The sequence below is a fragment of the Castellaniella sp. FW104-7C03 genome (assembly GCF_040276085.1).
In the GTDB taxonomy this organism is placed as follows: domain Bacteria; phylum Pseudomonadota; class Gammaproteobacteria; order Burkholderiales; family Burkholderiaceae_B; genus Castellaniella.
In genome coordinates this window covers 114,310-229,652 of the sequence record NZ_JBELOK010000003.1, presented here as the reverse complement: position 1 = coordinate 229,652, position 115,343 = coordinate 114,310, and the positions used below count along the sequence as shown (strand labels likewise).

100 protein-coding genes and 1 tRNA gene (2 of these 101 only partly in view) are annotated in these 115,343 nt (G+C 61.1%); 42 read left to right on the top strand and 59 right to left on the bottom strand.

Features of this window, described 5'->3' with window-relative positions; genetic code table 11:
* The 6 genes from xdhA to ABS758_RS05010 form a co-directional block, all read left to right on the top strand.
* Nucleotides 1-1,409: the 3' portion of a xanthine dehydrogenase small subunit gene (gene xdhA / locus ABS758_RS05035; protein ID WP_350381173.1), read on the top strand. The gene continues 76 nt to the left of window position 1, outside the view; only the last 1,409 of its 1,485 coding nucleotides appear in the window; the start codon falls outside the window, past its left edge; its stop codon occupies nt 1,407-1,409.
* A 10-nt stretch (nt 1,410-1,419) separates the two neighbouring features.
* Nucleotides 1,420-3,801 (top strand): xanthine dehydrogenase molybdopterin binding subunit, encoded by a 2,382-nt coding sequence (xdhB, locus tag ABS758_RS05030; protein ID WP_350381171.1) that lies wholly within the window; start codon nt 1,420-1,422, stop codon nt 3,799-3,801.
* A 5-nt stretch (nt 3,802-3,806) separates the two neighbouring features.
* On the top strand, nt 3,807-4,844 hold the full coding sequence (gene xdhC, locus ABS758_RS05025) for a xanthine dehydrogenase accessory protein XdhC (protein WP_350381169.1): 1,038 nt from the start codon (nt 3,807-3,809) through the stop codon (nt 4,842-4,844).
* A 56-nt stretch (nt 4,845-4,900) separates the two neighbouring features.
* Nucleotides 4,901-6,229, top strand: a complete 1,329-nt coding sequence (gene guaD / locus ABS758_RS05020) for a guanine deaminase (RefSeq protein ID WP_350381167.1) — start codon at nt 4,901-4,903, stop codon at nt 6,227-6,229.
* Between the two features lie 70 nt (nt 6,230-6,299).
* Nucleotides 6,300-7,796: an AMP nucleosidase gene (locus ABS758_RS05015; protein ID WP_350381165.1), complete on the top strand. Its 1,497-nt coding sequence runs from the start codon at nt 6,300-6,302 to the stop codon at nt 7,794-7,796.
* Between the two features lie 87 nt (nt 7,797-7,883).
* A complete protein-coding gene (locus tag ABS758_RS05010; protein WP_350381163.1) occupies nt 7,884-8,432 on the top strand; it encodes a YaeQ family protein in 549 nt (182 codons plus the stop codon).
* Here the strand turns inward: ABS758_RS05010 and ABS758_RS05005 are convergent.
* The 4 genes from ABS758_RS05005 to ABS758_RS04990 form a co-directional block, all read right to left on the bottom strand.
* Entirely contained in the window at nt 8,429-9,181 is a 753-nt protein-coding gene (locus ABS758_RS05005; protein ID WP_350381162.1) for a TSUP family transporter, read from the bottom strand. The two genes, ABS758_RS05010 and ABS758_RS05005, sit on opposite strands and share 4 nt — an antisense overlap.
* An 86-nt stretch (nt 9,182-9,267) precedes the next feature.
* Entirely contained in the window at nt 9,268-10,293 is a 1,026-nt protein-coding gene (locus tag ABS758_RS05000) for a DctP family TRAP transporter solute-binding subunit (RefSeq protein WP_350381160.1), read from the bottom strand.
* A gap of 310 nt (nt 10,294-10,603) precedes the next feature.
* Nucleotides 10,604-11,902 (bottom strand): TRAP transporter large permease, encoded by a 1,299-nt coding sequence (locus ABS758_RS04995; RefSeq protein ID WP_350381158.1) that lies wholly within the window; start codon nt 11,900-11,902, stop codon nt 10,604-10,606.
* Nucleotides 11,899-12,423 carry a TRAP transporter small permease gene (locus ABS758_RS04990; RefSeq protein WP_350381156.1) on the bottom strand — a complete coding sequence of 175 codons (525 nt, stop codon included), beginning with the start codon at nt 12,421-12,423 and terminating at the stop codon, nt 11,899-11,901. The genes ABS758_RS04995 and ABS758_RS04990 overlap by 4 nt, the downstream gene beginning before the upstream one ends.
* 184 nt (nt 12,424-12,607) lie before the next feature.
* On the opposite strand from ABS758_RS04990, the gene ilvB reads away from it, so the two are divergent.
* The 4 genes from ilvB to ABS758_RS04970 all read left to right on the top strand — a co-directional run bounded on the left by ilvB (nt 12,608) and on the right by ABS758_RS04970 (nt 17,312).
* Entirely contained in the window at nt 12,608-14,383 is a 1,776-nt protein-coding gene (gene ilvB / locus ABS758_RS04985) for a biosynthetic-type acetolactate synthase large subunit (RefSeq protein WP_350381155.1), read from the top strand.
* A 168-nt stretch (nt 14,384-14,551) separates the two neighbouring features.
* Nucleotides 14,552-15,532, top strand: a complete 981-nt coding sequence (locus ABS758_RS04980) for a TRAP transporter substrate-binding protein (RefSeq protein WP_350381153.1) — start codon at nt 14,552-14,554, stop codon at nt 15,530-15,532.
* Nucleotides 15,533-15,536: 4 nt separating this feature from the next.
* Nucleotides 15,537-16,025: a TRAP transporter small permease gene (locus ABS758_RS04975; RefSeq protein ID WP_350381151.1), complete on the top strand. Its 489-nt coding sequence runs from the start codon at nt 15,537-15,539 to the stop codon at nt 16,023-16,025.
* Nucleotides 16,026-16,034: 9 nt separating this feature from the next.
* Nucleotides 16,035-17,312: a TRAP transporter large permease gene (locus ABS758_RS04970; protein ID WP_350381149.1), complete on the top strand. Its 1,278-nt coding sequence runs from the start codon at nt 16,035-16,037 to the stop codon at nt 17,310-17,312.
* A gap of 147 nt (nt 17,313-17,459) precedes the next feature.
* Here the strand turns inward: ABS758_RS04970 and ABS758_RS04965 are convergent, their stop codons facing one another.
* From ABS758_RS04965 to ABS758_RS04925, 9 genes are all read right to left on the bottom strand, one after another.
* Nucleotides 17,460-20,171, bottom strand: coding sequence for a DNA topoisomerase III (locus tag ABS758_RS04965; protein ID WP_350381148.1), 2,712 nt, complete (start codon nt 20,169-20,171; stop codon nt 17,460-17,462).
* Nucleotides 20,172-20,354: 183 nt separating this feature from the next.
* Nucleotides 20,355-21,248 carry a tRNA glutamyl-Q(34) synthetase GluQRS gene (gene gluQRS, locus ABS758_RS04960; protein WP_350381146.1) on the bottom strand — a complete coding sequence of 298 codons (894 nt, stop codon included), beginning with the start codon at nt 21,246-21,248 and terminating at the stop codon, nt 20,355-20,357.
* Nucleotides 21,249-21,252: 4 nt separating this feature from the next.
* Entirely contained in the window at nt 21,253-21,720 is a 468-nt protein-coding gene (locus ABS758_RS04955) for a Smg family protein (protein WP_350381145.1), read from the bottom strand.
* Nucleotides 21,721-21,758: 38 nt separating this feature from the next.
* Complete coding sequence (locus ABS758_RS04950; protein ID WP_350381143.1) at nt 21,759-23,783, bottom strand: acetyl/propionyl/methylcrotonyl-CoA carboxylase subunit alpha; 2,025 nt, start codon at nt 23,781-23,783, stop codon at nt 21,759-21,761.
* Nucleotides 23,784-23,793: 10 nt separating this feature from the next.
* Nucleotides 23,794-25,395, bottom strand: a complete 1,602-nt coding sequence (locus tag ABS758_RS04945; protein ID WP_350381142.1) for a carboxyl transferase domain-containing protein — start codon at nt 25,393-25,395, stop codon at nt 23,794-23,796.
* A 14-nt stretch (nt 25,396-25,409) separates the two neighbouring features.
* Entirely contained in the window at nt 25,410-26,591 is a 1,182-nt protein-coding gene (locus ABS758_RS04940) for an acetyl-CoA C-acyltransferase (protein ID WP_350381141.1), read from the bottom strand.
* A 16-nt stretch (nt 26,592-26,607) separates the two neighbouring features.
* Nucleotides 26,608-28,464, bottom strand: a complete 1,857-nt coding sequence (gene aceK, locus ABS758_RS04935) for a bifunctional isocitrate dehydrogenase kinase/phosphatase (protein ID WP_350381139.1) — start codon at nt 28,462-28,464, stop codon at nt 26,608-26,610.
* A 4-nt stretch (nt 28,465-28,468) separates the two neighbouring features.
* Complete coding sequence (locus ABS758_RS04930; RefSeq protein WP_350381138.1) at nt 28,469-29,647, bottom strand: isovaleryl-CoA dehydrogenase; 1,179 nt, start codon at nt 29,645-29,647, stop codon at nt 28,469-28,471.
* A gap of 24 nt (nt 29,648-29,671) precedes the next feature.
* Nucleotides 29,672-30,118, bottom strand: a complete 447-nt coding sequence (locus ABS758_RS04925) for a MerR family transcriptional regulator (protein WP_350381136.1) — start codon at nt 30,116-30,118, stop codon at nt 29,672-29,674.
* Nucleotides 30,119-30,254: 136 nt separating this feature from the next.
* On the opposite strand from ABS758_RS04925, the gene ABS758_RS04920 reads away from it, so the two are divergent.
* Nucleotides 30,255-31,331, top strand: coding sequence for an MBL fold metallo-hydrolase (locus tag ABS758_RS04920; protein ID WP_350381135.1), 1,077 nt, complete (start codon nt 30,255-30,257; stop codon nt 31,329-31,331).
* Nucleotides 31,332-31,397: 66 nt separating this feature from the next.
* Nucleotides 31,398-32,627, top strand: coding sequence for a trans-sulfuration enzyme family protein (locus ABS758_RS04915; RefSeq protein WP_350381133.1), 1,230 nt, complete (start codon nt 31,398-31,400; stop codon nt 32,625-32,627).
* Nucleotides 32,628-33,072: 445 nt separating this feature from the next.
* On the opposite strand, the gene ABS758_RS04910 is transcribed toward ABS758_RS04915, so the two are convergent.
* The 4 genes from ABS758_RS04910 to ABS758_RS04895 form a co-directional block, all read right to left on the bottom strand.
* Entirely contained in the window at nt 33,073-33,699 is a 627-nt protein-coding gene (locus ABS758_RS04910) for a thiol:disulfide interchange protein DsbA/DsbL (protein ID WP_350381131.1), read from the bottom strand.
* A 69-nt stretch (nt 33,700-33,768) separates the two neighbouring features.
* Nucleotides 33,769-34,482 carry an SPOR domain-containing protein gene (locus ABS758_RS04905; protein ID WP_350381130.1) on the bottom strand — a complete coding sequence of 238 codons (714 nt, stop codon included), beginning with the start codon at nt 34,480-34,482 and terminating at the stop codon, nt 33,769-33,771.
* Between the two features lie 6 nt (nt 34,483-34,488).
* Nucleotides 34,489-36,171 (bottom strand): arginine--tRNA ligase, encoded by a 1,683-nt coding sequence (argS, locus tag ABS758_RS04900; protein ID WP_350381329.1) that lies wholly within the window; start codon nt 36,169-36,171, stop codon nt 34,489-34,491.
* 89 nt (nt 36,172-36,260) lie between these two features.
* Nucleotides 36,261-40,037 carry a phospholipase effector Tle1 domain-containing protein gene (locus ABS758_RS04895; protein ID WP_350381128.1) on the bottom strand — a complete coding sequence of 1,259 codons (3,777 nt, stop codon included), beginning with the start codon at nt 40,035-40,037 and terminating at the stop codon, nt 36,261-36,263.
* Between the two features lie 72 nt (nt 40,038-40,109).
* Here ABS758_RS04895 and ABS758_RS04890 point away from each other — a divergent pair, with 72 nt between their 5' ends.
* Nucleotides 40,110-40,457 (top strand): DUF1840 domain-containing protein, encoded by a 348-nt coding sequence (locus ABS758_RS04890; RefSeq protein WP_350381127.1) that lies wholly within the window; start codon nt 40,110-40,112, stop codon nt 40,455-40,457.
* Between the two features lie 10 nt (nt 40,458-40,467).
* Nucleotides 40,468-40,785 (top strand): hypothetical protein, encoded by a 318-nt coding sequence (locus ABS758_RS04885; protein ID WP_350381125.1) that lies wholly within the window; start codon nt 40,468-40,470, stop codon nt 40,783-40,785.
* Between the two features lie 71 nt (nt 40,786-40,856).
* Here the strand turns inward: ABS758_RS04885 and leuA are convergent, their stop codons facing one another.
* Nucleotides 40,857-42,560: a 2-isopropylmalate synthase gene (leuA, locus tag ABS758_RS04880; protein ID WP_350381123.1), complete on the bottom strand. Its 1,704-nt coding sequence runs from the start codon at nt 42,558-42,560 to the stop codon at nt 40,857-40,859.
* Nucleotides 42,561-42,870: 310 nt separating this feature from the next.
* The gene (locus ABS758_RS04875) at nt 42,871-43,416 is read right to left on the bottom strand and encodes a hypothetical protein (RefSeq protein ID WP_350381121.1); all 546 of its coding nucleotides are present in this window, start codon (nt 43,414-43,416) and stop codon (nt 42,871-42,873) included.
* An 18-nt stretch (nt 43,417-43,434) separates the two neighbouring features.
* Between ABS758_RS04875 and rpoN the strand changes: the two genes are divergently transcribed.
* From rpoN to bfr, 3 genes are all read left to right on the top strand, one after another.
* Nucleotides 43,435-44,814 carry an RNA polymerase factor sigma-54 gene (gene rpoN, locus ABS758_RS04870; protein ID WP_350381119.1) on the top strand — a complete coding sequence of 460 codons (1,380 nt, stop codon included), beginning with the start codon at nt 43,435-43,437 and terminating at the stop codon, nt 44,812-44,814.
* 58 nt (nt 44,815-44,872) lie between these two features.
* Entirely contained in the window at nt 44,873-45,127 is a 255-nt protein-coding gene (locus ABS758_RS04865; protein ID WP_350381328.1) for a (2Fe-2S)-binding protein, read from the top strand.
* 153 nt (nt 45,128-45,280) lie between these two features.
* Nucleotides 45,281-45,745: a bacterioferritin gene (gene bfr, locus ABS758_RS04860; protein ID WP_350381117.1), complete on the top strand. Its 465-nt coding sequence runs from the start codon at nt 45,281-45,283 to the stop codon at nt 45,743-45,745.
* Between the two features lie 88 nt (nt 45,746-45,833).
* Here the strand turns inward: bfr and ABS758_RS04855 are convergent, their stop codons facing one another.
* The 3 genes from ABS758_RS04855 to ABS758_RS04845 are packed head-to-tail and all read right to left on the bottom strand — an operon-like array spanning nt 45,834 to nt 49,608.
* On the bottom strand, nt 45,834-46,457 hold the full coding sequence (locus ABS758_RS04855) for a hypothetical protein (protein ID WP_350381115.1): 624 nt from the start codon (nt 46,455-46,457) through the stop codon (nt 45,834-45,836).
* 57 nt (nt 46,458-46,514) lie between these two features.
* Nucleotides 46,515-48,122 (bottom strand): peptide chain release factor 3, encoded by a 1,608-nt coding sequence (locus tag ABS758_RS04850; protein ID WP_350381113.1) that lies wholly within the window; start codon nt 48,120-48,122, stop codon nt 46,515-46,517.
* Nucleotides 48,123-48,135: 13 nt separating this feature from the next.
* A complete protein-coding gene (locus ABS758_RS04845; protein WP_350381111.1) occupies nt 48,136-49,608 on the bottom strand; it encodes a DEAD/DEAH box helicase in 1,473 nt (490 codons plus the stop codon).
* 308 nt (nt 49,609-49,916) lie between these two features.
* On the opposite strand from ABS758_RS04845, the gene ABS758_RS04840 reads away from it, so the two are divergent.
* Nucleotides 49,917-50,531 carry a LemA family protein gene (locus ABS758_RS04840; RefSeq protein ID WP_350381110.1) on the top strand — a complete coding sequence of 205 codons (615 nt, stop codon included), beginning with the start codon at nt 49,917-49,919 and terminating at the stop codon, nt 50,529-50,531.
* Complete coding sequence (locus tag ABS758_RS04835; protein ID WP_350381109.1) at nt 50,528-51,427, top strand: TPM domain-containing protein; 900 nt, start codon at nt 50,528-50,530, stop codon at nt 51,425-51,427. The genes ABS758_RS04840 and ABS758_RS04835 overlap by 4 nt, the downstream gene beginning before the upstream one ends.
* Before the next feature lie 21 nt (nt 51,428-51,448).
* Here the strand turns inward: ABS758_RS04835 and ABS758_RS04830 are convergent, their stop codons facing one another.
* From ABS758_RS04830 to ABS758_RS04810, 5 genes are all read right to left on the bottom strand, one after another.
* Complete coding sequence (locus ABS758_RS04830; protein ID WP_350381107.1) at nt 51,449-52,951, bottom strand: GTPase/DUF3482 domain-containing protein; 1,503 nt, start codon at nt 52,949-52,951, stop codon at nt 51,449-51,451.
* Complete coding sequence (locus tag ABS758_RS04825; RefSeq protein WP_350381105.1) at nt 52,948-54,333, bottom strand: DUF2868 domain-containing protein; 1,386 nt, start codon at nt 54,331-54,333, stop codon at nt 52,948-52,950. The genes ABS758_RS04830 and ABS758_RS04825 overlap by 4 nt, the downstream gene beginning before the upstream one ends.
* Before the next feature lie 69 nt (nt 54,334-54,402).
* Nucleotides 54,403-54,816: a DUF1850 domain-containing protein gene (locus ABS758_RS04820; RefSeq protein WP_350381104.1), complete on the bottom strand. Its 414-nt coding sequence runs from the start codon at nt 54,814-54,816 to the stop codon at nt 54,403-54,405.
* Nucleotides 54,816-56,849 (bottom strand): TRAP transporter permease, encoded by a 2,034-nt coding sequence (locus ABS758_RS04815; RefSeq protein WP_350381102.1) that lies wholly within the window; start codon nt 56,847-56,849, stop codon nt 54,816-54,818. Before ABS758_RS04815 ends, ABS758_RS04820 begins: the two co-directional genes overlap by 1 nt.
* Nucleotides 56,850-56,999: 150 nt before the next feature.
* Nucleotides 57,000-57,956: a TAXI family TRAP transporter solute-binding subunit gene (locus ABS758_RS04810; RefSeq protein ID WP_350381100.1), complete on the bottom strand. Its 957-nt coding sequence runs from the start codon at nt 57,954-57,956 to the stop codon at nt 57,000-57,002.
* Between the two features lie 95 nt (nt 57,957-58,051).
* Between ABS758_RS04810 and ABS758_RS04805 the strand changes: the two genes are divergently transcribed.
* Both ABS758_RS04805 and ABS758_RS04800 read left to right on the top strand, forming a co-directional pair.
* Complete coding sequence (locus ABS758_RS04805; protein ID WP_350381098.1) at nt 58,052-59,521, top strand: chloride channel protein; 1,470 nt, start codon at nt 58,052-58,054, stop codon at nt 59,519-59,521.
* Nucleotides 59,518-61,398, top strand: coding sequence for a cation:proton antiporter (locus ABS758_RS04800; protein WP_350381097.1), 1,881 nt, complete (start codon nt 59,518-59,520; stop codon nt 61,396-61,398). The genes ABS758_RS04805 and ABS758_RS04800 overlap by 4 nt, the downstream gene beginning before the upstream one ends.
* 30 nt (nt 61,399-61,428) lie before the next feature.
* Here the strand turns inward: ABS758_RS04800 and ABS758_RS04795 are convergent, their stop codons facing one another.
* From ABS758_RS04795 to ABS758_RS04755, 9 genes are all read right to left on the bottom strand, one after another.
* Nucleotides 61,429-62,127: an ABC transporter ATP-binding protein gene (locus tag ABS758_RS04795; protein ID WP_350381095.1), complete on the bottom strand. Its 699-nt coding sequence runs from the start codon at nt 62,125-62,127 to the stop codon at nt 61,429-61,431.
* Entirely contained in the window at nt 62,127-62,906 is a 780-nt protein-coding gene (locus ABS758_RS04790) for an ABC transporter ATP-binding protein (RefSeq protein WP_350381093.1), read from the bottom strand. The genes ABS758_RS04795 and ABS758_RS04790 overlap by 1 nt, the downstream gene beginning before the upstream one ends.
* Nucleotides 62,907-62,909: 3 nt before the next feature.
* Entirely contained in the window at nt 62,910-63,863 is a 954-nt protein-coding gene (locus tag ABS758_RS04785; protein ID WP_350381091.1) for a branched-chain amino acid ABC transporter permease, read from the bottom strand.
* A complete protein-coding gene (locus tag ABS758_RS04780) occupies nt 63,860-64,732 on the bottom strand; it encodes a branched-chain amino acid ABC transporter permease (RefSeq protein ID WP_350381089.1) in 873 nt (290 codons plus the stop codon). Before ABS758_RS04780 ends, ABS758_RS04785 begins: the two co-directional genes overlap by 4 nt.
* Before the next feature lies 1 nt (nt 64,733).
* Nucleotides 64,734-65,954 (bottom strand): ABC transporter substrate-binding protein, encoded by a 1,221-nt coding sequence (locus ABS758_RS04775; protein WP_350381087.1) that lies wholly within the window; start codon nt 65,952-65,954, stop codon nt 64,734-64,736.
* 195 nt (nt 65,955-66,149) lie between these two features.
* Nucleotides 66,150-66,875, bottom strand: a complete 726-nt coding sequence (locus ABS758_RS04770; RefSeq protein ID WP_350381086.1) for a TetR/AcrR family transcriptional regulator — start codon at nt 66,873-66,875, stop codon at nt 66,150-66,152.
* A complete protein-coding gene (locus ABS758_RS04765) occupies nt 66,872-68,521 on the bottom strand; it encodes an AMP-binding protein (RefSeq protein ID WP_350381084.1) in 1,650 nt (549 codons plus the stop codon). Before ABS758_RS04765 ends, ABS758_RS04770 begins: the two co-directional genes overlap by 4 nt.
* 68 nt (nt 68,522-68,589) lie before the next feature.
* Nucleotides 68,590-69,798 (bottom strand): acyl-CoA dehydrogenase family protein, encoded by a 1,209-nt coding sequence (locus ABS758_RS04760; RefSeq protein WP_350381083.1) that lies wholly within the window; start codon nt 69,796-69,798, stop codon nt 68,590-68,592.
* A 289-nt stretch (nt 69,799-70,087) separates the two neighbouring features.
* A complete protein-coding gene (locus ABS758_RS04755; RefSeq protein WP_350381082.1) occupies nt 70,088-70,909 on the bottom strand; it encodes an AraC family transcriptional regulator in 822 nt (273 codons plus the stop codon).
* 140 nt (nt 70,910-71,049) lie between these two features.
* Here ABS758_RS04755 and ABS758_RS04750 point away from each other — a divergent pair, with 140 nt between their 5' ends.
* The 4 genes from ABS758_RS04750 (at nt 71,050) to ABS758_RS04735 (ending at nt 73,161) form a co-directional block, all read left to right on the top strand.
* Nucleotides 71,050-72,078, top strand: a complete 1,029-nt coding sequence (locus ABS758_RS04750) for a bile acid:sodium symporter family protein (RefSeq protein WP_350381080.1) — start codon at nt 71,050-71,052, stop codon at nt 72,076-72,078.
* Nucleotides 72,079-72,216: 138 nt separating this feature from the next.
* Nucleotides 72,217-72,540, top strand: a complete 324-nt coding sequence (locus ABS758_RS04745; RefSeq protein ID WP_350381079.1) for a 2Fe-2S iron-sulfur cluster-binding protein — start codon at nt 72,217-72,219, stop codon at nt 72,538-72,540.
* A 15-nt stretch (nt 72,541-72,555) separates the two neighbouring features.
* Nucleotides 72,556-72,870 carry a ferredoxin gene (locus tag ABS758_RS04740; RefSeq protein ID WP_350381077.1) on the top strand — a complete coding sequence of 105 codons (315 nt, stop codon included), beginning with the start codon at nt 72,556-72,558 and terminating at the stop codon, nt 72,868-72,870.
* A 12-nt stretch (nt 72,871-72,882) separates the two neighbouring features.
* Nucleotides 72,883-73,161 (top strand): 2Fe-2S iron-sulfur cluster-binding protein, encoded by a 279-nt coding sequence (locus ABS758_RS04735; RefSeq protein WP_350381326.1) that lies wholly within the window; start codon nt 72,883-72,885, stop codon nt 73,159-73,161.
* 77 nt (nt 73,162-73,238) lie between these two features.
* Here the strand turns inward: ABS758_RS04735 and ABS758_RS04730 are convergent, their stop codons facing one another.
* On the bottom strand, nt 73,239-73,955 hold the full coding sequence (locus ABS758_RS04730; protein WP_350381324.1) for a GntR family transcriptional regulator: 717 nt from the start codon (nt 73,953-73,955) through the stop codon (nt 73,239-73,241).
* 112 nt (nt 73,956-74,067) lie between these two features.
* Nucleotides 74,068-74,814, bottom strand: coding sequence for a TSUP family transporter (locus ABS758_RS04725; protein ID WP_350381076.1), 747 nt, complete (start codon nt 74,812-74,814; stop codon nt 74,068-74,070).
* A gap of 349 nt (nt 74,815-75,163) precedes the next feature.
* Between ABS758_RS04725 and ABS758_RS04720 the strand changes: the two genes are divergently transcribed.
* From ABS758_RS04720 to ABS758_RS04685, 8 genes are all read left to right on the top strand, one after another.
* Nucleotides 75,164-76,687, top strand: coding sequence for a hypothetical protein (locus ABS758_RS04720; protein WP_350381075.1), 1,524 nt, complete (start codon nt 75,164-75,166; stop codon nt 76,685-76,687).
* Between the two features lie 78 nt (nt 76,688-76,765).
* The gene (locus ABS758_RS04715; RefSeq protein ID WP_350381073.1) at nt 76,766-77,191 is read left to right on the top strand and encodes a RidA family protein; all 426 of its coding nucleotides are present in this window, start codon (nt 76,766-76,768) and stop codon (nt 77,189-77,191) included.
* A gap of 306 nt (nt 77,192-77,497) precedes the next feature.
* Nucleotides 77,498-78,631, top strand: coding sequence for a porin (locus tag ABS758_RS04710; RefSeq protein ID WP_350381072.1), 1,134 nt, complete (start codon nt 77,498-77,500; stop codon nt 78,629-78,631).
* 91 nt (nt 78,632-78,722) lie between these two features.
* Nucleotides 78,723-80,183: a gamma-glutamyltransferase family protein gene (locus ABS758_RS04705; protein ID WP_350381070.1), complete on the top strand. Its 1,461-nt coding sequence runs from the start codon at nt 78,723-78,725 to the stop codon at nt 80,181-80,183.
* A 181-nt stretch (nt 80,184-80,364) separates the two neighbouring features.
* Entirely contained in the window at nt 80,365-81,099 is a 735-nt protein-coding gene (locus ABS758_RS04700; RefSeq protein ID WP_350381068.1) for an iron-containing redox enzyme family protein, read from the top strand.
* Nucleotides 81,100-81,223: 124 nt separating this feature from the next.
* Complete coding sequence (locus ABS758_RS04695) at nt 81,224-82,684, top strand: aldehyde dehydrogenase family protein (RefSeq protein ID WP_350381066.1); 1,461 nt, start codon at nt 81,224-81,226, stop codon at nt 82,682-82,684.
* Nucleotides 82,685-82,750: 66 nt separating this feature from the next.
* Nucleotides 82,751-83,230, top strand: a complete 480-nt coding sequence (locus tag ABS758_RS04690; RefSeq protein WP_350381064.1) for a GlcG/HbpS family heme-binding protein — start codon at nt 82,751-82,753, stop codon at nt 83,228-83,230.
* 38 nt (nt 83,231-83,268) lie between these two features.
* Entirely contained in the window at nt 83,269-84,288 is a 1,020-nt protein-coding gene (locus ABS758_RS04685) for a 2Fe-2S iron-sulfur cluster-binding protein (protein ID WP_350381063.1), read from the top strand.
* A 49-nt stretch (nt 84,289-84,337) separates the two neighbouring features.
* Here ABS758_RS04685 and ABS758_RS04680 read toward each other — a convergent pair whose 3' ends face one another.
* From ABS758_RS04680 to petA, 7 genes are all read right to left on the bottom strand, one after another.
* Complete coding sequence (locus tag ABS758_RS04680; RefSeq protein ID WP_350381061.1) at nt 84,338-84,583, bottom strand: hypothetical protein; 246 nt, start codon at nt 84,581-84,583, stop codon at nt 84,338-84,340.
* 279 nt (nt 84,584-84,862) lie between these two features.
* Nucleotides 84,863-84,938, bottom strand: a tRNA-Thr gene (locus ABS758_RS04675).
* A gap of 98 nt (nt 84,939-85,036) precedes the next feature.
* Nucleotides 85,037-85,468 carry a ClpXP protease specificity-enhancing factor gene (locus tag ABS758_RS04670; protein WP_350381060.1) on the bottom strand — a complete coding sequence of 144 codons (432 nt, stop codon included), beginning with the start codon at nt 85,466-85,468 and terminating at the stop codon, nt 85,037-85,039.
* Between the two features lies 1 nt (nt 85,469).
* On the bottom strand, nt 85,470-86,078 hold the full coding sequence (locus ABS758_RS04665; protein ID WP_350381059.1) for a glutathione S-transferase N-terminal domain-containing protein: 609 nt from the start codon (nt 86,076-86,078) through the stop codon (nt 85,470-85,472).
* 53 nt (nt 86,079-86,131) lie between these two features.
* Nucleotides 86,132-86,977, bottom strand: a complete 846-nt coding sequence (locus ABS758_RS04660; RefSeq protein ID WP_350381057.1) for a cytochrome c1 — start codon at nt 86,975-86,977, stop codon at nt 86,132-86,134.
* 30 nt (nt 86,978-87,007) lie between these two features.
* Nucleotides 87,008-88,393, bottom strand: coding sequence for a cytochrome b (locus tag ABS758_RS04655; protein ID WP_350381055.1), 1,386 nt, complete (start codon nt 88,391-88,393; stop codon nt 87,008-87,010).
* Nucleotides 88,394-88,437: 44 nt separating this feature from the next.
* Complete coding sequence (gene petA / locus ABS758_RS04650; protein ID WP_350381053.1) at nt 88,438-89,085, bottom strand: ubiquinol-cytochrome c reductase iron-sulfur subunit; 648 nt, start codon at nt 89,083-89,085, stop codon at nt 88,438-88,440.
* Nucleotides 89,086-89,251: 166 nt separating this feature from the next.
* On the opposite strand from petA, the gene mscL reads away from it, so the two are divergent.
* Nucleotides 89,252-89,704, top strand: a complete 453-nt coding sequence (gene mscL / locus ABS758_RS04645) for a large conductance mechanosensitive channel protein MscL (RefSeq protein ID WP_350381052.1) — start codon at nt 89,252-89,254, stop codon at nt 89,702-89,704.
* Nucleotides 89,705-90,043: 339 nt separating this feature from the next.
* Here the strand turns inward: mscL and ABS758_RS04640 are convergent, their stop codons facing one another.
* Entirely contained in the window at nt 90,044-90,823 is a 780-nt protein-coding gene (locus ABS758_RS04640; RefSeq protein ID WP_350381050.1) for a Nif3-like dinuclear metal center hexameric protein, read from the bottom strand.
* Nucleotides 90,824-90,867: 44 nt separating this feature from the next.
* Here ABS758_RS04640 and ABS758_RS04635 point away from each other — a divergent pair, with 44 nt between their 5' ends.
* Entirely contained in the window at nt 90,868-92,022 is a 1,155-nt protein-coding gene (locus tag ABS758_RS04635; RefSeq protein ID WP_350381048.1) for a trypsin-like peptidase domain-containing protein, read from the top strand.
* Nucleotides 92,023-92,119: 97 nt separating this feature from the next.
* Here ABS758_RS04635 and hemB read toward each other — a convergent pair whose 3' ends face one another.
* The gene (hemB, locus tag ABS758_RS04630; RefSeq protein ID WP_350381046.1) at nt 92,120-93,133 is read right to left on the bottom strand and encodes a porphobilinogen synthase; all 1,014 of its coding nucleotides are present in this window, start codon (nt 93,131-93,133) and stop codon (nt 92,120-92,122) included.
* Between the two features lie 83 nt (nt 93,134-93,216).
* Nucleotides 93,217-93,840 (bottom strand): ribosome biogenesis GTP-binding protein YihA/YsxC, encoded by a 624-nt coding sequence (gene yihA, locus ABS758_RS04625; RefSeq protein ID WP_350381044.1) that lies wholly within the window; start codon nt 93,838-93,840, stop codon nt 93,217-93,219.
* Between the two features lie 157 nt (nt 93,841-93,997).
* Between yihA and ABS758_RS04620 the strand changes: the two genes are divergently transcribed.
* The 3 genes from ABS758_RS04620 to ccsB all read left to right on the top strand — a co-directional run bounded on the left by ABS758_RS04620 (nt 93,998) and on the right by ccsB (nt 98,209).
* On the top strand, nt 93,998-94,687 hold the full coding sequence (locus tag ABS758_RS04620; protein WP_350381042.1) for a c-type cytochrome: 690 nt from the start codon (nt 93,998-94,000) through the stop codon (nt 94,685-94,687).
* Between the two features lie 185 nt (nt 94,688-94,872).
* Nucleotides 94,873-96,858 carry a cytochrome c biogenesis protein ResB gene (locus tag ABS758_RS04615; RefSeq protein WP_350381322.1) on the top strand — a complete coding sequence of 662 codons (1,986 nt, stop codon included), beginning with the start codon at nt 94,873-94,875 and terminating at the stop codon, nt 96,856-96,858.
* Nucleotides 96,848-98,209: a c-type cytochrome biogenesis protein CcsB gene (ccsB, locus tag ABS758_RS04610; RefSeq protein ID WP_350381040.1), complete on the top strand. Its 1,362-nt coding sequence runs from the start codon at nt 96,848-96,850 to the stop codon at nt 98,207-98,209. Before ABS758_RS04615 ends, ccsB begins: the two co-directional genes overlap by 11 nt.
* A 65-nt stretch (nt 98,210-98,274) precedes the next feature.
* On the opposite strand, the gene ABS758_RS04605 is transcribed toward ccsB, so the two are convergent.
* The 5 genes from ABS758_RS04605 to ABS758_RS04585 form a co-directional block, all read right to left on the bottom strand.
* The gene (locus ABS758_RS04605; protein WP_350381038.1) at nt 98,275-100,161 is read right to left on the bottom strand and encodes a putative bifunctional diguanylate cyclase/phosphodiesterase; all 1,887 of its coding nucleotides are present in this window, start codon (nt 100,159-100,161) and stop codon (nt 98,275-98,277) included.
* Nucleotides 100,062-101,192 (bottom strand): hypothetical protein, encoded by a 1,131-nt coding sequence (locus ABS758_RS04600; RefSeq protein ID WP_350381036.1) that lies wholly within the window; start codon nt 101,190-101,192, stop codon nt 100,062-100,064. Before ABS758_RS04600 ends, ABS758_RS04605 begins: the two co-directional genes overlap by 100 nt.
* A gap of 128 nt (nt 101,193-101,320) precedes the next feature.
* Nucleotides 101,321-102,592, bottom strand: coding sequence for a diaminopimelate decarboxylase (gene lysA, locus ABS758_RS04595; protein ID WP_350381034.1), 1,272 nt, complete (start codon nt 102,590-102,592; stop codon nt 101,321-101,323).
* A 7-nt stretch (nt 102,593-102,599) separates the two neighbouring features.
* Nucleotides 102,600-102,803 carry a hypothetical protein gene (locus ABS758_RS04590; protein ID WP_350381032.1) on the bottom strand — a complete coding sequence of 68 codons (204 nt, stop codon included), beginning with the start codon at nt 102,801-102,803 and terminating at the stop codon, nt 102,600-102,602.
* Nucleotides 102,803-105,250: a penicillin-binding protein 1A gene (locus ABS758_RS04585; protein WP_350381030.1), complete on the bottom strand. Its 2,448-nt coding sequence runs from the start codon at nt 105,248-105,250 to the stop codon at nt 102,803-102,805. Before ABS758_RS04585 ends, ABS758_RS04590 begins: the two co-directional genes overlap by 1 nt.
* 262 nt (nt 105,251-105,512) lie before the next feature.
* Here ABS758_RS04585 and ABS758_RS04580 point away from each other — a divergent pair, with 262 nt between their 5' ends.
* From ABS758_RS04580 to ABS758_RS04565, 4 genes are read left to right on the top strand one after another with little or no spacing between them, the layout of a single operon-like run.
* The gene (locus ABS758_RS04580) at nt 105,513-106,007 is read left to right on the top strand and encodes a shikimate kinase (RefSeq protein ID WP_350381320.1); all 495 of its coding nucleotides are present in this window, start codon (nt 105,513-105,515) and stop codon (nt 106,005-106,007) included.
* A gap of 12 nt (nt 106,008-106,019) precedes the next feature.
* Nucleotides 106,020-107,099, top strand: a complete 1,080-nt coding sequence (aroB, locus tag ABS758_RS04575) for a 3-dehydroquinate synthase (RefSeq protein ID WP_350381028.1) — start codon at nt 106,020-106,022, stop codon at nt 107,097-107,099.
* A gap of 2 nt (nt 107,100-107,101) precedes the next feature.
* Nucleotides 107,102-108,229 carry a deoxyguanosinetriphosphate triphosphohydrolase gene (locus ABS758_RS04570; protein WP_350381026.1) on the top strand — a complete coding sequence of 376 codons (1,128 nt, stop codon included), beginning with the start codon at nt 107,102-107,104 and terminating at the stop codon, nt 108,227-108,229.
* A 2-nt stretch (nt 108,230-108,231) separates the two neighbouring features.
* Nucleotides 108,232-109,683: a CoA transferase gene (locus ABS758_RS04565; protein ID WP_350381024.1), complete on the top strand. Its 1,452-nt coding sequence runs from the start codon at nt 108,232-108,234 to the stop codon at nt 109,681-109,683.
* Here ABS758_RS04565 and ABS758_RS04560 read toward each other — a convergent pair whose 3' ends face one another.
* The 6 genes from ABS758_RS04560 to uvrA form a co-directional block, all read right to left on the bottom strand.
* Entirely contained in the window at nt 109,684-111,228 is a 1,545-nt protein-coding gene (locus tag ABS758_RS04560) for a tripartite tricarboxylate transporter permease (protein ID WP_350381022.1), read from the bottom strand.
* The gene (locus ABS758_RS04555) at nt 111,225-111,662 is read right to left on the bottom strand and encodes a tripartite tricarboxylate transporter TctB family protein (RefSeq protein ID WP_350381020.1); all 438 of its coding nucleotides are present in this window, start codon (nt 111,660-111,662) and stop codon (nt 111,225-111,227) included. Before ABS758_RS04555 ends, ABS758_RS04560 begins: the two co-directional genes overlap by 4 nt.
* A 20-nt stretch (nt 111,663-111,682) precedes the next feature.
* On the bottom strand, nt 111,683-112,663 hold the full coding sequence (locus ABS758_RS04550; RefSeq protein WP_417277170.1) for a Bug family tripartite tricarboxylate transporter substrate binding protein: 981 nt from the start codon (nt 112,661-112,663) through the stop codon (nt 111,683-111,685).
* Between the two features lie 208 nt (nt 112,664-112,871).
* A complete protein-coding gene (locus ABS758_RS04545; RefSeq protein ID WP_350381018.1) occupies nt 112,872-114,293 on the bottom strand; it encodes a sensor histidine kinase in 1,422 nt (473 codons plus the stop codon).
* Nucleotides 114,280-114,963, bottom strand: a complete 684-nt coding sequence (locus ABS758_RS04540) for a response regulator (RefSeq protein WP_350381016.1) — start codon at nt 114,961-114,963, stop codon at nt 114,280-114,282. The genes ABS758_RS04545 and ABS758_RS04540 overlap by 14 nt, the downstream gene beginning before the upstream one ends.
* Before the next feature lie 33 nt (nt 114,964-114,996).
* Nucleotides 114,997-115,343, bottom strand: partial view of an excinuclease ABC subunit UvrA gene (uvrA, locus tag ABS758_RS04535; protein WP_350381014.1) — the 3' end only. 2,575 nt of this gene lie beyond the right edge of the window; only the last 347 of its 2,922 coding nucleotides appear in the window; its start codon lies beyond the right edge, outside the window; it ends in the stop codon at nt 114,997-114,999.

Below are 115,343 nucleotides of genomic sequence, written 5' to 3'. Positions count from 1 at the left end.
TGCTGCAGTATCTACGAGAAGACCTCGGCTGTACAGGCACCAAAGAGGGCTGTGCCGAAGGTGATTGCGGTGCCTGCACCGTGATGGTGGCCGAGCCCGACGGCAAGGGCGGTGTGGCGATGCGTGCGGTCAATTCCTGCATTCAGTTTCTACCTACGCTGGATGGCAAGGCCTTGTATACGGTCGAAGACCTTCGTCAGCCTGATGGTGCGCTGCATCCTGCGCAACAGGCCATGGTGGATTGCCATGGTTCGCAATGCGGGTTCTGCACCCCGGGGTTTGTGATGTCGTTGTGGGGCATGTATCTGGCCCATGGCCCGCAAGATCCCGCCCCCACCCGCACCCAGATCGACGATGCATTGTCCGGCAATTTGTGCCGCTGCACGGGCTACCAGCCTATTGTGCGGGCGGCCACCGAAATGTATCAGTACCCCGAAGTCGCCTTTGATCGCGCCGGCCTCGCCAAGGCACTGGCCGCCTTGCATCGCGATGATGTCTTTACCTATACGCATGGCGATCACACGTTTCATGCCCCGCGCACGCTGGCCCAGCTGGCCCAGTTGCGCCTGGATTACCCCGATGCACGTATCCTGGCCGGCAGCACCGATGTTGGCCTGTGGGTCACCAAGCAGCAACGTGATTTGCCGCACCTTATTTATATCGGCCAGGTGGCCGAGCTGCGCGACATCCACACCGAAGGCGACGATCTCCTGATTGGCGCCGGCGCCTTGCTGAACGACGCCTACGATGCACTGGTCGAGCGTATTCCCGAGCTGGCCGAGCTGCGTCAACGCTTTGCTTCTTTTCCGATTCGCAATGCCGGCACCCTGGGTGGCAATGTGGCCAACGGTTCTCCCATTGGCGACTCCATGCCGGCCCTGATTGCGCTGGGCGGCTCCATTATCTTGCGCCGTGGCGATGCCGTGCGCGAGATGCCGCTTGAGAGCTTTTACCTGGCCTACCAAAAGAATGCAGCTCAGCCAGGCGAGTTCGTGCAGGGGCTGCGAGTGCCGGTCAATGTGGCCGGCCGCCAGTTCCGTGCCTACAAGTTGTCCAAGCGCTTCGACCAGGACATCTCGGCGGTGTGTGCCGCATTTGCGGTGGTGCTGGATGATGCCGGCCGGGTGCAGCAGCTGCGCACCGGTTTTGGTGGCGTGGCAGCAACGCCGTGCCGAGCGCAGGCTGTCGAGGCGGCCGTGCAAGGCCAGGCCTGGAGCGAGACCACGGTGCAAACCGCCATGCAGGCTGTTGGCCAGGATTTCAAGCCACTGACCGACATGCGTGCCAGCAGCGAGTACCGTTTGCTGGCCTCACAGAATTTGCTGTATCGCTTTTATCTTGAAACCGCCCCTGGCGCGCCCTTGGCGACGCATCAGGTGAATACGGCCAATCTGGCCGAACTTGCTTGAGGAGGCCATCATGAACATGCGTGTCAATATTCCGCTTGAACTCGACCGTCTGGCTGTTGCCAACGACAGCATCCCCCACCCGGTGGTGGGCGAGCCCGCTGCCGGTGCAGCCAGCCCCCACGAATCCGCCGTCCTGCATGTCAGCGGCGAAGCTACTTACACCGACGATATCCCTGAACTGCGCGGTACGGTCTATGCTGCGCTGGGCCTGTCCGACAAGCCGCATGCCCGCATTACCGGGATGGACCTGGATGCCGTGCGCCAGGCCCCGGGTGTGCTGGCCGTACTTACCGCCAAGGACATCCCTGGCAAGAACGATTGCGGCCCGGTCATCGAAGATGATCCCATCCTGGCCGATGGCATCGTGCAATACGTGGGTCAGCCCATGTTTGCCGTGGTGGCCCGTAGTGTCGACCAGGCCCGCCGCGCTGCGCGCCTGGGCAAGATCACCTACGAGGATCTGCCCTTTTTGCTGACCCCCAAGCAGGCCAAGGATGCCGGCGTGGGCACCACCGACGAGCTCCGCCTGCTTAAAGGTGATGTGCAAGCGGCGCTGGACAGCGCCCCGGTGCGCCTGACAGGCACGTTTTCCTGCGGTGGACAAGAACAGTTCTACCTCGAAGGCCAGATTGCCTACGCCATCCCGCGCGAGAAAGACGGCATGCTGGTGTTGTGCTCTACCCAGCACCCCACCGAGATGCAACATGCTGTCTCTCATGCCCTGAACTGGCAGCGCCATCAGGTCGAAATCGAGTGCCGTCGCCTGGGCGGTGGCTTTGGCGGTAAAGAGTCCCAGTCAGCCCTATTTGCCTGCGTGGCGTCTGTGTGCGCGGCCAAGCTGCAGCGCCCCGTCAAGCTGCGGGCGGATCGCGACGATGACATGATGATCACCGGCAAGCGTCACGGCTTTTATTTTGAGTACGACGTGGGCTTCGATACCGAGGGCCTCATCCAGGGCGTGCGTCTGGATATGACCTTGCATTCCGGGTTCTCGGCCGATTTGTCTGAAGCCGTGGCCAGCCGTGCGTTGGCGCACTTTGATAATGCCTACTACATCCCGGCTGCCGACATCCACACCATGTGCGGCAAGGTCAACACCCAATCAGCCACGGCATTTCGCGGCTTTGGGGCGCCCCAGGGGGCACTGGTCACCGAGGTCCTGATTGATCGCGTGGCCCGACAGCTGGGCAAGGATCCGCTGGATATCCGCTACCTTAATTTGTACGGCACCGATACGCGCAACACCACGCCGTATGGTGAAGTCGTCGAAGGCAATTTGCTGCACCCCATCATCAGCGAGCTCGAAGCCAGCTCGGATTACCGGGCGCGCCGCCAGGCCGTGCAGGCGTTCAATGCCAGCAGCCCGGTGCTTAAAAAAGGCCTGGCGCTTACGCCCGTGAAGTTTGGCATCTCGTTTAATGTGCCGGCCTTCAACCAGGCTGGTGCCTTGGTGCATATTTATCGCGACGGCTCGGTGCTGCTGAACCATGGCGGCATCGAAATGGGCCAGGGCCTGAACACCAAGGTGGCACAGATTGTGGCCAATACCCTGGGGCTGGATCTCGAATGCGTGCGGGTCACCGCCACGGACACCTACAAGGTGATCAACACCTCGGCCACCGCAGCCTCCACGGGCTCGGATCTCAATGGCAAGGCGGCCGAAGACGCCGCACTGACCCTGCGTACCCGCCTGGCTGATTTTGCAGCCCGCAAGTATGGCGGCAAGGCTGATGATGTTACCTTCGCCTGGCGCCAGGTGAGCGTCAATGGCAAGACCTTGCCCTTTGCGCAGCTGGTTGAAGAAGCCTACTGGGATCGTGTGCAGCTTTGGTCTGACGGCTTTTACAAGACCCCGGACATCAGCTGGGACAAGGCCACCAGTCGCGGCAATCCGTTTTACTACTACGCCTTTGGTGCCGCGGTGTCCGAGGTAGTCGTGGATACGCTGACTGGCGAGTGGAAATTGTTGCGGGCCGATATCCTCCATGATGTGGGTGCTTCCATCAATCCGGCCATCGATATTGGCCAGATCGAAGGCGGCTACATCCAGGGGATGGGCTGGCTGACCACCGAAGAGCTGGTGTGGCGCGAGGATGGCCGCCTGACCACCCATGCGCCGTCCACCTACAAGATCCCGGCCATCAGCGACTGCCCGCGTGATTTCCGCGTGCGGTTGTTCAAGGCGCGCAACCACAAGGATTCCGTGCACCACTCCAAGGCGGTGGGCGAGCCCCCGCTGGTGCATGGCGTCAGCGTGTTCAATGCCATCTGCGAGGCGCTGGCTTCCCTGGGCGACGGCCATGTCTCGCCGGAACTCAGTGCACCGGCCACCCCCGAAGCCATTCTCAAGGCGGCCCAGGGACTGCGGCAACGCAAGGCCGTGGCGGCCTGACGCATATGTCGACGACGGCCTGGATCGATCAGGCGCTTTGGTGCCTGAACCGGCAACAGGCGGTGGTGCTGATCACCGTCGCGGCAGTGCGTGGTTCCGCGCCTCGCGAGGCCGGTGCCAAGATGCTGGTGTCAGCAGGCCATCAGTGGCTGACGATTGGCGGCGGCCAGCTTGAGTGGCAGGCCACGCATCTGGCCCGGCAACATCTTCAGCACCCCGGCCAGCCGGATCGCTGGGTGCAGGAGATGCCGTTGGCGGCCTCGGCAGGCCAGTGCTGTGGCGGGCTGGTTACCCTGCTTTTTGAGCAGCTGCAGCCTGGCGACCAGAGCTGGCTGCAGGATTGCCACGATCGTCTGCATCGGCAGGAAGCGTTTGAACGCGAGGTGGGGGTAGGTGCGCCAGGGGTAGCCGCCTGGGTGCGCCTGCAGGCGCCGGGGGCAGCCTCCAGGCCGGCCAACCGGTTTCAGGCAGCCCGCCTGTTAAATCCGCAAGATGCCCGCGGCTGTGCGGTGCTTGCAGAGCCGCTTATGCCGGATCCTCTGCAGGTGATGGTGTTTGGCGCCGGACACGTGGGCCAGGCCCTGGTCAGCATTTTGGGCACTTTGCCGTGCCAGGTTACCTGGGTGGATACGCGCGACGGGATGTTTCCCGACGCCGTGGCGCCCAATGTCACCATCGAAGCCACCGATACGCCCGAGGCCCTCATCGAATATGCTCCGCCCGGCAGCTGCTTTCTGGTGATGACTCACGATCACGCACTGGATCAGCACCTTTGTGAAGAGCTGCTCAAACGTGACGACACAGCTTACATTGGCCTTATTGGCTCGGCCACCAAGTGGCATAAGTTTCAACAACGTTTTCGGCTGCGCGGGATTTCGCCCGACCGCTATGCCCGCATCACCTGTCCCATCGGCGAACCCGGCATCGAAGGCAAGCAGCCGGCTATCATCGCCGTTTCGGTTGCCGCCCAGTTGATGCGTCTGCGCACGCGCCTCACACAGGCTCCCAGCCTGTCTGGCGTGGATGCTGCCATGGCGCATTGATACCCCTTTGCACAGGCTTTGCCGCAGGGCAGCCAATACAAAAACCAGGAGACTCCATGACCTCATCGTCAACCATCCCCGCTGTGTCCGAGGTTCAGGCCTATCGCGCGCAACTGCTGTATTTTCGCGATACGCCCAAGGCAGAGGACGAGGCTTGTGAATGGATCCGCGATGGCCTGTTGGTGGTGTGTGATGGCCAGATCCAGCATTGTGGCGAATATGATCAACTGATCAAGGATCTGCCACCGGGCATCGCAGTGCACGATTGGCGCGGGCGCCTGATTACTGCCGGTTTCATTGATACACACATCCACTATCCGCAGACCGACATGATTGCCTCGCCGGCACCCGGCCTGCTGCCTTGGCTGGAAACCTATACGTTTCCTACCGAGCGCCGCTTTGAAAATCCCGAGTATGCGCAGGAGGTGGCGCGGTTTTTTCTGGATGAGCTGCTGCGTTGTGGCACCACGACGGCACTGGTGTATTGCACGGTCCATCCGGGCTCGGCCCAGGCCTTTTTTGAGGAAAGCCACAGCCGCAATTTGCGTATGGTGGCCGGTAAGGTGATGATGGACCGCAACTGCCCCGAGTACCTGCGCGACACGGCTGAAACCGGAGCCCGCGACAGCGAAATGCTGCTGCAACGCTGGCACGGTACCGGACGCCAGATGTATGCCCTGACGCCGCGCTTTGCCCCTACCTCCAGCCCCGAGCAATTGGGGCGCTGCCGCGAGCTGGCCCAGCAATACGACGATGTCTTCATCCAGTCGCATGTGTCTGAAAACAAGGATGAAGTGAAATGGGTGATGAGCCTGTTTCCCGGCCATCGCAGCTATCTGGATATTTACGACCACTTTGGTCTGCTGCGTCCGCGTGCGGTGTACGGCCATTGTGTCTGGCTGGATGACGATGACCGCCGCCGCATGCGTGATGCCGGCGCGGTGGCGGCACATTGCCCCACTTCCAATCAGTTTCTGGGCAGCGGCCTGTTTGATTTTGCCGCTGCGCGGAATTTCTCCATGCCTGTCACGCTGGCAACCGACGTGGGTGGCGGCTCGTCGTTTTCGATGCTGCAAACCATGAACGAAGCCCACAAGGTGGCCCGCCTGTCAGGCCATCACCTGACCGCCCGGCGCATGTTCTGGCAGGCCACGCAAGGCGCTGCCAAGCACCTGGGCCTGACGGGCCAGGTGGGCACACTGGAACCCGGTGCTGAAGCCGATTTCATTGTGCTCGACCCCCAGGCCACGCCATTGCTGGCACGCCGCACTGCGCGCGTGGAGTCGCTTGAAGAGCTGCTCTTTGCCCTGGCCATGCTGGGCGATGACCGTGCCATTGCCGCCACTTATGCAGCCGGACGGGAAGTGCACCGCCGGACGAGCTAATCGCGTCACAAGATCAGGTCGATGGGGGGCTCTGTCATCCCATGGTCACCCGAACCTGCCATAATCAGGCATGGACAAATACGCTGATGCACTCCGCCCGACCCGGCTGCCGCCACTGGTGCCGTTTTCCAGCTATACCGATGCCGATGCAGCGGTTGAGCAGCTGATCAAGCTGTACCAACGCAACACTGCATTCATTCGGGATGCGTTTCGCGAGTACGGTGCCGGCACGCTTGAGCTTGGTCAACGGGTGCGGGCCTGCTATCCGGCTATCCGGATCCGGATCAATACCTATCCCGAAGTCGACAGCCGCCTGTCGTACGGGCATCTGGTCGAGCCCGGTGTCTACATGACCACCGTCACCCGGCCCACGCTGTTTCGCGATTATCTGCGTGAGCAAGTGCGCCTGCTGTTGCGCAACCACAATGTGCCCGTCGAGATCGGTGAGTCCGATCTGCCGATCCCGCTGCACTTTGCGTTCCCCGAGGGCGAGTATGCACAGGGTGAGTACTCTGAAGTGCCGGGGCATACGCTGCGCGACCACTTCGATGTGCCCGACCTTGCAGTCACCGATGATGCCATTGTCAATGGTACCTGGCGCGGGCGGCCCAATCAGCCGCGGCCACTGGCGCCGTTTACCGGACCGCGGGTAGATTACTCACTGCAGCGCCTGCAGCATTACACAGGCACGTCGCCCACACATTTTCAGGACTTCGTGCTGTTTACCAACTACCAGTTTTACGTGGATGAGTTTGTAAAATGGGCACGGGCCACCCTGGCCAGCGGCACGGGCGGTTACCAGGCGCTGGTGCAGCCAGGTAACCATATCGTCACCCGCGAAACCGCTACCCAGGAGGCACCGGCACTGGCGTTTACGCCCCAGATGCCTACCTACCACATCACCCGCGAGGGACACACCGGCATCACCTTGATCAATATCGGTGTGGGGCCGTCCAACGCCAAAACCATTACCGATCACGTGGCGGTGCTGCGCCCATCGGCCTGGCTGATGCTGGGCCATTGCGCCGGCCTGCGCACCACACAGCGCCTGGGCGATTACGTGCTGGCCCATGGCTACGTCCGTGAAGACCACGTACTGGATGACGACCTCCCTTTGTGGGTGCCTGTGCCGCCGTTGGCAGAGGTGCAGGTGGCACTAGAGCAAGCCGTGGCCGAAGTGGCCGGCCTGTCGGGCTGGGAGCTTAAGAAAATCATGCGTACCGGTACGGTGGCCACTATCGACAACCGCAACTGGGAGCTTCGCGACCAGCAAGAACCTGTGCAGCGCCTCTCGCAGTCGCGGGCTATTGCACTGGATATGGAGTCTGCCACCGTCGCGGCCAATGGGTTTCGTTTTCGGGTGCCGTACGGCACCCTGCTGTGCGTGTCCGACAAGCCTTTGCATGGTGAGCTTAAACTGCCGGGCATGGCCAGTGCGTTTTACCGCACACAGGTCAATCAACACCTGCATATTGGCATCCGGGCGCTGGAGCACCTGCGGGAGATGCCGGGTGAGCGCCTGCACTCACGCAAATTGCGCAGCTTCATCGAGACTGCATTTAAATAGACCTGGGTTTGGCAAGGAGGTGTCCGGGCAGCCACCTTGTCCTGTCTCGCTTTCAGGCCTGAGCCTTCATTTTTCAGAGATTGTTCAATGGCATTGCGCGCCACTGTTTTCAAAGCCGACCTTCACGTTGCCGACAACGACCGTGGCTATTACGCCAGCCACGCGCTTACCGTGGCCAGACATCCCTCGGAAACCGACGAACGCCTGATGGTGCGTTTGCTGGCGTATGCGCTGTGGGTTCAGGCAGATGAGCGCCTGGTGTTTACGCGGGGATTAAGCGACACGGATGAGCCGGCGCTCTGGCAGCTGGATCTCACGGGTGCCGTCGAGCAGTGGATCGAAGTGGGCCTGCCAGATGAACGCCGTCTGCTAAAAGCCTGTGGACGCGCCGGGCAGGTGATGGTGCTGGCCTATGGGCGCGGGGTAGACCTTTGGTGGGCGGGTGTGCGCAACAAGGTGGCCCGGGCTGCCAATTTGCAGGTGTACTGCCTGGATGCTGACGCCAGCAGGGCTTTGGGCGAGCTGGCCCAGCGCAATATGAGTCTGAGCATCAATGTGACGGATCGCAATGCCTGGGTGTCTTGTGATCGGGGCGATGTGAGCCTGGATGTGCGCCGCCTGCACCCTGCAGATTAATCAAAAAAAATCATTTTCAGCGATACGGCAACCGCCATCAGCACCATCAAGACGCGGATGAGCTGATGGCCTCGTGTCACCACCAGCCGCGCACCGATCGTGCCACCGATCCATTGGCCCACCAGCAAGGGCAGGCCATAGGCCCACCAGATATTGCCGTGCAAGGCATAAAAGATGACTGCCGACAGATTACTGCACAGATTGAGAAGCTTGGCATGAGCCGTGGCTTTGACCAGGTTCATGCCAAGCAGCGTCACCAATGAAATGGCTAAAAAGGTGCCCGATCCGGGGCCAAAAAAACCGTCGTAAAAGCCGATCAGCGGTGCGATGCAAAGTGCATACATGCCCGTGGTGATGCGCTGGGTGCGATCTTGTGCCCCTACTTTTGGTGACAGCAAAAAATACACGGCAAAGCCGATCAGCAGCACCGGGATGACTTGCCTGAGTACGTTGCTATCGATGTGGGTAAGCGCAATGCCTCCAACCAGCGACCCCAGGAGCGTACCCAGCATCATCCGGCGGCTGCGCTTGAGATCGAGCTGACGGATGCGTAAAAAATGGATGGTGGCTGCAGCCGAGCAGGCAAACCCGCCGATCTTGTTGGTGGCGATGGCGGCCCCCGGAGGCAGCCCCACAGCCAGCAGCGCGGGAATGGTGATCAGGCCGCCGCCCCCGGCGATGGCGTCAATGGTGCCGGCCATCATGGCGACAAAAAACAGCAGTACGACAATGTCGAAAGAGATTTCCATGGTGGCCGGGAGGCTGGATAAAATGCAGACAGCCAGTCGGGAGACTGGCTGTTCAGAGACGCAAACGTCTGGTGGACGTTGCTATCTTAACGCTTGGCGATGTCTTCCTGGGCTTGCTTCACCAGATCAGCGCCAATCTCCTTGGACCATTTGTCGAACACGGGTTTGGTGACTTTCGCAAATGCATCGATTTGCTCTGGCGACAGGACGGTAACCGTGACGTTATGGCTTTCGATCTCCTTGAGCAGCGAGTTATCGGTGTTGGTGACACCCTTGCGTGCAATCACGATCTCTTTTTTGCCGGCTTCGATGGCCGCCTCACGGACGATCTTTTGATCGGCAGGAGACCAGGTGTTCCAGACGTCCTTGTTGACCACGAAGATCAACGGATCGGCGACGTAGTTCCAGAGGCTGAGGTATTTTTGGCCGACGTCGTACAGCTTGGCACCGGCGTAAATGGACAGTGGGTTTTCCTGGCCATCTACTGCGCCACTGGCCAGCGCGGGTTGTGCGTCTGCCCAGCTCATTTGGGTGGGGTTGGCGCCCAGCGCGGTAAAGGTGTCGATGTACAGCGGCGAACCCACAACGCGCAGTTTCATGCCCTTGATGTCTTCGGGTGCCTTGACTTCACGAACCGAGTTGGACAGCTGCCGGTAACCGTTTTCTCCCCAGGCCAGGGGTACCACGCCTTTTTTGCTCAGGGTGTCAAAAATGTGCTGGCCGACTTTACCCTGGGTGAGTGCATCGATGGCCGGGTAATCGGGCATCAGGAAAGGCAGCGAGAACAGATTGAGCTCTTTGACCTGCGGCGACCAGTTGATGGTGGAACCAATGGCCATGTCGATCACGCCCTGGCGGATGGCGGTGAACTCGCGGGTTTGGTCGCCCTGCACCAGAGAGGTGCCTGGGTAGACCTTGATGTTGATGCGCCCGTTGGTGCGCTCGCGCACCAGATCAGACCAGATCACCGCCCCCTGACCCCAGGGGAAATTGGTGCCCACCACAATGGACAGCTTGTATTCCGATTTGTAGTCGGCCGCCTGGGCCGGTAGCGTCGTGGCCAGGGCCGTGACGGCCAGGGCTGCGGCGCCGATGAGTCGTGTGAAATGCATGGTGTAGTCTCCTCTCCTGAAAAATCCGCAGTCCTCCCGGACCACGTGTGAAATTTGTATCCCTGATTGATGCTCTCGTCAGCGCGAAGCGGCTGCCGCCCCTCTTTTCGTCCGCCACAACTTGGGTCCACGCCGCCCCTCTTTTCGTCAGCCTGGACATGTGGGGTGTTGCAAGCACTGTTGGAGCACACTCGTCCATCCGCGGCGCAGCCGCAAAATTGCGACCTGTGCTTGCAACCCCCCACATGTCCGGGCGAGGTCTGTGAAAATGACCCTCACAACAGCCTTCCCCGCGAGATCCAGCAAATAATCAGTATCCCAGATAATGCGGCAACCATAACGCAATCTGCGGAAAAACCACCACCAGAATCAGTGCGCACAACATGCCGCCCACCAGCCACAGCACCCAGGGCACCGTGGTTTCCATGGGGATACGGGCAATTTTGCTGGAAACCATCAGGTTAACCGCCACAGGCGGCGTAAATTGCCCCACTGCCACCATCAGTGTCAGCACCACGCCCAGCCACACCAGATCCCACTGAAAAGCCATGGCCACGGGCTGGATCAGCGGCACGAAAATCAAGAAGATGGAAATCCCGTCGAGAAACATCCCCGCCACGATAAGCAGCAACACCAGCAGCGTCATCACGCCGTAAGAGCCCAGGCCCGAGTGCACGATGGCCTTGGTGATGGGATCGATGATTGACAGGGTAGAGAGCGACCAGGCAAAAATGCCCGCCAGTGTCACGATCATCATGATCACGGCGGAGAGCTCGCCGGCTTCGCGCAAAATGGGGAATAAATCCCGCCAGCGCATGGTGCGATGCACAAAAAATCCGATGAACAGGCCGTAGAACACCGCCACCACGGCGGCTTCGGTGGGAGTGAAATACCCCATGCGCATGCCGCCCAGGATGATCACCGGGGCGGCCAGCCCCGGGATGGCCTCGAACAGGCTGCGCCAGAATGCCGGGCGTGGCTCTTTGCGGGATTCGGCGCCCATATTGTGGCGCCGAGCCAGCCACACGGCCGGGATGATCAGGCCAATACCGGCCAAGATGCCCGGCAGCATGCCTGCGGCGAACAGGGCGGGCACCGAGGCCTGAGGTACCAGGATCGAGTACACAATCATGGCAATGGAGGGCGGGATCAGGATGTCGGTGGCAGCACCTGCCGCCACCACGCTGGCCGAGTAGGCACGCGGATAACCGGCGCGGTTCATGGCGCCAATCATGATGGCGCCCACAGCGGCGGCACAGGCCGGGCCCGAGCCTGAAATGCCCCCCAGGAACATCGCCACCGTGATGGTGACCACGGCCAGCATGCCCGGCCCGTTGCCGGTGATGGACTGTGCCAGGCGCACCAGCTTTGCGGCCACGCCCGAGCGATCAAAAATGGAACCCACCAGCACAAACATCGGGATGGCCAGCAGCGGGTACTTGGCCAGGCCAGCATAAAAGCTTTGCGATACCGCCATCAGCCCAAACCAGTGGGTATCGGGGTTGGCCAGGGCGATGGCCAGTGTGCCGGCGCCACCCAGGGCCACGCCCACGGGCACGCCGATGACCATCAGGATGACAAACAGGCCAAATAACAGGGAGGCAATCATCGTGGCAGCCTCCAGGTGCGCAGCAGCATCCCGGCTAGCCGCAACGTGATGATGCCCGCCAAAACGGGCAGCCACATCGAATACCACCAGGTGGGTACTCCGATGGCGGGCGAGGTGTCGCCCCAGTTGAATTCATCCAGTGCCATGCGGCCCAGCAAAACCGTGAGCACCGCGAAAAACAGCAGGCAAATGCCATCCGAGAGCAGCGCCAGCCGCCGCTGGCGGCGGGCAGTGCCGCCATCGGCGATGAGTTCGATGCGGATGTGCAGGCGGCGCACAAATGCCGACGAGCCCGCGCTCATGGTAAGCACCACCAGCAGAAAAATGGAGATCTCTTCTGTCCAGGCAAAGGACTGGTCGGTGAGGTAGCGCACGATGACATTGGCCAGCGTGATACACGCCAGGGTAGCCAGGCTAAGCACGGTAAGCCAGTCTTCGAAGCGTAGCGAGACGCGGACGGCTGGGTCGGGGCTGGGGATGTCGAGAGGCAGTGCAGGGTTTGGTGCGGGCTGATCGGACATGAATACGCAGGAGAGAAGACAAATGGCGGGTGCCCAAAAGGCACTGAACTACAGCATGCTACTGCGGATTGAGCGGTTTGCCAGCCCGGGAGATCCCGTGGAAACCACCTGCCTGGTGGGGTTGGTGGCGGGGGAAACGAGATACACTGGGTCTTGTTCTTTCTCCACTCTCAGGTTCTGTCCCGTGAATGCCCCCGCCCCTGCGCCGCTGCGCGATGCCTCCGATCAAATATCCGCTGGCCGCAATGGCGCCGAGGTCTTGCTGGATACCCTGATTGCCCTGGGTGTGGACACCGTTTTTGGTTATCCAGGTGGGGCGGTGCTGCCCCTGTACGATGCCCTGTATGCCCAGCCAGGTATCCATCACGTGCTGGTGCGCCACGAGCAGGCCGCTATGCATGCCGCCGAGGGGTACGCGCGGTCTACGGGGCGCCCGGGGGTGGTGTTTGTCACCTCCGGCCCGGGGATGTCCAACACTACAACCGGCTTGCTGGATGCCTTGTGTGATTCCATCCCGGTGCTGTGCATCAGTGGCCAGGTGGCGTCCAGCGCCATCGGCACAGACGCCTTCCAGGAGTGCGACGCTGTGGGCATCTCGCGGCCGGTCACCAAATGGAATGCCCAGGTGCGGCGCATCGAAGACGTGGCCGACCTCGTGGCCAAGGCCCTGCGTCTCACACGCGCCGGGCGTCCGGGCCCTGTGTTACTGGATTTCCCCAAAGATTTACAGATGGCGCTGGTGCCGCCCGAGCATCAATCGCCGGTGGCCGAGCCCGAGCCTGCCGTTGAAACCATGCAACCGGCCGCCGAAGCCGCTATCAAGCGGGCGGCGGCGCTGATTGCCAAGGCGCGCCGGCCTGTGTTTTACGGTGGTGGCGGGTTGATCAACTCGGGCGTGGATGCCTGCCACGCATTTGGATCGCTGGTGCAGGCCACTGGCGCGCCATGCACCCTCACGCTGATGGGCCTGGGGGCTTTTCCGGCGGCCGAGCCCCAGTTTCTTGGAATGCTGGGCATGCATGGCACCCTGCAGGCCAATCTGGCCATGCACCATGCCGATCTCATCATTTGTGTGGGCGCCCGGTTTGACGATCGCATCACGGGGCGTTTGTCCGATTTTTGCCCGCATGCCGACAAAATCCATCTGGATATCGACCCCGCTTCCATCAATAAAGTGGTGCGGGCCGATGTGGCGCTGGTGGGAGATTGTTATCCGCTGCTGCGCGCCCTGCACAAAGAGCTGGGCCAATATGCGCTGGATGCTGGCCGGCTGGCCGACTGGTGGCAGCGCATTGGCGTGTGGCAGGCCCGCGATTGCCTGAAGGTAACGCCCTCGGCCGATGTCATCCTGCCGCAAGATCTCATGCAGCGGGTCGATCGCCTGATCGCCGGGCGCGATGCGATTGTGTCCACCGATGTGGGCCAGCACCAGATGTGGGCCGCCCAGTATATTCACCTGGATCGCCCCAATCGCTGGTTAACCTCGGGCGGGGCGGGCACCATGGGTTATGGCTTGCCGGCAGCCATCGGCGCGCAGGTGGCACACCCCGACAAACCCGTGGTGTGCATCAGTGGCGATGCCTCGGTGCTGATGAACATCCAGGAGCTTGCCACGGCGATGCAGCATCATGCCCCGGTCAAGGTGATCCTGTGCAATAACGGCCATATGGGCATGGTGCGCCAGTGGCAAGAGCTGATTCACGAAGGCCGTTACAGCCACAGCTACAACGCGTCGATCCCCGATTTTGTGGCGCTGGCCGGTGCCTTTGGCTGGGGGGCTGCCCGGGTGGATCACCCGCGCGATCTCGACGCCGCGCTGGCCGCCTGCATGGCACACGATGGCCCGTATTTTCTGGATGTGGCCGTGGTGCCCCTGCAAAATTGTTTCCCGATGATGCCGGCTGGCTACGGCCATCAGCAGGTGATGTTGTCCGAAGACACCTGGTACGTCGAAGAATAATCTGCCTGCCTGTTGCGGTGATCTGAGTCTCTCGCAGGCGCATGGATTGTGGATATCCCCAGGTTTGCCCGCGTTGCGGGTAAGGAGCGCTTCGTGTTAGAACTTTACCGGTTCAACAACCTGCCATTACCTGTTTGGCCAGGGCTGTCCGCACTCACAGGAGACATCATGCATCACGCTAAGAAATTTGCCGGCTGGCTGGCCGCCGTGGCCCTTGTGGGCCTTACTGCAAGCGGGCCGGTACTGGCCCAAACCACGCTCAAGATGGCCTATGCGCTATCCGAAAGCTCGCACTACGGAGCAGGTGCTGCCGCCTTTGCCAAAACACTAGAGGCCAGCACACCCGATTTCAAAGTCCAGCAGTTTCCCAACAGCCAGCTGGGTGGCGAGCGCGAAGTCATCGAAGGCCTGCAACTGGGCACCATCGATCTGGCGATTGTGTCTACGGGGGCCACGCTTAATTTTGTGCCGCAAACCGGTGTCTTCGACATCCCGTTTTTGTTCCGTGATCTTGCTCATGCCCGCAAGGTATTGGACGGCAAGATTGGTCAGGACATGCTGGCCGAGTTTCCCAAGCGCGGCCTGATTGCACTGGCCTGGGGTGAACAAGGGTTCCGTCACCTCACCAATAATGTGCGGCCGGTCAAAGAGCCCGCCGACATCAAGGGTTTGAAGATCCGCACCACCGAAAACCCCATCCATATTGCCGCGTTCCGCGAACTGGGTGTGCTGGCAACGCCCATGGCCTGGCCTGAAGTGGCCACCGCCTTGCAGCAAGGCACCATCGATGGCCAGGAAAACCCCCTGTCCGTGATTGTTTCCGTCAAGATGTGGCAGCTGCAAAAATACCTGTCGCTTACCGCCCACGTGTACGGCCCGGCATTGGTGTTGATGTCGCCCGCTGTCTACAACGGTCTGTCGGACGCTGACAAGGCCAAATTCAAGGCCGCCGGTGTGGCCAGTGCCCAGGCCATGCGCCAGTTTGTTGACAAGGTCGAGAAAGACGGCCTTGAAACCCTCAAGGCCAATGGCATGCAGATCAATACAGTGGATCATGCCGCCTTTGTAAAGGCTGTTCAGCCCGTCTATCCCCAGTACTACAAGCAGTTCGGCAAAGAACTCGTCGAAGCCATTCGCGATACGCAGTAAGCCGATGCGCGCACTAGGAGTACTCGACCGTTTTCTCTCCTGCTGGGTGTCCCGGCTTGCACAGGCTCTGTTGTGGTCGTCCGTGGCCGCCGGGTTTTATCAGGTGATGGCGCGCTTTGTGCTTCAGTCGCCATCGGCCTGGTCCGAGGCCTGGACACGGGCGTCCATTATCTGGGCTGTGATGCTGGGCGTCTCCCTGGCGTTTCGCCAGGGCGCCATGCTGGGGGTCGATCTCCTGCACAATCTGCTGGCACGGCGCAAGGCGCGGCTGCTCGAGCATCTGGTGCTGGCGATTGTGGTGTGTTTTTTAGGGTTCCTGGTCTGGATCGGCGCAGACATGACATGGCGGGTACGTTTTCAAACCACGCCCAGTCTGGGTTGGTCCATTTCCTGGATCTATCTCTCCATTCCGGTAGGGGCCCTTTTGTCGCTGCTGGGGGCGCTGGCCTATTGGGCCGAAGACTCCCGTGTTCCCTATGTTGAAACCGTCTAGGAGCTGATCATGTCGCAACTCATGGTCGTCTCCATGTTGCTGTTTTTTGGGCTTACCGTGCCCGTGGCCGTGTCCATCGGGCTGGCCACCATGGCTGGGGTCGGTTTCGACGGCCACATGACCTGGCTGGTGATTGCCCAGCAACTGTACGCTGCGCTGGATAAATACCCTCTGGTGGCGGTGCCGTTTTTTATCCTGGCCGGCAACCTCATGGAGCAAGGGGGCATCTCCGAGCGCATGGTCGAGTTTGCCAAGAGTGTGGTGGGTGGTGTGCAGGGCGGCCTGGCTTGCAGCTGCGTGCTTACCTGCATGATCTTTGCCGCAGTGGCGGGCTCCAGTGTGGCCACCACCTTTGCTGTGGGCGCGATCCTGATTCCGGCCATGGTCAAGCATGGCTATCCTGCGCCCTTTGCCGCGTCTTTGCAGGCTTCAGCGGCCGAGCTTGGCGTCATTATTCCGCCCTCTATTCCCATGATTCTTTACGCCGTGTCCACTGACACATCCGTGGGCGAGGTGTTTATTTCCGGCATCGGCCCGGGCCTGCTGATTGTTGTGGCCATGATGCTTTACGTGTGGTTGTATGCGCGGCGCAATGGCTTGGGTAAACGTGACGGTGAAAACCGCCTGCCTGTCTGGACGGCTTTTGTAAAAGCGTGGTGGGCACTGCTGATGCCGGTGATCATCCTGGGCGGCATCTACGGGGGCGTATTTACGCCCACCGAGGCCTCCGCGGTGGCCGTGGTATATGCCCTGTTTGTCGGCACATTTATTTATCGCCGTCTCACCTTTGCTTCGTTGGGCCGCACGTTTCACCGCTCGGTGGTGTCCACCGCCATCATCATGTTCATCATCGCCAATGCCGGGGTGTTTGGCTTTCTGCTCAACCGGGCCGGGGTACCCATGGCGCTGGGTCACTGGCTGGGCCAACTGTTTGGTAGCGAAATCAGTTTTTTGCTGGGGGTAAACGTTGCGCTGTTCTTTATCGGCATGTTTATCGAAACCTCGGCATCTATCGTGGTGCTGGCCCCCTTGCTGCTGCCGGTGGCCATGCAGTTTGGGGTCGACCCCGCCCACTTTGGCGTCATCATGGTGGTCAACCTCGCGCTGGGTATGGTCACGCCCCCCTTCGGTGTCAATCTCTTTGCCGCCTGCACGGTGGCCAAGGTGCCCATCGAGCGTCTGATTCGTCCGCTGCTGCCGTTTGTGGGCGTGGTGCTGGTCTGTCTGATGATCATCACCTACTGGCCCGATCTCTCGTTGTATTTCCGCGATCTGGTTTACCGCTAACGGTATGGGCTGCATCGGCTGGCGCCGGTGTGGCTGTGTCTGGCGGCAGACGCAGTAGATACCGCCTTTCCTAACGCTGAAAACCACATACCCGGCTGCTCTGCATGGAGCAGGCCGGGTATGTGGTTTGCTGGATCTGCTTGTGTCTCAGAAGGCGGGTGTATCGTCTTCGGGCTGGGTGGCCTTGGCCGCTGGTTTGCGGCGCGTGGTGGCTTTGCTGGCCGTTTTGGCGGTGGCCTTCTTGCCAGCGGAGGCGGTTTTACCGGCGCTTGCCTTGGTGGCCGTCTTGCTGGGAGCTTTCTTGGCCGCCGTGGTGGTTTTTGCCGCTGTTTTGCTGGCAGCCGTCTTGCTTGCAGCCTTGCTGGTGGTTGCCTTTTTGCCTGCCGCAGCCTTGGTACCCGCCTTGGGTGCGCGCGCCTCAAACTCGAAGCCGATCTTGCCATCGGCCTGGCGCACCAGGTAGGCCTTGAACTTGCGGTTGGTGCGGCTGGAGACAAAGCCGTCAAACAGATCGGTTTTCCCTGTGGCCAGCAGTTGCGTCATCTGGTTGGCGGGGATCTCTTGCTGCAAGATCACTTTGCCGCTGCGGAAACTGCAGGTTTTATTGGGCCCGGTGGCATGTTCGCAGATGTAGTTCATGCCGTGCTCGTATACCTGGCCGCCACACTTGGGGCAGGGGCCCAGGGCCGTCTGGCCGGAGAAATCAACGGGCTCGGTGTCCTCGTCTTCTTTCTGGCCAAAATCAAACTCAAGCTTGAATTCATCGGTGATGCGCAGCACCGCCGCAAAGGGCCGCCCCATCTTGCTGATGAAGCCAGTCAGGGGGCCCAGCGTGCGTGTTTTCAGCAGCTCTTCAACCTCGGTGACTTCGAAGGTGCGCCCGCCCGGGTGCTTGCCGATCGAGAAGTCGCAGGCGGTGCAGGCATAACGACGGTAGTTTTCCTTGACCACTGCGCCACATTTTGGGCAGGGTGTTTGCAGGGTGGCGTAGTCGCCCGGCACGGTATCGCGTTCGTACTCTTTGGCGCGCTTCACAATCACCTGCGTCATCTGGGCGATTTCGCGCATGAAGGATTCGCGATCCAGCTGTCGCTGTTCGATCAGCTTCAGCTGGTGCTCCCAGCCGCCGGTAAGCTCTGGAGAGGTCAGTTCGTTGACCCCCAGGCCCGACAGCAGCGTCATCAGCTGGCGTGCCTTGGCGCTGGGCACCAGATCACGGCCTTCACGGCGCAGATAGGTTTCGTTGATCAGCCCTTCGATGATGGCTGCACGCGTGGCTGGCGTGCCCAGGCCTCGCTCGGACATGGCTTCGCGCAGGGCTTCGTCATCCACCAGCTTGCCGGCGCCTTCCATGGCAGACAGCAGGGTGGCTTCGTTAAATCGTGCTGGTGGTTTGGTGGCCAGGCCGCGTGCCTCGATGTCTTCGGTGCGTACACGTTCGCCATCGGCTACGGCCACCAGAGAGCTTTCGTCGCCTTGCGATTCGCGGCCATAAATGGCCAGCCAGCCCGGTGACACCAGGATCTTGCCCTCGGTTTTGAAATGATGACCCGAGACCTGGGTGATGCGGGTAGTGACGCGGAACTCGGCTGCCGGGAAAAACACGGCTAGAAAACGTCGGGCGATCAGTTCGTAAATCTTGAATTCGGCATCGCTTAGCTCGCGGGGTATCTGCAGCGTGGGGATGATGGCAAAGTGATCCGAGACCTTTTTGTCATCGAAGATGCGCCGGTTGGGCTTGACCCATTGCTGCTCGACCACTTGCTGCGCAAAGGGCTGCACCGAGTGCGCCACGCTGGAGTCGGCCGCAGACAATACCTGCATGGTTTGCTGCACGGTGCTGACGTAATCCTGGGGCAGGTAACGTGAGTCGGTACGTGGATAGGTCAGGGCCTTGTGGCGCTCGTACAGCGTTTGGGCCAGTGACAGCGTGGTTTTGGCCGAGAAGCCAAACCGCGAGTTGGCTTCTCGCTGCAAGGTGGTGAGATCAAACAACGCCGGAGACATCTGCGTGCTGGGCTTGGATTCTTCTGTTACCACACCTGCTTGCTCGCGGCAGGCACTGACCACGCTTTGTGCCGCGCTGGCCGCCCACAGGCGCGAGTCACGCGCATCGGGGTCTTGCTCGTTTTTCTTGAAATCCGGATCGAACCAGCGGCCTTCGTACAGGCCTGCTGCCGCCACGAAGGTGGCGTGAACTTCCCAGTAATCACGGCTGACAAAGCTGCGGATGCGGTCTTCGCGCTCCATCACGATGGCCAGGGTTGGTGTTTGCACTCGACCCACTGGCGTTTTAAAAAAGCCGCCATCCTTGCTGTTAAAGGCAGTCATGGCGCGCGTGCCATTGATGCCCACCAGCCAGTCGGCCTCGGCACGCGAGCGGGCCGCTGCTTCGAGCGGCTTCATGGTGTCATCGTCGCGCAGGTTGGCAAAGGCCTCGCGGATGGCTGCCTGCGTCATGGACCGGAGCCACAGCCGCTGGATGGGCTTTTTGATACCGGCGTATTGCACGATGTAGCGGAAAATCAGCTCGCCTTCACGGCCCGCGTCACAGGCATTGATCACGGCGCCGACATCCTTGCGCTTGAGCAATTTGACCAGCAGCTTCAGGCGCTCGGAGGAGCGCTTGTCGGTGGGGCTGAGTTCAAATTGTGGCGGGATGACGGGCAGATGCGCAAAACTCCATTTGCCGCGGACGGGGTCGTTGGGCGCCACCAGGCTGAGCAGGTGGCCGACGCTGGACGACAGCACGTACTGCTCGCTTTCGAAGTAATCGCCTTCGCGGGTGAAACCACCCAATGCACGGGAGATATCCAGGGCAACCGAGGGCTTTTCAGCAATAATCAGAGTTTTGGTCATGGGGTTCCATTGGTGGCCGTTTTGCAACCACAATAGCGCGGATCATACGAGGGGCTACCGCAGCATGCAAGTTTCCGTCTCGTCCCCGGTACCGGGCCTGTGTGCCGGAAAGTGCTGCAAAATGGCTTGGGGCCAGGGTGTGCCTGCCACCGGCGGGGTGCTCGTGCGGGTGGATCAAATATATCAAACTGCGGCAAAGCGTCGCGCCCAGTGCTCGGTTGCCAGGGGCCAGAAGCCTGTCAGTGTGTGGCAATCCACCGGCGCGAACCCGAGGGTAACCCAGGCCTGTTGCAGGGTGTCCAGCGGGGTATCCAGGTTTAATGCCGGTGCGTGATTGTGCTTGGATAACTTGCGGCCCTGGGCATCCAGCACCAGCGGAACGTGCAGCCACTGAAGGCAGGGTAGCTGCAAGGCCCGTGCCAGTTGGGCCTGACAGCCGCTTGAGCCCAGCAGATCGGCGCCGCGCACGACATGGGTAACCCCTTGCTCGGCATCGTCCACCACAACCGCCAGCTGGTATGCCCATAAGCCGTCGGCCCGTCGCACAATGAAGTCTCCCACCTCGCGGCTGACATCCTGAGACTGCGGGCCTGCCCAGCGATCAGTAAATGTTTCTATTTGAGGGTCAAGCAGAAAACGCCAGGCGGGCGCGTGCTTGCCGGGCCGCTGGGTAGGGGTGCCTGCCATGCCGACTGCCTGCGGATGCTGCCCTGAGGCCTTCTGTGGCCGGCAGGTGCCCGGATAGGGACCGGGCGGGCGTTGCCGCCGGGTGCAGTAGCAGGGGTACACTCGCGCGTTTTCTTGCAAGGCCTGAAACGCGCGGGCGTACAGGGCCTTGCGGTGTGTTTGCCACACCACAGGCGCGTCTGGCTGCATGCCCAGTGCCTGCAACTGGTGCAGGATGAAGTGGTCTGCGCCCGGCTCGGTGCGCGGCTCGTCGATGTCTTCGATGCGCACCAGCCAGCGGCCATGGTGTGCGCGGGCATCCAGATAGCTGGCCAGGGCGCTTACCAAAGATCCTGCGTGCAGCGGACCACTGGGGCTGGGTGCAAAACGCCCCACATAGGTGGGCGTCATGGGCTTAGTGCGAGAGCCGGTTGTCGTCGTCGGCCAGGAGTTCTTCGAACACCAGGTGGTCGACTTCGGCCTCCTGGCTCCAGAGCACCATCAGGGCCAGCACTTTGATTTCGGAGAGCGACAGCGGGAAGCTGTCGGCTTCTTGGGCGGTTTCGATGAGGATTTCGCGCAGCGCAGGCGGCAGGCTGCCCGAGAGCTCGAGGAAGGTGATGAAACCGATGGCTTCGGAGCCCAGGGCTGCGTATTCGTTGGAGGTATAGATACGCGTGGCCGCCGGGTGCGGACCCTCGGGCAGTGCCAGCGGCAGGCAGCGCTCGGTGGAGCTGGCCAGGCTGCGCAGCCAGTTGAGGGCGTCATTGATGTCGTCGTGTTCGAATCCTACAGCCGCAAGCTTGCTGGCCAGAATCTCTGCCCGGGGGCAAGATTGAGGCGTGTAGTAGTTTTCGAACAAATAAACCAAAATATCGTACATGGCGCGAGAGAGAACAAGTTGCCTCTAGTGTACTTGGCTTATTGGTCTGCCTCCAGCGCAATCAGGGTAACACCATCGCTCACCTGATCACCCACCGCATAGAACACCTCTTGCACCACGCCATCATGGGGGGCTTCGATGGTGTGCTCCATCTTCATGGCTTCCATCACCACCAATGCCTGGCCGTGTTTGACGTGATCGCCCCGAACCACGGAAACCGACAGGATTTTGCCGGGCATAGGAGCCGTCAGGCCGCCACTGTGCCCCTCATCGGCCTGGCCGGTGGCCAGTGCGATGGGATCTTGCCAGATAAGCGTATGGCGCTGTCCGTTGGCAAAAATATCCAGGCGCGCGCCCAATGCATGCGTGTCGGCCCGGCTTGCTTGCGTACCCAGGCGGATTTGCAGCTGCCCGCAGGTGTCGCCCGCTTGCCAGACCAGTGCCTCTGGTGGATGCCCGTCCAGTGCCAGTGTCCATTGAAGCCCCTGGCGTTGCAATTGCACGGTGCGCTCGCCCAGTGGGGTCTGAAACACCAGGGTGCGCTGGTACGTGTCTCCTACCCGCCAGCCATCCGCCTGTTGCCAGGGGCTGCCGGTGTTGCCCTGTGGCAGGCAGGCCTTGGGCTGCGTCAGCCCGCTGGCTTGCAGCACCATGGCAGCGGCCAGTGCCAGTACGGTATCTGGGGTGGCCTGTGCCGCGGGGAAAAGATGATCATGTTCACGCGGGATCAAACCGGTGTCGAGATCGGCTGAGACAAAGGCCGGGTTGTCCATCAGGCGCCCCAGAAACGCAATATTGGTGTGCAGCCCTGTGGCGCGTACCTGTGCCAGCGCCTTGATCATGCATCGTCGGGCTTCTTCACGATCTTGGCCGTGCACAATGAGCTTGGCGATCATGGGGTCGTAATAGGGAGAGATGGTGTCCCCCTCGCGCACACCGCCATCCACCCGCACCGGAGCAACCTTGAACGCAGCGTGGTCTGGCCAGCGCAGCACGTCCAGGTGGCCGATGCTGGGCAGAAAGTCCTTGTCCGGGTTTTCGGCATAGATGCGGGCTTCGATGGCGTGGCCGTGAATGGCCAGTTGATCCTGGGTGCGCGGCAGTGGCTGGCCGGCGGCCACCCGCAGCTGCCACTCCACCAGGTCTTCGCCGGTGATGGCTTCGGTGACGGGATGCTCAACCTGCAGGCGGGTGTTCATTTCCATGAAATAAAACTGCCCGTCGGGCTCGGCGATGAACTCGACCGTGCCCGCCCCCACGTAGCCCACCGCCTGGGCAGCGGCCACCGCTGCCTGGCCCATGGCCGCGCGGCGTTCGGGCGTCATCCCGGGTGCCGGAGCTTCTTCGATTACTTTCTGAAAGCGCCGCTGCACCGAGCAGTCGCGCTCAAAGAGGTAGACACACTGCCCGTGTTGGTCGGCAAAGACCTGGATCTCGATGTGGCGCGGTTTTTGCAAGTAGCGCTCGACCAACACCTGGGGGTTGCCAAAACTGCTGGCGGCCTCGCGTTGGCAGGAGGCCAGGGCGGCGGCAAAGGCGTCGTCGCTTTCGACGATGCGCATGCCTTTTCCGCCCCCGCCCGCACTGGCCTTGATGAGCACGGGATAGCCGATCTTGCGCGCTTGTTCTTGCAAGAAGACGGCTTCTTGTCGATCGCCATAATAGCCGGGCACCAGGGGCACATGGGCCTTGTCCATCAGGGCCTTGGCGGCCGATTTGCTGCCCATGGCCGCAATGGACTGCGCCGGCGGGCCAATAAACACCAGCCCTGCATCGCCACATGCCTGGGCAAAGGGGGCGTTTTCAGATAAAAACCCGTAGCCCGGGTGGATGGCCTGTGCGCCTGAGCGACGGGCCGCTTCGAGGATGACGTCGGCGCGCAGATAACTGTCTTTGGGCTCGGGGCCGCCGATCAGGATGGCCTCGTCACAGGCCTGGACGTGGCGTGCCTGGGCATCGGCCTCTGAATACACGGCAATGGTGCGGATCCCCATCTTGCGGGCAGTGGCGGCAATACGGCAGGCGATTTCGCCACGGTTGGCGATCAAAAGAGTATCGAACATGGGGGCTTCCTTACATTCTGAACACGCCAAAGCGGGTGGCTTCGGCAGGGGCGTGGCGCGCAGCCGCCAGGCCAAGGCCCAGGACGCGGCGGGTGTCTGATGGCGCAATGATCCCGTCATCCCACAGACGGGCCGTGGAATAGTAGGGGTGGCCTTCGTGCTCGTATTGCGCCCGAATGGGTGCCTTGAAAGCGTCTTCTTCTTGTGCCGACCATTGGCCGCCCTTGCGCTCGATGTTGTCGCGCTTGACCGTGGCCAGCACGCTGGCGGCCTGCTCGCCACCCATGACGGAAATGCGGGCATTGGGCCACAAAAACAGCAATCGCGGGCCAAAGGCGCGGCCGCACATGCCGTAGTTGCCTGCACCAAAAGAGCCCCCGATGAGGACAGTGAATTTGGGCACCGAGGCGGTGGAGACCGCGGTTACCATCTTGGCGCCGTGGCGTGCAATGCCTTCGTTTTCGTATTTGCGGCCCACCATGAAGCCGCTGATGTTTTGCAGAAAAACCAGCGGGATGTTGCGTTGGCAGCAAAGCTCGATAAAGTGCGTGCCTTTTTGTGCGGCCTCTGAAAAAAGGATGCCGTTATTGGCAATGATGCCCACGGGCATGCCGTAGATTCTGGCAAAGCCGGTAACCAATGTGGTGCCAAAGCGCGCCTTGAATTCTTCAAACTCAGAGCCATCCACGATGCGCGCAATGACTTCACGCACGTCGTAAGGCTTGCGGGTGTCTTGCGGGATGATGCCATCGAGTTCGGCCGCATCGTACAGTGGCTCGGACCAGGCCTCTGGCTGTGCTGCGGCGGGCAGGTTGAGACGCGCCACGGCGTCACGGGCCAGGCGCAGCGCGTGGGTGTCGTTTTCGGCCAGGTGGTCGGCCACCCCCGACAATCGCGTGTGCACATCGCCGCCACCCAGGTCTTCGGCGGAGACTTCTTCTCCTGTGGCGGCCTTGACCAGAGGCGGGCCACCCAAAAATATCGTGCCCTGATTGCGCACGATGATGGATTCGTCGCTCATGGCGGGCACGTAGGCGCCACCCGCCGTGCACGAGCCCATCACCACCGCCAGCTGGGCAATGCCCATCGAGGACATCACTGCCTGGTTATAGAAAATACGCCCAAAGTGGTCGCGATCGGGAAAGACTTCGTCCTGGTTGGGCAGGTTGGCCCCGCCCGAATCCACCAGATACACGCAGGGCAGGTGGTTTTGTTGTGCGATCTCTTGCGCGCGCAAATGTTTTTTGACGGTCAGCGGGTAGTAGGTACCCCCCTTTACCGTGGCGTCATTGCACACAATGACGCATTCGGTGCCACTGATGCGGCCGATGCCGGTGATCAGGCCGGCGCCGGGTGAAGCATTGTTGTAAACGTCATGCGCCGCCATCGGCGAGAGCTCGAGAAACGGGGTGCCAGGATCGAGTAGCCGTTCGACGCGTTCTCTGGGCAGCAGTTTGCCGCGGCTCAGGTGCCGCGCACGGGCGGATTCACTACCGCCTTGGGCCGTGTGTGTAATCTGCGCTTGCAGATCCTGGGTTTGCGCCCGCATGGCGCGGGCATTGTCCTGGAAATCCTGTGAGCGCGGGTTGATGCGGGATTCGATGACGGGCATGACGGTTTCCTGTGTTACAGCATTTCGATGGCAAGTGCGACGGCCTCGCCGCCGCCGATGCACAGAGAGGCAATCCCGCGTTTGCCCCCGGTTTTGCGCAGTGCGCCGATCAGCGTGGTGAGCAGACGGGCGCCTGACGCCCCGATGGGGTGGCCCAATGCTGTGGCGCCGCCGTGGATATTGACGCGATCATGCGGCAGGTTGAGCTCTTTCATGGCGGCCATGGTGACCACGGCGAAGGCTTCGTTGATCTCGTAGAGATCGACGTCTTCGGCTTTCCAGCCGGTTTTGGCCAACAGCTTCTGGATGGCGCCCACCGGGGCGGTGGTGAACCACTGCGGTTCTTGGGCGTGCTGGGTGTGCGCCACAATGCGGGCCAGGGGCTTGGAACCCAGTGCCTGTGCGGTGGAAGCACGCATTACCACCAGGGCGGATGCGCCGTCCGAGATGGACGAAGAGTTGGCCGCGGTGACTGTGCCGTCTTTTTTGAAGGCCGGTTTAAGGGTGGGGATTTTTTCGGGGACGGCCTTGAAGGGGCCCTCGTCCTTGTCCACAACGGTATCGCCCTTGCGCCCTTTGATGGTGACGGGTGTGATCTCCCAGCCGAAGGTGCCGTCTTCGTTGGCTTTGCGTGCGCGTTTCAGGGATTCGAGCGAGAAGGCGTCCTGTTCTTCGCGGGTAAAGTGATATTTGGAGACGCAGTCTTCGGCAAACACGCCCATGGCGGTGCCGCGCTGGTAGGCGTCTTCCAGGCCGTCCAGGGCCATGTGGTCGTATACCGTGGAGTGCCCGTAGCGATAGCCCTGGCGCCCGCGCAGCAGCAGGTACGGCGCGTTGCTCATGCTTTCCTGGCCGCCGGCCACCACCACATCAGCGGATTCTGCCTTGATGATATCGTGCGCCAGCATCACGGCCTTGAGGCCCGAGCCGCACACCTTGTGCAGCGTGCTGCACGGCACGCTTTTGGGCAGGCCGGCCTCGATGGCGGCCTGGCGTGCTGGCGCCTGGCCTTGGCCGGCTTGCAGCACGTTACCCATGATGACTTCCTGGACGGCGTCTCCGGCAATTCCGGCGCGTTCGACAGCCGCACGGATGGCGATGGCGCCGAGCTCGTGGGCCGACAGGCTGGACAGACTGCCCATCATGCCTCCCATGGGGGTACGGGCGGCAGACACGATGACGATGGAATCGGACATGATGATCTCCTTGTCTTTATGACAGCGGTGGGGCGTCAGGGCTAGACGTCCCTAATGGTTGAGACTGCAGACGCCGGGCGGGGTCGTAGGGGAAAATGTCTTCGATGCGGCCCTGGGTTGCACGCGTGCGGCACTCTTGCCACCATTGTGCCTCTAGAAGCTCGGCGTGGTGTTTCATGAAGGCAGCGCGCACGCGGGGGTCGCCCAGTAAAAAGTGTTCGAATTCCTCGGGAAACACATCGTTGGCGCCCACGGGATACCAGGGCTCGCTGGAGAGTTCGGCTTCTTCGTTGGGGGCTGGCGGGATGCGGCGGAACTGCATTTCGGTCATGCGCTGGATCTCGTCGTAGTCGTAAAACACCACCCGGCCCAGGCGTGTGACGCCAAAGTTTTTGTATAGCATGTCGCCCGGGAAAATATTGGCCGCCGCCAGCTCGCGGATGGCCTGGCCATACTGGCGCACAGCGGCTTCCAGGGCGGTGTCCGAGGCGCTGGCAAGAAAGATATTGAGCGGGGTCATGCGTCGCTCGATGTAGACGTGCTTGAGCACCACCAGATCGTCGGTTTCTTCGATGAGATTGGGCACTTCAGTGCGCAGGCCTTCCAGCAGGCGTGCCGAAAACCGCTGCCGGGGCAGGGCCACCAGCGAGTACTCCCAGGTGTCGGCCATGCGGCCAACGCGGTCGTGCTTTTTGACCATCTGATATTTGCGCCGCACCGTGGGCTCGTCCATCCCCTCTTTGGCGATGCGGTCCCGGATCAGTTTGAACACATAGGGGTAGGATGGCTGATTGAATACCGTCATCACCATCCCCTGAATGCCAGGCGCGTAATCGAAGTTATCGGTGGAGTGCGCCAGATGGTGCAGGAAATCCCGGTAGAACAGCGTTTTGCCCTGCTTTTGCAGGCCGATGGTGGTGTAGATCTCGGCCTTGGGCTTGCGTGGGAACAAGGAAGACAGGAAATCCACGTACGCGGCGGGCGCTTCCATGTCCACCAGAAAATAAGCCCGTGTAAAGCTGAACAGCGTGCTCAGGTCATCGCTGCTGTGCAGCAGGGCATCCAGCTGCAGATGGCCGGATGGCGTGTGCAGCAGCGCAATGGCAAATGGGTGGATGGCGGTTTGGTTCAGCACCCGCCCTACGATGTAGGCGCCCTTGTTGCGAAAGAACAGCGTGTTCAGCACCTGGATCTGGCAGTCGGGAGCCAGGCGCTTGCCCAGCCCGCGCGGCAAGGTCTGGCGCAGGTGACGCAGGCCCTTGTACGCCAGCTGCCGGGTGTCGGCGGGCAGGTCGTGATACGGCGCGGCCAGGCCAAAATCAGCCACCATGCGCACAAGGGCAGGCAGCAGGCCTTCGGTAAGAGGATAGTACGAGCGATAGGTGGACAGGTGGCCATCGATGTATTCGGTGGAGATGGCCGGGCGCACGAATAGAAAATCGTTATTGAAATAGCTGCGGTGCAGGATGCGGCATGAGACCGAATTGAAAAATGTTTCGGCGCATTCGGGCTGCAGATGGCTGGCCAGCAAGCCGATATAGCAGGCCTTGGCTGCCTGCCAGAAGGTGAGCTGGTCGGCGGTGAGCGCTGTATCTGGTGCGGTTTGAGCCGGTGTCGTGCCGCGCAGTGCCTGCCCCAGCGTGCTGGCGCATTCGCGTACCCGCGTGTCGTAGTACTCGATGCGTTCGCGCGAGAGTTGCTGGATGCCGTGCCAGTTGGCGGATTCGAAGAGCGACTTGGCGCGCTGGGCGCTGTAGCGAAACAGAGAATAATGGCGATCGAAGCCCGCCAGGATCATGCGCGCGACCGCCTCGGGGGTTTGCCCCCGGGATGGCGCAGGCTCGATGTGTCGATGATCGCCTTCGTTGCGCATGGCGTCAGGCCGTCTCGCCAAAGAGCTCGCGGCCAATCAGCATGCGCCGGATCTCGCTGGTGCCGGCACCGATTTCGTACAGCTTGGCATCACGCCACAGGCGTCCGGTGGGGTTGTCGTTGATATAGCCGTTGCCGCCCAGAATTTGTATGCCTTCACCGGCCATCCAGGTGGCTTTTTCGGCGCAGTACAGGATGACACCGGCGCAATCCTTGCGCACCTGCCGGGCATGTTGTGAGCCCAGACGATCCAGGTTTTTGCCCACCGTATAGCAATAGGCGCGGCAGGCCTGCAAAGTGGTGTACAGATCGGCCAGCTTGCCCTGGATCAGCTGAAACTCGCCAATTGCCTGGCCAAACTGGTGGCGCTCGTGCACATAGGGCACCACGGTATCCATCACTGCCTGCATGATGCCCAGCGGCCCTGCGGCCAGAACCGCGCGCTCGTAGTCCAGGCCGCTCATCAGCACCCGCACTCCGCCGTTAAGCTCTCCCAGCACGTTTTCGGCCGGTACGGCGCAATCCTGAAACACCAGCTCGCCCGTGTGCGAGCCCCGCATCCCCAGTTTGTCCAGCTTCTGGGCCACCGAGAAACCCGCGAAGGATTTTTCGACGATAAAGGCGGTGATCCCGCGCTGGCGGGCATCGGGGTCGGTTTTGGCGTACACCACCAGCGTATCGGCATCGGGGCCGTTGGTGATCCACATTTTGGTGCCGTTCAAAATGTAGTGATCTCCGCGTTTCTCGGCTTTCAGTCGCATGCTGACTACGTCCGAGCCGGCACCGGCCTCGCTCATGGCCAGTGCGCCGATGTGCTCGCCGGAGATCAGGCCGGGCAAATACTTGCGTTTTTGCGCTTCGGTGCCGTTGCGGTGGATCTGGTTGACGCACAGATTGGAGTGCGCCCCATAGGACAGCGCAATCGAGGCGCTGGCGCGGGAGATTTCTTCCATGGCGATCATGTGGGCCAGATAGCCCAGATTGGCGCCGCCGTACGTGTCGGACACCGTCACGCCCAGCAGGCCGAGATCGCCAAACTTGCGCCAGAGGTCCATCGGAAACTGATCGTCGCGGTCGGCGGCAGCCGCCCGGGGGGCGATTTCTGCCTGTGCAAAATCACGTACGGCGTCGCGCAGCATGTCGAGATCAGAGCCAAGTTCGAAGTTCAGGCCGGGCAAATCCATGGGGAGTCTCCTGGGAGTGGGGTGTTATTTGGCCAGTGCGGGAAGATCGGCAGGCTGGGCAGCCGCTACTGGCTGCTTGTGCGCTGCGGCCTGCCGGCTGCGCAGCAGGGCCGCGCAATCTGCCTGCTGCTGGTGCAGTTCTTTAAGGGTTTCGTCGAGGTCCCGGCGTTGCTGCTCGAGCTTTTGACGATGGCTTTCGAGCACGTCGGCGTAGTGCTGCAGCTGTGCCAGCGTGCTGGCATGGCTGCGATCGTAGAGGTTGATGAGTGTGACGATTTCGGCCAGCTGCAGCCCCAGGCGTCGGCCCCGTAGTGCCAGTTTGAGGCGCGTGCGGTCGCGGGTGACATAAACCCGGTTGCGCCCGTTGCGGGTGGGGCTGACGATGCCCTGGTCTTCGTAGAAACGGAGGGTGCGGGGCGTGATGCCGAACTCTTGGGAGAGTTCGGAGATCGTCCAGGTGGCTTGACTCATGGCACAGCCCGTCGTGAAATTGAAGTCTCTTTATTATGCGCGCAGTTTACGTTAACGTAAAGACAAGACTCTGCCATAATGGCTCTTTGCCTATTCTCTTATCGGCCCGGTTTCTACCCTATACAAGGAGGCCTGCATGAATCCGCAGGAAAACGCACTGCAATATCCCTGGAACCAAACGCTGCCTGAACCCGGGCAGGCGCTGGCCGTTGCCGATGGCGTACGCTGGATTCGCATGCCCCTGCCGTTTGCGCTTGATCATATCAACCTCTGGCTGCTGCGCGACCGCATCGACGGCCGGGACGGCTGGACGGTCATCGACTGCGGCATCGACCGCAGCGAAGTGCGCGACTGCTGGGAAACCGTATTCTCGCAATCCCTGGAAGGCCTGCCCGTCTTGCGTGTTCTTGTCACCCATATGCACCCCGATCACGTCGGCCTGGCGCACTGGCTGTGCAAACGCTGGGACGCCCCCTTGTGGATGTCCATGACCGACTACGCACTGGCCCGTCTGTGGGCTGGCAGCGCGGTGGCTGATACCGCCACCGAAGGCAGTGGCCCGGCTGGCGAAACCGCCGCCCGCCACTTTGCCCGCCATGGCCTCGTCAACCCTGAGGCCCAGGCGCTCATCCGCAAGCGCCACGACTACTACGCCCGCCTGGTGCCGGATGTCCCTGCGCGATTTCATCGCCTGCTGCACGGCCACCCCATACAAATTGGCGGTCGCCCCTGGCACATCATTGTGGGCTACGGCCATGCCCCCGAGCACGTCTCGCTCTGGTGCCCCACCCTGGATGTCCTGATCTCCGGCGACATGGTGCTGCCGCGTATTTCCACCAATATCAGCGTCTTCGACCTCGAACCAGAAGCCAATCCCCTGCCGCTGTACCTGGAGTCGCTAAACGCCTACGACCCCCTGCCCGAGCAAACCCTGGTGCTGCCCTCGCACGGCCGTCCCTTCAAAGGTCTGCATGCCCGCATCGCCCAGCAGCAATCCCACCACGCCGACCGTCTGGCCGATGTACTGGCGGCCTGCGCCCAGCCCAAAAGCGCACACGATCTCCTGCCTGTCCTGTTCCACCGCCAGCTCGATCTTCACCAGCTCAGCTTTGCCATGGGCGAATCCATTGCCCACCTGCACGCCCTATACTTTCAGGGTGCCCTGATCCGCACCCTGGACGCCGACGGCGTCTACCGCTTTCAGCGGGCCTGACACGCACGGCCGCCATCGTGGCGGCTGCGCGGACCATCCCGCACCGTTTTCAACACAGGAAAACCCATGCTCCGCGAACCAACCGGCGAAACCCCTGACCACATCGACACCCAACTGCAGCACATTGGCCAGGCGCCCCTGGATCCCGTCACCGGATCAGGCCCGGTTGCCTTGCCCTCCATGCGCACCAGCACCGTGCGTTTCGCCTCCATGGACATGCTCGATCGCGCCCAGGCTGCCAAACAGCGTGGAGAGCGTGTGCCCACCTACGGCCGTGTCGGCCTGCAAACCCACGAAGCCCTTGAAACCCTGCTGTGCCGCCTCGAAGGCGGCCAACGCGCCTTTCTTGCCCCGTCCGGCATGGCCGCCATCAGCATGGCCCTCATGGCCTGCCTCAGCCAGGGAGAGCATGCCCTGGTCGTCGACTGCGTTTATGGTCCGGTGCGCTACCTGCACAAAACCATCCTCTCGCGCATGGGTATCGCCGCCGATTTCATCGCTCCCAGCCTCGAGAAGCTGCAAGCCGCCCTACGCCCCGAAACCCGTATCCTGTATCTCGAATCCCCGGGCTCGCTGCTGCTCGAAATGCTCGACCTCCCCGCATTGGCCCGTTGGGCCCATCAGCATAAGCTCACCGTCATCGTCGACAACACCTGGGGCTCCGGCTACATCTACCAGCCCCTCACCTTAGGCGCCGATATCTCCGTCATCGCGGCCACCAAATACATCGGCGGTCACTCCGATCTCATGCTGGGCGCCGCCGTTGCCACCGACCCCGCCCTCATCGCCCGCCTGCACGAAACCCACTACGCCCTGGGCAGCACCGTCAGCGCCGACGACGCCTGGCTTGCACTGCGTGGCGCCCGCACCCTGGGCCTGCGCATGCGCGGTTGCGCCGAAAACGCTCAAACCGTCTGCCAATGGCTGGCCCAGCAACCCCAGGTCTCCCGCATCTTTTTCCCCGCCTGGCCAGAAGACCCCGGCCACGCCCTCTGGCAACGAGACGCCAAGGGCTCCAATGGCCTCCTGGCCGTCGCCGTCGATTTCACCACCCCCCAAACCCGACGCCTCATCGACCACCTGCGCCTCTTTAGCATCGGCTATTCCTGGGGCGGCTACGAAAGCCTCGTCACCCAGGTCGAACCCTCCGCCCTGGCCTCGCACCACTACTGGGGTGCCAACGCCACCCCCCGCATGCAAGCCGGCACCGTCCTGCGACTGCACATCGGCCTGGAAGACCCCGTCGACCTGATCGCCGATCTGGACGAAGCCTTCAAGGCCGCTGCCCAGCCGTGATTGCTTCCCGAGCCACCAGGCACCGCCGTTGCCTGGGAAGCCCGCGGTAGAAACACAGGGGATGGAGCATCTGCCCGCATCCAGGGCGCAGGCAGATTAAAAGACAAAGCGGATATAAAAAGAAAAAGGCCAGGGTTTCGGAAAAACCCTGGCCTTATCATTTATTGTGAAGCACCGCTGAAACAGCGGCCCAAACTACGCAATCGCCAGCTGGGGGAGGCGGGGCCTCTGGCAAAGGCTTCGCGCCCGCCGCTTAAAAGCAGGGCGGCGGGGAGGCAAGTGAGCCGCCGTTCAAGCGGGACGCTTGTGATTCGTCCTGGGGACGAATCACCCCGCGCGTTTGGCGAACGCCCCGCCACCCTGCTTTTAAGCGGGCAGTTTCGGCGCAGCCGAAACCGGGCAAGGCCTGCGGCCAGAGGCCCCGCCTCCCCCAGCGCTTAAGAACTTACTTCTGCGCCGCAAGTACCTTTTTCACCAGTGCGTCGGTTTCGTCAATCGCCCCCTGATAGCTACCCGTGTGCGAAGGTGACGTCACATACTGCCCGCCAATCGCAAACGAAGGCGTCCCGTCGATCCGGTAGGCCTTGGCCAGCTCGGTGGCACGCTTGATCTTTGTCTCGACCCCAAACGAATTGAACACATCCGTAAACGCCTGGCGATCCACCCCCTGCGTCACAATCCAATCCGTAATCTCATCCGCAGTAAACAGCTTCTCGCCGTTTTCGTGGATTGCCTTGAACACAGTCGCGTGCAGATCCAGACGACCCAAGGCATCGAGTGCGTAATACAGCTTCTGGAGGTCTTTCATGCTGGCATTAAATGCAACTGGCACTCCTTTGAACACCACCGTATCCGGCAGCGTCTTGCGCCATTTCTCGACCAATGGTTCGATCTTTGCGCAATGTGGGCACGTATAAGCAAAAAACTCCAGAACCTCAACCTTGCCCGGACTATCCGTCGGTTGCACAGGATCCAGCGTATCAAACGGAGCAGCCTGCGCCGCCGGCATAACCAGTGCCGCAACACCCAGTACAACGAGCGACAAAGCGCGAGAGAAAAAACCTGACATCATCGAAACTCCAAAATGCAGTAATAACCTCATCATAGAGGATACAAAGAATAAGTTGCCGGCCTGTTTATCTTAGGGCCGCACCACCGAAGACTCCAGCTTCGCATCGCCCAGCTTGGTGCGTGCCCGGTTCATCTCATCGATGCCCTTGAATGGCCCCACTCGTACCCGGTTGATCGTCGCCCCATTGGATTCGGCGGTCTCGATGTGTACCGGCAAGCCCAGCAAAATGATCTGTGCCAGCATCGCCTGTGCGTCCGGTGTCGAGCGGAACGCCCCGGTTTGCAGAAAATACGTGGTCTGCGTATTGGCTGCGGGCTTGTTGGTGGGTGGCGGGGGTGCCGGCGTGCTGACGGTGGCATCCGCCGCCTTGGTGACCGGCTTGCTTACCACCGGTGCAGCCTGTTGGGCTGTGGCAGGGGCGGGGGCTTTGCCGGATGGCTTGTCCAGCCCTGCAATAATCTGGCCGATGGCGTCTGTGAGTGGTGTTTCGCCTTGGCCGGGCTCGGGTGCCGCGCCTGGTGGGTTGATCGAACTGCCCCCCTGCGCCGGCGTGCGCGTGCCCGCCGGGCCATCCTTGCCATACAGCGCAATATTGGGATCCGGCGCATTGGCCACATCCGGCAGCAATGTGGCTGGCGTACTGCGGCTGGCCTTGTCCTTGAAAGGCATCGGTGCCTGGGTGACAAATAAGGCCACCGCCACTGCGGCGGCAACCCCAAGCACCATGCCCAGGATCAGCCCAAACCAGGTGCTGGAAGACTTTGCTTTCTTGCGTGTTGCCATAATCAGCTACATCCGTTCGGGGGCACTGACCCCCAGTAACCCCAGGCCATTGGCAATCACCTGGGCAGTGGCGCGCGCCAGGCGCAGGCGCGCCGTGCTTAGTGCTGCATCCTCGACCAGGATGCGCTCTGCGTTGTACCACGCGTGAAAATCCGCGGCGCAATCGCGCAGCCAGAACGCCAATTGATGGGGAGCGAGTTCTTGGGCAGCCTGGGTAAGCACGGATGGGTACTCGGCCAAACGCTGCAGCAGGCTGATTTCGGTGGGTGCTGCCAGCAGGGAAGCATCGGCGCTGGCCGCCTGCTGTGCGGCATCATGCTGGCGCAGCAAGGAGTGAATCCGTGCATGTGCATACTGAATGTAATACACCGGATTTTCTTCGCTGTGCGATAGCGCCAGATCGATATCAAATACGAATTCGGAGTCTGCTCGCCGTTGCGCCAGGAAAAACCGCACTGCGTCCCGGCCCACCCAATCGACGAGATCGCGCAGCGTGACATAACTGCCCGCGCGTTTGGAAATCTTGACCTCGGCGCCGTCGCGCATCACCCGCACCATCTTGTGCAGCACGTATGCCGGATAGTCTGTGGGGATCCCCAGCGCCAGGCCCTGCAGCCCCGCCCGCACACGGGCAATCGTGCCGTGATGATCGGTGCCCTGGATATTGATGGCGTGGTGGAAGCCGCGCTCCCATTTGGCCACGTGATAAGCCACGTCCGGCACGAAATAGGTATAACCGCCTTCGGACTTGCGCATCACGCGGTCTTTGTCGTCGCCCGTGCCAAGCTCGGTGGTACGCAACCACAGCGCGCCGTCCTGCTCGTAGGTATGGCCCGCATCGATCAGGGCCTGTACCGTGCGCTCTACCCGCCCGCTGGTGTAAAGCGAGCTCTCTAGGTAGTAATTGTCAAAGCGCAAGTCGAAGGCCTGAAGATCCAGATCCTGTTCGCAGCGCAGGTACGCCACCGCAAAGCGGCGGATTGCATCGAGGTCGTCGAGATCGCCGCTGGCCTGGATGGGTTCGCCGTCACTGGCCTGAACCGTCGCTTTTGCGAGGTAGTCGCGGGCAATATCCAGAATGTATTCGCCCTTGTAGCCGTCCTCGGGAAAATCCGGGTGATCGGGCTCGATGCCACGGGCGCGCGCCTGCACGCTGATGGCCAGGTTGTGGATCTGGTTACCCGCGTCGTTGTAGTAGAACTCGCGGGTAACCTGCGCCCCTTGCGTAGCAAACAGCCGGCAGATGGAGTCGCCCAGGGCAGCCTGACGGGCGTGGCCCACATGCAGCGGGCCCGTGGGATTGGCCGAGACAAACTCGACCAGGACCTTTTGGCTGTTGGCAGCGCGGTGGCCGTATTTGCCGCCTTCGGTGTTGATCACTGCCAGCACGGCCTGGTGCGCCGCGGCGGACAGGCGGAAATTGATGAAGCCCGGGCCGGCCACCTCGGCCTGCGCAATCAGGCCGGCGGCCTGCGGCTGGGCCATCACGGCGTCGACAATCGCCTGGGCCAGCTCGCGTGGGTTGCGTCGGGCGCTGCGGGCGGCTTGCATGGCAATATTGCAGGCCACGTCGCCATGGGCGGCCACCTTGGGGCGCTCGAGGGTGATGTCCAGCGTGTGTCCCGGGATCAGGGTGTCCAGGGCGGAGTGCAGGAGGGAAACAATCTGTGTAGTGTGCTGTGGCAGCATGAAATTGAAATGATGAGCGGTGACAACGACATCGGACAAGCCAAAAAGGCGCAACGTCGCCAAAGATATCCCGAAATGATAGCCCGATTTCAGGGCGGTCGTGGAATAGTGCCCATCCCCGCCAGACCCAGGGCGGATTCCAGCCAGGCACCATAGCCGGCCATATCCACCACTCCCACGCGATCACCGGCATTGATCTGCCAGCTGCCCGTGCGCTGGATAAAGGATTCGAACAGCGCCCGTTGTGCCATGCCCAGCCGCGCATCGTCACCTTGCGGGCCCAGTGTCTGGCCATGCGTATCCTGCACGGCGCGGTCGCCGCCCAGTACGCGGGCGCCCGGCATGCGCTCGTCGTGCAGCCAGGGCCGCGTCACCTGTTGGTCGTTTGCAGCCAAATCATCCAGTGGCACCATGGCTGCCAGGGCTTGCCAGCGCATCCAGTTCAGCGCTACATCGGGCAGATCGCCGTCGATGAGGGCTTGGCCTTCATCATCCAGAATCATGCCGCCGCCGATGTCGGCATGCGCACCGATAAAAGGTGCCTCTACTGTATTGCTGCTGCCGCTGGCGCCCGCAGATACCAGTGGGAACAGGCTGCGCAGTTCGTGTAGCGCCACCGCATGCGCCACCCACGACCACGCAGGGTTGATGCTTAGATCGTAGCCCGCATTGGCGGCCCCCAGCAGGCCGAACTGGGCCACGGTATCAAACAGGCCTAGAAACCGCAGATCCACGCACAGGCCGATGGTGCCGCGCAGTGGGTCGTCGTAAGAGAACCAGCCATTGCGGGTCTGGCGGGCAATCCGATTGGCAAGATCGCGGGCCAGCGCTGCCCCACGCGAATATCCCAGGATGTCGATGGGCACGGGGGTGGCAGACCCCTGTGCCCGTTGCAGCGCATTCATCAGGGATTGCCACTGATTGCGCAGAATCTGCCCGCTGCTGGCCGCCGTGATGGCGTCCCAATCCAGGTAGGCGTTGTTGCCCGGCCCGGCATGATAGTACCGGGGGCCGTCCAGGTAGCTTTGCGCAAGTTTCCAGACATTGCTCTGATTGGCCTGGCCATAGCGGGTGCCGTCAAAGGCCAGCAGGATCAGGCCCAGGGGATCCTGGTAGCGCATGGCTTGCTGGGCGGCATAGCCCAGTGCCTGCTGACCAGGCACCGGCCCCAGCGGGTCTGGTTCCAGATACTGCCCGCGCTGTGGGAGGTACGTGCGAAATCCGTTGTCATGCCAGTGGGTAAAGGGGTCTTCGTCTTGCCCCGGCAGGCGCAAGGGCAGGTGCAGGTCGCCGGCAATGCGTTCTGCCCGACCCAGCACATCGTAGCGAGCCGCCCAGCGCACGGTGGCGGTTTGGTCCGTCATCAGGACAGGTGCGCCCAGCAGGTTGGCGTGTACGTAAAAAAGCCGGGTGTGGCCGTCCTCGTCTGTTTGCAGCATGCCCACCGGAGCCTCTTGTGCATACAGATAGCGCTCGTGCCGGATGCGCGCAGGACGGCCTGCCTCGCCGGGTGTCCGGATGCGCCGGGCCACCAGGCGGTTCTCCAGAAACTGGCGGTCGATGATGTGTGTGCCGCTTTGTTGGCGGATTTGCTGGCCGCGCGCGTTATAGGCGTAGCGAATCATCGGGCCATTGGGCGGCTGCACCTGTGCCAGGCGCTGCTGGGCCTGGTAGCGCAAAACAGTGCCTTCCAGCTGCGTGGGCAGCCCGGCTGCATCGCGCTGGATGGGCGGTAGTGCACCAAGAGGTGGTGACTCGGGGCCTGCATGGCGCTGGTGGGCCAGCAGCCGGCCATCGTTGGCCCAGGCCCACCAGTCTGTGGCTGGGGGCTGTGCCGGAGTCTGGGTGTGACTGCCCGTCATGCGGTCTGCCATATCGTAATGAAACATCTGAATATGCCAGGCACCGGGCACGCCTTGCTGCCAGCGGCTGACACGCCCCCGCTTATCATGCCAGCGCCGCTCGGCCCACCGCAGTTGGTTGCCTTGTGTCAGCAGCAGGGCTTGGGCACGGCCCCGCGCATCTGCCTGCGCTTGCAGCTGCAGGCCATTGCCGTAGCGGTAGCCGGCCAGCCCGGCCACCGTGTCGATCACGGGGTGCAGGCGGCCGTCGGCAGATTGCCAGGTGAGGGCGGCCAGATGGCCGTTGGCCAGCCAGCGGTAGTGCAGGGCGCCGCCCTCGGGCAGATGGTGGCGTACCCGTTGTCCGGCAGGGTTGTAGTCAAATCTGTCCTGCCATGAAGACGTGCCTGTCGGATGCGGGCGGCGCAGATAGCGGGCCACCAGCTGTCCCTTGTCGTTGTAGGTACGCTGTTCGCGCTCGGCCGGGTGATCCAGTCGCCGCAACTGGCGTCCACGCCATTGCAGTTGCACGCTGACCCCTGGTGTATCTGGTGCGGCATAGTGGATCTGTACTGGACGGCCCATCGCATCCAGCTGCCAGCGCTGGCCACCGCCGTGCGCCTGGCGCAGGCCCTGGGGCCTGCCTTTGGCATCAAACAGCCATTGGGTGTGGCCGCCAAGCGTGCTGAACCAGTTGTCCAGCATCCCCTGGGGGTTGTAATGCAGCTGCAGGCCAGGCCACAGACCTTCATGCTGGATGAGAGTGCGGATCTGCCCCGAGGGATGCCGATGGATTTCCAGGCCTGCCAGGGCGCTCAGGCGCCCGGCGGCGTCTCGCCGGACGCTGCCTTCTGCCTGCCTTGCACGCGCCAGGGTCTCTTTGATGGCCAGCGCATTGGGTACCTGGCTGTGCGGCCCGGATACTGCGCGCGAGACGCGTCCCAGCGCATCATAAGACCAGCTGCGTGCCCGCCAGCGCCGGCCCTGGGGGGCCGCCAGGCTGATGCCGGTGATGGCCCGCACGTGGCCACCCTGATGCGCTGCTTCGTAATGGTAGTGCCGCTGCATGCCATCCGGCCGACGTACCCGCTGGAGATGCATCACTACGGATTGTGCCGAAGTGCCCGTATCTGCATGATCTGTGGGCACAATCGGTGCCGGGAGGCTTTCTCCTGCCTGCGCTGGCGCCGCAGGCGGGGTGATGGGGACGGGGGCGTAGTGATACTCAAACTGCCCGCGGGGTGTCTGCAGCGTATGCAGCAGCCGGCGGCCCATTATGGCCCGGTAGCCCAGTTGCAAGACCACCGGCCCCCTGCGGATCTGGGTGATCAGCCCCTGTGTCTCGGGCGTGCGCCCGTACTGGATGTGTGTGGTGGCCTGGCCCGGGTGCACCCAGGCAATCAGGCGGCCCGCCTGGTCAAACGCCAGGCGCTGGCCTTCAGGGGATACCCATAGGTGTGTGCTGTCTGGGGCCAATGGAGGTGGGTGCCCGTCCTGTGCAAGCGGCCGCTGGCGGCTTTCCTGGGCGCGCCAGCGAGCGGCAGACATCACGTGCCCTGCCAGGGCCTGTCGTGCCTGGCCGTTTGCGTCGAAGTAGACACTACGGCCATCGGCCAGGTGCAAGCGCCAACCTGTGCCCTCGCGTTGAAGCCGTGCGTCGTAATCGGTGTGCCAGCCGTCCCCCCAGGGCCCTGCGTATGCAGACCCTGATCGGTAGTAGCGGCGAAAGCCTGGCTGGCGTTTATCCAGGCTTTCGGGCAAATCGATGGCCTGCAGGTATTTTTCACCGCTCAGGCGATGCACAGGGTTGCTGATGCCGGTGTCCAGATCGGGCTCGCGCATGGGCCCCAGCGGAGTTTGTGCCCCACAGGGGGGCAGTTCGCCTGGCGGGGTGTCGGGGGCGGGACAGATCAGCGCCGGGTTGGCCTGGCACATGCCGGCCACAGCCAGCAGGCAGCCTGGCAAAAACATGCGCCATCCCTTGGTTTGCCCTCGGCCTGTCACCATCGCAATCCCCTTGTCCAAGCGGGAGATTCTCCTGCTTGGCAGGGCACAGAACTTGGGTTAGTGTATGTTTATGTCCACTGTTGGAAGTCCATGATGCTCATTTTGTTCCAGTCCCGGTCAGCCGCCGAAGTCCTGATGTTTGCCAAGCACGCCCGTCCCATCCTCGAGGCCGCCGGCAAACAGTTCGACACCCCCGACCTCCCCGAAAGAGGCGTCATCACGCACGCTCAGCTGGATACCGCCATCGCAGGCATCGAAGCCCTCATTGCTGCCGACAAAACCCCTGACACGCCCAATTCCGACCACGACGAGGCCGCCGAGCACCCGATTGCCCAATATGTCGGGATGCACCGCCGTGCCTGGCCCCTGTTGGCCATGCTGCGGCTGGCACGCGAGAAAAGCGAGGACGTCACCTGGGAACCCGCCCCCATCTGGTAAGGACAGTACTATGCAGGCTCATGTCATGATTGTGTTTGACGCCCGGCACTCGCTCGAGTTCGACGTCGATGTTTCGCCTGATGCCGCACAGGCACAGGCGGCTCGCCAGTGGTTCGAGCAACGTTGGGATGCGCTGGGCTGCGAGCCCTTGCGCGTCAGTGGCAAGGTATTGCTGCTGGACAAAATCCTGGGGGTGGCCGATGCACTGGGCTATCGCAAGCTGTCCAGCCAAACTGAAACCGCCCAGGAGTTTGCCTCCCGGGCGGCGCTGGCACTCGAAAAACCGCGTGTCACGGTTGATCTTCCCGGCCTGTCCATCGTGTATTGAGGGGGCCGGTGGCCGTTACCTCCCGCCAGTTGGGCGGGGATAACGGCGCTGCCGTGTATGGCTGATAACGGTCAGGCAGCCGCTGATACGCGGGCCGGCATTTCCTTGCCGGTGGCTGCATGGCGGTTGACTGCACTCAGAATGGCCAGGAAAGACGAGGTCACGATGTCTTCGTGGACGCCCACACCGTAGCCGCCGGCTTCGTCGCCAATCCGGATCTCGACATACGACGCCGCACGGGTGTCCGTACCGGTGCCGATGGCGTGCTCCTGGTAATCCATCACGCGCGCCTCGATGCCCAGAGCATCTACAAACGCCGAGATCGCACCGTCACCACGGCCTGTCAGGTGGCGGGTTTCACCGTCGACCTGAAGCTCGACCTCGATGGCAAACTGCTTCTGGCCCGTGGTTTTGGGGCTGCCCGTGATGCGGTGGCGCACCAGCGACCAGGGCCCGGCCAGCTCCAGGTATTCGCGGGAGAAGATCTCGTACACATCCCTGGGGGTGACTTCGCTGCCGGTTTCATCGGTTACCCGCTGGATCGCACGGCTGAATTCGATCTGCAGGCGACGCGGCAAGGCCAGGCCGTGCTCGTGCTCGAGCAGGTAAGAGACGCCGCCTTTACCCGACTGGCTGTTGACACGGATGACGGCATCGTAGCTGCGGCCCAGATCGGCAGGGTCGATCGGCAGGTAGGGCACTTCCCAGACTGCATCGGGTTTCTGGATGGCAAAGCCTTTTTTGATGGCGTCCTGGTGCGAGCCCGAGAAGGCGGTAAACACCAGATCGCCCACGTACGGGTGACGCGGGTGCACCGGCAATTGATTGCAGTCTTCGACGCAACGGCGCACACCGTCGATATCCGAGAAGTCCAGCCCCGGATGGACCCCCTGGGTGTACAGGTTCAGGGCCAATGTCACCAGATCAACGTTGCCGGTGCGCTCGCCATTGCCAAACAGGCAACCTTCGATACGGTCGGCGCCGGCCATCACGGCAAACTCGGCGGCGGCCACAGCAGTGCCGCGGTCGTTGTGCGGATGCACGCTCAGGACAATGGTGTCGCGCTGCTTGAGGTTGCGGTGCATCCATTCGATCTGGTCGGCATACAGATTGGGCGTAGTGGCCTCGATGGTGGCCGGCAGATTAAGGATGATGCGGTCTTGTACCGTGGGTTGCCAGGTGGCCACCACGGCGTCGCATACCTCGAGCGCGAAATCGGGCTCGGTGGTGCTGAAGACCTCGGGTGAGTACTCGTAGCGCCAGTGGGTTTCAGGATGATGGCTGACGGCTGCCTTGACGGCGCGTGTGCCCTGGACAGCGATCTCGCGAACTTCGTCGCGGCTCATTTTGAAGACAATCTTGCGAAAAGCAGGTGCACAGGCGTTGTACATGTGCACGATGGCATGCCGGGCGCCAGCCAGGGCTTGTACAGTGCGTTCGATCAGGTCTTCGCGGGCCTGGGTAAGGCCAATGATGGTGACGTCGTCGGGGATGCGGTTCTCGTCTACCAGCTTGCGGACAAAATCAAAGTCGGTTTGCGATGCCGAGGGGAAACCCACTTCGATTTCCTTGAAGCCGATCTTGACCAGTTGGTCGAAGAACCGCAGCTTGCGATCGACGCTCATGGGTTCGATCAGGGCCTGGTTGCCGTCACGCAAGTCGGTGCTCATCCAGATGGGGGGCGTGGTGATGCGGTGGCTGGGCCAGGTGCGCTCGGCGTAGTCGCGCGTAAACGGCGCAAACGGGACGTATTTGGAGGCGGGATTTTGAATCATGTCGGTAACCTGTCAGGGAAGTGCGTCCGGATCACGGATGCAAAAAAATCGCGGGATGGCGAAGATGTGGCGAACTGGTTGCCGAACTGCCACGCGGCGCTAGGCCCGGCAACCGATCGCTAGAAGTAGTAGGCCCGACAGGGGAAGCGCAAAGGCTGCAGGTGCAGCCTGGCGCGCGCGCAGCCCGTTGCCGGCAGAGGCCTGCGGCAAAGAGAAGATGGGTGCGCGTGAAGTGTTCATAGTGTGTAAGTCAAACACATTTTTTGTGGTTGCGCAAGGTTTGTGCGGCCAAAGGCCGCCATACCGTTGCTTAACTGTTGCGCTGGCGAGCGTCTTCGAGGGTGGCCAGCTGTCGTGCGGCTTGTTGCAGCCGTTGGGATCGGCCCGCATGGATTTCTTGCCGGGCCAGTTGGAGGTCGCCGACGCGCAGGGGCTCGTCGCGCGCCTGCCAGGCCCACAGCAGAACCTCCAGGGCGGGGGCTGACAATTGCTGTTCGAGCTGCTGAAACGAAGCGTTGTCTACCCACTTTTGACGTGACCGTGCAAGAATGCCGCGCACCACCTGGTACACCACCCAGGCTACGATGATCGTGCATAAAATAACCAGTGCAACCCAGAAGTACGGGTTGTAACGCTGCAACAAAGCCGTGGCTTCTGCCCCTACCAGATGGTTTCCGGCATAATCAACGCCGTTTCCAAACGCCAGCAGGCGGTTAAGCAGCTGATACCAGACCAATGCCACCAGCACCACCAGGGCGGCAGATGCTATCTTGGCGGTGGCCGTCAGCTTCAGCACAATGTGCCGCAGCAGGCTGGCGTCTTGTCGATTGGGGGTTTGGTATGGTTCCTGTGTCATGGCTTTGATGAGTTGAGTATGCGTACGCAAGCTTCCCTGGAGCTCGGCCAGCACCAGCAATTGACGCTGACCCTGCAACTGCGCCAGGGTCTGAAGCTGCTGCAGTGCTCGACCCAGGAACTGGAACAGGAAATCGCGCAGGCGGTGGCGGATAACCCCGTACTGGAGTACACCGAGCCAAGCCGGGAGATCCCGTATCCGGCGTCTGAGGCACCTGCCCCGGGTGATTCGTCTGCGCAGGCCGAGATGCTGGAGCGTCATTGGGTGCAGCCTGTGCGCCAGGCTGTCACGGATGATATCCCGGAATCACCCGCCCCGCAGAGCCTCACTGATCATTTATTGCAACAATTGCGCACGACGCAGGCAAGCGGGCGGGATCAGGCGCTGGTTGCCGTCCTGATCGGCGAGCTGGATGCGCATGGCTACCTGCTGTTCGAGCCTGCCAGCCATGCGGGTGCGCTGCCGCCCGACTGGCAGGTGGATGACAGTGAGTGGCAGGCGGCGCTGCGTCTGCTGCAGTCGTTCGACCCGGTCGGTGTTGGAGCGCGCAGCTTGCCGGAATGCCTGCAATTGCAGCTGCGTGCACGAGCCGCCGAGTGGCCTGCGCCGGTGCTGGATTGTGCCTTGCGCCTGACCCAGCATCTGCCCGACTTGGGCGCAGGCCGCTGGGCACGCCTGTGTCAGGCGCTGGCTTGTGATCGGGCGCATCTGGATGCCGCCCACCACGTGCTGCTGCAACTGGACCCCCATCCCCTGAGCGCCTGGGACAACGACGCCACCTACTATGTGGTGCCGGATATCTTCTTTTACCGGGCGGGTACGCGTTGGGTAGCCAGCCTGAATCCGGCTCTCGAAACCCCGCTGCGGATTGATCCCGAGCTGGCGCAGCAGCTGGAGGCAGCAGGGGGCACGCGGCTGCGCGAGCAGGTTCGCGAAGCCCGGCAATGGCTCCAGCACCTGAGCCAGCGGGGGCAAACCATTTTGCGTGTGGCCGATTTCATTGTCGATCATCAACAGCCGTTCTTTGAGCATGGCGAGTCCGCGATCAAGCCTCTGGTGCTGCGTGAGGTTGCCCAGGCGCTTGAGCTTCATGAATCCACGATTTCGCGAGCCACCCGCCTGAAATATGCACAAACGCCCTGGGGCGTTGTCGAATTGAAGCACTTTTTTGGCACCGCCTTGCAAACCACCTCCGGCGAAGACGCCTCGGCGCGAGCGATTCAGGCGGTGATGCGGACGCTGCTGGAGGCAGAGCCTGCCGACAAGCCGCTGTCGGACATGCGGCTGGCCACCTTGTTGGCCGAGCAGGGCTTTGTGCTGGCACGCCGCACGGTGGCCAAATACCGTGAGGCCATGGGGGTGCCGGTGGCCAGTGTGCGCAAGGCACAGGCACGATAAAAACGGTTGTGGCAAAAAGTGCTTGCCATCAATTTAAAATCAGATGATAATGATTCGCATGTATATTTGTGTATGCAACGCGATCAGCGAGCGCCAGGTACAAGAGGCGATTGCCCAAGGGGCGGCAGATCTTGGTGATCTGCAGGCCACGCTGGGCGTAGCGACCTGCTGCGGCCAATGTGCCCAAACGGCTACGGATTACCTGCCGGGTGGGCGCTACGCCACGGTGACAGTGCCGTCAGTATCTGTGACACCCGATCAGGTGGTTGCAGCGCCCATGCTGGATAGCACCGAGATCCGGCGCGTCGCCTGACGTCGTCTGCGGTTTATCGCCCAGGGGTTTGCTTGCGCCACATGGCCCGTATACGTGCCGGTGGTGCACTGTACCGTGCCGGCTTGGGGCAAGCGTGCTAGGCTATGGTTCGGTGCCCGTACCGATGCGGGCACTGTCCACCAGGAGCCCAGCATGAAAGGCGACAAGACCGTCATCAAATATCTCAATCAGCAGCTCAAAAACGAGCTCTCTGCCATCAACCAGTATTTTTTGCATGCCCGTATGTTGAAGCATTGGGGCTACGAAAAACTGGGCCAGCACGAATACGATGAATCCATCGGCGAGATGAAGCACGCGGATTTGTTGATTCAGCGTATTTTCATGCTCGATGGCTTGCCCAATCTCCAAGATTTGCACAAGTTGCTGATTGGCGAAACCGTGCCAGAAATCCTGTCATGTGATCTGAAACTCGAATCCGCTGCCCAGGACACCGTTAAAGAGGCCATGAAGTATTGCGAATCCGTGCAGGACTACACGTCGCGGGATCTGTTTCAGGTGATTCTGAACGATACCGAAGAGCACATCGACTGGCTGGAAACGCAACTGGGTCTGGTAGAGCAACTGGGCATCCACAACTACCTGCAGTCGCAGGTGTAATCGGGGCGCGGGCTGTTGCCACGCGCCTGATACAAGCCGTCAAACAGGGTGATGACGCCCTGCCCGGAGGCTTGGCTGCCCGCTGGCTTTAGTGTTGGGCGGGACAGTCTTTGGCCTTGCCCCAGGCCTGGTTGGCTTCGCAGTATTTGTTGCGGGCTGCCCAGGCACACGACGGCCGGGAGAAAAAGCCCAGATCAGCGCAAGCCTTAAGCTGCGCCTGAAAAGCCACCTGCCAGCTTTGATTGCCCTGAAGGGTGTTGGTGGCGGGCGCATCCGGAGGCGGCGGCACGTCGATAGGCTGTACCGGCTGGGTATTGACCAGAATCCCGGCGTTGGCAATACCTTGCAGGCCGCTGTCATCCATTTGCCCCTGTGCAGCCAGGGCAATGGCTTCGTCCATGCTGATGGTGGTGGTAGCTAGTGCAATGGGGCGGTTGGCGTCTATCAGGGGTGCGTTTTGTATTGTCCAATCAACCGGGGGCGGCTGGTTGGGTACCCCTAGGCGGCCATCTGACAACGGCTGAGGGGCGGAAGCAACAAAGGGCTTGCCATTGGCATCCAGTACCGTTGCATCGGCCACCTGAGTTATGGGATTTGGTGCGGGTGCCTGTGCTGGGCTGTGGATGATGAGCCAATCGCCCAGCCGCAGCCCGCCCCAGGCCGAAGCGGCGGCGGCAAATACCAGGGTGGCAATAATCAGACGCCAGGACATGGACGGGTTCCTTCGTCGGTTGATGCTGTGAACCTTGCCATTGTATCGGATGGCACGTCAGACGCCGCTGCCAAAAACCCGTCCGGCATGCTCGCGCATGGCATGAAACTCGATCTCCGGGTAGCGTTCCTGCGCCACACGTAGCTGTGCCGGGGACGTTGCTAAAAATGCAACAGCATCCACCACGTCGTAAGCAATGTTGGCATGGTTGGCGTCCATGAACTTTTTCAGGGCTTTGGGATCCTTGCTGGTGATCCAGCGGGCCAGACTGAATCGCGAGGGCATCAGGCGTGCATCGGCACCGTATTCGGTTTTAAGACGGTGCGCCACCACTTCAAATTGCAGTTGCCCCACTGCGCCCAGCAGCAAGGCGCCGCCTGCGGCTTCGGGGCGGAACACCTGGATTGCACCTTCTTCGCCCAATTGCGTCAGGCCGGTGCGCAGTTGCTTGGTGCGCAGGGGATCTTTGACCTCTACCGCCTGGAAGAGCTCGGGGGCAAAGAAAGGCAGGCCCGTGAAAGTGAGCGACTCGCCTTCTGTCAGGACATCGCCCAGCTGCAAAATACCGTGGTTGGGGATGCCGATGATGTCACCGGCAAAGGCTTCTTCCACAATTTCGCGGCGTTGCGAGAGAAACGATACTACGTTGTTGGGGCGGATTTCCTTGCCATTGCGGGCAACTTTCAGGCGCATGCCCCGCTGAAAATGCCCTGAGCTGACGCGCACAAAGGCCACACGGTCGCGGTGCGCCGGATCCATATTGGCCTGTACCTTGAACACGACTCCGGTGAACTTGCCCTCATCCGGTGCCACTTCGCGTTCGAGTGCCGCGCGCGGGCCCGGTGCGGGTGCGTAATCCACCAGGGCGTCCAGTACTTCGCGTACGCCAAAGTTGTTGATGGCCGAGCCAAAAAACACCGGAGTCTGGCGGCCCGCCAAAAAGGCGTCATGGTCAAACTCGGGGACGGCACCGGAGATCAGTTCGATCTCTTCGCGGGCTTTGTCGTAGGCGTCGTCAAAGCGTTGCTTGAGAATTGGGTTATCCAGTCCGTGGATGGTTTCGTCGTTGTGTTGATCGCGCTCGGCCCCCGGCTTGAAGACCCGCATGTGATTGTGCCGGATGTCGAACACCCCGCCAAAATGACGGCCCATGCCCACCGGCCACGAAAACGGGATGGCATCCATCCCCAGGTGGCCTTCAATCTCCGACAGCAGCTCCAGCGGCTCGCGCACCTCGCGATCCAGCTTGTTGATGAAGGTGATGATGGGCGTATTGCGCGCGCGGCACACCTGCAGCAGGCGGATGGTTTGCGGTTCCACCCCGTTGGCGGCATCGATCACCATCAGCGCGGCATCCACCGCGGTGAGGACCCGGTAGGTGTCTTCAGAGAAGTCCTGGTGGCCCGGGGTGTCCAGCAGATTGATGACGCAGTCGCGGTATTCCATCTGCATCACCGAGGACGCCACCGAGATGCCCCGTTGCTTTTCTATCTCCATCCAGTCGGAGGCGGCATGACGTCTGGCCTTGCGGGCCTTCACGCTGCCGGCGATCTGGATTGCACCTGCAAACAGCAGCAGTTTTTCCGTGAGCGTGGTCTTGCCCGCGTCCGGGTGGGAGATGATGGCGAAGGTGCGTCGGCGGGCGACTTCGGTGCTGAGGCTCATGGGCAGGTGTGGTTTAGTGCGTGGGCTTGTTTAGCAGCGCCCCCGCACGTGGTGCCTGAGGGCGGCTCTCGCGCCGCTGTGTGGAAGGGGCAGCGCCGGCCCGGCTGGTGCGGCCGGCGGGTGCGCGGCCATCCGTGCGGCGTGCATCGCTGCGACGGGCTTCGCCCGTGCCTGGACGGTCGGACGAGGCACTGCGGTGGCCATCGCGCCGGCCGTCACGCGCACCGGCGCTGTGGCGCCCGCCACTGCCGTTGCGCGCACCGCCACGGGTATCGCCAAGACGCGCCAAGGCGCGTTGTTCGCGGGCATCGGGGGCGGAGTCGGAGGTGACCATCGCCCGCGGGTTCCAGCCCTCGATGGTGATGGGTTCAATGGTTTGTTTGGTGAGATGTTCGATGGCGCGCAGCAGCTTGACCTCGGACTGATCCACCAGCGACAGCGCTGAACCCGTGCTTCCGGCCCGGCCTGTACGGCCAATTCGGTGAACGTAATCTTCAGGCACGTTGGGCAGTTCGAAGTTCACCACCTGGGGCAGTTGGTCGATATCCAGGCCACGCGCCGCGATATCGGTGGCAACCAGTACGGCGACTTTACCGTCCTTGAATCCCGACAGGGCCTTGGTGCGGGCCGCCTGGCTTTTATTGCCGTGGATGGCGGCAGCCGTCAGGCCGTCTTTGGACAGCTTCTCGGCCAACCGGTTGGCGCCGTGCTTGGTGCGTGTAAACACCAGCACCTGATGCCAGCCGCTTTCACGGATGATGTGGCTCAGGAGGTCGCGTTTATGGGCTTGCTCGGTCATCACCACACGCTGGCTGACCAGCTCGGAGGTGGTATTGCGCCGGGCGACGGAGACTTCGCCGGGGTTGTTCAGGATGCCTTGTGCCAGGCCACGGATTTCGTCCGAGAACGTGGCCGAGAACAGCAGGTTCTGGCGTTTGGCCGGCAGCAATCGGAGTACGCGGCGGATGTCATGGATGAACCCCATGTCCAGCATGCGGTCGGCTTCGTCCAGCACCAGGATCTCGACGCCGGACAGATCCAGCGTTTTTTGCTGTGCGTGATCCAGCAGACGCCCCGGCGTGGCCACCAGGATATCCAGTGGTTTGTGCAGTGCCTTGATTTGCGGATTGATGTTCACGCCGCCAAACATCACCATCGACCGAACCGAGGTGTACTGGCTGTACAGGCGCACAGACTCTTCTACCTGGGCAGTGAGCTCGCGCGTGGGGGTAAGCACCAGAACGCGTGGACGGCCCGGCTTGCGGCCCTCGATGGGGTGCTGAATCAGGTAATGCAGGATCGGTAGCGTAAAGCCGGCGGTTTTGCCGGTGCCCGTTTGGGCGGCGGCCAGCAGATCGCCGCCTTCCATCACCCGGGGGATGGCCTGTGCCTGAATGGGGGTGGGGTGCGTGTAGCCGGCATCCAGCACAGCACGCAACAAGGGTTCTGCCAAGCCCAGCGAGGCAAAGGTGATCGAAGTATCCAAGGGTAAGACTCCAGCGACAGCCTATCGCTCGAGTCGAGAGATACCAATCCAGGCGGACGAATAAAAAAACTGGAAAATGCCGCCGGCAAGATGGGGTGCCATGTAGTGCCGTGTCTGGTGACAGGCAGGCAACACCGGTGCCGGGGAAGGCTGTGCAACGATTGGCAAGTTGCACGAAAGGCTGGATTATAGCCTGTTGCCTGTTTTGGGGAAGCCCTGATTTGTGTGTGGTGTATGCGCCGCAGGGGTGTTGCTGTGAACTTGGCTTCCCTACAATACAGGTTCCCGGTTGCCCCGACGAGGTTGGCATGTTTCAAAGAACCCTAAAACTGGCTGCCCTGGCGGCCCTGGCGCTGCTGCTGTCTGGCTGCGGCTACAACGAAATCCAGCGCCAGGACGAACAAGTCAAGGCAGCCTGGTCGCAGGTGCTTAACCAGTACGAAAGACGCGCCGATCTGGTGCCCAAGCTAGTGTCCTCTGTCAATGCATACATGGTCAACGAGCGCACGGTGCTGCAGCAGGTTACCGAAGCACGGGCGAAGGTTGGGCAGATCCGCATCACCGCCGATGATCTCGACAACCCCGCACTGGTGGCACGTTTCGAGCAGGCCCAAGGTGCGCTGGGATCCAGTTTGTCGCGCCTGCTGGCCGTGTCCGAAAACTACCCCGATCTCAAAAGCGACGGTCTGTTTCGTGATCTCATGACGCAACTGGAAGGCACAGAAAACCGCATCACCGTGGCGCGCGAACGCTATGTGGGCGCGGTGCAGTCGTACAACCTCACCATCCGCCAGTTTCCCACCCTGATCACCGCCAAGGTGTTTGGTTATCAGCCCAAGGCCCAATATGGCCTGGACAAGGCCGATCGTGTGATGCAAGACCCCGAAGTGAAATTTGACGTGCCTGCAGGGGCCAGCAAATGAGACTGCCTGTCTGGCATACCTGGCGTTGGCTGGCCAATGCTCTGGCAGGCCTGATGCTGGGGCTGGTGGCGCTGTTGGCGCCGGCGCAGGCCGAGACCATCCCGGTGCCTGTCTGGACAGCCCCGCTGATGGACCTCACCAACACCCTGGATGCCAGTCAGCGGCAGGCCCTGACCACGCAGCTGCAGAAGATCCAGGCTACCGGTGGCTCGCAGCTGTATGTGCTGCTGGTGCCCACTACCGGTGATGACACCATCGAACAATACGCCCGGCGGGTGTTCGATCAATGGGAGATCGGCCGCAAGGGGGTGGACGACGGTGTCCTGCTGTTGGTGGCGCTGCAAGATCGTACCGTGCGTATCGATGTCGGATATGGCCTTGAGGGCGCCATCACCGATGCAGCGGCCGGGCGCATCATCCGCGAGCAGATCGCGCCGCGTTTTGCCCAGGGCCAGGTCTTTGGGGGCCTGCAGGCGGGGGTCAGTGCCCTGCAAGCCTTGATCGCAGGCGAGGCCCTGCCGCCGCCGGCGCCCACTGCGCAGGATGACGAGGGTGATATGGATCTCGCCATGGCAGCGCCTTTGCTGGTTTTCCTGCTGGTCATGCCTGTGTGGCTTGGCGCTGTGCTGGCCGGCGGGTTTGTGTTTATGCTCACCGGCAGCTGGCTGTGGGCCGTGTTGGGTGCAGTGGCCGGTGTGCTGGTGGGCGGTGTCGCCCGTGCGCTGGGGATTACCTCGCGCCTGGCCAATGCCCGGCGCTCGCGGGGCCGCGGCGGTGATGATGGCTTTGGTGGTGGTGGCTTTGGCGGCGGCGGTGGTTTTGGTGGGGGCGGTGGCTCTGGTGGCGGAGGCGGCGGTGGCCGTGGCGGTGGTGGCGGCGCTTCAGGTGGCTGGTAGCCTGCCGGCCGCCAGAGTGCTTTAAAGCGCCAGAAACAAGGCCTGTGCCATCTGCCCGATCAATTGGTCGCGCCGCATGTCGGTGCTTGGTTCGTCGCCGATTCCCGACCACTCCGGATGGCTGCGCGCCTCTTTGAGGATAGCCTGGACGTCTGCCGGCAGACGGCGCGCTGCTTCCTCGGGCACAGCTTCAGGGCTTGGTGCGTCTTCCGGGGCCTGGCCAGCATCGGGCAGCCCGGTACCCGTATCTGCATCCTGGATGGGCTCCGGGTGTGCCGGCTCTGGCGTCCAGTCCAGCAACTTGGCATCGATTGGCCGCATGGCGGCATGGCCCCGGCACTCCAGTGCACGCACCAGTGCCAGCTGGCGCAGGCCCAGCAAGTGCAAGACTGGATCATCTACCGTCATTTCCAGATTGCCGGCCAGCCGGCCTACCACCCGTTTGCCCCACTGATTGGCCCCTTGCCAGGCGCCCCCGATGGCTGCGCCCAGCAAGGCCGCAGCCCCCAGGCTCAGCCCGCCGGTCAGCATGTCGAGCGTGGCGCCGGCCATGGCGCCGGTGGCCATCCCCTTGCCCACCTGTACGCCAAAGCTGCGCAAGGTTTTGGGGTTGAACAGATCCATGCCCCAGCGTTCGCCCTCCAGGGGTAACGGGTGGTGCGGAAATGTGGATTTGCTGAAGCGATAGCGCTTGAGCAAGGCCTGTACACAGCGCTGTTCGCGCTCGCGGGTGCGCTTGCGCAGCACCAGGGTGACGGTGGCCATATGCGTGCCGTCCTGGGTGCAGGGCAGGCGCAGGGCAGCGGCATCCATCAGCAGTTCGGCCACCAGGCGAGTGGCGTCCTGCAGGCGTTTGAGGCGTTGCTCGCCCAGATCATGGCGCAAGGCCTGCAGCGTGGTGACGTGCGCATCAAGCATCAGGGCCAGACGGTCGAGCAGTTGGCTTTCACCATCCAGCGACGGTGCAACGGTGTCGAAGTCTACGGTGGCATGTAGGCCCAGCCGTGCCAGTGCCTCGCGCCAGTCGGCGATATGTGCCTGGGGGCTGCGGGTAAAGTTGAGCACCGGCAGGATCGGCCGGCCGCATGCTGCCAGCAGGGTGAGCTCGTCTTTGTGTTTGGGTAGGACGGGGTCGCGGGCATCGATGACATACAGCGCTGCGTCGGTTTCCAGCACGGTAACCAGCACGCGGCATTCCTGCTCGAAGCGCCCGGCAGCCTCGGGGCTGTCCAGCAGGCGCTGGATGCGATCCGGACCATCGGGCCGCTCGGTGGGTGCGATCAGCTGCTCAAGGTAGTCCAGCACGCCCATGGCGTCTTCAAGCCCGGGCGTGTCGCGCAGCACCAGCATGGGTGCGCCGCTGGAATTCAGCAGCTGTGCGCTTTCTACGTGGCGGGTGGTGCCCGGCTGATCGGCCACTTCGCCAAAGTACTCATCGCGCAGCAGCGTGCGCAGTAGTGAGGTCTTGCCCGTATTGGTATGGCCAACGACGGCCAGATCGATGGGGGTGGCAGATGGCGTCATGATGGTGAAGGTCCGAGAGTGCCCAGCCAGGCATCCAGGTGCCTGGCCTGAGGCAGATCGTAGCGTGAAAACAGGGCTTCCCAGGCCTGTTGGCGGGGTGCTGGCCCGGGCAGGCACCACACGTGCATCTGCGGGCAGCGCTGGTGCAGCTCGTCAAGCCAGGTGGCGCTGCCGCGGTCGGGGGTTCGGCGCGCATCGCACACCAGCAGCAGGGGTCGGGCGTCCAGGGTTTCACGCAGGCGCTGACGGTCTTCGCGGCTGTCGCAGCGTCCCAGGTTTTCGATGTGGCTGGGCAGGCCCTCCGGAGGCCAGGGCACATCGGGGCCAAGCTCCAGGGCAAGCACGGCGGGCTGCCACATGCTGCCAGCTGTGTGCGGGTGGTGTGCGGCCGGGGTATCGGCGGGGGAGTCCGGGCGGTCGATGCCCAAGGACTGGTGCGTGGGTTGCAGGCGCTCGCGCAGCTCGAGCCATCCGGGCAGGGCGGGGTTGATGTGGATGTGACGGAGCCGGCGCTTGAACCAAAAGGCGCACACCAGCAGCCCCAGCACCCGTGGCAGCCAGCCCCAGCACAACAGGTTGCCAATCAGCCATAAAGACCAATCAGCCTGCACTGTGGCGGGCGCTGCGGGGCCTCCCATGCTTTGGGCCACCGAAATACTGTCGGGCACGGGAAACCCCAGGGCGTGCGGCAGGCTGCCGAGTGTCTGGCTGAGGGTGACAAATGCTTCGGGTGAGAGCAGCGTGGTTTCCCAGTGAAACGTATAACTGCGGGTGCTGAGCAGCACGATCAGGGCTGGGATGGCGCAGCTGTAGGCGAGTGTCCACATGCCGTGGCTGAGCAGGCCCACGGCGGGTTTCCAGGCCTGGGCGCGCCCCAGCAGCGACACAAAGGACTGTGCCGCCAGGATGTGGTCGGGCCCGCGGGCCAGCTTTTTGCTTAACCACCACCAAAGCTGCGAGAGCAGCGTGCCTGCCTGTATGCCGGGCAGGCAGCCGATGAGCCAGATAATGAAGGTAAGCGCATGCAGGCCCAACAGGCCCACCAGTGCCATCGCCAGATTGACGGATCCGCGCGCGGGATTCAGGGCGGCCGTGGCGGCGCCCACGCCCAGCACCACGCCCAGGATTGCCAGGCAGATGAAGCTTAGGCGGGCAGCAAGCGCCCATTGCTGCAGGCTGCTTTGCAGGGTGCCATGCCGGGCAAGTATGGCCGCCCGGGCCAGAATGCGGGGCGCCAGGCCCTGCGCCTGGCGCAAGGCGGCCTGGTTGGCTGCCTGATCGTCCAGCGGGCCCCATTGGGTTTCACGCAGACGCACTGCCTCGGCCTGCCACTGCTGAAACAGCGGCGAGCGCACGAGCGGAGAATCTGCGGCTGAAGCCATAGCACTGGAATTGGCGGCAAAAAGAAGATGATACAGAGTTTTACTGCGGCCGGCCGCCAGTTAAATGGCTTACGGTTGGCGGCAGGGCTTCATCAGCGTGACATCACCATCAGTGGGCATGATGCCGCGCAAGGGCTGGCAATGCCCCTTGACGCACCAGTCGTAATCAGCCGTGTAGGGTGAGCGGGAGAGACGCAGGATCTGGAGGGGTTTGGTGTGTGGCTGATACTCGTACCAGCCGTTGGCGTAGTGTACGGCATCAGGGGGGGGATCCATCCCCGCCCCTGAGCCAAGCACACGCGCCTTACCTGCCACTAGCACGGGCCGGCCTTGGGCGTCGGTTTGCACGCGGTAGTCTTCTTCCCAGCGGATTTTCTCGATGGAGTGCGTCCAGGCCAGCGTAAACGCCTGGACAGGCACAAAGCGTGGTGGCAACTGCGGAGTTGCCGCCAGCGTGAAGCAAACGCCTAAGGCACCCAGCATCACGACGCCTGTGCCGCAGCCTCGCGGCGTGACTGAATCATGTGCCAGACCAGGAACAGGGCAGTGGCGGCAAAGCCGATATCGTCTGTGATAGGAATGGCTGTTACCAGCAAGGCTGCTGCCAGCACCACATAGACGCGCTCGAAGGCGTTCATGCGGGTAAAAAGGTAGCCTGTCATACCCGCACCCCACAGCGTGATGGCCACCAGGGCCTTAAAGACGATGTAGACGACGGCCAGCACCGCACTGATATCCCAGCTGTCAAAGCCTTGCAGCATCAATGCGGGGGAGTACACCGCCATGTAAGGCACCACAAAGCCGGCCACCGCCACACGCAAGGCCTGGAGGCTGATTTTGAGGCCGTTCTCTCGGGCGATGGGTGCTGCGGCAAAGGCGGCCAATGCAACGGGCGGGGTGAGATCGGCCATGATGCCGAAATAGAACACAAACATGTGCGAGACAATGAGCGGCACACCCAGCTTGAGCAAAATCGGCGCAGCCAGTGAACTGGTGATGATGTAATTGGGAATGGTGGGGATGCCCATGCCCAGCACCAGGCACGTGATCATGGTGAGAAACAGTGCCAGAAACAAGTTGTTTTCGCCAATGGCAATCACCTGGCCACCGAATTCGGCCGCCACACCCGTGAGGTTGATGATGCCGATGATGACGCCTACCAGTGCGCAGGCTGCGGCTACCGACAAAGCATTGCGTGCGCCTTCGGCCAGCGAGTTGATGGCTAGCTTAAGCGTATCGCGGCCATGGCGGCGAAACAGCAAGATCACCGCCAGCACGGCGATCACGACGAAGAAATCGGTGACGCCAAACTGGACGAACCCCGCGCAGGCAATGCCCAGCAGCAGCCAGAAGAGATAGCGCAGCATCATGGGTCGTGCGCCCTGGATGACGGCAGCGCCAAAAATCAGGATGACGGTAAGGCCCAGGCCGATGGTGCCCGAAAACAGCGGTGTATAACCCGAGAAAAGCAGTGCCACCAGGCCGATCAGGGGCAGCAGCAGATACCAACTTTTCTGGACGGCCGTCCAGGGGTTGGGGCAGTCTTCTTTGGCCAGGCCATGCAGGCCGCGTCGGCCGGCCTCGAGGTGCACGGTTAGAAATGCAGTGGTGAAATACAGAATGGCCGGAATGATGGCTGCCTTGATCACATCCACATAGGGGATGTTGAGGGTTTCAGCCATGATGAAAGCCACGGCACCCATCACCGGCGGCATGATCTGCCCGCCCATGCTTGAGGTGGCCTCGACACCGCCTGCAAACGCGGACGAATAGCCAAAGCGTTTCATCAGGGGGATGGTGAACTGCCCGGTGGTTACCACGTTGGCCACCCCCGAGCCATTGATGGTGCCCATCAGGCCTGAGCTGACCACCGACACTTTGGCGGGTCCGCCACGGGTGTGGCCCACCATTCCCATGGAAAAGTCGCTGAACAACTGGATCATGCCGGCTTGTTCGAGGAAGGCCCCAAACAAAATAAACAGATAGATGTACGTGGACGACACGTAGGTGGGTGTGCCGTAGATGCCTTCGACGCCGAAGCTCATGGTGCCGACGATTTGGTCGAACCCGTAGCCACGATGCATGAAGGGCCCCGGGATGTATTGGCCAAACAGCCCATAGGCCAGAAACAGACCGCAGATGATGGGCAGTGCCCAGCCCATCATGCGTCGGGTGGCCTCAAAAACCAGAATAATGGTGATGATCCCCACGACCATGTCGGAATCTGTCATTTGGCCGGCACGGGCAGTGAGATCAGACTCGTACACCCAGTGATAGAGGCTGATGACAAAGCCGATGGTGCCCAGCGTCCAACCGATGGTCTGGCCTAGGCGCCCGCTGCGTGCATACAGCGTAAACACCATCAGCAGTACAAAGCCTACGTGGATGGCGCGGATAACCTGACTGGAAAGCGGGCTGTACGCGGCGGTCCAGATCTGGAAGCAGGAAAAAATGACGGCAATCCAGAAAATGCCGCGCGGCATCGGTTTATCGACGTGCTCGTGAGCAGAACTCATGGTGTGTTCCAGGGGATAAAAGGACGGGCCGGGAGGGGGGCTTGCGGGGCGCCGTCGCGGTAAACAAAAACAAATTTCAGGCTAAATAAGCCCCCTCGGGGAAAACACCGGAGGGGGCTTGGGCACTGCGTGTGGCGTAGTGAGCCGATCTTATTTGATCAGGCCGACTTCTTTGTAATAGCGCTCGGCGCCAGGGTGCACCGGAACCGGCATGCCTTTGAGGGCATTGGCGAGTTCGATGGATTTGGCCGAGTTGTGTGCGGATTTGAGGGTGTCGAGTTGCTCGTAGAAGACTTTGGTCATCTGATAGACGAGGTCGTCGGGGACGTCTTTGGACGTAATGAGGAAGTTGGGGACGGCCACCGTGGGGACATCACCGGTCATGCCATCATAGGTGTCGCCAGGAATGACCGCTGCCTGATAGGCAGGGTTATTGATCTTGGCGACGACATCGGCAGGGATGGGCACTACGACAATCTTGACCGAGGTGGCCAGGTCGCGGATGGAGGATACGCCCAGGCCTGCGGATTGCAGGGTGACATCCAGCTGACGGTTTTTCATGAGCTCGACGGATTCGCCAAACGGCAGGTATTCAACCTTGTCGAAGTCGTCGTAGCTGAGGCCGGCTGCCTTGAGTACGGCGCGGGCGTTGAGCTCGGTGCCCGAACGTGCAGCGCCCACCGAGATGCGCTTGCCTTTGAGGTCGGCCAGGGTTTTGATACCGGACTCGGCGTTAGCGACGATCTGGATATAGTTGTTGTAGGTGGCTGTCATGCCGCGCAGTTTTGTGAGCGGTGCCTTGAAGCCGGCTTCGGTGTTGCCCTTGTAGGCATCAGAGACGGTGTCGGCCAGTGCAAAGGCGAGCTCGCCACGCCCGGCCTCGATGAGGTTCATGTTTTCGGCCGAAGCCTTGGAAACCTGGGCAGTGGATTTGGCGTCGGGGATGTACTTATTATAAATTTGTGACAACGCCACGCCCATGGGGTAATAAACACCGCTTTGGCCGCCCGTGAGGATATTGATGAACTTGGTTTCGGCGTGGGCCGGAATTGCTGCAACAGCGGCGACGGCCATGGCCGCAGTAGCCAGCCATTTGGTTAGTTTCATGTGCTTTCCTTGTGTATTGAGGGCAAAGTCAGACTGGCGATGTTAACAGGCCAAAAGCCGCATGAAACTGAGGAATCACCCTAGGGAGCGTGCGCGTGCGCAGGTACACTGTCAACCTGCGTACAGGCGCGTTGCCCACAGTCATCATGAAACCACCCTCTCTGCCTCGCATCAATTTGCTTGAGCCCGCCGTGATGCTGGCCACTGCAGTGCAGTGGCTGATTCTGGCGTCGTTGGTGGGTCTCATCGTGGGCACCGGGGTCAGTCTGTTTTTACATGCCTTGTTTTTCTCCACTGATAGTACCCTGAAAGTGCCGCACTGGGCTTACTGGCTGATGTTGCCGGCCGCCGGCCTGATCAACGGGCTGTTGATGGTCTATGGCTATCGGGCGCTGGGTACGCCGGGCCTCAAGGATTCCATCTTTGCCGCGGTGCACGAGCAAGGCGGGCGTATGCCTTGGCGCACCTTGCTGCTCAAGCCTGTGGCGGCCATCATTACGCTGGCCAGTGGCGGATCCGCCGGCAAAGAAGGCCCCTGTTCTCATTTGGGGGCGTCGTTGGCGGCCGTGGTGGGGCAGGTGTTTCGGCTTAACCGCGAGCTGCGCCAGCGCATTGTGGCCTGTGGCGTCAGTGCGGGCTTTGCCAGCGTCTTTGGTACCCCGATTGCCGGTGCCTTGTATGGGGTGGAAATGCTGATCATCGGCCGTATCCGCCATGATTTTTTGTTTCCCGCACTGATTGCCGGCATCACCTCATTTCAGGTCAGCAAAGGCCTGGGCATTGTCTACCAGTATTACGAAGTCCCTGTCCTGCCGGTGTTTTCAGAGTCGATTTTTTTGCGCACGGTGCTCATCGGCATGCTGTGTGGCGTAGTGGCCCGAATTTTTGTGGATCTCATCTATGCCGTGCGCAATGCCTGTCACCGCGTGCAGGTGCGCTACCAGATCTGGCCGCCGCTGATGCCGTTGATGGGCGGCCTGGTGCTGGCGGCCCTGGTCACCGTCATCCCCACTGATTATCTCGGTTTAAGCCTGCCCCTGATGGACCATGCCCTGCAAGGCGAGGCCATGCCCTATCTGGGCTTTCTCTGGAAATCGCTGCTTGTGGCTATCACCCTGGGCTCGGGTTTTTATGGTGGTATCGTCACGCCGCAGTTTGTTATCGGGGCTGTGGCCGGCAACGCCTTTGCCCACCTGTTTGGCATCAGCCCCACCCTGGGGGCGGCCGTTGGCCTGGTGTCGGTGGTGGCGGCGGCCTCCAATACACCGCTGGCAGCCATCCTGATGGGGGTCGAGCTCTTTGGTGGCGTGGTGGGCACGGTGTATGTCTCGGGGGCTGCCATTGCAGCCTATTTGATCATCGGCCACCGCAGCGTTTACCCTGACCAGCGGCTTGGATACGCCAAGTCATCCTGGATGCGGGTGCGTCCCGATATCCCAGTCGGCCAGGAAAAAACCCACCTGTCCTGGGGGCTGTTAAAAAGTTGGCGCCAGATGCGTTCGCAGGGCCTGCGGGCATGGTTGCGGGCCTGGTGGCAATCCGTCCGTCAAGGGAAACACACATGACGATCAGTTCAGAACTCCTCCTGGCCAGTATCGGCGTCATTGCGATGGCGGCCCAATGGCTGGCCTGGAAACTGCGCGTACCGGCCATTTTATTTTTGTTGCTCGCCGGTATTGCGGTGGGCCCCATGGTCGGCTGGCTCAATCCCGACGAACTCTTTGGTCCGCTGCTATTCCCGGTGGTTTCGCTGGCTGTGGCCGTGATTCTGTTTGAGGGCAGCCTGACGCTCGAGTTTCATCAAACCCGGGATCTCAAGCAGGTGGTGCGCCGCTTGGTGGGTGGTGGGGTGCTGATTACCTGGGCGGTGGCGGCCTGTGCGGTTCATTGGCTTCTCGATTTTCCCTGGGATCTGGCGATTTTGTTTGGCGCCATCACCTGCGTCACAGGCCCGACGGTGATTGCGCCGCTGCTTAAAACGGTCAAGCCGGTGGCCCCGGTGGCCCATGCCCTGCGCTGGGAGGGCATCCTGATCGATCCCATTGGCGCCATTCTGGCCGTGCTGTCCTACGATCTGATGGTAGCCTTGCGTACGGGCCTGGAGTGGGGCTACGCCCTGCTGTCTTTGGGGGGCACGGTAGTTACGGGTCTGTGCATCGGCATTGGTGCAGGCTGGTTGTTGGCCCTGCTGCTGCGTCGCGGCTGGATTCCGGATTCGCTGCTCAATCTCTCGGTGCTGGCTTCGGTGTTTGCGGCATTTTCGCTATCCAACGCCGTGCAGCACGAGTCCGGGCTGCTGGCCGTCACCATCATGGGGATCTGGCTGGCCAATCGTCCGGGGGTGCCCGTGCACGATATTCTTGAATTTAAAGAAACCCTTAGCCAGATTCTGCTGTCTGCCCTGTTTATTTTGCTGGCTGCCCGTGTGGCTCCCGGCCAGATTTTCAGCCTGGGATGGCCGGCACTGGCCGTGCTGGTGTGCATGTTGGGCATTGGCCGCCCCCTTAAGGTGCTGTATGCCACCTGGGGCTCAAAACTGAATTGGCGCGAGCGTGGCCTGTTGGCCTGGATTGCCCCGCGCGGGATTGTGGCCGCCGCGGTGTCGGCTTTGTTTGCGCTGCGGCTGGAGTCTCTGGATGTGCCGTTTTCGGAGCGCCTCCTGCCCATGACCTTCTTGGTGATTATTGGCACCGTCATCTGGCAAAGCCTTACGGCCCGGCCCATGGCGCGCCTGCTGAAAGCTGCCGAGCCTGATCGGGTGGGCTTTTTGATTTCGGGGGCCAACCCGGTGGCGCGTGCCATTGGCCGGGCCCTGCACGAGCAAAACATCCCTGTGCGTCTGTGCGACAGTGATTGGTACAGCCTGTCGAAAGCGCGCATGCTGGGCTTGCCCACCTACCATGGCAGCCCCTTGTCAGAACACGCCCAGCACAATCTGGATACCAACGGCCTGGGGCGCCTGCTGGCGCTGGGCACACGCGATCATGTCAATCAGCTGATCATGGTTCGAGGCCGCGATGAGTTTGGCAAGCAAAAGGTCTTTAGCCTCCCCTTGTCTCAGGATGATGATCCCTCGCAAAGACATGCGGTGGATCCCGAATATCGCGGCCGTACCTTGTTTGCACCCGGCGTGGGCTACTGGAAATTATCTGCTTTGCTGATGGCGGGCGCACAAATCAAGGCCACCCGCCTGTCCGAGAACTTCACTTTTCAGCAGTACAAAAGCCAAGACCCCAATCGGCAGGTAATCCCGTTATTTGCACTAAACCCCAAAGGGTATGCGATTCCCTTTACGCTGGATCAGGATCTGCTGCCCGAGGCAGGCTGGACAGTGATTGGCCTGCACGCAGCCAACAGCGAAAGCGCCGCTGCCGAAGGCCCCGATGAAAACAAGGGGGTAACCAACCTGCGGGCGGTGCCTGAAACACCACATGCTGCCTGAGGCAGATCGGGGTACCGCCATTTGGCAGACTTACACCGACAGATAGCGGTGTTGCGTCTCGGTATCCTGCAAAAGCGCCTGGCTGGTAGAGCCATGCACGATGCGGCCCTTCTCCAGGATATAAGCGTGTTTGGCGTGTTTGAGCGCAAAGTGCACGCTTTGGTCGGTGAACAGGATGGTGGTGGTGGCCGAGAGCGAGTCGATCAGTTGCCCGATTTGCTGCACGATAACTGGCGCCAGGCCTTCGTTGGGCTCGTCAAGCAACAGCAGTTTCGGCTGGCTCATCAAAGACCGCGCCACTGCCAGCATCTGCTGTTGCCCACCCGACAATTTCCCGCCATCGCGGTTGGCAAGCTCGGCCAGCATGGGGTATTGGTCGAAGATGCGTTCGACTGTCCAGGTGTGTGTGCTTCCCGGCCGGTGGTATTCGCCGATTTCCAGGTTTTCGCGCACAGACAGCGTAGGAAAAATGCGCCGGTCTTCGGGTACCAGGCTGATGCCCATGCGGGCGATACGCCAGGCCGGCAACCCGGCAATGTTCTTGCCCTCGAAATGGATGGCGCCCTGGCGCGGTGGGGTAAGCCCCATGATGCTGCGCAGAGTGGTGGTTTTGCCCGCACCGTTGCGTCCCAGAAGGCATACGGTTTCGCCTGCCTTGAGCTCAAGTGACACCCCCTGGAGGGCGTGGCTTTCGCCGTAGAAAGTATGGATGTCCTGCACCGCCAGCATCAGGTTTGCTCCGTCACGGGGTCTTCCTCGCCCAGGTAGGCGCGCCGTACTTCGGGGTTGGCGCGCACACGCTCGGGGCTGTCAAGCATCAGGCGGCTGCCGCGATGCATCACCAGGATGCGGTCGGCAAGGTCGAACACCACCCGCATATCGTGTTCGGTAACCAGAAATGTGTATTTGCCCGTCTGGGCAAGCCCTCGTACAAGCTCTATCACGCGCCCGGTTTCGTCGGGGGTCATTCCGGCGGTGGGTTCGTCCAGCAGAACAAGCTCTGGCCGGATGGCCAGAACCATGGCGATCTCTACCAGGCGTTTGTCACCGTAGCTGATGGTGCCGGCGATCTGGTCGGCCAGGTGAGTGAGGCCGAGGTCTTGGAGCAGCTGTGTGGCTTGCTGGTGCACCTGCTGGTTGTCTGATGCACGGTTAAGCCAGCGGCGGCTTTCGCCCTGTTGCACCGTGATGGCTACCTCGACGTTCTCGCGCACGCTCATCTCGGGGAAAATATTATTGATCTGAAAAGAGCGGGAGATCCCCATGCGGCTGACCACATGCGGGGCAAGGCCGCTGATTTCTTTACCCTTGAAACGGACACTGCCGCTGCTGGGGTTCAGGCGCCCGGACAGCAGATTGTAAAAAGTGGTTTTTCCTGCACCATTTGGCCCGATGATGGCCAGGGTTTCGCCCGCCTGTACATCCAGGCTGATGTCGGTAACCGCCTGCACGCCGCCAAAGTGCTTGGTCAGGCCCTTGATGCTGAGGATGGGGGACGATGTGGCCATGGCTTAATCCTGCCGCCGCTTGGCGCGCAAGGTGTTAGGCACCGTGCCCAGCGCCCCATCGCGAAAGAACATCACCATCAGGGCCAGAATGATGCCCAGCACCAGCATCCAGGCCTGGGTGAGGCTGCTGATCCAGGTTTCCAGCAGCACAAAAATGCCGGCGCCCAGGAATGGCCCCAGGAAATAACTGCTGCCACCCAGGATGGTCATGAGCACGGGCTGGGCCGAGGTTGTCCAGTGGGCCAGCTCGGGGCTGGCGATGCGCAAAAATGGGGCTACCAGGCCGCCGGCCAGGCCGGCAAAAGCGCCTGCAATGGTAAAGGCGGCCAGCCGGTAACGGCGCACGTCCAGGCCGCAAAACGCCACGCGCTCGGGGTTTTGGCGGATGGCGCGCAACACCATCCCGAAAGAAGACTGACAAATACGATGCAGCACCAGGCCTGCCACCACCACAATGGCCAGCACCACGTGGTAATACACGGTGGGATTACCCAGCTGCACATGGATGCCCAGCCCCAAAGACCCCACAGAGAATCCCGAGAGCCCATCGCTGCCGTTGGTGACCGAGCGCCATTGGTGGATGACGCCAAACACCATCATGCCAAAGGCCAGGGTAAGCATGGCAAAGTACACCTCGTCGAGGCGCACGCAAAAAAAGCCGATGATCAGGGCCAGGATCATCCCGGCGGCCATGGCCGCCAGCAGGCAGGCGAGCAGGGGCCATTGGAGATGCTGCAACAGCAGCGCCGTGGCATAGGCCCCGACGCCATAAAAAGCCGCGTGCCCGAAACTGAGCATGCCTGTGTAGCCAAACACCAGATTGAAGCTGGCGGCAAACAGGCCCAGGATGAGGATCTGGGTGGCGATGAAAATATAGAAAAAGGGCGTCAGCCAGGGCAATGCGATCAGCAGCGCCAGCAAAACAAGCAGCCCCATACGACCATATGCGGTGTTCATGCGGAGTTCCTTGTACCCATGAGCCCGCGCGGTTTGACGAGCAATACCAGCGCCATGCCGATAAAGGGCAGCACAAGATTGACCTCTGGCAGGTAACGCCCGCCAAAGCCGTGAATTAATCCCAGGATGATGGCGCCCACCAATGCACCCGGAAAGCTGCCCAGGCCGCCGATCACCACCACGATGAAGCTTTCAATGATGATTTTGTCGCCCATGCCGGGATCGATGGCGCGCATGGGTGCGGCGATCACGCCGCCAAAAGCGGCCAGCCACGCGCCAAAGCAAAACACGCCCGTGATGACCAGCCGGGTGTTGATGCACAACACCTGTGCCATTTCACGATCGAGTGCAGCAGCCCGCATGATCTTGCCGATGCGGGTGCGATTGAACAGCAGCCACAGGCCCGCCAGTGTGAGCAGGCCCACCACCAGCACAAAGGCGCTGTAGCGCGGGTAGCTGAGCCCGGCGCCGAACTCGAAGGAGCCCTGCAGCAGGGTGGGAGGGTCGATGATATGGATGCCCGGCCCCCAGATGAGGCGTACGGATTCGTTGAGAATCAGGAGCAGGGCAAAGGTAAGCAGCAGGCTGTCGGTGACTTCACGCTGGTAAATAAAGCGCAGCATCAGGCGATCGACCACCGCAGCCAGCATGGCCACCACCAGCGGTGCCAGCAGCAGGGTAAGCCAAAAGGGCAAACCCAGGCTGGCCACGCTGGTAACCGCCAGATAGGCCCCCAGCATGTAAAGCGCCCCGTGTGCAAAATTGATGATATTGAGCACACCAAAGACGATATTCAGCCCGACTGCAATGATGAACAGCAGCAGGCCGATATCGAGACTATTGAGCAGTGCAAGGGCCAGGCTGGACATGTCACATCTTGCAGGCAGGGTCTACGGGCGGCGTTACTTTGACGCCGTCAAAGTTTTGCACCTGCGTCAGTGAGCGGATCTTGTCCTCCGTGTTCATGGGGCCCGTCAGGCCCCAGGTGGGTCCGATGAGGGCCTGGTGGTCGCCCTTGCGGAAAGTGAGGTCTCCGGTGGGGGCCTGGAAGGTAAGGCCGGCCAGTGCGTTGATCACTTTATCGGGGTCTGTAGAGCCTGCTTTCTCGAAGGCTGCCTTAAAGGCGTAGATGGCTGCGTAGGCGCCCTCGGCGTTATAGCTGGGAGGCAGCTTGTAGGTTTCTTTGTATGTCTTCACAAAGTGCTTGTTCATGGGTGTATCCCAGGAACCATACCAATAGCGGGTGCCCAGCCAGACGCCTTCGGGCATTTGATCGCCCAGCGCCGTGAGTACCTCGGTGGCAGCGCCAACGTTCATGAACACCTTGTAGCCTTGCTTGAAAAAGCCTTTTTCATTGGCCTGACGTACAAAGTTGACCAGATCACCGCCCCAGAGCGAAATCAGCACGCCGTCGGGCTTGCTTTGCATCACGCTGTCGATGAAGGGGGTGTAGTCTTCGGCCCCGAAGCGGGGAAAGGCCAGGTGGTCGTTCATCAGCACGACATCAGGGTTGGCGGCCTTCAGGTAGTTGCTGAAGTATTCCCAGGATTCGTGCCCAAAGGCGTAGTCGGGCCCGATGGTGGTCCATTTGGTGGCCCCGCTTTTGGCAGCAATCTGTGCGCCGCCGGTCATCATCTGCGTGACATTGACGCTGATGCGAAACGCATATTTGTTGCACAGCTTGCCGGTAACCGCCGGCGTGGCTGCGTGGGTGATCATCAGCGGTTTGCCCAGATCAGGCAGTACCGGCACAAGGCCCTGGGCTACACCCGAGCTGTCGATCCCCATGAGGATGTCGACCTTATCCTGGTAGACCATTTTTCGGGCCAGCTGGATGGCTGTGGCCGCCTTGCCCTGGCCGTCTTCCAGTTGAAGCTCGAGTTTGCGTCCCAGCACACCGCCCTTGGCGTTGACTTCGTTGATGGCAAGGGTGGCGCCTTGCTTGGCGAATTCGCCGTATGTGGCTGCACTGCCGGACAGCAGATAAATGCCGCCGATACGGATGGGGTCTTCGGCTTGTGCGGGGGAACTGGCCAGCATCGATGCGGTAGAAATTGCAGCCAGTAAGGTGGTAAGTGAATGCCTGCTCATGAAAGTCTCCTCTGTCGACACATCTGCCGTGGATGGGGCGGATGTGAAATCAAAATCGGATCTGCTCTTGGGGCAGCTTGGGGTGAGCGTGTGCTACTTGAATCCGGGCCGATGTGCAGGAGCCTTGTTGCGAGGCGGCCTCTAGGTATTTCGGTAAAACATAAAACAATTGTTCGCTAAAGTCAAAAATTATCCCTAGTGGATTTCACCAGATACGGGATCCAGATAATGCTGCAGTATGTCGTAGACCTGCTGCGCGTAAGTGCCGACATCGATGCCCTGGCGCCGGTAGCGGCTGTGGCGCAGGTACCAGTCTTGCATCATGGCTTTGGTCAGTGCGGCCAGCAGCCGGGCGTCCGCTTGCCTGAACAGCTTTTGCGCCATGCCTTCCTGGAGGATGTCCATGAAAAGGTCTTCGATCTGGCCGGACAGGCGCACGGTGCGCTGCTTTTCGAGGTCGGGCAAGTTGCGCGCCTCCATAAACGAAAAGCTGAACCAGGTGGGCATGAGTTCGCTGAGAAACAGGTGCACCCGGATGGCGGTATGGAGTTTGACAGGGCCTGGGGGCAGGTCTCGTGTGCGGGTGTCCAGGGTTTTGCGGGTAAGCAAAAAGCCGTAGCTCTGGATCAGGTGCAGGAGATCTTCTTTGTTTTTGATGTAAGCGTAGATGCCGCCGATGCTGAAGCCCGAGTGCGCGCACAGATCGCGTAGCGACATTGCATGAAATCCGCTGGAGGTGGCCAGGGTGAGCGTGGATTCGATGATGGTGCGCAGCCCCCGGATGGCCACGGCCTCTTTTTTGATGCGGATGTGGTGGCCGTTTTGCTGATAGAGCTCACGATAGATGTCTTCTTTGGAGAAGTTGAGTTCTTTCTTGAACGACTCGAAATCCAGGGGGGTGTCGTCGGCGGTTTGCGTCATGATGAGGGGTCTGTTTTGTCGGGGGGGAGATCCTGCCGCACCTGTGCACGCAGCACGTTTTTGCGGATTTTCCCGGTGGATGTTTTGGGCAGCGGGCCAAACACCACCTGCTTGGGGATTTTGTAACCCGGCATATGCTGGCGGCAAAACGCGATGATATCTGTTTCGTTAAGGACGGCTGCGTCTTTCAGCGTGACAAAAGCGCAGGGCACTTCGCCCCAATGGGCATCGGGGCTGGCAATCACGGCGGCCTCGAGTACCTGTGGATGGCGGTAGAGCACGTCTTCCACCTCTTTGCTGGAGATGTTTTCACCCCCCGAAATAATGATGTCCTTGGCGCGATCCTTTACCTCGACGTAATGATCCGGGTGCATGACGGCCAGGTCGCCTGTGTGAAACCAGTTGTCCTGAAACGCTTCTTGCGTGCTTTGCGGGTTTTTCAGGTAGCCCTTCATCAGGGTGTTGCCACGGTGCACCAGCTCGCCCAGGGTCTGGCCATCGGCCGGTACGGGCTGACCGGTATTGCGATCCAGCACATTGATGTCGTCCATCGCATAAAGCCCCACGCCCTGGCGTGACATCTTCACTGCCAGGGCATCAGTGTCCAGGTTGTCCCAGGCCGGCTGGGGCACGCATACCGTTGACGGGCCATAGCTTTCGGTGAGGCCGTACAGGTGCGTGATGCGAAACCCCACTTGTTTGCCTTTTGCGATGACGGCTTCTGGGGGAGCCGCCCCGCCCACGGCAAACTGCACCCACTGCTCAAGCACGATCTGGTCTTTCGCGAAATCATTGACCAGCATATTAAGCACCACCGGCGCGCCGCACAGGTGGGTGACCTGGTCTTCTTGCAGGTGCCTGAGGATGGTGTCGGACTGCACCTTGCGCAAGCACACTTGGGTGCCGCCCACCGCCACGATAGCCCAGGTGTAGCACCAGCCATTGCAGTGAAACATCGGCAGCGTCCAGAGATAGACGGTCTCGGGTGTCATGTTGAAGGCCATGGCGTTGCCCAGCCCCGACAAATACGCCCCACGGTGGTGGTACACCACCCCTTTTGGGTTGCCAGTGGTGCCCGAGGTATAGCAAAGCGAAATCGCGTCCCATTCGTCCTGCGGCTTTTGCCAGGCAAACCGGGGGTCGCCCGAGGCCAGCAGGGTTTCGTAATCCAGGCTGTCCAGCCCTGCGGAGGCCGTGCCCGCCGGACCAATGGAGATCAGGATGGGTGGGGTGGGAAGATCCTGGACAGCCTCCTGAACCACAGCTTCGAGGGCGGGGTCGTAAATCAGTGCCCGGGATTCTCCGTGCTGCAGGATGAAGCGGATGGATGCTGCATCCAGGCGCACATTGAGTGCATTGAGCACCGCACCCGCCATGGGTACAAAAAAGTGGCCTTCCAGCAATTGATGCGTGTTGAAGCACAGCATCGACACCGTATCCTGGGGCTGGATGCCCAGCTGCAGCAGGGCGCTGGCCATGCATCGGCTGCGCGTATAAAACTGTGCATAGGTAAAGCGGACATCCTCGTCAATTACGGCGATCTTGTCGGGGAAAACCGTGGCGGATCGCTTCAGGAAACTGATCGGTGTCAGGGCGGAATAATTGGCGGCCTGCTTGTCCAGGCCCTGTTGGTATTTGTTGCTCATGGTGGTGTCTCCTTCAGGGGCCGCTTGGAACAGGTCACGTGGGTTGTTGGTGTCAGGCTTTGATCGTGTCAGGCATGGGAGGCCCTCCATGTCCAGAACCCGGGGCCTTGTGCCAGCAGGCGGCGTGCCAGCACCATTTTGTGTACCTCCGAGGCGCCATCCACCAGGCGGGCCTGCCGCGCATAGCGGTAGATCCACTCGAGTGGCGTATCGCGCGAGTATCCATGTGCACCACACAGCTGGATGGCCGTATCCACGGCTTTTTGCAAGGTATCGGCCACTGCCACCTTGGCCATCGAGACCTCGGCCTGGGCGTAGTCGCCTTGATCCAGGCACCAGGCGGCATGCATGGTTAACAGCCGGCCGGCCCTGACTTGCATGGCGGCCTCGCCCATCAGCCACTGTACGCCTTCGTGCTCGGCCAGTGCTTGCCCGAACGATTGCCGCTGCGCTACATAATCGCCTGCAATCTCCAGCGAGCGTCGTGCCAGACCCAGCCAGCGCATACAGTGCGTCAGGCGGGCCGGGCCCAGCCGGATCTGTGTGGCTTTCAGGCCATCGCCCACTTTCATCAGCCGGTTTTCGTCCGGGATGAACAAGCCATCGAAGCGCAACTCGCAATGCCCACCGTGCTCTTCCGGACCCAGGATGGGAATCCGGCGCACGATTTCCCAGCCGGGATCGTCTTTATGAAACAAAAAGGCGCTCAGGCCCCGGCGGGGGTCGTCTGAGGTGCGGGCGATGAGGATGAAGTGGGCGGCCGCACCTGCGCCTGTGATGAAGTGCTTGTGGCCGTGGATGCGCCAACCCTGGCCCTCGGGCACGGCCCGCGTCAGCATCATGCCTGGATCGGAGCCGCAGCCTGGGGCGGGCTCGGTCATGGCAAATGCGGAGCGGACCTGGCCGTCGATGATGGGCTGCAGCCAGCGCGTTTTTTGCGCCTCGGTGGCTACCTTGTTCAGCATCATCATATTGCCGTCGTCGGGGGCGGCCGAATTGAACACCACCGGCCCAAAGAGGCTGCGGTTCATTTCTTCGTAGCAGGCGGCCATGTCTGCCATGCCCAGCCCCTGGCCGCCACGCGATTTGGGCATCTGCAGGCACCAGAGGCCTTGGCTGCGAGCCTTGGTGCGCAGGGTGGCCAGCAAGATTTCGTTGATGTTCTCGTGGGGGTCGAAAGTGGCTGGATCGCACTCTAGCGGGATGAGCTCGTGGTTGACGAAGGTGCGGATGCGCGCACAGAAATCCTGGATAAGCGGAGACAGTGAGAAGTCCATGGCCCTGTCCTGTTGGAGAGTGGATTGCAGGTGGCCACTATCGACCCCAGGAGAACTGCTTGAGTGCCTGGATCGAAGGGGGTGTGCGTGCCGCCCACATGTGCTGGATGATCTGTTGTAAACATAGAACGATCGTTCGGTTTCTTCAATGAAGGAAAACCCGTGGACAGATCATTGTGCGAACGGCGCTGTGGGGTGGCCGGACAATCAGGGTGCTGCCTGGCGTGTGGGCGGGGCAAGGGGCAGAGGCAAGTGCCTTGGGGCAAGCCTGCGAATCCGCGTGCAGCGGCTAGGAGACTTCGGCCTGCGCGGCATGGCCCGGCCCGCTTTGGGCGGCGAATATCCCCGGGGTCAAACCCGTAAATGTCTTGAAGGTGGCAATAAACGTGGAGAGGCTGTCGTAGCCGCAGGCCAGGGCGACATCGGTGATGGAGTCGCCACGCTCCAGCAGGGGCAGGGCATGCACCAGGCGTGCGCGCTGGCGCCACAGCCGAAATCCCAGCCCGGTTTGCGCCTGAAACAGCCTCGTCAGTGTGCGGGCCGAGACACCCAGTTGGGTGCCCAGGGTTTGCAGGCTGAGATCCAGGCTGGGGTCTTGGGCAAGCCGTCGGCAGATGGCCGCCAGCCGGGGGTCTGTGGGCCAGGGCAAAATCAGCCCCACCTCGGGAGCCGCTTTCAGCCGGTCGATCAACACTTGCGCCAGGCGTCCGTCAGAGCCTTCCTCGTCGTAGTCACTGGGCAAGGTGGCAAACTGGCGGATGAGTTCGTGCAGCAGTGCGGACACTGCAATCACCCGGCAATCCGGCCAGTTCAGCCCCAGAGCGTAATGATCCAGATAAAGGCTGCGAATGATGGCCTGGGGTGATTGCTGCACCTGATGGCGCACGTTGGCGGGAATCCATACGGCGCGATGCGGCAGCGCCACAAAGCGGGCCTCGGGCGTCCACACCTGCAAGTGGCCCTGGATGGCGTAAGACAGCTGTGCCCAGGTGTGGGTATGCGGGCGTGCGCGGGCAATATTGGGATGCTGGTTGATGCTGCCGTACAGGGGCCGGATCAGGTGCGTGACCGACCCTTGGGCGCGTGCTGCTGCAGGTGTGTCTGCACGCATGCCCTGCACCTGCCGAACCGGTTCGGAAGACCTTGGTTTGTCGCTTCGTGAATGTTTCATTGTCATTTAACGGCAGACGTGTGTTGTCACCCAAGTTTAAGCTGAGTGTCTTCTTTTTCATATGGCTCAAAGGTAAAGGCATGCCTGACAAATTACGCCTGCTGTTCGATCGCTTTACGCTCACCCTGATTGCCGTGGTGGCCGCCGCCACCTTGCTGCCAGCGCATGGGGACGGGGCAGTGTTCTTCAAGCACCTGACGTCTGCCGCCATTGCGCTGCTGTTCTTTATGCATGGGGCAAAGTTGTCCCGCCAGGCAATTGTGGCAGGCGCCACACACTGGCGTTTGCACATTGTGGTGTTTTGCTGGACGTTTGTGATCTTCCCGCTGATCGGCTGGGCGCTGCGCCCGGTGCTGGTGCCTTTGCTTGGCATGCCGCTGTATATAGGGGTGTTGTATCTGTGCGTGCTGCCAGGCACTGTGCAATCGGCCATTGCCTTTACCTCGATTGCCCGGGGCAATATTCCGGCGGCGGTGTGTGCGGCATCAGCCTCCAGCCTGCTGGGGATTTTCATCACGCCGATGCTGCTGCAGTGGTTGCTGGAAGCCAATACGTCGGTGCTGGGGTCTGGCTCTTTGCCGCAAGCCATCGGCAACATCAGTGTCGAGATCCTTTTGCCCTTTGTACTAGGTCACTTGATGCGTCCGCTGCTGGGCCGCTGGATGGACAGCCATCGCCGCCTGGTGCGCAATGTGGATCAAAGCTCTATCTTGCTGGTGGTGTATACGGCGTTTAGCGAGTCGGTGATCGGCGGTCTGTGGCTGCAGGTGGACACTGTGTCTTTACTTTGGTTGTTCGCAGTGTGCGCAATATTGCTGGCTTTTATTTTGAGCCTCAACATGTGGTCCACGCGCAAAATGGGGTTCAATCGCGAGGACGAAATCACCATTGTGTTTTGTGGTTCAAAGAAAAGCCTGGCAACCGGGGTGCCGATGGCTGGTGTGCTGTTCAGTGCGGGCGCCATCGGCCCGGTGCTGCTGCCCCTGATGCTGTTTCATCAGATTCAACTGATGGTGTGCGCGGTGTTGGCACAACATTATCTTCGCCAGCAGATGGCTGCCCCTGCGGCAGCAACACCTGCAGTGCCGGCAGCTGCCGGCCGATCCTGAGCGCCAGGATCCGGATTTCTCGCGTGCGCACTGAGTAGGGGGCCTTGGGCCCTCTGCCCAGGGTTAGTCCTGATGCTTTTTTATGTAAACGGTATACAATATCCTAAAAGCACACTTGTTTGCGATAGGATTTAGTTCATGCTTAAAGTAACGCTACATAAAAACGGCCAAGTCTATCAGGATGAGGTTCAGGAAAACGCCAACTTGGTGGTTCGCGCAGGTATCCGGCAGTTTCCGTATCCCAATTTGTCGTACCGCTGCGGCATGGGCAAGTGTGCCACTTGCGCCTGCAAGATACTGGATGGCGCAGATCACCTGCCGGCCCCCAACTGGAAAGAAAAGAAGCAACTGGGCAGCCGCCTTGATGAAGGTTACCGGCTGGTATGCCAGCTATGGCTTACCCACGACATCGAGCTCACCCAGGATGTCGAACCTGTTCACCATGCAGATGTATCTGCTTAAGCCTGGAGGCCTCTCATGTATATCATTCTTACCAGCAAACCGGGCATATACAGTGCAACCATCCAGGTAGGCGGTACCCCGATGGAAACCTATCGGTACCTGTTTTATGGGCGGTGCAAGGCGGTGTTCTCGCTGGTCCGCATCGATGCCGATATCAAGATCGACATCGTGGAAGACACCCCGCCCCACATCCGCAACGTGGTTTCAAGCAAATTCCTGGATCACTTCGATACCTTGGACGACGCCCGGGCCGAACTCAATCATCTGGTTCATTTTGGTGGGCTGGATGCTGTCTTGCAACGGTGTGAACCATCTGGTGCAGTTGCGTAAAAGGTAGTCATGATGGTTTCAATTACATTTCTGAATGGCAGCAGCAAAACGGTCGAAGCACCGGATAACAGCAATTTGCTGCGGGTCTCGATCCGCGAAAAAGGTGGTATTCCGTTCAAGTGCGGCGGGGGCCTTTGTGGCACCTGCAAGTGCCGTATCGAGGAAGGCAAAGAGAACACCGATAAAATCAAACCCAAGGAAAGGCGCCATCTGAAGGACGAGGACTTTGCCGAGGGTTATCGCATGGCTTGCCAGACGTTTATTACCGGTGACGTCAAAGTCTCCTGGTAAAGAGGGTTGGGTCTCATTGGCAGGCAGCCACAGCCCGAAAGCCACCGGCACCACCAGGTGCCGGTATCTGGTAGGTTTTACAGATCCCACTTGGGCGGTTCACCGCCCTTTTCTTTGACGTACGCACGTGCCGCATTGTGCACGTGCTGGGTGGCCAGCAAACCGGCGAGTTCGACATTTCCGGCGATGACTGCGCGCAGGATTTGCTCGTGGTCGGCCCAGTTTTCTCTGACGCGGCCGATATTGCTGGGTGCAAACACCAGGGCGGTGCGGTCACGCAGCGAATTCATGATGTCCATCAGAACCGGATTGCCGGTAACCGTGGCCAGGGTTTCGTGAAAGGTACGGTTCAGGTGACGGCAGGTATCCATGTCTTCGGTTTCTACCGCTTTCATACCTGCTTTCAGGATGTCCTCGAGCTCTTGGATGGCCGACTGTTCGCGCCGCTGCGCAGCCAGCCGGGCATTGAGGCCTTCGAGGGCGGCACGCACCTCGACCATGTTGTAGGCCATTTCATCGGAGAGCACGGCAACAGAGGCCCCCCGGCGTGGCTCGATGCTGACCAGGCCTTCGGCAGCCAGTGCGCGCAGGGCCTCGCGGATGGGAATCCGGGAGACGGCCATCTCGTCGGAGAGCCGGCTTTCAACCAGCCGCGCACCCGGGCGGAACTCACCCTGCAGGATGCGGTCGCGAAGCTTGTCGCGGATCACGGCAAAAAGAGGTGAGTACTGCTCACCAATCCTGAGTGAGTCGCTGTTTTTGGTCCCATTGGGCGCCAGATTGCTTGATCTCATTGTGGTGGTGCTCATGATTCCTGTACTCAAGATATTTGAATCGTCCGTTTAGTATACAAGTGTGCACCTGGGCGGCCCCAGTGCTACCCGGCAATGGCTCAAAGAAGAGTGCTTATTGCCACAGGGTCTTGATCGCCAGCCCCAGCGCACTGGCGGCGCAGAAGATCAGCAGGCCATAGCGCAGTGCCGGGCCGGTGACGCGGTGGCGGGCCTTGTTGGAAAGCCAGAACCCCAGAAACAAAAAGGGGAAAAGCGTGGCGCTCAGCAGGAGATCGTGCCAGCCGTAATGCCCCGTCAGTGCCAGCGCGATCAGCGAGACCGTGGCCCCGCAGCCCAAAATGGCACCAATCGTGGCTCGGATGGTGGAGGGCGGGCTGTGCTGCATGATGATGGCCAGCGGTGGAGAGCCTACCGAGGTGAGTGTCCCCATGATGCCGGAAATCAGGCCGGCCACGCTGGCGCTGACCGGGGATACGCGCAGCCGCAGCCCCGAGACGCTTAGCAGCACTGCCAGCAGAATCAGGCCGGCAAATAGCAGGCTTAGGGTGCGTGATGCCAGCTGGCTGAGCGCAAACACTGCAACCAATGCCCCCAGCGTGCGGCCGGCCAGCGCAAAAGAGGCAGGCTTCACGGCGATCTGGTGGCGCTCCCGCAGGGCGGTCATGAAGGTCACCATGCCGCCCAGTGTCAACAAGGGCCCCGGCACCAGTTCGGGGCTGACCATCAAGGCCACCGGCGCGGCAAACATGGTGAATCCCACACCGCCCACTCCTTGCAAAAGAGCAGAACCCACAATCAGAAAAGCCATCAGGGCATAGACCCAGGGGTCTGTAAACGGCAGCAAGTCTAGGGGGGGCATGAACTCTCCGTAATCGGAAGCAATGAAAGAGTTGTAATGGTATACCATGTACAAGCGGTTTATTTCATGCCTGAAACAGCCGTATGCCGTATTGCTTGTCACTGGTCCACCGATCTCCAGCAAAAAACGCTATCTACATAGATAACAATGAATAATTAAGGCGAATTCGCTTTAAGCATGAACGTCTAAGGGAAACCTCTGGGTATCACTCAGATACTTGAAGAATATAATATCCAGTATACAGGATACGAAATATAAAGAAGATCCTGAATTTCAGCTCTGGATGACAAGAGCCACGTGTCATCCGTTTTAAATTTCAATCTCAAGATTTACCCTCAAGGGGAGGCTCATGGGTTCAGAAGTCACTCTCAACCTATCGCACTGGATATATCTGGCCAGTGTGGTGGTGATCATCGTTACGATGATTTTTCGTGCCAACGTGGTGGTTCCGGCGGTAATCGGAACATTCCTGGTTGTCACATCACTCACCGGCAATCCAGTAAACGGCTTCATCGGCATCTTCAATGCCAGTTTCGTGGCTGCCCGCGAGCTGTTCAATATCTTCCTGGTCATCACATTCATGACGGCGCTGCTCAGCGCATTGAAAGCCACCGGGGCGGATGTCCTGATGGTCAAGCCGTTTCAGAAGGTGATGCGCGGTGGTTTGTCCTCGTACATCGTGATTGCAGTGGTCACCTATCTGTTTTCACTGTTTTTCTGGCCTACGCCGGCAGTACCCCTGGTATCTGCCGTGCTACTGCCAGCCGCCATTGCCGCAGGCCTGCCTCCCATCACGGGTGCCATGGTCATCGCGATTGCAGGTCAAGGGATGGCGTTGTCCTCTGATTACATCATCGGAGTGGCCCCTGGCATCAGTGCCAAAGCCGCAGGCGCAGCTGTCTCGGCACAGGCCGTGGCTGATCAAGCCATGATCCTGTCGCTCATCACAGGTATTGTGGCCTTGGTGCTGGCTTATCTGTTTACCCGCAAAAGCATCCAACAACCCAGCCCCGCCTTGTTGGATGAGTGGCAATCGCGCGCCAGCGATGGCAGTACCGTCAAAGTGGAGCGCTCCGGCAGCTTTGACAAGTCTGAAATGGCGCATAGTGCCGATGCCCCTGATGAAGATGTACCGCCCAAGGCGCGTGCCAATCAGCATCTGCGCAAGTGTGCCAAGACCTTCGCTATCGTCACGCCGCTGGCCTTTCTTGGCGTGATCCTGGTTCTGGTGTTGCCCACCATCTTCCCCTCCATGCCCGCCCTGCGCGGCGGCGATGCGGCCGGCCTGGTTGGCGGCGTGGGCTTCGTACTGATGATGGCGGCCTGTCTGATGTTTGTGGGTGGCCGGCGGATGCTGGATCTCTGTCCGGATTACATGACGGATGGTTTCGTCTTCGCTTTCAAGGCCATGGGCTCTGTGCTGCCAATTGCCGGTTTCTTCTTTCTGGGTACCAGTGATGCCACTGCCCAGATTCTCGGGATCCCGGCCGCCGGTGCGCCTAGCCTTCTGTTTGATCTGGTTACTGCGGGCCAACACTACATCCCCAACAACAGCATCATGATGGCATTTGGTGAGCTGATCGTCGGGATGGTGACCGGCATCGATGGGTCGGGCTTCTCGGGCTTGCCCCTGACAGGCTCCCTGGCGGGTGCGATTGGCCCGGTTATCGGGATGGATCCCGCTACCCTGGCAGCCATTGGCCAGATGGGCGCCATCTGGACAGGCGGTGGCACCTTGATTGCCTGGTCGTCCCTGATCGCCGTGGCTGGTTTTGCCCGTGTCTCGGTGCTGGATCTGGTGCGTCTGCTGACCTTGCCGGTACTGATTGCGCTGGCGGTATCCACCACCTTCGCTGCGATCTGGTTGGCGTAACCGCTCTGTAAGCAGCCGGTGCGGCTGGCCTCAGTGGCCGCCCGGCATCCACTCTGCCGACGATCTGGAACCTTCAACATGTCCTCTTTACCGGTCTCTCAAGGCCACTACCGAATTGCCACCCGCTCAGGTGATCTGATCTTTACTGCCGGGATGACACCACGCAAGGATGGTGTCCTGGTTCGCAAAGGGAAGATCAGCAGTGGCACACCGGCGTCTGATTACCGGGCTTGTGTCGAGCTGGCGGTGCAAAACGCCTTGCAGGCGGCCCAAAGCCAGATGGCACCCGAGGAACGTATCTCCCGGGTGTTGAACACCACTGTTTATGTAGCGGCTGAAGATGGCTTCGAAGGCCATTCAAAAATTGCCGACCTGGCCTCAGACCACCTGTTTGCCCGTTTGCCGGAAGTCGGACCCGGTGCGCGCACCGCGGTGGGGGTTTACTCCCTGCCAGGTAACGCTCCAGTTGAGATCGCACTGGTAGTGGCCGTGCAGTCTCCGTAGGCGAAAGGCGGCAGCCGGTCTGTCGCCATTTTCGCAATGCTTTACCTCTCCCCCCCCTCTTGAATTGCTGCAGACCCCGTCTGCGGAAGGGGTTTGCTATCCAGCCTTAGGAGGTATCTGTCTCATGTCCCCCTGAACCGCAAAGCATCGCGGCCAAATTTCCGCCCAGTGTGAGGTCAGCACTTGAGGACTTTTCGGCAAAGCGATCTGTGTTGCCCTCGTACTGTTGCATGGCCTGCCACATCTAATAAAACCATCGTGCGCAGCCGGCAGAATTCAATAGAAGAATTGGAGACTTCAACCATTATGAAAAAGCAAGCTTTTGTATTGGCACTGATTGGGGGGTTTGGCATGGTGCTGTCCGCCCAGGCAGAGACCTCTGTGACGTTGTACGGTGTAGTGGATACCGGCTATGGCTATAGCAAGCACGAGATTCACAAGGACGGCATCAATTACACGGCCAAGTCCTCCGGCCTGCACGACAGCTATTTGTCGGGCAGCCGCTTTGGCTTCCGGGGGGTCGAAGACCTGGGCGATGGCCTGCGCGCCGTGTTTATTCTGGAGTCCGGTATCAACCCGGGTAACGGCACCACGGTAACCGATCGCGTGTTTCACCGGGAATCCCATGTGGGGCTCGCCAGCGATCGCTGGGGTTCGATCACGATGGGGCGCCAGTACAACCTGGCAGACCCGTACTTTGGCGTCAACGCCACGGCCTCGATGGGGGATATCGACAAGACGTTTGGTGCTGCCTCTGTGCGTGTGGACAATATGTTCATCTACCAGACGCCTAATATGTCGGGGTTCCAGGCTGGAGTAGGTTACGCCGCCGAGGGTGCCGTGGTGCGTACCGATGTGGATCCGGATGCTAATAACCGGGACAGAAACAGCTACTTGACCCTGGGTGTGCAATATCGCGACGAGGCCTTGCACGCTGCCGCCACCTACGACCGTGTGGGTAATGGCGAATACGCCAACGCAGCCACCAGTTGGGCATTGGTGGGTTCGTACGATTTTGGTGTGGCCAAGCTGGCTCTGGGCTACGGGCAAGACCGCTATGCCAAGATCAACGGTGTGGGTGCCTATAGCAACGAAGCACTGTTTAGCGAGGTCTTTACCGAGGCGGGCTCTCCCGTCAAGGGCTATGAAGATTACCTGGCAACGCATGATTTCAAGGCCAGCAACTACTACGTCGGGCTGTCTGTGCCGCTGGCGGGTGGTACGGTGGGAATGGCCTGGGGCCGTACGGCATCCAATCTGGATGACGGTGACAAGTTGGGTGATTATGCAGGCGACCAAAATATCTATAGCGCCCGTTATGTGTATCCCTTGTCCAAACGCACAAGCCTCTATGTTTATGGCGCCTATGGCACCAATATTGCCTATATTGAAGGCCTGAAGGCTCAGGAAGCCGGCTTGGGTATTAACCACAGCTTCTGACAGGCACCTGTGGTGTGATCTCCGTAGGGCACTGTCATCTGAGCAGGGTGACGGTGCCATTTTTTTCTTGAATTGATGAGCAGGCCAGAAGATGAGAAATAACCCGGCAAACACACAAGCCATGGTGGCCACTGGCAACCCGCTGGCTGCCTCGGCAGCCACTGAGATCTTGCGCGAGGGTGGCTCGGCTGTGGATGCGGCAATTGCGGCCGACGCGGTGATGGGGCTGGTGGAGCCCATGGCAACCAGCATTGGCGGGGATCTTCTGGCGATGGTCCATCAGCCGGGCCAACCGGTGGTCAGCTACAACGGCACCGGCCGGGCCCCGGCTGCGCTGGACATTGCCATGGTGCAGGCACTGCCCGACAGCAAGATTCCGGAGCGCCATCCTTTGTCGGTGACCACGCCTGGGGCCGTGCAGGGGTGGTGGGATCTGCATCAACGCTTCGGGCATCTTGCCTGGGCGCGCCTGTTTGATCGCGCGATCCAGTTGGCGCGGGATGGCTTTCAGGTAGCCCGTGTGGCGGCCCACGAGTGGGAAATTTTTGATTTCGTGCTGCACCGGGATCCCGAGTGCGAGCGGCTGTTTCGCGGTGGCCATCCACCCAGCGCCGGCGAAACCCTGACCAATCCCGCGTTGGCTGCCACGCTGGGCCACATCGCACACGAAGGGCCAGACTATTTTTATCGCGGCCCGCTTGCCAGCCAGGCGGCGCAGGCGGTACAGCGAATGGGGGGTGTGCTGGCCGCAGAAGATCTTGCGCGCCACACCGGCAATTACACCCAGTCACTCTCCCTGGATTTTCACGGTGCATGTATTCATCAATGTCCGCCCAACACGCATGGGGTGGCGATTCTGGATGCACTGGATGCCGTACAGCGCCATGGCGGCGCGCCGGACGACCCTGACACCTGGGTGCATATGGTGGGCGCCACGGCGCGTGCCATGCAGGCCGCAAAGAAAACCGTGGCAGATCCCTCCGGCAATACAGTGTGCACTGTGGTGGTTGACGCCGAGGGCCTGGCCGTCACACTGATGTCCAGCGTGTTCAAGCGCTTTGGTTCGGGCATTGTGGTGCCGGAGGGGGGCTTTTGCATGCAAAATCGCGGCTTCGGATTTTCCACGCCAGGCCACATCAACGGCCCGGCCCCAGGCAAACGCCCGTATCACACCGTGGTGCCAGGCCTCACTACCCGAGACGGCCAGTTTTTGCTTGGCATGGGGGTGGTGGGTGGTTTGATGCAGCCGCAAGGGCAGATTCAGATTCTCACCCGCGTGCTGGCCTGGGGCTGGGATATCCAGGAGGCACTGGATGCGCCCCGTTGGCGCCTGGAAGCAGGAGACACCCTGGCCATCGAGAAGGGGTTTCCTGATGCGCTGGCGCATGCCCTGCGGGCTGCCGGCTACGAAGAACCACACCCGCAAGTGGGCGAGTTGGCAGGCCGCAGTGATTTTGGTGGTGCCCATGCCGTGCTCAGGGCGGCAGACGGCCAGCTGCACGGTGGCGCGGATCCCCGTAAAGACGGGCAGTGGCTGCGCTGCCAATTCTGACGAAAAATGTCCAGATACTTTAAGCCTATAAATTTTGGGGATAACCCTTATTCACTTCAAATGTATACGGTATACAATAGTCCGTACAGTACAGCAGGTTGACCGGCTTCTAGTCCTCTCATTCCTGGGTGCAGTCCTCGAATACTTACTTTTGTGCAGTGTTTTTAAGACGGGAATAAAAATGGCCAATTTGATGAACCAAGACGAATTCCGCTCCGCACTGGAGCTGGCGATCAAAGGCAATAGCGCCAATCGTGCGCCATTCAGCGTGGCCTGGGCCACCGGCAAACTAAGCCGCGAGCACATCGCACGCTGGGCCGAAAACCACTATCACTATGTCGGCCCCTTCGCCGACTATCTGGCATACGTCTATGCACGCATGCCTGACACCTATACCGAAGCCAAGGATTTCCTCCTGGCAAATATGTACGAAGAAGAAATCGGCGGTGATCGCCATACCGATTTGCTGATTCGTTTTGCCGAAGCCTGCGGCACCACCCGCGAGCGTGTCGAAAATCCCGACAATATGTCGCCCACCACGCGTGCATTGCAATCCTGGTGCTATTGCGTGGCCATGCGCGAAGATCCCATCGTGGCAGTAGCCGGCCTGGTGGTTGGCCTGGAATCCCAGGTGCCTTCCATCTATCGCAAGCAATCGCCCATCCTTAAAGAACAGTATGGCTTTACCGACGAAGAAGCTGAATTCTTTGATCTGCACATCGTGTCCGATGAAATCCACGGCGAACGCGGTTATCAGATTGTGCTCGAGCATGCCAACACTGTAGAGCTGCAGCAAAAATGCCTGCATATCTGTGAGATTGGCGCCAAGATGCGCTATCTGTACACCACTGCGCTTTACAACGACTACGTCAAGAACGAGATCCCTCTCGAGTCCCTCGAGATGGAAGCGGCGTAAGCACGGATCACAGTGCCCATGGGGCCCGATGCAAGGGCCTCATGGTGCGTTTTTACCGTCGTTCAGGTATTTCATGGATCATGTCCACGGCGGCAGAGACCGGCGTGGCAACAGGGAAGCAGTTGTGACAGATCTCAAGACGCAGGTTTTTCAGAATCATATCGGCGGCACCTGGCAGGCTTCTGCCACCGGGCAGACCTACCCCAACCACAATCCGGCGGATTCCGGCGATGTCGTCGGCAATTTCCAGGATTCAGACCAGACCGACGTCACTCAGGCCTTGGCCGCAGCCCAAGCTGCCTTCGAGGGGTGGCGCGCCACAGCGCCCAGCAAGCGCGCGGCCATTCTGATGCGTGCCAGCGAGCTTTTGCGCGAGCGTGCGGATTCCATCGCTCACGAGCTGACCTGCGAAGAAGGCAAGCAATTGGCCCAGGCCAAAGCCGAGGTGATGCGCGCTGCAGGCACCTTGCAGTTTTACGCAATTGAAGGCCAGACCTACACCGGCGAAACATTCCCCCAGGACGACCCCGATATGGTGGTCTACACCCAGCGCGAGCCCCTGGGTGTCGTGGTGGTGATTTCGCCCTGGAACTTCCCCATTTCCATTCCGGCGCGCAAGATCGCGCCCGCTTTGATCACCGGCAATACCGTGGTGTTCAAACCCTCCACCGACACGCCGCTGACCGGTTACCGCCTGGTAGAAGCCCTGGTGGATGCCGGCATCCCGGCCGGTGTGCTTAACTTTGTTACGGGCCGTGCCTCCCGGATCGGCAAGGTGCTGACGCAGTCGCCCGAGGTTCGTGCCATTACGTTTACGGGCTCCACCCAGGCAGGCGAGGACATCCACCGCAATGCCTCCATGACCACCCGTTTGCAGATGGAACTGGGCGGCAAGAATCCCCTGATCGTGATGGACGATGCCGATATCGATCTGGCTGTCGACCTTACCGTCAAGGGGGGGTTGTCGCTTACCGGGCAAGCCTGTACCGGCACCAGCCGGGTGCTGGTGCATCAGTCCGTCAAGCAGGTGTACACCGATAAGCTGCTGGCACGGATTGCCGCACTGAAAATTGGTGCAGGGCTGGAAAAGGGCATCGATATCGGCCCTCTGGCCACCGCATCCCAGCTGAAAACCGTCCTGCAGTACGTGGATATCGGCAAGTCCGAAGCCCGCCATCTGGTGGGGGGAGACCGCATTACCGGCCCCGGGTTCGATAAAGGATTCTTTGTCAGCCCTGCCGTGTTTACGGATGTGTCTCCGGACATGCGGATTGCCCGCGAAGAAATCTTCGGCCCGGTGATTGCAATCCTGGAAATCAACAGCTACGAAGAGGCGATCCGCATCGCCAACGACACCGAATACGGCCTGTCGGCTTCCATCGTCACCACCAGTGCCCGCCTGGCGCACCGCTTTGCTGGCGATATTCAGGCCGGTACGGTCAAGGTCAATCGCACCACCACGGGCAATCTGGTCAATGCACCGTTTGGCGGCATCAAAAAATCCAGCACCGCAACCTTCCGGGAATCCGGGCGCGTCGGGCTTGAGTTTTTCCTGCAAACCAAGACTGTCTATCGCGGCGTTTAAGTCTTAATCATTTTTTGGCCAGGCGGTTATCTGATGCCTGAGCCAGGCAATCCACGGAGATAAATCATGAAAAATACAATCCAGCTCGAGCAAGAAGAAGCCCGCTTGATGGTGAATGCTGCGATCGCCAAATCCAAAGAGATCGGTGTGCTCGAAACCGTCTGTGTCGTCGATGCCGGTGGCTTTCCGATCTTGCTTGAGCGCATGAATGGCTCGCGCATCACAGGCCCGCAGATCGCCATGAACAAAGCATTTACGGCAGCTGGCCACAAGCGCTCCACCCACTTGTTCACGACGCCTCCCAATGGCCCCGCATTGCCGGGCAACGAGGCCTTCGGTATTCAGCTCAGCTTCGAAGGCCGTTTCGCGGCGTTTGTTGGGGGCTTTCCGATTGTGGTCAACGACGAAGTCATCGGCGGTCTGGGTCTAAGTGGCGGCAACGGTGCGCAGGATACAGCTGCTGGTATGGCGGGCCTGCAGGCATTGGCTGATGCCCTGAAAGACAAGGGCATGACGGTTCTGGTTCAGCCTGACATCAAAAAATAAGTTGGGGCGCGGCTTTTATTCGGACAGGGAGTATCGTCATGAGCCATCGTGTAGTGATCTCGGAAACCCGACAGCAATTCGATGTCGCCATCGAGGAAACCATCCTCGATGCGGCACTGCGATCAGGCGTGCGCCTGCCGCACGAATGCACGTTTGGGGCGTGTGGTACCTGTCGCGTCAAGCTCGAGGCCGGATCCGTCCGCTATGATGAGTTTCCCATCGGGCTCACCGAAGAAGAAGCCGCCCAGGGCTATGCGCTGGCCTGCCAGGCGCATCCCTGCAGCGATATGGTGATATCACCTGCCAGCCACGGGCCTGCCTTGCCTGATCCGGTGCGGACAGTTGCCACCGTCAAGCAGGTTGAGGCCCTTACGTCCGACATCTCCCGCCTGGTGCTGCAATTGCCCGAAGATCTGGATCTGGACTATCGCGCTGGTCAGCACATGAACATCCTGCTGGCGCCGGGAGAAGAAAGAAGTTTCTCGATGGTGGGCGCCTACCCGTTTGGCAATGAGGTTGAGTTCCATATCCGGCGGGTGCCCGGGGGGCGGTTTACGCAAGAGATGTTGTCGGCGCTTAAGCCGGATGACACCTTGCAGGTAGAAATCCCCAAGGGTACGTTCTGCTTTCATGCCGAAGACTACCGGCCCTTGTTGTTTGTGGCCACGGGCACCGGGCTTGCCCCCATCCGTGCCATGCTGGAAGCCTTGCTGGATGACGAGGACTGTCCGCCAGTCTCCTTGTACTGGGGGATGCGTACCGAGGTGGATCTCTACGCTAAAGATGAAATTGAATCCTGGTCAGACCGTCTGTACGAATTCAACTTCGTGCCTGTGCTGTCACGGGCCACAGAGGCCTGGCAAGGCCGCCGGGGCCACGTGCAGCAGAGCATCCAGGAAGACTTCACTGATCTTTCCGAGTATGCGTTTTACTTGTGTGGATCACCCGAAATGGTGACAGACACCAAACGCTTGCTGTTGTCTCTGGGTGCCGATCTCGAGTACGTCTATTCGGACAGCTTTACGTTTCATCACCCACAAAAAACGGCGGCCGTGTGAGCACGCCGCCGATCTCGGGCCGGCGGGTTGCCGGCAGGCTGTGGGTTAATCAGGCATGTGCCGGTCGGCGATGCGACGAACGGCGCTTAGCCGCTGTTTTCCCCGATGCAGTGGCTTCCAGAGAGGCAGGCTCGCTGGTGCACAACGACATGCCATTGCCTTTCAGCATCCGGCCAATGTCTTTCAGTGAGATGGGCAGCAGTGGGATCGTGCGGCGCAGGGTAGACCGATGCGTGTAAAAACGGCCCAGCAACTCGCCCACAGGGGTAGAGGGGTAGCGGTGATAGGTAACCATGGAGTTTCTCCTTAAGTGGTTCGTCCCGATTGACTTGTATTCAGTATACCGTTTTAAAGACGGAAATACTAGTAATAACCCTAATCAAAGCATGGTGTGGGGTTCTTGCCACGTCATCCGCAATTGCCCGGCTGGAAAGTGGCCGAACGATGCCGTCAATGCGCACGCTTGCGCACTACGCCGATGGTCAATAAGCTTTATGAAGCTTCGGGGAACCTTGCGCCAGGATAGGGCACGCCAAGGGGTGTCCTTTGTGGCTGCGCAAGCGGAGAAATGAAATGGTGCCGGCTAGAGGAGTCGAACCCCCGACCTTCTCATTACAAGTGAGCTGCTCTACCAACTGAGCTAAGCCGGCGAAAGCCGCCATTCTACAGGAATTGCGGCTTGTTTGAAGACCTGCCGTTTGTTGAAATCCTTGTTGGGAGCAGCGGCGGTGGTCTGTTGATCTGCGTGTTACTTCACAATCTTCAGGTGTGACGGCTTGGGCGCATCGCCGGCCGGTTTGGTGTCGGGTGCATCGGGTGCCGGGCCGGATGGAGGCGGGGTGTCTTTGCCACCCGGGTAGGCTTGCGAAGGCACTACCTCGAATCCCATGCCGGCACCAGTTTCGCGGGCATACAGCGCAGACACTGCCGCCACGGGTACAAACAAGTGCTCGACGGCGCCGTTAAAGCGGGATTCGAACTCGATGTAGTCGTTGCCCAGGGTAAGCCGGTTGGTGGCCAGATGGCTGATATTCAGCGTGATCTGGCCATCATGGACATGCGCGGGAGGCACGACCGTGTTGGCATCAACCGTGACCACCAGGTAGGGCGTATAGCCGTTGTCCGTGCACCATTCGTGCAATGCGCGGATCAGGTACGGTTTGGTGGAGCTCTCCTGCATATCAGCGGCGCATGACCTTCTCGGAGGGCGTCAGCGCTTCGATGTAGGCCGGACGCGAGAACAGCCGCTCGGCGTATTTCTGGATGGGGGCTGCGCTTTTTGGCAGCTCGATGCCATAGTGTGCCAGGCGCCACAACAAGGGGGCGACAGCGACGTCCAGCATCGAAAAATCATCGCCCAGCATGTATTTGTTTTTGACCAGCAAGGGTGCCAACTGGGCGAGACGGTCGCGGATGTTGGCGCGTGCAGCGTCGCGGACCTTCTCGTCGGTGATGCTGCGGTTTTCGAGCGTGGAGACGTGAACAAAGAGTTCTTTCTCGAAGTTGTACAAAAACAGCCGTGTGCGGGCCCGCATGATGGGGTCGGCAGGCATCAGTTGCGGGTGTGGAAAACGCTCGTCGATGTACTCGTTGATGATGTTGGACTCGTAGAGCACCAGATCACGTTCGACGAGGATTGGCACCTGGCCATAGGGGTTCATTACCGCGATGTCTTCAGGCTTGTTGTACAAGTCGATATCGCGGATCTCGAAGTCCATGCCCTTTTCGAACAGCACAAAACGGCATCGTTGCGAAAACGGGCAGGTCGTCCCGGAGTAAAGCACCATCATGTCGAGGATTCCAATACAGAAAAGCGGTGAATGCGCCCTGAAGGGCGCAGGACTTACCGGACGTGTTTCCAGTAGGCGTGGTTCATGCGGATGGCCACAAACATGAACAAGAACAAGAACAGCATTACCCAGACACCAATCTGCTTGCGCAGCAATTGGGCGGGCTCGGCCATCCAGCCCAGAAAGTTGCTGAGATCCGCGACATCGCTTTCAAACTTGTGGAAAGATTTGGCGTCGGCGGAATCGAAGCGCCCGGTGGATGATGCTTCTCCGGTGTAACCCTGGAGGGGCTCATTTTTTACCGTGGGGAAACCAGCCTCGTCGAACACCGTCGTGGTGCGCGTCCATTGCTCGGCGCCCTTGGCATCGGCTACCTGGTGCACCTGCACACTGGTGTAGGTGCGCGGGCCTTCTAGTTGCCACAGCACGTTGGGCATTGCCACACTGGGAAACACGACGTTGTTCCAGCCGGTTTTCTTGGTGGTGTCACGGTAGAAACTGCGCAGGTAGGTGTAGATGTAATCCACACCCGAGTGGCCAAAGTTGGCACTCTTGGCCCGGGCAATCACGGAGAGGTCGGGGGGTGCCGAGCCAAACCATTTTTTGGCGTCTGCGGGTGTCATGGCGATGGTCATGAGATCACCCACCTTATCGCCCGTGAACAACAGGTTTTTCTTGATTTCGGCTTCTGTCAGGCCAAGATCGGTGAGCTTGTTGTAGCGCATCGAGCTGGCACTGTGGCAGTTGAGACAGTAGTTGACGAACAGCTTGGCCCCGTTTTGCAGCGACGCCAGGTTGGTGATGCGGTCTGGGGCGCGGTCGATATGCGCGCCGCCTTCGGCAAAGGCCAGCGTGCAGGTAAGTGACAGAGCCAAAGCACCGAGCAGTTTTTTGATCATGATCTTTCCGTAGCTATCAGTGGTGGGCCATCAATGTGCGCGAAACGTGACGCGATCCGGGACGGGCTTGAATGTACCCAGTGCGCTCCAGACGGGCATCAACAGGAAGAACGCCAGATAGATGACCGAGCAGATCTGGCCCATCAGCGTGAACACCGGCGTGACAGGCTGCGTACCCAGCCAACCGAGGATCAGGAAATCGACGATGAACACACCATACAGGAACTTGTGCCACGACGGACGGTAACGGATGGACTTGACCGGTGAGTGATCGAGCCACGGCAGGAAGAACAGAATCACCACGGCGCCACCCATCGACACCACACCCCAGAACTTGGCGTCCAGGGTTTTCATCAGCACAGCGACAAGGATCAGGATAAGCGGTACTGCCAGGCGCCAGAACCCCGAGAGCTTGCCCTTGAGGAACAGCGCGGCGGCAGCCACCACTGCGGCAGCCGACAACACCCAGGTGAAATCGCTGGTGGTGGCACGCAGCATCGTGTAGAACGGCGTGAAATACCAAACGGGCGCAATATGCGGCGGCGTTTTAAGAGGGTCGGCCGGGATGAAGTTGTTGTACTCGAGGAAGTACCCGCCCATCTCGGGGCCAAAGAAGATAATGGCTGCAAAGACAATCAGGAACCCTGCCACGCCCACGATGTCGTGCACTGAATAGTAGGGGTGGAACGGAATGCCATCCACCGGACGGCCGTATTTGTCTTTGGGGCCCTTCTTGATTTCGACGCCATCCGGGTTGTTGGAGCCCACTTCGTGCAGAGCAAGAATGTGCGCCACCACCAGGCCAATCAGCACCAGCGGGATCGCAATCACGTGGAACGCGAAGAACCGGTTGAGCGTGGCATCAGACACCACATAATCGCCACGGATCCACAGAGAGAGATCGGGGCCGATAAACGGGATGGCTGAGAACAGATTGACAATAACCTGGGCACCCCAGTAGGACATTTGGCCCCAGGGAAGCAGATAACCGAAGAAGGCCTCGGCCATCAGGCACAGGAAAATGCCCACGCCGAAAATCCAGACCAGTTCTCGGGGCTTGCGGTATGAGCCATAAAACAGCCCGCGCAGCATGTGCAGATACACCACCACGAAGAACATCGACGCACCCGTGGAGTGCATATAGCGGATGAACCAGCCGCCTGGCACCTCGCGCATGATGTATTCGACGGACTCGAAGGCAAACCGCGCATCCGGTTTGTAGTTCATTACCAGGAAAATCCCGGTAACCACCTGGATGACCAGCACCAGCAGTGCCAGCGAACCAAAGAAGTACCAGAAATTGAAATTTTTTGGAGCATAGTACTCGGACATATGCTCTTTAAACATTTTCGTCAGGGGAAAGCGGCGGTCTACCCAGCCAATCAACCCGGTCGTCTCGATATTATTTTCGGCCATGAACGGCTCCTATCAGTATCACGAAAAGATGAACAGCACGCTCATCAGGCCTTGGTCGGGTAGGTGTCCACCCCGATCACGACATGTGACCCATCGGGTGAAAACGCATAAGGCGGGACTTCGAGATTATCAGGGGCCGGCTTGTTTTTGAACACGCGGCCGGCGAGATCGAAAGTAGAGCCGTGACACGGACAGAGCCATCCGCCCGGCCAATCATTGGGCAACCCCGACTGGGCGCCTGTTTGAAAATGCGCTGTGGGCGAGCAACCCAGGTGTGTACAGATACCAATACAGATAAAGATCTCGGGCTTGCGCGAGCGGTACTCGTTTTTGGCCCACTCGGGCGTAAACCCGGCGCGCTCGGACTGGGGATCGGCGAGCTCGGAATCGTGCTTCGGCAGATCTTCGAGCTCGGCCTTGGTACGGCGCACCACCCAGACAGGCTTGCCGCGCCACTCGACCGTCATCATCTGCCCCTCGGGCAGCCCCGAGATATCCGCCTCGACTGGAGCCCCAGCCGCCTTGGCTTTTTCGGACGGCGCAAATGATCCAACCAGAGGCACCGCCGTTGCTACCCCTGCCACCCCGCCCAACGTACAGGCCGATGCCACCCAGAAACGACGGGAAGGGTCGGGGGGCAAGTTTGGGTCGACTGCGCCCTGCTCATCGGACTGTGTCGGATTTTGACTCATTTGTTATCCCTGGTAGCCGCCCCAAAGGGCGGAGCGTTAGACAATATCGGCTTGCACATGGACGCAACACAGGCAGTCTCGCCTGCCTGATCTGCATCCACGGGGGTCTTCAACCGCGTATTATAGCGTTACGACCAACGTGGTAAATCCCGAGGAGAAACCCAACATGGCCAAAGCAAGCGGTTTTATCAAAGAATTCCAGGAATTCGCCGTCAAAGGCAACATGATGGACCTGGCCATCGGCGTCATTATTGGTGGTGCCTTTGGCAAAATAATTGATTCAATCGTCAACGACCTTGTCATGCCGCTCATCAACTTCATCCTCGGCGGCCAAGTCAACTTCGACAACCTTTTCTGGATCTTGCGCCTCCCCGAAGGCTACGCCGGCCCCATGACCGCCATCGACCTCACCAAAGCCGGCGCCGTCGTCTTTGCCTGGGGCCACTTCCTCACCATCCTTGTCAACTTCATTCTCCTGGCACTCGTTGTCTTCATGCTGGTCAAGATGGTCAACAACGCCCGCCGCCGCCTAGAGGCCCCGCCGCCCCCCGCAGCCGCCCCCGCCACCCCAGAGGACGTCGTCCTCCTGCGCGAAATCCGCGACGCCCTCAAAAAATAATCACCCGCTGCGCCGCTGCCCGCCGCAGCGGCGCAATCCCCTGTATTCCAGCCCCCATTCCTTGCGTGGCGCACGCACCGCAACAAGCGGCAGAGCGTGATTCCACTGCCCTGCACGGCAGCCGTGCAATCTCCCAAAATCGTCAATCCTCTCGGGGAGGTATTGGGGGGCACTGTTGGAGCCCGCCCCCCAAACCCCGGCGAAGCCGCCAAAATGCGACCTGTGCCCCCCAATACCTCCCCGAGAGGATGAGCTCTGGCCAAGAAAGCCCCCAGCACCGGGGCCAAACACGCCCGAGAGGATAGCCTTCAGCCAGGAACCCAGCAGCAACGAAAGAAATCAAACCGGATTAAACACATCCACAAACGTCACCTCCACCCCAAACCGCGCCGCCACCCCCGCCCCCAGCGCCTGCACCCCATACCGCTCCGTCGCATGATGCCCCGCCGACACATACCCGCACCCGGACTCCCGTGCCAAATGCACCGTCGGCTCTGACACCTCTCCGCTCACATAACAATCCACCCCTGCCGCCAGCGCTGCATCCATAAACCCCTGCGCAGCCCCCGTACACCACCCCAAACGCCGTACAGGACGGTCCAGATCGCCCACCACCAGCGGCTTGCGCCCCAAACGCTGCGCCACATCCATCGACAACTCGCCCACCGTGCACTCGAAGCCTGGCGTACCCAGCCACACCAGGCCATCCGGCCCGCAACTCACCCGCGTCCCGTCCGCCTGCACCTCCGGCGTCCAATCCATCACCCGCGCCAGTTGCGCGTTATTACCCCACTCCTCGTGCGCATCCAGTGGCAAATGGTAAGCAAACAAATTGATCCCCGCCCCCATCAACGCCGACAAACGCCGGTGCTTGATCCCCCGGATGCAGGGATCCTCGTTTTTCCAGAACCACCCGTGATGCACCAGAATCGCGTCTGCGTTGCGTGCGATCGCTGCCTCGATCAACGCCTGCGACGCCGTCACCCCCGTCACAATGTGCCGGATCTCCTCCCGGCCCTCCACCTGCAGACCATTCGGGCAATAATCCCGAAAACGCTCCGGTTGCAACGTAGTCGTCAGCCAGGATTCCAGATCCTTACGTGAAATCTGTGGTTTCATTCAACATAGTCCTTAAAACAAATCATCAACAGAGAGCCCATCCAATGCAACGATTGTGGCTGATTTTTGCCCAGGCCGTCACTGTCTGCCTGGCTGTCCTGTTTCTTGTTTCCACACTGCGCCCCCAATGGCTGCCCGGTGGCGTCCCTGCAAACGCACCCGCCCATACTGCAACTGGCGGGCAGGCCTCCGGCATTGGCCAGGTCAGCAGCTACGCCCCGGCCGTTGCCCGTGCCGCGCCCTCTGTGGTCAATATTTACACCCGAAAGCACATTGATGTTCCATTGGTGCCCATGCCCGCCGACCCAGGCCTGCAGCGCTTCTTGCGCAGCGTCCCCGGATTCACCCGGCGCCAGGACTCCACCAGCCTTGGCTCTGGCGTCATCGTCAGTGCCGACGGCTACATCCTTACCAACTACCATGTCATCGAGGCGGCTGACAGTATTGAAGTCAGCCTGAAAGATGGCCGTCACGCCAGCGCGCAGATTGTCGGCGCCGACCCCGAAAGCGACCTCGCCGTCCTTAAAGTCAATCTCGACAAACTGCCTGCCATCGTCTTCGACCCCAACCAGTCCGTGCAGGTGGGTGACGTCGTGCTGGCGATCGGCAACCCCTTTGGCGTGGGGCAAACCACCACCCAGGGCATCGTTTCTGCATTGGGCCGCAACCGCCTGGGCATCAACACCTACGAAGACTTCATCCAGACGGATGCTGCCATCAACCCCGGTAACTCCGGAGGCGCCCTCATCGATACCCAAGGTCGGCTGGTGGGCATCAATACTGCTATCTATTCAGAAACCGGCGGCTCGCTGGGCATCGGTTTTGCCATCCCCTCCGGGCCCGCTCACGCCATCCTTGACCAGATTATCCAGACCGGTCATGTCCAGCGTGGCTGGCTGGGGCTCGAGCCCCAGGACATCACGCCGGATCTTGCCCGGGCCTTTCACCTGGACGACCTCCAGGGGGTGATTGTGGCGCGTGTCTTTGCCCACGGCCCGGCGGCGCAAGCAGGGTTGCAGGTGGGGGATATCATCCGGACGCTGAACGGCCGGCCTGTGCTCGATGCGATTGATCTGCTCAACCGGCTGGCCGGCATCAAGATTGGCAGCACCGCGCAGCTGCAGATTGTGCGTGCGGGCAAATCATCCACCGTTGATGTGACGGTGGGGATCCGTCCGCAGGTGCGCCGCAGCCGATAGAGGCACCCGCAACTTGCCGGCGCCGGGCTTGCCTGGCTGGGGGTGGGGTTCCTGCAGGCACTGCTGCCGGCAGGTGATGGTACTGTGGGGGTGTGGCTTACGCGCCGCGCAGGATGCGCGCAGCAGCAATCGCGAAGTATGTCAGGATGCCGTCGCCGCCGGCCCGCTTGAATGCCAGCAGGGATTCCATCATCACCTTGTCGTGATCCAGCCAGCCATTGGCCGATGCCGCCTTGATCATCGCGTACTCGCCACTGACCTGATAAGCATAGGTGGGCATGCCAAAAGCGTCTTTGACTTCGCGCAAGACATCCAGGTAGGGCAGGCCGGGTTTCACCATCACCATGTCGGCACCCTCGCGGATGTCGGCAGCCACTTCGCGCAGGGCTTCAAGGCGATTGGCCGGATCCATCTGGTAAGTAGCCTTGTTGGATGCGCCCAGTTGCGCAGCCGAGCCGACGGCTTCACGGAATGGCCCGTAAAAAGCGCTGGCATACTTGGCTGAATACGCCATGATGCGCGTATGGATGAGTTGCTGCGCATCCAGTGCCTGGCGCACCGCGCCGATGCGTCCGTCCATCATGTCGCTGGGGGCAACGATGTCCACACCGGCTTGTGCGTGGGTAAGCGCCTGGCGCACCAGCATCTCTACCGTGGGCTCGTTAAGCAACTGGCCGTTATCGTCTATCAGGCCGTCTTGCCCGTGGCTGGTGTAGGGATCCAGCGCTACGTCGGTGAGTACGCCGAGTTCGGGAAAATGCTGCTTGAGCAGCGCCACCGTGCGGGGAATCAGGCCATCAGGGTTGGCCGCCTCGATGCCGTCCGGGGTTTTCTGGGCAGGGTCGATGTGCGGAAACAGCGCCAGCACCGGGATACCCAATGAGACGCAGGTTTCGGCCGTCTCCAGCAAGGTATCGGGCGAATGGCGCACCACGTCGGGCATCGAGGCCACGGGTTCGCGCACCTGTTTGCCCTCTTGCACAAACACCGGGTAGATCAGATCGTCTGCTGACAGGCGGTTCTCGCGCACCAGACGGCGCGAGAAGTCGTCGCGCCGGTTGCGGCGCAGGCGGGCAATGGGAAAGTCAACGGGCGGCAGAAATTTGGTCATGGAGAACTCCTGGCAGCCTGCCCATGATGGCAGGCCAAGCAAAAACGATGGGCCAAACAGCGTGGCCGGGCGCAGGCGGGTACCTAAGGCACCTGCTGCGGCGAAATCCAGTTTTCGATATGCAACGCGGCTTCTTCGAGGCCGATGCGGTGCGTGGCCGAAAACGGCAGTGCGGTCAGCGTGCCGATCTCGGCAAGTTCTTTGCGTACTTGCTGGGTGGCGCGCACCCGCTGTCCATAAGGCAGTTTATCCGCCTTGGTCAGCAGCGCCAGCGTGGGCAGGCCGCGCAGGCCAATCCAGTGGGCCAGCCGGCGATCAAGATCGGTAACGCCACGGCGGATATCGATGAGCAGCACCACGCCGGCCAGGCTGCTGCGTTGGTGCAGATAGCCGCCCAGCACCTCGGCCCACTCGTCGCGTGAGGCGCGATCGACTGCCGCGTAGCCATAGCCGGGCAAATCCACCAGAAACCCCAGCCAGGCCTCGGGGGTGAGGGGGTCGGGGATGCCGAACAGGTTGATCAACCGTGTGCGCCCAGGTGTTTTGCTGGAAAACGCCAGGCGGCGCTGGTTGGTGAGCACATTGATGGCCGACGATTTGCCGGAATTGGAGCGGCCTGCAAAGCAGACCTCGGCGGTGGTGGGGGCGGGCAGCTGATCCAGGCGGGCGGCTGACACCGTAAAGCGGGCGCGATGAAGTAGGGACACAATGGTGCGGCGCGAGCCGAAAGGATGCTGTCAATAACGCTATTGTATAATCCTCGCTTGTATCGAATACGGTGGCTGCCCCGCGCCCGGTGTGTGCGCGGCTTGGCGGCCAAAAAAGCCGGCGCCTTTGGCGCCCCGACCCAACCTCGAGGATCTCATGAAGCGTGCGCTATCCAGTATGTTTATGGTCGGCAGCCTGGTGTTTGCCGGCGCCTTGCCTGGCCTTACTCACGCTCAGGATGTCACTACGCCGGACGCCAAAGCCGGCGAGCAATTGTTCGTCAAGGGCGATGCCACGCGCGGTGTGTTGGCCTGTATTACCTGTCATGGCGACGGTGGCAACAGCACCGTCCCGGCCAACCCCAATCTGGCCGCCATGCCCCACGAATACCTGGCCAAGCAGTTGCACGATTTTGTCCCGCAAGGCGATAAGCCCGCTGTGCGCACAGGCGCCGACGGTGCACCGTCCATCATGTCCACCATCGCGCCCGCACTAAGCGCCCAGGACATCCAGAACGTCGCCCTGTATCTATCGCAGCAGCCGCTTAATCCGGATACCGCCGCCACTGCCACCCACGAAGCCACCACCGAGCGCGGCCAGCACATCTGGCGTGCCGGTATTGCCGATCGTCAGGTGCCTGCGTGTGCTGCATGCCATGGTGCCACCGGTGCCGGCCTGCCCGGCGAGTTCCCCCGGCTGTCCGGTCAGCACTCCGAATACCTGCTGGCACAGCTCAAGCTGTTCCGCTCGGGTGATCGTAAAAACACCATCATGTACGACATCACCAGCCGCATGACCGACCCCGACCTCGCGGCGGTGGCCGATTATGCCGCGGGCTTGCGCTAATTCCTCGTTGTTTCCGGGGTCTTCCGGGGCACGCCCGGCAAAAACGGTGTAAGGTTCAACTTTAAAATAATACCAATAGGGGGGACGCTCAGGCGCACCCCCTTTTTTTCATTTTTTGGGCAGTCGTGACGTCTTCCAGCAAACCCCGTGTCCGTGGTACCGACATCATCGAGCTCTTCGGCTCGATGCGCTTTGCCATCAGTCTCCTGGTATTCATCTGTGTTGCCAGCCTGATTGGCACCGTGCTGCCGCAAAATCAGGGTACCAACGCCTATATCGATCAGTTCGGTCCGTTCTGGTTTTCCGTCTTCGACAAATTCTCCATCTGGCATATCTACAACAGTGCCTGGTTTTTGATGATCATGGGCTTCCTGGTGGTGTCCACCACCTTGTGCGTGATGCGCAATGCGCCCAAGATGATCCGCGACATGCGTACGTTCCGCGAGTACGTGCGCGGCTCCAGTCTCAAGGCGTTTCATCATAAGGTCGAGGTCGACAGCGCCCTTACGCCCGACCAGGCCGTGGATCAGGTGGGCCGGTTGCTGCGTAGCCGGGGTTTCCGCTTTCGGGTGCGTGAAGACGGCGAAAGCCGCATGGTGGCGGCCAAAAAAGGCGCGGCCAATCGGCTGGGCTACATTTTTGCGCACGTGGCCATTGTGGTGATCTGTCTGGGTGGCTTGCTCGATAGCGAGTTGCCGGTGCGGATGCAAACCTGGCTGTTCGACAAGCAGCCGGTCACCGGCAATATGCTCATCTCGGATGTGCCCGAATCCGGGCGCCTGTCGGCGCGCAACCCCAGTTTCCGCGCCAATATGTTTATACCCGACGGCAAGCAAAGCAGCGTGGGGATCGTGTCCTCCGGGCAGGGGGTGTTGCTGCAGCCATTGCCTTTCTCCATCAAGCTCAAAAAGTTCTATGTCGAGTACTACCAAACCGGCATGCCCAGCGATTTTCGCAGCGACGTTGTCGTCACTGACCACGAAACCGGCAAATCTTTCGAGCAAACCATTCAGGTCAACGAGCCCCTGCGCTACAAGGGCATCACCGTGTATCAGTCCAGCTTCGATGACGGCGGCAGCAGCCTCAGTCTGAAAGCCTGGCCGCTGTCGGGGGATGGCGCCCAGCCGCTGGATCTCAAAGGGACGGTAGGCTCTGATGGCAAGCTGCCACCGGCATTGGGCGGGCAGACGGTCGATTTCACCGGCCTGCGGGTCATCAACGTCGAAAACCTCGGGTCCGATCCAGACCCCCAGCCCACGGACATCATCCGTGATGTGGCGGCGGTTACCGGCAGTGCGGCGCGCCCGCACGACGAGAGCAAAAAAAATGTGGGTCCAAGCGTACAGTACCGCTTGGTGGGGGCCGATGGGCAATCGCACGAGTTCACTCAGTACATGCTGCCTATCCAGATCGATAACTTCCCCCTGTTTTTGCTGGGTACACGCAAAACCCCGGCCGACGCCTATCGTTATTTGCGCATTCCCGCTGACGACCAGGGCACCATGCAAGAATTCATGCATCTGCGCGCGGCACTGGCCAACCCCACCATGCGGGAAGTTGCCGCACATCGCTTTGCCCAGCTAAACGCCCCCGAGGGCGAGCAGCGCACCCTGATGTTCCAGGCCGCCCAAGGCGCCTTGCGTACATTCTCCCAGCGCGGCTTTAATGGCATCATCGATTCCGCACCGCCCGACCAGCGCGAGAAAATCCTTGATTTTGCGGTTCCCATGATCCAGCTCAGCCTGCAAGAGCTTCGCGATCTGGTGCGCGTGCAACAAGGGTTACCCGCACTTGACCCCAGCGGCCCGCAGGCCGAACATGAAGCCCAGTGGTTGCGCCTGGCCGTCCTGGCGCTCGCCTCGCTGCCCGATTATCCGGCACCCGTGGCCCTGCAGCTCACCAACTTCGATCAAGTCCAGGCCAGTGTCTTCCAGGTGGCGCGCAGCCCCGGCAAGATTACGGTCTATATTGGTTGTCTATTGCTCATCCTCGGGGTGTTTTCGATGTTTTACATTCGCGAGCGACGGGTCTGGGTGTGGGTGCGCCCTGCTCAAGGGGGCAGCCAATGGCTGGCCGCCATGACAACCCAACGGCGCAATATGGATTTCAACCACGAATTTGAAAGGCTGCGGGACGCCCTGCGCAACCTCGGAGACACTCATGAGCACTGATACTGTAGCCCGGCAACCGATGGCCCTGTGGTCACCAGACATGAACACCAGTGGCGACCACCGCGGCCGACGCGGTCGTCCCAACTGGACAGACCTTGGCTTTTTCCTGTTGCTGGCAGTGGGGGCGGCACACGTCCTCACCTCCTATGGCCAGTTCATGGATTACTACGAAAAACTCATCCTCATTGGTGCCGTGGCGGTGTTCAGCTGGCTGGGCTGGCTGTGGCGCCCCCTGCGGGTGCTGATGATCACGGCCGGCGCCTGTGCGCTGCTGGCCATCTGGCTCTATAGCCCCACGGGCTCTTTGTTGCAGGGTGATCTTGCCCGTGCCGACACCAGCTTCCTGCTCAAGTACTTGCTGTCTTCGCAGTCGGCCATTTTGTGGATGTGCGCCCTGTTTGTGCTGGCCACGGTGTGCTACTGGATCGGTTTTGCCAGCACGACAGCCGCCTGGCTGGGTACTGTGCTTACCTGGAGTGCCGTGTTTTTCGGGCTTACCGGCCTGCTGGTGCGCTGGCGCGAAGGCCACCTGATGGGCGACGGCATCGGCCATATCCCGGTCAGCAACCTCTACGAAGTCTTCGTGCTGATGTCGCTGATCACGGCACTGTTTTATCTCTACTACGAGCGCCGCTACGCCACCCGCGCCCTGGGCGGCTTTGTGCTGCTGGTCATCAGCTCTCTGGTGGTGTTTTTGCTGTGGTATTCGTTTACCCGCGATGCCTATCAGATCCAGCCGTTGGTGCCTGCGCTTAAAAGCTGGTGGATGAAACTTCACGTGCCGGCCAACTTTATTGGTTATGGCACCTTCAGCCTGGCGGCCATGGTGGGTTTTGCCTACCTGGTCAAATCCCATGGTGACACCCGTAGCTGGAAGCCATTGATTCCCGTGTTTGCGCTGGGTGCGGTGCTGTGCGCCGAGCCCTTCATCTTCGGTTCGCGCGAGCTCTCGGCCACCTGGATGCTGTATTTTGGCGTGGGTGCGCTCATCGTGGGCACCATCCTGGCTTTCCGTGCCCCTATTGCACAGCGCCTGCCCTCGCTCGAGCTCCTCGACGACATCATGTATCGCGCCATTGCCGTGGGCTTTGCCTTCTTTACCGTGGCTACCATTTTGGGTGCGTTGTGGGCGGCGGATGCCTGGGGCACCTACTGGCAGTGGGATCCCAAAGAAACCTGGGCGCTCATCGTCTGGCTTAACTATGCGGCCTGGTTGCACATGCGTCTCATGAAAGGCCTGCGCGGCTCCATGGCCGCCTACTGGGCGCTGAGCGGCCTGCTGGTTACCAGCTTTGCCTTCCTGGGGGTCAATATGTTCCTCTCAGGGCTGCACTCCTACGGAGAGCTCTAGGCTTCTCTGGATTGCAGCAAAGCAAAGGCGCCCTTCGGGGCGCTTTTGCTTTGCCAGAGGCAACATCAGGACCGGCGGCCGCTGATTTCTTCGAGCAGGGTGCGGGTGGCTGGGTCGCTGATCAGGGTAAGGATGTTCTTGTGGGCCAGCAGCTCTGCGGGCTCGCAGGCGGGCGACACAATGTAGCCCTGTACGTAGTCCACGCCCATCTCGGCCAGGGCGCGCAGCGTGGGTTCGTCCTCGACCCACTCGGCAATGCACTCCATACCCAGGTTGTGCGCCAGATCCACGATGCTGTTCACGATGGCGATGTTGGCTTCGCTGCCCAGCATGTCGCGGATCAGGCTGCCATCGATCTTGATGGTGTCGGCTGGCAGTTCTTTGAGGTACGAGAACGACGTATAGCCTGCGCCAAAATCGTCCAGGGCCACGCGGGCGCCCATGCGCTGCAGGCGGCGCATGAACTGACGGGTACGCTCAAGATCCTGCAGGGCCACGCCCTCGGTGATCTCGATGCACAGCCGCCGGCTGAGTTGCGGTTGCAGGTTAAGCAGGCTGAAGAGCGAATCCACAAAGCGGTCGTCGTTAAGTGAGACACCGCTGAGATTCAGATTGACCAACTGCGTGTGATGCAGCTTGTCGTGATTTTTGATCATCCAGTCCAGGGTGGACGACACCACCCATTTATCGATGGCGGTGATCATGCCGCTGTCTTCGGCCGCCTGGATGATCTTCTGGGTTTGCGGGACATGGCCGTTTTTTTGCCGCACGCGCAGCAAGACCTCGAAGTTGAGCATCTTGAGGGGATGGCGCAGCGACACGATGGGCTGCATCAGCAGGTATAGGTCTTCGGGCGGGGTGCCTTGCTCGAGTTGCTCGAACACCCGAAGCTCGTTGATGTGATCAAACAGCGCCTCGGTGTTTTCTTCGTAGAGCACGATATCCTGGTGCTGCTTGCGGGCGTCGCGGCAGGCGCGGGTGCCTGCCGCCAAGGCATCTTTGGGGTCCATGTCGGTGTTCAGGTCGATCAGGCCCATGGCGCTCTTTACCTGAAAAGACCGGTCGCCCACATAAAACGGCGCGCTGTTCAAGCTGTCGACCATATCCTGGGCCAGCAGGCGGGCGTCGCGTGCCCGCATGTTGGGAAACAGGATGATGAATTCGTCGGTGCCGATGCGGCCCACCTTTTGCTGGTCGGTCAGTGAGTATCGCAGGCGGTCGCAGGCCAGCTGCAGCAGTTGATCTCCGGCCGAGTGGCCAAAGAGATCGTTGACGCGCTTTAAATGATCCAGGCTAAGGTAGGACATCGTGCAGGGCGTGCCGTTTTGCTGCAGGTCTTCGATGGCTGCTGCGATGGCAGACTCTATCCCGCGCCGGTTAAGCGTGTTGGTTAGGGCGTCGTGGTCGGTCATTAGTCGCAGATTGCGCAAGGTTTCAGAGCGTGCGGTGACATCCTGCAAAGAACCCTCGATACGGCTGCCCGCCAGCGTGGCGCGCAACAGAAAACTGCGTATCGAGCTGTTGCCGTTGCTGCGGTGAGCCAGCTGGATTTCGGTGTCGCGGCCTTGCTCGGTGGCCAGTGACACCTCGACCCAGTCGATCTCTTCGAAGTAATCCCGCCACTTGAGCGCAGGCACCTGGAGGCTGTCGTCGATGGCCAGCATCTGGCGTGCATTGGGGTTCAGGTGCTCGAAGTGACGTGTTGCGCTTAACGTAAACAGGCCCAGAGGCGAGAGCGAATCATGCACGATAAGCTCGTTGCGCTGCCGCAGCCGTAACTGGCGGTCTTCGCGGGTGCGGTTGGCGGTGGCCAGCGCTACCAGCAGGTTGCAGCCCAGAAACAGGGCAACGCCTACCGTGCTGTCGATGCTGTTGATGTGTCCCAGGGCGCCAGCAGGATCAGGCCAATGACGATGATCAGCACAGCCAGGCACACGGCCAGCGTGTGCCAAAACAGTGTGCGTGTGGTTACCCGGAACAGGGCGTGGACCAGGATGGTGGCCACCAGGGCGCTATCGGCCCAGGCTGCAAGAAAGGTGGTGGTTTGCAGTGTCTGGCTGGAACCCAGCAAAACGCTTGCCAGCAACAACGCTGACCCCGCCAGCCCCAGTAGTTGCAGATGGCGGCAAAGGCGTGCACCCAGATTGTGCCGGAACAGGCGGCTGAACAACAGCCAGGTAAGGGTAAAGGCAAACAGCACCACCAGGTTGCGCGAGGCAATCAGGTTGGGGGGAGACAAGGTGTGCTCAAGCCAGAAGTGATCCCAGCCCAGTGCCCACGCGCCCAGGCGCACATTGCACAACATCCACGCGGCCAACAGCACGTACAGGTGATCGTGTGTGGTGATCGATACGATGGCAATAAAAGCGATAAGCAACAGCAGGCCGCCGGTAAGCATGCCCATGGCATAGGCATGCTGTCCGCTGGCCGCTGAAAATGCCGGTAAAGACCACTGCTGGATGGCGAGCGCGCCGGGGATGAATTGCTGCACTTCGCACAGCACCCGATTGGCGGCTGTTGTGCCAGGCATGCCGGCCGAGTATCCCAGGATCCCCAGCTGGAAAGTCAGCGGGGTGAGTTGGCCGGGATGATTCCCGTTAAACAGCCAGCACACGGGTGGTGTGATGGTGGCGGTGGGTATCAGCAGCACTGACGTAGGGGGTATGTCGGGCTGTGAGGGGGTGTCGAGCTCGGCCAGTAGCCAGTGAGGGCCAACCGGGATGTTTTTGGACAGCCGGGTAGGCAAGGATTGCAGGGCTGCCGCTGCCTTGATGGGAGATTCAAACGGGCCGGGGGCAAACTGGGTGGCCAGGCCCTGGCCCTGGGTGGGGTGTACATGTGCGGGCAGTAGCCAGGCAGAGCCAATTGCGATCAGGCCTGCAAGCAGCGGCAGCAAAAAATACACCAGGAAGACGCGCGCACTACCCTGCCGATGAGACCGGGATGGGTCGATCAGGGAAACGGAATCCTTCAGTGCGGGCATACCACAGGCCAGAGATGACAAAAAACCACAAGACGCTTAATGGACACTTGCAGCCCCTGACGATTTACGACAGTAAGTGGCAAAACTTTAACGTACTTTCAGGTCTCCGGTTTTCGGTCCTGGTGCGCTTACGGGTTTTCTGGGATACGTTCTGTGGCAAAAAGATCACGCACCGCTTCGCGTGGCCGGATCTGCCAGTGCTGTTGGCCATCAACCAGGATTTCGGCTGCGCGCGGACGGGTGTTGTACTGGCTGGCCATCGAAAACCCATAGGCGCCGGCCGACAGAATGGCCAGCAAGTCTCCTTGCTGGATCGCCAGGGGGCGCTGGCGTGCCAGCCAGTCGCCGCTTTCGCAGATGGGCCCCACCACATCGTAGGTGGCTTGGGGGGTGCCCCGGCGCGGCTGAACCTCTATGACGTCGTGCCAGGCTTCGTACAGGGCCGGGCGCATGAGATCGTTCATGGCGGCGTCCACAATGGCAAAATTGCGCGCCTCGGTGGGTTTCAGGTATTCGACACGGGTCAGCAGCACCCCGGCATTGCCCACCAGCGAGCGCCCAGGTTCAAGGATTACTTGCAAGTGATCCAGGCCATGCGTGTGCAGGGCTTCAAATGCCGGATTCAGCAAGTCGGCCGGGTGCGGCGGGGTTTCGTCGGTATAGCGGATGCCCAGCCCGCCGCCCAGATCCAGGTGGCGCAGGCCAATGCCTTCGGCCGCCAGCGTATCGATCAGGCGCAGCAGCTTGTCCAGTGCGTCCAGATAAGGGCTGATCTCGGTGATCTGCGAGCCGATATGGCAATCGACACCAACGATTTCCAGTGCCGGATGCTGGCTGGCCTGGCGATACACCGCCGGCGCCTGCAGGATATCGATACCAAACTTGTTGTCTTTCAGCCCGGTGGAAATATACGGATGGGTCTTGGCATCCACATCCGGGTTCACGCGCAGTGACACCGGTGCGCGCACGCCCATCTCCTGGGCGATGTCGGCCAGGCGTTCGAGCTCGGGGACGGACTCGACGTTAAAACACTTGATGCCGGCGTTCAGTGCCGCACGCATCTCCCAAGCTTGCTTGCCCACGCCCGAGAACACGATACGGTTGGCCGGTGCCCCAGCAGCCAGCACGCGCTCGAGCTCGCCCCCTGAGACGATGTCAAACCCCGAACCCAGTTGTGCGAACTCGTGCAGCACAGCCAGATTGGAGTTGGCTTTGACGCCATAGCACACCAGTGCGTCGCGCCCCTGGATGGCGCTGGCGTAACGGGCCCAGGCCGCACGCAGCGCTGCACGCGAGTATACGTACAGGGGTGTGCCGTATTGATCGGCCAGTTGGGTCAGCGGGATGTCTTCAGCGTGCAGGATGCCGTCCCGCAGAGGAAAGCAAGGGGCAGTCGTCATGAAACGTTCAGGGGCGTGAAGAGGGAAGAGGAGTGGTATTGGGTGTCTGCGCAGCCGGGCTGATGGCCGGCGGCTGGGTCAGGACAGGATCCACTGGCGGGGGCGGCGTTGCCGGCACCAGCGGGCCTTTCATGCCGCACCCCACAAGCCCCAGGGCCAATGTCAGGGGGGCAACGCGGGCGGCCAGGCGGGCCACGGAGCAATTAATCATTAAAAGGGCACTCGGACAGGTTGGGGCACAGCCGCTTCGTTGTCGCTGCGGCTGTGGAGTTGATCCAGCAGGGCACCGATGCCGTCCTGGCCGCTGTCGGATGGGCTTCCGGAAAGCGGATCGCCAGGAGCGGGCAGGCCGACGCGTGCGATGGCCACCCCGGGGGGGTATTCGGAGAAATAAAAATCACCGTTGATGCGTGATAGGCCGCTGGGCATGGGGCCAGGAGGGATCTCGGGTTGGCCTTTCAGGGCGGTGCGCATATAGCCCACCCAGATGGGTAGTGCTGCGCCGCCGCCGGTTTCGCCCTGGCCCATCGATTTGGGCTGGTCGAAGCCCATCCAGGCCACGGCCACCTGCTTGGGCGTGAACCCGGCAAACCACGCGTCCTGAGAATCATTGGTGGTGCCGGTCTTGCCGCCGATATCGTTGCGTTTCAGTTCGCGGTGTACGCGTGCGCCGGTGCCATAGGTGGCCACGCCGCGCAGCATGTCATTCATCACGTAGGCGGTGCGAGGGTCGATCACCCGGGCCAGCGTATCGCCGGCCACGGTGGGCCGTGCGCGCATGATGACTTTGCCACTGCTGTCCGTGACGTGATCAATAAGATAGGGCGGCACGCGGTAGCCACCATTGGCAAAGACGGCAAAGCCACCTGCCAGCTGCAGTGGTGTCACGCTGCCCGCACCCAGTGCCAGCGGCAGCACCGCGGGTTGGCGCGAGCGGTCGAAACCGAAGCGGGTGACGTAATCCTGCACGTATTGCGGGCCCACCGCCTGCATGATGCGAATCGACACCATGTTCTTGGATTTGTACAGACCCTGGCGCATGGTCAGCATGGGCTCGTAGGCCCGGCCGTAGTTTTTGGGGTTCCAGGCCTTGGAGCCGGTTTGCTCGGCGGTCAGCGAGAAGGGCTCGTCGGAGATCTGCGTGGCAGGGGTTAGGCCGCGCTCGAGTGCCGAGGCGTAGATAAACGGTTTGAAGGATGAGCCTGGTTGACGCCAGGCCTGGGTGACGCGGTTGAATTTGCCTTCTTCGAAGTCAAATCCGCCCACCATCGCCAGGATGCCGCCGTCTTGTGCGCGCACCGATACCAGTGCCGCCTGAATGCCGGGTTTGTTTAAAAGCTCCCAGACATCGTTATCCTGCTTGTGCACATACACCACAGATCCGCGTGAGATGCGCACTGAGTCTTTGGCTTTGGGCCCCAGGCCGCGGGCCACCACCCGCAAAGCGCTTTTGTCGGTGATGGTGATGATCTGCTTGGGGCTGCGTGCCACTTTGATTTCGGTAGGGCTGGCCGAAAGCACGATGCCGGTGAGGAGATCGCCGTTGTCCGGGTATTTTTCCTGGACGGTGTCCAGGATTTCGTTAAAGGCCTCGGGCTGGTTCTCGATGCCTTCAGGCAAATCGATGGTTTCTTCGGGGCCAGGGTAGTAGGCGCGCCGCGTGTAATCCAGCACGCCGTCACGCAGCGATTGGTAAGCGGCTTCCTGATCCACCGAATTGATCGTGGTGTAGATATTGAAGCCGCGTGAATAGATGTCGTCCTGATACACGCCGTACAGCAGCTGGCGGGCCAGTTCGGCCGGGTATTCGCCGTGCACTGCGTAGCGCCCGGTGGGAGTGCCGGCAGCCGATTGGATCACGATCTCTTGCGCCTTGGCCTTCTCGTACTCGGCGTCGTTCAGGTAGCCAAGCTCGTGCATCCGGCCCAGCACATAGGCCTGGCGCGACTTGGCCCGATCAAAATTGGCAATCGGGTTAAACCGCGACGGCGCCTTGGGGATGCCAGCCAGCATTGCGGCCTCGGCCGGCGTGATGTCGGCCAGTTGCTTGCCAAAATACGTGCGGCTGGCCGCGGCAAAACCATAGGCCCGGTGTCCCAGGAAGATCTGGTTCATGTACAGATCCAGAATCTGGTCTTTGCTGAGCGTGGCTTCGATCTTGAACGTGAGCAGAAGCTCGTAGAACTTGCGTGTGTAGGTTTTTTCGGAGGACAGATAAAAATTGCGCGCTACCTGCATGGTGATGGTGCTGGCGCCCTGTGTCTTGGACATGTGCACCACGTTGGCGATGGCCGCACGCAGCACGCCCGCCCAGTCGATGCCGCCATGCTGGTAGAAGCGGTCGTCTTCTGCGGCCAGGATGGCCGATTTCATGACGTCCGGAATCTCGTTGAAGCGCAGTACATTGCGGCGTTCTTCGCCAAACTCGCCAATCAGCACGTGATCGGCCGTGTAGATGCGCAGCGGCACGCGTGGCCGGTAGTCGGTCATCGCGTGGAGGTCGGGCAGATTGGGCCAGGCCAGTGCCAGCGCCAGTGTCAGCAAGAGTGCGCCACAGATGCCCAGGCCGGCGCAGAGCACGAACGCCTTCAGGATCAGGCGCGAAAGCCAGGAGCGGGCAGGCGCCTTTTGCTTGGAGGTGGTTTTGGTGGTTCTCATCAGGGGCGATTGTAAGCCCTGGCAGGGGGCCGCCAGGGACGCGATGCGAGGTGTATGTAACTGGATGCTGCTAAATAGGGGGCGAGCCCGCCTGTAAAGGGGCCTGAAAGGCCGCTGGAAAAATGAGTGGGCCAGCCAATGCGATAATACACGTAAACCATTTGTACACCTGTTGCGTATGCTGTCAGAAACCCCGCCCACCGATGCCCGAGTTGCCCCAAAGGTGGCGCCCTGCCTGGCCTCGCCGATTTTTCTGGTGGGCATGATGGGAGTGGGCAAAACCACCATTGGCCGCCAGCTGGCCGTGGCCCTCAACCGCCAGTTTGTCGATCTTGACCACGCCATCATCGGGCGCTGCGGCGTGCCCGTGGCTACCATCTTCGACATCGAAGGCGAGGCCGGGTTCCGTCGTCGCGAAACCACGTTGCTGGATGAATACACCCGGATGCCCGGCCTGGTGCTGGCCACCGGGGGGGGCGCAGTGCTGGCCCCCGAAAACCGCGAGATGCTCAAACGCGGTTGTGTCATTTATCTGCGTGCCGGGGCACAAGAGCTTTATCGCCGGGTTGCCCGAGACCGCAGCCGGCCCCTGCTGCGTACGCAAGACCCCCGCCAACGCATCGCCCAGCTTCTCCAGCAGCGCGAACCCCTTTATGATGAGGTGGCTGACATCTGCCTGGATACGGCCGACCAACCCGTGCCGCAGCTGGTGCGCACACTGGTGGCCCGGCTGGCCGAGCACTCCATCACTTTCTAATCCGGTATGGCCATGCAAACTCTCGACGTCCGTACACCCGGCGGCAACTACCCCATCCACATTGCCCATGGCCGCCTCGATGCCCTTGCTCAGGTCATCCCGGCCGATGCCACCGCCGTGGCGGTGGTTACCAATGTCACGGTATCGGCCTTGTATGGCCCGCAGGTGCGTGCGGCGCTGGCGGCCACCGGCAAGCCCTTGCAATGGATAGCGCTTGCCGACGGCGAAGACACCAAAACCTGGCAAACACTTAATCAGATCTTTGATGCGCTGCTCGAGGCCGCGCTCGATCGCAAGGCGGTGCTGGTGGCCCTGGGTGGCGGCGTCATTGGCGACATGTGCGGCTTTGCGGCCGCCTGCTATATGCGTGGCGTGCGTTTCATCCAGGTGCCCACCACCTTGCTGGCACAGGTGGATTCCTCGGTGGGGGGCAAAACAGCCATCAACCACCCGCTGGGCAAAAACATGATTGGTGCGTTTTATCAGCCCCAGGCTGTCGAAATCGACCCGGCCGTGCTGGCCACTTTGCCGGCGCGCGAGATTTCCGCCGGCCTGGCGGAAACCATCAAGTACGGCATGATTGCCGATGCTCGGTTTTTCGACTGGTGTGAAGCCAACGTGCAGGCACTGCGCCAGTTGGACGAAACCGCCATCACCTATGCCGTGCAGCGCTCGTGCCAGATCAAAGCCCAGGTGGTGTCGCAAGACGAGCGCGAAACCGGCCTGCGCGCCATTCTTAACTTTGGCCACACATTTGCCCATGCCATCGAATCCGGCCTGGGATACGGCCAATGGCTGCATGGCGAAGCCGTGGGCTGCGGCATGGTGCTGGCCGCGCAATTGTCGGTACAGGTGTGCGGGCTGGATCCTGCCGTGGCCGGTCGCATCCGCGATCTGGTCGCTGCCATCGGCTGCCCCGTGCAGGCACCGGATCTTGGGCTTGAGCGCTGGTTTGAGCTGATGCGGGTGGATAAAAAGACCGAAGGCAGCCACATCCGGTATGTTTTGCTGCCGCAGTTGGGGCAGGCCACCCTGCAGGCAGTAGACGACACCCTGGTGCGTCCGCTGCTGGCTCAAAAGATCAAGGCCTGATCATGACAACCCTGGCACCCTACGCTTGTCATGCAGAGCACACCCGGGGCCGCCGCTACACCGAAGCCCCGCCCCAGGGGCGCAGCGCGTTTCAGCGCGACCGCGACCGCATCGTGCATTGCTCCGCGTTTCGGCGTCTGGAATACAAAACCCAGGTGTTCCTCAATCACGAAGGCGATCTTTTCCGCACACGGCTGACCCACAGCATCGAAGTTGCCCAGATTGCACGCAGCCTGGCACGCAATCTGGATGTCAACGAAGACCTCATCGAGGCCATGGCGCTGGCCCACGACCTTGGCCACACGCCGTTTGGCCATGCCGGCCAGGACGAGCTCAATGCCTGCATGCAAACGCTGGCGCCCCAGGCGGGCGGTTTCGAGCACAACCTGCAGAGCCTGCGGATTGTCGACGAGCTCGAAGAGCGTTACGCCGGTTTCAACGGCCTTAACCTGTGCTTTGAAACCCGCGAGGGCATCCTCAAACATTGCTCGCGGCGCCATGCGCGCCTGTTGGGGCCGGTGGCGGCGCGGTTTCTGGATGGCACGCAGCCCTCGCTCGAGGCCCAGCTTACCAACCTGGCAGACGAAATTGCCTACAACAACCACGATATCGACGACGGTGTGCGCTCGGGCCTGATCACCGTGCAGCAACTGCTGGAGCTGCCCATTTTTGCGCAGCACCACCAGCAGGTATGCCATCAGTATCCACAGGCCGAGGGCAAACGTCTGTTGTCTGAAGTCATCCGCGCGATGATCAATACCCTGGTGCGGGATCTCACCCGCACCACGGCTGCGCGCATTGCCGCCCTCAAGCCCGATTCGGCCGATGCCGTGCGGGCAGGCCCTTCGCTGGCGGCTTTTTCGGATGATCTGCGCGCCCAGGCAGATGCACTCAAGAAATTTTTGCTCGATAACCTGTATCGCCACGCCCAGGTGATGCGCATGACCAATAAAGCGCGGCGCATCGTCCGGGATCTCTTCACCGCATTTTTGGATGATCCCCGCCTGCTGGCCGGCGAATACCAGCGCGACGACCCCATCGAGCAAGCCCGCGCCATTGCCGACTACATCGCCGGGATGACCGACCGCTACGCCATCCGCGAGCACCACAACCTGTTTCGCATGGACTAACCATGAAAGCCCCCGCCTGTCCCAGCCTGCGCGATGCCTGGCTACAGGCGTTTCTGGATGCGCTGGGGGCCTCGCCCGCCGCGCATCAGGCGGCCCGCCACATTCAGTGGCACGGCCAGGGGGCGCTGGCTTCTGCTTATCCTGTTACCGATCTGGCCTGCGCCAGCATGGCGGCCGCGGCCTGTGTGCTGGCCGGCCACATGTCATCTTCATTGGCATCAGATCACCCGGCCGGTGGGGTGCAGTCTGCGCCGCCCCAGGTGCAGGTGGATGTGGCCCTGGCCTCGGCGTGGTTTGGCTATACCTTGCAGCCCGTCGGCTGGCAGATCCCCAAAGTGCGTGATGCCGTCACCGGCGATTACCGCACCCGTGATGGCTGGATCCGCATCCATGCCAATGCCGCCCTTCACCGGGCGCGTGCCTTGCAGGTACTGGGCTTGGGTGCCGATGCCACCCGCCAGGCAGTGGCTGCACAGGTGCAGCGCTGGCAGGCCTGGGCACTCGAAGACGCCCTGGTGCAGGCAGATGCCTGCGCGGCCGCACTGCGCACGCCACAGGCCTGGGCTCAACATCCACAGGGGCTGGCGGTGGCTGCCGAGCCCCTGGTGCATTATCTGCCAGGCTTGCCGCTGCCTGGATCATCCCTGTCGCCTGCTGCTGTGCGCTCCGTTTATGTCCCCCTGGATCCCCTGCGTCCGCTGGCCAGCTTGAGGGTACTGGATCTGACCCGCGTACTGGCCGGGCCCGTGTGCACCCGCTGGCTGGCGGCCTACGGCGCGCAGGTGCTGCGCCTGGATCCCGTCGGCTGGGAAGAACCCGGCATGGTGCCCGAAGTCACCGTGGGCAAGCGTTGTGCGGCGCTCAATCTACGCGATGCCGCCGGACGAGAGCAGTTTGTTCAACTGCTGGCACAAGCCGATGTGCTGGTGCATGGGTATCGGCCGGATGCGCTGGAGCGCCTGGGCTTGGGGGCGTCGGTGCGTCAGCAGATTCGCCCGGGTCTGGTGGATGTCAGCCTCAATGCCTGGGGCTGGACAGGGCCCTGGCGTGGCCGCCGAGGCTTTGACAGCCTGGTGCAAATGAGCACCGGCATCGCCTGGCCGGCAAGCGGCACGGCTGCCCCCGAGCCCCTCCCGGTGCAGGCGCTGGATCAATCGGCGGGCTACTGGATGGCTGCTTGCGTGATGCAGGGCCTGCACCGGCGGGAGGCCGGGCAGGGCAGCGTGTGGCGCGTGTCGCTGGCACGTATGGCTGCTTTGCTGGCCAGTGGTCGCATGGCCGAAAAAAAACCGGCCCTTGGGCCGGTGCCGCTGGATGCGGCGCACACGCGCGCAGAAGACACTGAATGGGGGCCGGCTCGCCGCCTTTTGCCCCCGTGTGTGGTGGGTGAAGCCACCTGGCACTGGGATGGGCCGGCTGGCCCGCTGCGCCGCCACCCGGCTTTGTTTCCCTGATTAATCTTCGCCTTCGAGTGCAGCCTCTGCGCTGGCAGACAGCTTGCCCTTGGACCGGCGGCGCATGATCGGCGGGATCACCACGATGGCCAGCGAGACCACCCATAGGCCGATGGCAATCGGGCTGCTCCACAGGATGGAGAGTTCGCCATTGGTGATGGACAAGGCCCGGCGCAGGTTTTGCTCCATCATGTCGCCCAACACCACGCCCAGCACCATCGGGGCCATGGGGATGCCGCCTTTGCGCAGCAGGTAGCCGATCAGGCCCAGCACCGCCGCCATGGTGAGATCAAACGTGCCTGCGTTGATGGCATACACGCCGATATAACTGATGCACAGGATGCCTGGTACCAGCAGCCAGTTGGGCAGTGCCAGCACTTTGGAGAACACCCGCACCATCGGGATGTTCATCAGGAACAGCATCACGTTGGCGATAAAGAGCGATGCCACCAGGCCCCAGACCAGCTCGGGTTTGGTGTCAAACAGCACGGGCCCAGGGGTGATGTTGTACAGCGTCAGGGCGCCCATCATCACGGCTGTGGTGCCCGAGCCCGGCACCCCCAGGGTAAGCATGGGCACAAAAGAGCCCACTGCCGCCGCCGTAGAGGCTGCCTCGGGGGCCGTCACACCGCGCAGATCGCCCTCGCCAAAGCAGGAATTGGGGTCGCGCCCCTCTTGGTAGCGTTTCTCGTTGGAGTAGGCCACCGCAGAGGCCACACTGGCGCCCGCACCCGGCAGCACGCCAATAAAGAAGCCCAGCAAAGAACCGCGCAGCACCGTCCATTTGGTGTAGAGCAGTTCTGTCATGTTGAACAGCTTGCGCGTGCTGGGAGGCACATCCGGGTTTTCGCCGCGCACGGCGGATTCCAGCAGCTCAAGGAGCTCGGCAATGGCAAACAGGGCAATCACCACCACCACGAAGTCGATACCGTCAAAGAGGTGCACGGAATCAAAGGTGTAGCGGTACACGCCCGAGTTGGCATCCACACCCACGGTGGCGATGGCCAGGCCCAGCATAGCCGACAGCGTGCCCTTGACGGGTTGGCGCCCCAGCAGGCTGGTGAGGCAGCAAAACGCAAACACGATCAGGACAAAGTACTCGGCCGGGCCAAAGGCCAGCGCCCAGCGCGCCAGCAAGGGGGCCAGCACAATCACTCCGATGGTGGCTGCCAGAGAGCCGCAAAACGCCGACCAGCCCGACAGCGACAGCGCCACATTGGCCAAGCCCTTGCGTGCCAGCGGATAGCCGTCGAGCGTGGTCATGATGGCACTGGCTTCGCCCGGCACATTGATGAGGATGGCACTGATGCGTCCGCCGTACTCGGCGCCCACGTACACGGCCGCCAGCAAAATCAAGGCAGTTTCGGGGGGCAGGTTCAGGGCGTAGGCGATGGGGATCAGCATGGCCACGCCGTTGATGGGGCCCAAGCCTGGCAACACACCCACCATGGTGCCCAAAAAAGCACCCAGGGCTGCCACCAGCAGGTTCATCCACGAAAACGCGACATCGAAACCGATGCTGAGATGGTCAAAAATCTGGCTCATAGCAGAGACTCCAGCGGGCCCAGGGGCAGCACCACATCCAGGGCACGGTCGAACAAAAGGAAAAACAGCACACCCATCAGCACACCGCTAATCGCCAGTTTTCCCCAGGCGCCGCCAAACAGGCGGCCAATGAGTACGGTGACAATGGCTGTGGCCAAGATAAAGCCCAGCGTCTCGAACAGCATCGCGTACCCAAAGATGTACGCCATCATCAGCAGCAGCCGTGGCCAGTCGATGTGCTTGCCGTGGCTGTGTTCGTGCCAGTGCTTGTACATCAGCCAGGCACCGCACAGGGCGATGATCAGGGCGATCAGCATGGGAAACGCCCGCGGCCCCACGGGTTCGTAGGAAAATGGGGCCTGCAGGTCGTGGCCGAACCACGCCATCAGGCCGGCAAAGATCAGGGCAAAAAAGCCCACAGTACGATCACTCATGGCGAAGTCCGGTAGAAGGTTTATTTGCGGATCAGGCCAAACTCGTCGGCCAGCTTGGTGTAGTCGGCCACACGCTCTTTGATGTATTTATCCAGCTCGGCGCCCGACTTGTTGAACGGAAACAGGCCTTGCTTGTCGCGAATGGCTTCAAAGGAAGGATCGGCCTGCGTTTTATTGAAGGCGTCCACCCACCATTGGTAGTCGGCATCCGACACCTTGGGGCCTACGTAAAAGCCGCGGATGATGGGCCACTGGATATCAAAGCCTTCTTCCTGGGCGGTGGGCACTGAAGACAGCTTGCCCGGCAGGCGATGATCGGCAAACACGGCCAGCACCCGGATGGGGGCGCCGCCTGCCAGCATGGTAAAGGCTTCGGCCGCATCACCCATATAGGCCTGGATATGGCCGCCACGCAGGGCGGTCAGGGCATCGCCACCGCCTTCAAAGGCCACAAAGCGCATCTTGCGGTAGTCCACCCCGGCTGCGCGCGCAGTAAGTGCGGCTTTCATCCAGTCCTGGCTGCCCACGGTACCGCCGGCGCCCAGTACGATCTTGGTGGGGTCCTGCTTGAAGGCCGCCATCAGTTCTTTCAGATCCTTGTAGGGGGCATCATCGCGCACCACGGCCACGCCGTAATCAGAGCCCACGGCTGCCAGCCAGCGCACATCATCCACGCTGTAGCGGCCAAATTTCTTCTGTGCCAGGTTCAGCAAGGAGCCGCCGGAAAACGCCACGATGGAATTGGGGTCGTCGGGTTTCTGGGCAATCACATGGTTGTAGGCCACCGCGCCAATGCCACCGGGCATGTACACAATACGCATGGGATCGGTCAGTGCACCAGAGGCTTTCAGGCCTTCTTGTGCGAGGCGGCAGGTGAGGTCAAAGCCGCCGCCGGGGTTGGCAGGGGCAATACACTCGGGTTTTGACGGGGCTGCCGAGACGGCCATGCCCAGCGAAAGCAGGGCGCCGCCCAGCAGCAACGTTACGGATCGGGGTGTCATGATGAAAGTCTCCTGTTTTAGGCTTGATATCACCGGTCGTCAGACACAGACACAACCGGATACCCCTCGCACCTTAAAGAGCCGAGGCTTTCCATTAGCTTTCAAAATCGCACAAATACGGGATAACCCCGATCTATCGCCCTTTTTAATGTATGGATTATCCTGGCGCGCCAAGGGGCGTGCCGTGGGCGTGTCAGGCGGGTTTGTGTCAGGCGGCGGTGCCGGGTTCTGGCAGCGGGAATACCAGCGCCACTTCGCAGCCCGGGTGGGTGTTGCGGATGCGCAGTTGTCCGCGATACTGCAGCAAAATCGTGTGCACGATGGCCAGGCCCAGGCCTGCGCCATGGCTGCCTTTACCCGCTTGCCCGCGCCTGAAACGGCGTCCGGCCTTGCGGATATCCGCCTCGCTCATGCCCGGGCCGGTGTCCTGCACGGCCAGAATCACGGCGTCAGCGGTGCGCTGGATGCCCAAGGTGATGGTGCCACCCACCGGTGTGTACTGGATGGCGTTGTCTGTCAGGTTTTGCAGGGCTTCGCGCAGCAGCCAGTCGGCGCCCTTTACCTGGGCGTCCAGCTCGGCGCCTTCCAGCGCCAGGGTTTGATGTTTTTGGCGGGCCAGGCCGTACATCTGGCGGATCACATCCTGGGCCAAGGGCGTCAGTGCCACGGCCCGATGCGGCTCGGCCTGGGCCTCGGATTCTTGTGCGCGGGCCAGGGCCAGCAACTGTGCAGCGGTGCGTTGCGCCTGGTCCAGCCCCCGGCGCATCGCCAGCAAGGCCGTGCGCGCCTCGGCGGGGTCGAGTTCACGCAGGGCGTAATCCAGCTGGGTGTTCAGCACCGCCAGGGGCGTGCGCAGCTGATGCGAGGCGTCATCCAGAAATTGTCTTTGGCGCCGGGCTTGTCGGGCGTGGCGCGCCACGTGCTGGTTTACCGCGTTGACCAACGGCTGCACTTCGCGCGGCAGTTCGGGGGCCAGGATGGGGCTCAGGTCGTCGCTGCGGCGGGTTTTCAGCTTGCGATACAGGCGTGTCAGGGGCCGCAGGCCAATCAGCACGCCAAAAAAGATCAGTGCAGAAGACACCAGCACCTCGACGACATCGCGCACCACGCTGCGCAGCATCGAGTCGCGGATCACCGCATCGCGCCCGGTGCGGTCTTCGCCCACCATCACGATCACCCGGCCGTCGGGCTGCCCGGCCAAGGGCGGGTTCATGGGCCGTGCCATGGCGGCAATGCGCACGCTGGTGCCCAGGTAGCTGCGGTCGTAAAACACCGGTACCCCCGACACCAGTGCCTCATCGGGCAGCGGCAGTTGCTGGTTGCCGATGTCGGCCAGCAGGTCTTCGGTGAGGATGCGGTAGTACACCGTGTTGTCGGCGGTCAGTTCAAAGAACTCCAGCATCAGGTAGGGCAGTTCTACCGACAGCCCGCCGCTGTCCGTGGAAATATTGTGGTTGATGGCACGCAAGGCCCCCACCAGCGAGCGGTCGTAAGCCAGGTCGATCTGTGTGTGCAACTGATGGCTGGAATACCACAAGGCAAGGCTTAATACCGCCACTTGCGCCGGGATCAAAATCCACAGCAGCAGGGCCCGCAGGCTGTGGGCGCGGGCCGGTTTAGTGGGGTGCATCGGATAGGGGCTCGAGGCAATAGCCCATGCCGCGCAGCGTCACGATCTGCACCTGGGTATCGGCCAGTTTCTTGCGCAGGCGGTGGATCAGCACCTCGATGGCCTCAAGGTTGATGCTGGTGTCGTCCGGGCTGATGCGATCCAGCATTTGCTGCTTGGTCACCGGCTCTCCCGCCTTTTGCATCAGCACTTTCAGGGCCGAGAACTCGCGCGGCGACAAGCCCAGCGGCTGATCGTGGTGCAAAAACCGTTGGCTGCCGATATCCAGCACCAGGTCGCCCAGCACCCAGCGCGGGTGCTCGCGCCCCCGGCTGCGGCGGATCAGCGCGTGCAGACGGGCTTCAAGTTCTTCGATGGCGAAGGGCTTTTGCATGAAATCATCGGCGCCTTCGTGCAGCGAGTCGATGCGCTCGGACATCGCGTCGCGTGCCGTCAGCACCAGCACCGGGCAGCGGTTGTCGCGTGCCCGCAGACGGTGCAGGAACTCGTGGCCGTTCATGCCCGGCAAGCCCAGATCCAGGATGATGGCGTCAAATTCTTCTACCCGCAGGCGGCGTTCGGCCAGCTCGGCGTCGTCGGCCCAATCCACTATAAAGCCACCGTGGCGCGCCAGGCTGCGCGCCAGCCAGTTGGCCAGCTCGGATTCGTCTTCGATCAGGAGAATGCGCATAGTGACGATGATAGGGCGGTGCCGGGGCCTTGCCTAGTGATTGGCCTCGGGATGGGGATCGTGCTTATGGCCGGCGTGATGGGCTGCGTTGCCACCCACTTGGCCGGCCAGCAGGGGCTTTAACCAGGCCCCCGTGTAGCTGTTGGCCGTGGCGGCGATGACCTCGGGCGTGCCCTGGGCCACAATCTGGCCGCCGCCTGCCCCGCCTTCGGGGCCCAGGTCGATCACCCAGTCGGCCGTTTTGATCACATCCAGATTGTGTTCGATGATCAGCACCGTGCTGCCGGTGTCTACCAGTTGCTGCAGCACATCCAGCAATACGGCAATGTCATGAAAATGCAGGCCGGTGGTGGGTTCGTCCAGCACGTACAGGGTGCGAT

Bases quoted from the DNA above. Each gene is read 5' to 3' on its own strand.
- ABS758_RS04940 (WP_350381141.1), bottom strand. From the start codon at position 26,591: ATGTCCGATTCCATCGTCATCGTGTCTGCCGCCCGTACCCCCATGGGA.
- ABS758_RS04760 (WP_350381083.1), bottom strand. From the start codon at position 69,798: ATGGACTTCTCACTGTCTCCGCTTATCCAGGATTTCTGTGCGCGCATC.
- ABS758_RS04590 (WP_350381032.1), bottom strand. From the start codon at position 102,803: ATGATTAATTGCTCCGTGGCCCGCCTGGCCGCCCGCGTTGCCCCCCTG.
- ABS758_RS04685 (WP_350381063.1), top strand. From the start codon at position 83,269: ATGAGCCATCGTGTAGTGATCTCGGAAACCCGACAGCAATTCGATGTC.
- ABS758_RS04795 (WP_350381095.1), bottom strand. From the start codon at position 62,127: ATGCTGGCGGTGCAGGACATCCATACTTTCTACGGCGAAAGCCACGCC.
- mscL (WP_350381052.1), top strand. From the start codon at position 89,252: ATGGCCAAAGCAAGCGGTTTTATCAAAGAATTCCAGGAATTCGCCGTC.
- ABS758_RS04910 (WP_350381131.1), bottom strand. From the start codon at position 33,699: ATGATGTCAGGTTTTTTCTCTCGCGCTTTGTCGCTCGTTGTACTGGGT.
- ABS758_RS04655 (WP_350381055.1), bottom strand. From the start codon at position 88,393: ATGGCCGAAAATAATATCGAGACGACCGGGTTGATTGGCTGGGTAGAC.
- ABS758_RS04810 (WP_350381100.1), bottom strand. From the start codon at position 57,956: ATGAAACTAACCAAATGGCTGGCTACTGCGGCCATGGCCGTCGCCGCT.
- guaD (WP_350381167.1), top strand. From the start codon at position 4,901: ATGACCTCATCGTCAACCATCCCCGCTGTGTCCGAGGTTCAGGCCTAT.
- ABS758_RS04980 (WP_350381153.1), top strand. From the start codon at position 14,552: ATGCATCACGCTAAGAAATTTGCCGGCTGGCTGGCCGCCGTGGCCCTT.
- ABS758_RS04750 (WP_350381080.1), top strand. From the start codon at position 71,050: ATGCCTGACAAATTACGCCTGCTGTTCGATCGCTTTACGCTCACCCTG.
- ABS758_RS04585 (WP_350381030.1), bottom strand. From the start codon at position 105,250: ATGAGAACCACCAAAACCACCTCCAAGCAAAAGGCGCCTGCCCGCTCC.
- lysA (WP_350381034.1), bottom strand. From the start codon at position 102,592: ATGACGACTGCCCCTTGCTTTCCTCTGCGGGACGGCATCCTGCACGCT.
- aceK (WP_350381139.1), bottom strand. From the start codon at position 28,464: ATGCGCAACGAAGGCGATCATCGACACATCGAGCCTGCGCCATCCCGG.
- ABS758_RS04815 (WP_350381102.1), bottom strand. From the start codon at position 56,849: ATGAGTTCTGCTCACGAGCACGTCGATAAACCGATGCCGCGCGGCATT.
- rpoN (WP_350381119.1), top strand. From the start codon at position 43,435: ATGCGTACGCAAGCTTCCCTGGAGCTCGGCCAGCACCAGCAATTGACG.
- ABS758_RS05000 (WP_350381160.1), bottom strand. From the start codon at position 10,293: ATGCATTTCACACGACTCATCGGCGCCGCAGCCCTGGCCGTCACGGCC.
- ABS758_RS04820 (WP_350381104.1), bottom strand. From the start codon at position 54,816: ATGCTGGGTGCCTTAGGCGTTTGCTTCACGCTGGCGGCAACTCCGCAG.
- hemB (WP_350381046.1), bottom strand. From the start codon at position 93,133: ATGACCAAATTTCTGCCGCCCGTTGACTTTCCCATTGCCCGCCTGCGC.
- ABS758_RS04875 (WP_350381121.1), bottom strand. From the start codon at position 43,416: ATGACACAGGAACCATACCAAACCCCCAATCGACAAGACGCCAGCCTG.
- ABS758_RS04635 (WP_350381048.1), top strand. From the start codon at position 90,868: ATGCAACGATTGTGGCTGATTTTTGCCCAGGCCGTCACTGTCTGCCTG.
- ABS758_RS04970 (WP_350381149.1), top strand. From the start codon at position 16,035: ATGTCGCAACTCATGGTCGTCTCCATGTTGCTGTTTTTTGGGCTTACC.
- ABS758_RS04615 (WP_350381322.1), top strand. From the start codon at position 94,873: ATGCGCTTTGCCATCAGTCTCCTGGTATTCATCTGTGTTGCCAGCCTG.
- ABS758_RS04550 (WP_417277170.1), bottom strand. From the start codon at position 112,663: ATGACACCCCGATCCGTAACGTTGCTGCTGGGCGGCGCCCTGCTTTCG.
- ABS758_RS04755 (WP_350381082.1), bottom strand. From the start codon at position 70,909: ATGCGTGCAGACACACCTGCAGCAGCACGCGCCCAAGGGTCGGTCACG.
- ABS758_RS04920 (WP_350381135.1), top strand. From the start codon at position 30,255: ATGAATCCGCAGGAAAACGCACTGCAATATCCCTGGAACCAAACGCTG.
- ABS758_RS04825 (WP_350381105.1), bottom strand. From the start codon at position 54,333: ATGGCTTCAGCCGCAGATTCTCCGCTCGTGCGCTCGCCGCTGTTTCAG.
- ABS758_RS04850 (WP_350381113.1), bottom strand. From the start codon at position 48,122: ATGAGCCTCAGCACCGAAGTCGCCCGCCGACGCACCTTCGCCATCATC.
- ABS758_RS04865 (WP_350381328.1), top strand. From the start codon at position 44,873: ATGTATATTTGTGTATGCAACGCGATCAGCGAGCGCCAGGTACAAGAG.
- ABS758_RS04840 (WP_350381110.1), top strand. From the start codon at position 49,917: ATGTTTCAAAGAACCCTAAAACTGGCTGCCCTGGCGGCCCTGGCGCTG.
- ABS758_RS04720 (WP_350381075.1), top strand. From the start codon at position 75,164: ATGGGTTCAGAAGTCACTCTCAACCTATCGCACTGGATATATCTGGCC.
- ABS758_RS04690 (WP_350381064.1), top strand. From the start codon at position 82,751: ATGAAAAATACAATCCAGCTCGAGCAAGAAGAAGCCCGCTTGATGGTG.
- ABS758_RS04770 (WP_350381086.1), bottom strand. From the start codon at position 66,875: ATGACGCAAACCGCCGACGACACCCCCCTGGATTTCGAGTCGTTCAAG.
- ABS758_RS04660 (WP_350381057.1), bottom strand. From the start codon at position 86,977: ATGATCAAAAAACTGCTCGGTGCTTTGGCTCTGTCACTTACCTGCACG.
- ABS758_RS04905 (WP_350381130.1), bottom strand. From the start codon at position 34,482: ATGGCAACACGCAAGAAAGCAAAGTCTTCCAGCACCTGGTTTGGGCTG.
- ABS758_RS04800 (WP_350381097.1), top strand. From the start codon at position 59,518: ATGACGATCAGTTCAGAACTCCTCCTGGCCAGTATCGGCGTCATTGCG.
- ABS758_RS04855 (WP_350381115.1), bottom strand. From the start codon at position 46,457: ATGTCCTGGCGTCTGATTATTGCCACCCTGGTATTTGCCGCCGCCGCT.
- ABS758_RS04780 (WP_350381089.1), bottom strand. From the start codon at position 64,732: ATGTCCAGCCTGGCCCTTGCACTGCTCAATAGTCTCGATATCGGCCTG.
- ABS758_RS04725 (WP_350381076.1), bottom strand. From the start codon at position 74,814: ATGCCCCCCCTAGACTTGCTGCCGTTTACAGACCCCTGGGTCTATGCC.
- ABS758_RS04600 (WP_350381036.1), bottom strand. From the start codon at position 101,192: ATGCCCGCACTGAAGGATTCCGTTTCCCTGATCGACCCATCCCGGTCT.
- ABS758_RS04680 (WP_350381061.1), bottom strand. From the start codon at position 84,583: ATGGTTACCTATCACCGCTACCCCTCTACCCCTGTGGGCGAGTTGCTG.
- ABS758_RS04965 (WP_350381148.1), bottom strand. From the start codon at position 20,171: ATGACCAAAACTCTGATTATTGCTGAAAAGCCCTCGGTTGCCCTGGAT.
- ABS758_RS04765 (WP_350381084.1), bottom strand. From the start codon at position 68,521: ATGAGCAACAAATACCAACAGGGCCTGGACAAGCAGGCCGCCAATTAT.
- ABS758_RS04930 (WP_350381138.1), bottom strand. From the start codon at position 29,647: ATGGATTTGCCCGGCCTGAACTTCGAACTTGGCTCTGATCTCGACATG.
- ABS758_RS04990 (WP_350381156.1), bottom strand. From the start codon at position 12,423: ATGTCCGATCAGCCCGCACCAAACCCTGCACTGCCTCTCGACATCCCC.
- ccsB (WP_350381040.1), top strand. From the start codon at position 96,848: ATGAGCACTGATACTGTAGCCCGGCAACCGATGGCCCTGTGGTCACCA.
- argS (WP_350381329.1), bottom strand. From the start codon at position 36,171: ATGCTGCCACAGCACACTACACAGATTGTTTCCCTCCTGCACTCCGCC.
- ABS758_RS04570 (WP_350381026.1), top strand. From the start codon at position 107,102: ATGACAACCCTGGCACCCTACGCTTGTCATGCAGAGCACACCCGGGGC.
- leuA (WP_350381123.1), bottom strand. From the start codon at position 42,560: ATGATTCAAAATCCCGCCTCCAAATACGTCCCGTTTGCGCCGTTTACG.
- xdhC (WP_350381169.1), top strand. From the start codon at position 3,807: ATGTCGACGACGGCCTGGATCGATCAGGCGCTTTGGTGCCTGAACCGG.
- ABS758_RS04885 (WP_350381125.1), top strand. From the start codon at position 40,468: ATGCAGGCTCATGTCATGATTGTGTTTGACGCCCGGCACTCGCTCGAG.
- ABS758_RS04945 (WP_350381142.1), bottom strand. From the start codon at position 25,395: ATGCCCGTCATCGAATCCCGCATCAACCCGCGCTCACAGGATTTCCAG.
- ABS758_RS04790 (WP_350381093.1), bottom strand. From the start codon at position 62,906: ATGGCCACATCGTCCCCCATCCTCAGCATCAAGGGCCTGACCAAGCAC.
- gluQRS (WP_350381146.1), bottom strand. From the start codon at position 21,248: ATGACGCCCACCTATGTGGGGCGTTTTGCACCCAGCCCCAGTGGTCCG.
- ABS758_RS04665 (WP_350381059.1), bottom strand. From the start codon at position 86,078: ATGATGGTGCTTTACTCCGGGACGACCTGCCCGTTTTCGCAACGATGC.
- ABS758_RS04705 (WP_350381070.1), top strand. From the start codon at position 78,723: ATGAGAAATAACCCGGCAAACACACAAGCCATGGTGGCCACTGGCAAC.
- ABS758_RS04740 (WP_350381077.1), top strand. From the start codon at position 72,556: ATGTATATCATTCTTACCAGCAAACCGGGCATATACAGTGCAACCATC.
- ABS758_RS04745 (WP_350381079.1), top strand. From the start codon at position 72,217: ATGCTTAAAGTAACGCTACATAAAAACGGCCAAGTCTATCAGGATGAG.
- ABS758_RS04640 (WP_350381050.1), bottom strand. From the start codon at position 90,823: ATGAAACCACAGATTTCACGTAAGGATCTGGAATCCTGGCTGACGACT.
- ABS758_RS04580 (WP_350381320.1), top strand. From the start codon at position 105,513: ATGATGGGAGTGGGCAAAACCACCATTGGCCGCCAGCTGGCCGTGGCC.
- ABS758_RS04830 (WP_350381107.1), bottom strand. From the start codon at position 52,951: ATGACGCCATCTGCCACCCCCATCGATCTGGCCGTCGTTGGCCATACC.
- xdhB (WP_350381171.1), top strand. From the start codon at position 1,420: ATGAACATGCGTGTCAATATTCCGCTTGAACTCGACCGTCTGGCTGTT.
- petA (WP_350381053.1), bottom strand. From the start codon at position 89,085: ATGAGTCAAAATCCGACACAGTCCGATGAGCAGGGCGCAGTCGACCCA.
- ABS758_RS05010 (WP_350381163.1), top strand. From the start codon at position 7,884: ATGGCATTGCGCGCCACTGTTTTCAAAGCCGACCTTCACGTTGCCGAC.
- bfr (WP_350381117.1), top strand. From the start codon at position 45,281: ATGAAAGGCGACAAGACCGTCATCAAATATCTCAATCAGCAGCTCAAA.
- ABS758_RS04915 (WP_350381133.1), top strand. From the start codon at position 31,398: ATGCTCCGCGAACCAACCGGCGAAACCCCTGACCACATCGACACCCAA.
- ABS758_RS04890 (WP_350381127.1), top strand. From the start codon at position 40,110: ATGATGCTCATTTTGTTCCAGTCCCGGTCAGCCGCCGAAGTCCTGATG.
- aroB (WP_350381028.1), top strand. From the start codon at position 106,020: ATGCAAACTCTCGACGTCCGTACACCCGGCGGCAACTACCCCATCCAC.
- ABS758_RS04565 (WP_350381024.1), top strand. From the start codon at position 108,232: ATGAAAGCCCCCGCCTGTCCCAGCCTGCGCGATGCCTGGCTACAGGCG.
- ABS758_RS04540 (WP_350381016.1), bottom strand. From the start codon at position 114,963: ATGCGCATTCTCCTGATCGAAGACGAATCCGAGCTGGCCAACTGGCTG.
- ABS758_RS04950 (WP_350381143.1), bottom strand. From the start codon at position 23,783: ATGTTCGATACTCTTTTGATCGCCAACCGTGGCGAAATCGCCTGCCGT.
- ABS758_RS04545 (WP_350381018.1), bottom strand. From the start codon at position 114,293: ATGCACCCCACTAAACCGGCCCGCGCCCACAGCCTGCGGGCCCTGCTG.
- ABS758_RS04560 (WP_350381022.1), bottom strand. From the start codon at position 111,228: ATGAGCCAGATTTTTGACCATCTCAGCATCGGTTTCGATGTCGCGTTT.
- ABS758_RS04955 (WP_350381145.1), bottom strand. From the start codon at position 21,720: ATGTACGATATTTTGGTTTATTTGTTCGAAAACTACTACACGCCTCAA.
- ABS758_RS04715 (WP_350381073.1), top strand. From the start codon at position 76,766: ATGTCCTCTTTACCGGTCTCTCAAGGCCACTACCGAATTGCCACCCGC.
- ABS758_RS04975 (WP_350381151.1), top strand. From the start codon at position 15,537: ATGCGCGCACTAGGAGTACTCGACCGTTTTCTCTCCTGCTGGGTGTCC.
- ABS758_RS04700 (WP_350381068.1), top strand. From the start codon at position 80,365: ATGGCCAATTTGATGAACCAAGACGAATTCCGCTCCGCACTGGAGCTG.
- ABS758_RS05005 (WP_350381162.1), bottom strand. From the start codon at position 9,181: ATGGAAATCTCTTTCGACATTGTCGTACTGCTGTTTTTTGTCGCCATG.
- ABS758_RS04995 (WP_350381158.1), bottom strand. From the start codon at position 11,902: ATGATTGCCTCCCTGTTATTTGGCCTGTTTGTCATCCTGATGGTCATC.
- ABS758_RS04925 (WP_350381136.1), bottom strand. From the start codon at position 30,118: ATGAGTCAAGCCACCTGGACGATCTCCGAACTCTCCCAAGAGTTCGGC.
- ABS758_RS04835 (WP_350381109.1), top strand. From the start codon at position 50,528: ATGAGACTGCCTGTCTGGCATACCTGGCGTTGGCTGGCCAATGCTCTG.
- ABS758_RS05015 (WP_350381165.1), top strand. From the start codon at position 6,300: ATGGACAAATACGCTGATGCACTCCGCCCGACCCGGCTGCCGCCACTG.
- ABS758_RS04620 (WP_350381042.1), top strand. From the start codon at position 93,998: ATGAAGCGTGCGCTATCCAGTATGTTTATGGTCGGCAGCCTGGTGTTT.
- ABS758_RS04555 (WP_350381020.1), bottom strand. From the start codon at position 111,662: ATGAGTGATCGTACTGTGGGCTTTTTTGCCCTGATCTTTGCCGGCCTG.
- ABS758_RS04670 (WP_350381060.1), bottom strand. From the start codon at position 85,468: ATGCAGGAGAGCTCCACCAAACCGTACCTGATCCGCGCATTGCACGAA.
- ABS758_RS04735 (WP_350381326.1), top strand. From the start codon at position 72,883: ATGGTTTCAATTACATTTCTGAATGGCAGCAGCAAAACGGTCGAAGCA.
- ABS758_RS04785 (WP_350381091.1), bottom strand. From the start codon at position 63,863: ATGAACACCGCATATGGTCGTATGGGGCTGCTTGTTTTGCTGGCGCTG.
- ABS758_RS04730 (WP_350381324.1), bottom strand. From the start codon at position 73,955: ATGAGATCAAGCAATCTGGCGCCCAATGGGACCAAAAACAGCGACTCA.
- ABS758_RS04775 (WP_350381087.1), bottom strand. From the start codon at position 65,954: ATGAGCAGGCATTCACTTACCACCTTACTGGCTGCAATTTCTACCGCA.
- ABS758_RS04710 (WP_350381072.1), top strand. From the start codon at position 77,498: ATGAAAAAGCAAGCTTTTGTATTGGCACTGATTGGGGGGTTTGGCATG.